At 68.1% G+C, this 82981-nt stretch carries 79 protein-coding genes, 1 tRNA gene and 7 pseudogenes; 68 read left to right on the forward strand and 19 right to left on the reverse strand.

Features of this window, described 5'->3' with window-relative positions; translation table 11 throughout:
- Positions 1 to 205 precede the first annotated feature (205 nt).
- From Q7W02_18795 to Q7W02_18815, 5 genes are all read left to right on the forward strand, one after another.
- Positions 206 to 655, forward strand: coding sequence for a CYTH domain-containing protein (locus Q7W02_18795; protein ID MDO8478207.1), 450 nt, complete (start codon positions 206 to 208; stop codon positions 653 to 655).
- Positions 598 to 981, forward strand: a complete 384-nt coding sequence (locus tag Q7W02_18800; GenBank protein MDO8478208.1) for a hypothetical protein — start codon at positions 598 to 600, stop codon at positions 979 to 981. Before Q7W02_18795 ends, Q7W02_18800 begins: the two co-directional genes overlap by 58 nt.
- A gap of 59 nt (positions 982 to 1040) precedes the next feature.
- Positions 1041 to 2084, forward strand: a complete 1044-nt coding sequence (locus Q7W02_18805; GenBank protein ID MDO8478209.1) for a Gfo/Idh/MocA family oxidoreductase — start codon at positions 1041 to 1043, stop codon at positions 2082 to 2084.
- A gap of 63 nt (positions 2085 to 2147) precedes the next feature.
- Positions 2148 to 3233 carry an Ldh family oxidoreductase gene (locus Q7W02_18810; protein MDO8478210.1) on the forward strand — a complete coding sequence of 362 codons (1086 nt, stop codon included), beginning with the start codon at positions 2148 to 2150 and terminating at the stop codon, positions 3231 to 3233.
- 14 nt (positions 3234 to 3247) lie between these two features.
- A complete protein-coding gene (locus tag Q7W02_18815) occupies positions 3248 to 4033 on the forward strand; it encodes an aldolase/citrate lyase family protein (GenBank protein ID MDO8478211.1) in 786 nt (261 codons plus the stop codon).
- A 74-nt stretch (positions 4034 to 4107) separates the two neighbouring features.
- On the opposite strand, the gene Q7W02_18820 is transcribed toward Q7W02_18815, so the two are convergent.
- Positions 4108 to 4845 carry an HD domain-containing protein gene (locus Q7W02_18820; GenBank protein ID MDO8478212.1) on the reverse strand — a complete coding sequence of 246 codons (738 nt, stop codon included), beginning with the start codon at positions 4843 to 4845 and terminating at the stop codon, positions 4108 to 4110.
- Positions 4846 to 5087: 242 nt separating this feature from the next.
- Positions 5088 to 5906: an ice-binding family protein gene (locus Q7W02_18825; protein MDO8478213.1), complete on the reverse strand. Its 819-nt coding sequence runs from the start codon at positions 5904 to 5906 to the stop codon at positions 5088 to 5090.
- Between the two features lie 457 nt (positions 5907 to 6363).
- On the opposite strand from Q7W02_18825, the gene Q7W02_18830 reads away from it, so the two are divergent.
- The 5 genes and pseudogenes from Q7W02_18830 (at position 6364) to Q7W02_18850 (ending at position 15296) form a co-directional block, all read left to right on the forward strand.
- Positions 6364 to 7341: a hypothetical protein gene (locus Q7W02_18830; protein ID MDO8478214.1), complete on the forward strand. Its 978-nt coding sequence runs from the start codon at positions 6364 to 6366 to the stop codon at positions 7339 to 7341.
- A gap of 167 nt (positions 7342 to 7508) precedes the next feature.
- On the forward strand, positions 7509 to 9062 hold the full coding sequence (locus Q7W02_18835; GenBank protein MDO8478215.1) for a DUF2235 domain-containing protein: 1554 nt from the start codon (positions 7509 to 7511) through the stop codon (positions 9060 to 9062).
- A gap of 68 nt (positions 9063 to 9130) precedes the next feature.
- Positions 9131 to 12763, forward strand: a complete 3633-nt coding sequence (locus Q7W02_18840; protein ID MDO8478216.1) for an ABC transporter ATP-binding protein — start codon at positions 9131 to 9133, stop codon at positions 12761 to 12763.
- Between the two features lie 88 nt (positions 12764 to 12851).
- Positions 12852 to 14159: a S1C family serine protease gene (locus tag Q7W02_18845; GenBank protein MDO8478217.1), complete on the forward strand. Its 1308-nt coding sequence runs from the start codon at positions 12852 to 12854 to the stop codon at positions 14157 to 14159.
- 45 nt (positions 14160 to 14204) lie between these two features.
- Positions 14205 to 15296, forward strand: a pseudogene (locus Q7W02_18850) (FAD-dependent oxidoreductase).
- Here the strand turns inward: Q7W02_18850 and Q7W02_18855 are convergent.
- Positions 15287 to 15787 carry a CinA family protein gene (locus Q7W02_18855; protein MDO8478218.1) on the reverse strand — a complete coding sequence of 167 codons (501 nt, stop codon included), beginning with the start codon at positions 15785 to 15787 and terminating at the stop codon, positions 15287 to 15289. The pseudogene Q7W02_18850 and the gene Q7W02_18855 sit on opposite strands and share 10 nt — an antisense overlap.
- Positions 15788 to 15848: 61 nt before the next feature.
- On the opposite strand from Q7W02_18855, the gene Q7W02_18860 reads away from it, so the two are divergent.
- From Q7W02_18860 to Q7W02_18900, 9 genes are all read left to right on the forward strand, one after another.
- The gene (locus Q7W02_18860; protein ID MDO8478219.1) at positions 15849 to 17273 is read left to right on the forward strand and encodes a M20/M25/M40 family metallo-hydrolase; all 1425 of its coding nucleotides are present in this window, start codon (positions 15849 to 15851) and stop codon (positions 17271 to 17273) included.
- 76 nt (positions 17274 to 17349) lie between these two features.
- Complete coding sequence (locus Q7W02_18865; GenBank protein ID MDO8478220.1) at positions 17350 to 18033, forward strand: dienelactone hydrolase family protein; 684 nt, start codon at positions 17350 to 17352, stop codon at positions 18031 to 18033.
- A 54-nt stretch (positions 18034 to 18087) separates the two neighbouring features.
- Complete coding sequence (locus tag Q7W02_18870; protein MDO8478221.1) at positions 18088 to 19242, forward strand: MFS transporter; 1155 nt, start codon at positions 18088 to 18090, stop codon at positions 19240 to 19242.
- A gap of 33 nt (positions 19243 to 19275) precedes the next feature.
- Positions 19276 to 19776 (forward strand): thioesterase family protein, encoded by a 501-nt coding sequence (locus Q7W02_18875; GenBank protein ID MDO8478222.1) that lies wholly within the window; start codon positions 19276 to 19278, stop codon positions 19774 to 19776.
- Between the two features lie 60 nt (positions 19777 to 19836).
- On the forward strand, positions 19837 to 20640 hold the full coding sequence (locus Q7W02_18880; GenBank protein ID MDO8478223.1) for a sugar phosphate isomerase/epimerase: 804 nt from the start codon (positions 19837 to 19839) through the stop codon (positions 20638 to 20640).
- Positions 20637 to 21908: an HlyD family secretion protein gene (locus Q7W02_18885; protein ID MDO8478224.1), complete on the forward strand. Its 1272-nt coding sequence runs from the start codon at positions 20637 to 20639 to the stop codon at positions 21906 to 21908. Before Q7W02_18880 ends, Q7W02_18885 begins: the two co-directional genes overlap by 4 nt.
- A 4-nt stretch (positions 21909 to 21912) precedes the next feature.
- Complete coding sequence (locus Q7W02_18890; protein MDO8478225.1) at positions 21913 to 23511, forward strand: DHA2 family efflux MFS transporter permease subunit; 1599 nt, start codon at positions 21913 to 21915, stop codon at positions 23509 to 23511.
- A gap of 92 nt (positions 23512 to 23603) precedes the next feature.
- Positions 23604 to 24914, forward strand: a complete 1311-nt coding sequence (locus Q7W02_18895) for a PQQ-dependent sugar dehydrogenase (GenBank protein ID MDO8478226.1) — start codon at positions 23604 to 23606, stop codon at positions 24912 to 24914.
- 69 nt (positions 24915 to 24983) lie between these two features.
- Positions 24984 to 25334, forward strand: coding sequence for a cytochrome c (locus Q7W02_18900; GenBank protein ID MDO8478227.1), 351 nt, complete (start codon positions 24984 to 24986; stop codon positions 25332 to 25334).
- 15 nt (positions 25335 to 25349) lie between these two features.
- Here Q7W02_18900 and Q7W02_18905 read toward each other — a convergent pair whose 3' ends face one another.
- The gene (locus tag Q7W02_18905; protein ID MDO8478228.1) at positions 25350 to 25484 is read right to left on the reverse strand and encodes a hypothetical protein; all 135 of its coding nucleotides are present in this window, start codon (positions 25482 to 25484) and stop codon (positions 25350 to 25352) included.
- Positions 25485 to 25633: 149 nt separating this feature from the next.
- On the opposite strand from Q7W02_18905, the gene Q7W02_18910 reads away from it, so the two are divergent.
- Both Q7W02_18910 and Q7W02_18915 read left to right on the forward strand, forming a co-directional pair.
- Positions 25634 to 25792: a hypothetical protein gene (locus tag Q7W02_18910; GenBank protein ID MDO8478229.1), complete on the forward strand. Its 159-nt coding sequence runs from the start codon at positions 25634 to 25636 to the stop codon at positions 25790 to 25792.
- Positions 25793 to 25794: 2 nt separating this feature from the next.
- On the forward strand, positions 25795 to 26985 hold the full coding sequence (locus Q7W02_18915) for an MFS transporter (protein MDO8478230.1): 1191 nt from the start codon (positions 25795 to 25797) through the stop codon (positions 26983 to 26985).
- Positions 26986 to 27085: 100 nt separating this feature from the next.
- On the opposite strand, the pseudogene Q7W02_18920 reads toward Q7W02_18915, so the two are convergent.
- Positions 27086 to 27303: pseudogene (locus Q7W02_18920) on the reverse strand (ABC transporter permease).
- A gap of 115 nt (positions 27304 to 27418) precedes the next feature.
- Positions 27419 to 28291, reverse strand: a complete 873-nt coding sequence (locus tag Q7W02_18925; protein ID MDO8478231.1) for a UbiA family prenyltransferase — start codon at positions 28289 to 28291, stop codon at positions 27419 to 27421.
- A gap of 182 nt (positions 28292 to 28473) precedes the next feature.
- Between Q7W02_18925 and Q7W02_18930 the strand changes: the two genes are divergently transcribed.
- The 3 genes from Q7W02_18930 to Q7W02_18940 are packed head-to-tail and all read left to right on the forward strand — an operon-like array spanning position 28474 to position 31478.
- Positions 28474 to 29190, forward strand: coding sequence for an EboA domain-containing protein (locus Q7W02_18930; GenBank protein ID MDO8478232.1), 717 nt, complete (start codon positions 28474 to 28476; stop codon positions 29188 to 29190).
- Positions 29187 to 30071: a TatD family hydrolase gene (locus Q7W02_18935; GenBank protein MDO8478233.1), complete on the forward strand. Its 885-nt coding sequence runs from the start codon at positions 29187 to 29189 to the stop codon at positions 30069 to 30071. The genes Q7W02_18930 and Q7W02_18935 overlap by 4 nt, the downstream gene beginning before the upstream one ends.
- 12 nt (positions 30072 to 30083) lie before the next feature.
- Entirely contained in the window at positions 30084 to 31478 is a 1395-nt protein-coding gene (locus tag Q7W02_18940; protein ID MDO8478234.1) for an alkaline phosphatase family protein, read from the forward strand.
- Here Q7W02_18940 and Q7W02_18945 read toward each other — a convergent pair.
- From Q7W02_18945 to Q7W02_18955, 3 genes are all read right to left on the reverse strand, one after another.
- On the reverse strand, positions 31468 to 32358 hold the full coding sequence (locus Q7W02_18945; GenBank protein MDO8478235.1) for a transposase: 891 nt from the start codon (positions 32356 to 32358) through the stop codon (positions 31468 to 31470). The two genes, Q7W02_18940 and Q7W02_18945, sit on opposite strands and share 11 nt — an antisense overlap.
- 95 nt (positions 32359 to 32453) lie before the next feature.
- Positions 32454 to 33650: a CoA transferase gene (locus Q7W02_18950; GenBank protein ID MDO8478236.1), complete on the reverse strand. Its 1197-nt coding sequence runs from the start codon at positions 33648 to 33650 to the stop codon at positions 32454 to 32456.
- Complete coding sequence (locus Q7W02_18955; GenBank protein ID MDO8478237.1) at positions 33647 to 34078, reverse strand: MaoC family dehydratase; 432 nt, start codon at positions 34076 to 34078, stop codon at positions 33647 to 33649. Before Q7W02_18955 ends, Q7W02_18950 begins: the two co-directional genes overlap by 4 nt.
- A gap of 91 nt (positions 34079 to 34169) precedes the next feature.
- On the opposite strand from Q7W02_18955, the gene Q7W02_18960 reads away from it, so the two are divergent.
- The 14 genes from Q7W02_18960 (at position 34170) to Q7W02_19025 (ending at position 45861) form a co-directional block, all read left to right on the forward strand.
- On the forward strand, positions 34170 to 34718 hold the full coding sequence (locus Q7W02_18960; protein ID MDO8478238.1) for a methyltransferase domain-containing protein: 549 nt from the start codon (positions 34170 to 34172) through the stop codon (positions 34716 to 34718).
- Positions 34719 to 34834: 116 nt separating this feature from the next.
- Entirely contained in the window at positions 34835 to 35188 is a 354-nt protein-coding gene (locus Q7W02_18965; protein ID MDO8478239.1) for an NADH-quinone oxidoreductase subunit A, read from the forward strand.
- The gene (locus Q7W02_18970) at positions 35179 to 35817 is read left to right on the forward strand and encodes an NADH-quinone oxidoreductase subunit B family protein (protein MDO8478240.1); all 639 of its coding nucleotides are present in this window, start codon (positions 35179 to 35181) and stop codon (positions 35815 to 35817) included. Before Q7W02_18965 ends, Q7W02_18970 begins: the two co-directional genes overlap by 10 nt.
- A gap of 1 nt (position 35818) precedes the next feature.
- Complete coding sequence (locus tag Q7W02_18975; protein MDO8478241.1) at positions 35819 to 36274, forward strand: NADH-quinone oxidoreductase subunit C; 456 nt, start codon at positions 35819 to 35821, stop codon at positions 36272 to 36274.
- A gap of 19 nt (positions 36275 to 36293) precedes the next feature.
- Complete coding sequence (locus Q7W02_18980) at positions 36294 to 36929, forward strand: NIPSNAP family protein (GenBank protein MDO8478242.1); 636 nt, start codon at positions 36294 to 36296, stop codon at positions 36927 to 36929.
- 76 nt (positions 36930 to 37005) lie between these two features.
- On the forward strand, positions 37006 to 38166 hold the full coding sequence (locus Q7W02_18985) for an NADH-quinone oxidoreductase subunit D (GenBank protein ID MDO8478243.1): 1161 nt from the start codon (positions 37006 to 37008) through the stop codon (positions 38164 to 38166).
- An 80-nt stretch (positions 38167 to 38246) separates the two neighbouring features.
- Positions 38247 to 39242, forward strand: a complete 996-nt coding sequence (nuoH, locus tag Q7W02_18990; protein ID MDO8478244.1) for an NADH-quinone oxidoreductase subunit NuoH — start codon at positions 38247 to 38249, stop codon at positions 39240 to 39242.
- Positions 39235 to 39867 (forward strand): NADH-quinone oxidoreductase subunit I, encoded by a 633-nt coding sequence (locus tag Q7W02_18995; GenBank protein MDO8478245.1) that lies wholly within the window; start codon positions 39235 to 39237, stop codon positions 39865 to 39867. Before nuoH ends, Q7W02_18995 begins: the two co-directional genes overlap by 8 nt.
- Entirely contained in the window at positions 39864 to 40358 is a 495-nt protein-coding gene (locus Q7W02_19000; GenBank protein ID MDO8478246.1) for an NADH-quinone oxidoreductase subunit J, read from the forward strand. The genes Q7W02_18995 and Q7W02_19000 overlap by 4 nt, the downstream gene beginning before the upstream one ends.
- 2 nt (positions 40359 to 40360) lie before the next feature.
- Positions 40361 to 40660, forward strand: a complete 300-nt coding sequence (gene nuoK, locus Q7W02_19005; GenBank protein MDO8478247.1) for an NADH-quinone oxidoreductase subunit NuoK — start codon at positions 40361 to 40363, stop codon at positions 40658 to 40660.
- A 10-nt stretch (positions 40661 to 40670) separates the two neighbouring features.
- On the forward strand, positions 40671 to 42530 hold the full coding sequence (gene nuoL, locus Q7W02_19010; GenBank protein MDO8478248.1) for an NADH-quinone oxidoreductase subunit L: 1860 nt from the start codon (positions 40671 to 40673) through the stop codon (positions 42528 to 42530).
- On the forward strand, positions 42527 to 44065 hold the full coding sequence (locus Q7W02_19015; GenBank protein MDO8478249.1) for an NADH-quinone oxidoreductase subunit M: 1539 nt from the start codon (positions 42527 to 42529) through the stop codon (positions 44063 to 44065). The genes nuoL and Q7W02_19015 overlap by 4 nt, the downstream gene beginning before the upstream one ends.
- Complete coding sequence (locus Q7W02_19020; protein MDO8478250.1) at positions 44062 to 45489, forward strand: NADH-quinone oxidoreductase subunit N; 1428 nt, start codon at positions 44062 to 44064, stop codon at positions 45487 to 45489. Before Q7W02_19015 ends, Q7W02_19020 begins: the two co-directional genes overlap by 4 nt.
- A 3-nt stretch (positions 45490 to 45492) precedes the next feature.
- Positions 45493 to 45861: a hypothetical protein gene (locus Q7W02_19025; protein MDO8478251.1), complete on the forward strand. Its 369-nt coding sequence runs from the start codon at positions 45493 to 45495 to the stop codon at positions 45859 to 45861.
- Positions 45862 to 45868: 7 nt separating this feature from the next.
- On the opposite strand, the gene Q7W02_19030 is transcribed toward Q7W02_19025, so the two are convergent.
- Both Q7W02_19030 and ftcD read right to left on the reverse strand, forming a co-directional pair.
- The gene (locus Q7W02_19030) at positions 45869 to 46210 is read right to left on the reverse strand and encodes a hypothetical protein (GenBank protein ID MDO8478252.1); all 342 of its coding nucleotides are present in this window, start codon (positions 46208 to 46210) and stop codon (positions 45869 to 45871) included.
- Between the two features lie 46 nt (positions 46211 to 46256).
- Positions 46257 to 47153 (reverse strand): glutamate formimidoyltransferase, encoded by an 897-nt coding sequence (gene ftcD, locus Q7W02_19035; GenBank protein MDO8478253.1) that lies wholly within the window; start codon positions 47151 to 47153, stop codon positions 46257 to 46259.
- 194 nt (positions 47154 to 47347) lie between these two features.
- Here ftcD and Q7W02_19040 point away from each other — a divergent pair, with 194 nt between their 5' ends.
- The 7 genes from Q7W02_19040 to Q7W02_19070 all read left to right on the forward strand — a co-directional run bounded on the left by Q7W02_19040 (position 47348) and on the right by Q7W02_19070 (position 53473).
- Positions 47348 to 48421 (forward strand): AIR synthase family protein, encoded by a 1074-nt coding sequence (locus Q7W02_19040; protein ID MDO8478254.1) that lies wholly within the window; start codon positions 47348 to 47350, stop codon positions 48419 to 48421.
- Positions 48421 to 50019, forward strand: a complete 1599-nt coding sequence (gene ggt, locus Q7W02_19045; protein MDO8478255.1) for a gamma-glutamyltransferase — start codon at positions 48421 to 48423, stop codon at positions 50017 to 50019. Before Q7W02_19040 ends, ggt begins: the two co-directional genes overlap by 1 nt.
- Positions 50020 to 50023: 4 nt before the next feature.
- Positions 50024 to 50602 (forward strand): hypothetical protein, encoded by a 579-nt coding sequence (locus Q7W02_19050; protein ID MDO8478256.1) that lies wholly within the window; start codon positions 50024 to 50026, stop codon positions 50600 to 50602.
- Positions 50603 to 50605: 3 nt separating this feature from the next.
- Complete coding sequence (locus Q7W02_19055) at positions 50606 to 51469, forward strand: DUF4392 domain-containing protein (protein MDO8478257.1); 864 nt, start codon at positions 50606 to 50608, stop codon at positions 51467 to 51469.
- Positions 51466 to 52809 (forward strand): aspartate aminotransferase family protein, encoded by a 1344-nt coding sequence (locus Q7W02_19060; protein MDO8478258.1) that lies wholly within the window; start codon positions 51466 to 51468, stop codon positions 52807 to 52809. Before Q7W02_19055 ends, Q7W02_19060 begins: the two co-directional genes overlap by 4 nt.
- Positions 52810 to 52878: 69 nt before the next feature.
- Positions 52879 to 53205 carry a hypothetical protein gene (locus Q7W02_19065; protein ID MDO8478259.1) on the forward strand — a complete coding sequence of 109 codons (327 nt, stop codon included), beginning with the start codon at positions 52879 to 52881 and terminating at the stop codon, positions 53203 to 53205.
- A 192-nt stretch (positions 53206 to 53397) separates the two neighbouring features.
- Positions 53398 to 53473 (forward strand) — tRNA-Phe (locus Q7W02_19070).
- A 238-nt stretch (positions 53474 to 53711) separates the two neighbouring features.
- On the opposite strand, the gene Q7W02_19075 is transcribed toward Q7W02_19070, so the two are convergent.
- From Q7W02_19075 to Q7W02_19085, 3 genes and pseudogenes are all read right to left on the reverse strand, one after another.
- On the reverse strand, positions 53712 to 55838 hold the full coding sequence (locus tag Q7W02_19075; GenBank protein ID MDO8478260.1) for a response regulator: 2127 nt from the start codon (positions 55836 to 55838) through the stop codon (positions 53712 to 53714).
- A gap of 20 nt (positions 55839 to 55858) precedes the next feature.
- Complete coding sequence (locus Q7W02_19080) at positions 55859 to 56809, reverse strand: FecR domain-containing protein (protein MDO8478261.1); 951 nt, start codon at positions 56807 to 56809, stop codon at positions 55859 to 55861.
- A gap of 417 nt (positions 56810 to 57226) precedes the next feature.
- A pseudogene (locus Q7W02_19085) lies at positions 57227 to 57367 on the reverse strand (DUF3225 domain-containing protein).
- Between the two features lie 30 nt (positions 57368 to 57397).
- Between Q7W02_19085 and Q7W02_19090 the strand changes: the two are divergent.
- Complete coding sequence (locus Q7W02_19090; GenBank protein ID MDO8478262.1) at positions 57398 to 57832, forward strand: ABC transporter substrate binding protein; 435 nt, start codon at positions 57398 to 57400, stop codon at positions 57830 to 57832.
- Between the two features lie 490 nt (positions 57833 to 58322).
- Here the strand turns inward: Q7W02_19090 and Q7W02_19095 are convergent, their stop codons facing one another.
- Positions 58323 to 58475 carry a MerR family DNA-binding transcriptional regulator gene (locus Q7W02_19095; protein ID MDO8478263.1) on the reverse strand — a complete coding sequence of 51 codons (153 nt, stop codon included), beginning with the start codon at positions 58473 to 58475 and terminating at the stop codon, positions 58323 to 58325.
- A 213-nt stretch (positions 58476 to 58688) separates the two neighbouring features.
- On the opposite strand from Q7W02_19095, the gene Q7W02_19100 reads away from it, so the two are divergent.
- From Q7W02_19100 to Q7W02_19130, 7 genes are read left to right on the forward strand one after another with little or no spacing between them, the layout of a single operon-like run.
- The gene (locus Q7W02_19100) at positions 58689 to 59918 is read left to right on the forward strand and encodes an ABC transporter substrate-binding protein (GenBank protein ID MDO8478264.1); all 1230 of its coding nucleotides are present in this window, start codon (positions 58689 to 58691) and stop codon (positions 59916 to 59918) included.
- Positions 59903 to 60655, forward strand: coding sequence for an ABC transporter ATP-binding protein (locus Q7W02_19105; GenBank protein ID MDO8478265.1), 753 nt, complete (start codon positions 59903 to 59905; stop codon positions 60653 to 60655). The genes Q7W02_19100 and Q7W02_19105 overlap by 16 nt, the downstream gene beginning before the upstream one ends.
- Positions 60642 to 61352, forward strand: a complete 711-nt coding sequence (locus tag Q7W02_19110; GenBank protein ID MDO8478266.1) for an ABC transporter ATP-binding protein — start codon at positions 60642 to 60644, stop codon at positions 61350 to 61352. Before Q7W02_19105 ends, Q7W02_19110 begins: the two co-directional genes overlap by 14 nt.
- 7 nt (positions 61353 to 61359) lie before the next feature.
- Positions 61360 to 62244 (forward strand): branched-chain amino acid ABC transporter permease, encoded by an 885-nt coding sequence (locus Q7W02_19115; protein MDO8478267.1) that lies wholly within the window; start codon positions 61360 to 61362, stop codon positions 62242 to 62244.
- Positions 62245 to 62252: 8 nt separating this feature from the next.
- The gene (locus Q7W02_19120; protein MDO8478268.1) at positions 62253 to 63170 is read left to right on the forward strand and encodes a branched-chain amino acid ABC transporter permease; all 918 of its coding nucleotides are present in this window, start codon (positions 62253 to 62255) and stop codon (positions 63168 to 63170) included.
- Entirely contained in the window at positions 63167 to 65245 is a 2079-nt protein-coding gene (locus tag Q7W02_19125; protein MDO8478269.1) for a hydantoinase/oxoprolinase family protein, read from the forward strand. The genes Q7W02_19120 and Q7W02_19125 overlap by 4 nt, the downstream gene beginning before the upstream one ends.
- A complete protein-coding gene (locus tag Q7W02_19130; GenBank protein MDO8478270.1) occupies positions 65242 to 66978 on the forward strand; it encodes a hydantoinase B/oxoprolinase family protein in 1737 nt (578 codons plus the stop codon). Before Q7W02_19125 ends, Q7W02_19130 begins: the two co-directional genes overlap by 4 nt.
- Before the next feature lie 173 nt (positions 66979 to 67151).
- On the opposite strand, the gene Q7W02_19135 is transcribed toward Q7W02_19130, so the two are convergent.
- Complete coding sequence (locus Q7W02_19135) at positions 67152 to 67334, reverse strand: hypothetical protein (protein MDO8478271.1); 183 nt, start codon at positions 67332 to 67334, stop codon at positions 67152 to 67154.
- 363 nt (positions 67335 to 67697) lie between these two features.
- Between Q7W02_19135 and Q7W02_19140 the strand changes: the two genes are divergently transcribed.
- Positions 67698 to 68420, forward strand: coding sequence for an SDR family oxidoreductase (locus Q7W02_19140; GenBank protein MDO8478272.1), 723 nt, complete (start codon positions 67698 to 67700; stop codon positions 68418 to 68420).
- A 106-nt stretch (positions 68421 to 68526) separates the two neighbouring features.
- Positions 68527 to 68766: pseudogene (prpE, locus tag Q7W02_19145) on the forward strand (propionyl-CoA synthetase).
- A 350-nt stretch (positions 68767 to 69116) separates the two neighbouring features.
- Here prpE and Q7W02_19150 read toward each other — a convergent pair.
- Positions 69117 to 69487: pseudogene (locus Q7W02_19150) on the reverse strand (hypothetical protein).
- Positions 69488 to 69909: 422 nt separating this feature from the next.
- Between Q7W02_19150 and Q7W02_19155 the strand changes: the two are divergent.
- From Q7W02_19155 to Q7W02_19185, 7 genes and pseudogenes are all read left to right on the forward strand, one after another.
- Positions 69910 to 70347 carry a hypothetical protein gene (locus tag Q7W02_19155; protein MDO8478273.1) on the forward strand — a complete coding sequence of 146 codons (438 nt, stop codon included), beginning with the start codon at positions 69910 to 69912 and terminating at the stop codon, positions 70345 to 70347.
- A gap of 163 nt (positions 70348 to 70510) precedes the next feature.
- Positions 70511 to 71083, forward strand: coding sequence for a cysteine hydrolase family protein (locus tag Q7W02_19160; protein ID MDO8478274.1), 573 nt, complete (start codon positions 70511 to 70513; stop codon positions 71081 to 71083).
- 49 nt (positions 71084 to 71132) lie between these two features.
- Entirely contained in the window at positions 71133 to 71573 is a 441-nt protein-coding gene (locus tag Q7W02_19165; GenBank protein ID MDO8478275.1) for a maleylpyruvate isomerase N-terminal domain-containing protein, read from the forward strand.
- Between the two features lie 42 nt (positions 71574 to 71615).
- Positions 71616 to 72095 carry a GNAT family N-acetyltransferase gene (locus Q7W02_19170; GenBank protein MDO8478276.1) on the forward strand — a complete coding sequence of 160 codons (480 nt, stop codon included), beginning with the start codon at positions 71616 to 71618 and terminating at the stop codon, positions 72093 to 72095.
- 572 nt (positions 72096 to 72667) lie between these two features.
- Positions 72668 to 73477, forward strand: a complete 810-nt coding sequence (locus Q7W02_19175) for an inositol monophosphatase (GenBank protein ID MDO8478277.1) — start codon at positions 72668 to 72670, stop codon at positions 73475 to 73477.
- 1089 nt (positions 73478 to 74566) lie between these two features.
- Positions 74567 to 75584 (forward strand): annotated as a pseudogene (locus tag Q7W02_19180) (SMP-30/gluconolactonase/LRE family protein).
- An 86-nt stretch (positions 75585 to 75670) separates the two neighbouring features.
- Positions 75671 to 76066 carry a hypothetical protein gene (locus Q7W02_19185; protein ID MDO8478278.1) on the forward strand — a complete coding sequence of 132 codons (396 nt, stop codon included), beginning with the start codon at positions 75671 to 75673 and terminating at the stop codon, positions 76064 to 76066.
- A 124-nt stretch (positions 76067 to 76190) separates the two neighbouring features.
- Here Q7W02_19185 and Q7W02_19190 read toward each other — a convergent pair whose 3' ends face one another.
- Entirely contained in the window at positions 76191 to 77219 is a 1029-nt protein-coding gene (locus Q7W02_19190; GenBank protein MDO8478279.1) for a M12 family metallopeptidase, read from the reverse strand.
- A gap of 373 nt (positions 77220 to 77592) precedes the next feature.
- Between Q7W02_19190 and Q7W02_19195 the strand changes: the two genes are divergently transcribed.
- A complete protein-coding gene (locus Q7W02_19195; protein MDO8478280.1) occupies positions 77593 to 78117 on the forward strand; it encodes a hypothetical protein in 525 nt (174 codons plus the stop codon).
- 195 nt (positions 78118 to 78312) lie between these two features.
- On the opposite strand, the gene Q7W02_19200 is transcribed toward Q7W02_19195, so the two are convergent.
- A complete protein-coding gene (locus Q7W02_19200; protein MDO8478281.1) occupies positions 78313 to 78510 on the reverse strand; it encodes a hypothetical protein in 198 nt (65 codons plus the stop codon).
- Between the two features lie 713 nt (positions 78511 to 79223).
- Between Q7W02_19200 and Q7W02_19205 the strand changes: the two genes are divergently transcribed.
- The 5 genes and pseudogenes from Q7W02_19205 (at position 79224) to Q7W02_19225 (ending at position 82665) form a co-directional block, all read left to right on the forward strand.
- The gene (locus tag Q7W02_19205) at positions 79224 to 79448 is read left to right on the forward strand and encodes a hypothetical protein (protein ID MDO8478282.1); all 225 of its coding nucleotides are present in this window, start codon (positions 79224 to 79226) and stop codon (positions 79446 to 79448) included.
- Entirely contained in the window at positions 79445 to 80428 is a 984-nt protein-coding gene (locus Q7W02_19210) for a tripartite tricarboxylate transporter substrate-binding protein (GenBank protein MDO8478283.1), read from the forward strand. Before Q7W02_19205 ends, Q7W02_19210 begins: the two co-directional genes overlap by 4 nt.
- 5 nt (positions 80429 to 80433) lie before the next feature.
- Positions 80434 to 80889, forward strand: coding sequence for a tripartite tricarboxylate transporter TctB family protein (locus tag Q7W02_19215; GenBank protein MDO8478284.1), 456 nt, complete (start codon positions 80434 to 80436; stop codon positions 80887 to 80889).
- Entirely contained in the window at positions 80889 to 82403 is a 1515-nt protein-coding gene (locus Q7W02_19220; protein ID MDO8478285.1) for a tripartite tricarboxylate transporter permease, read from the forward strand. The genes Q7W02_19215 and Q7W02_19220 overlap by 1 nt, the downstream gene beginning before the upstream one ends.
- A gap of 70 nt (positions 82404 to 82473) precedes the next feature.
- A pseudogene (locus tag Q7W02_19225) lies at positions 82474 to 82665 on the forward strand (ABC transporter substrate binding protein).
- The last annotated feature ends 316 nt before the right edge of the window (positions 82666 to 82981 follow it).

Consider the following 82981-nt stretch of genomic DNA (forward strand, 5'->3'; position numbering starts at 1 on the left):
GGCGGCGGCGAGGGCCACGCGCAGGGGCGGGGCCACCACGACGCCATGCTGCTGCGCCAGGGCCGCCAGGAGGCGGGGCAGGATGGCGACGAGCAGCGTGCCGGACAGATCATCGCTGGCGCGCCACACGCGCTCGAGGAGATCCGCGACAACCAGCGGACGCAGCTCGCGCACCAGGTGGTGTTTTCGCTGAGGGTGGGTCTCCGTGGAAATTGAAGCGAAGTACGCCGTACCCGATCCGACGGTGTTCGCCGCCTTGCTTGAGCTCCAGGCGCTGGGCGGCTATGCGCTCCGCCCCACGAGCGAGCGACATGTGATCGACCACTACCTGGACACGCCGCACCGTGACCTCCTGCGCGGCGGCTACGCGTGCCGGCTGCGTGAAGGGGAAGCGGACGATCGCTGGCTGCTGACCGTCAAAGGATTGGGCGAAGCCGCGGGCGCGGTGCATCGGCGGGAAGAGCATGAAAGCGAGATCCCGCCGAACGCGCCGCCGGACGAGTGGCCGGCCGGTCTCGCGCGTGAGATTGTGACTCGCCTGAGCAAAGGACAAACCCTCGCCGCGCCCGCCGCGCCGTGGAGCAGGACGAGCGGGCCGTGGGTGTGTTGTCGCTCGATACCGTCGAGACCGACATTGGCTGCCGCAAGAGGGTAAGCCGCGAGATCGAGCTCACGGCGACCGGCACGATGGATGATCTCCGCGCCATCGGCGCCGCTGAGGCCGTCGAGGATGTAGTTGCCTTGCTGGATCACACGGGCGAGCTGCATGATGTGGACGTGACGATCGGCCTGCTTCGTCATTTCCTCATGCACAGCCCGCACGCCTCAGTCAATCCGGCGGTGGCCGCCTCGGTCAAGGGATACCTCAAGCTTCAGCAGGCCCGGCTGCGTACCTTGCAGCGCACGCTCAAGCGGCCGTGGCGGCGGGTAGCCGGCAAGCGTTTTCGGAGCGTGTTGGCCCGGGCGGTGGCGACCCTCTAGACGGCGGCCCTTGAGACGCCGCGCGACGAAGACGGCGCGAAGTGCTACCATGTCGCGCCATGGCCACCCAAACGATCCGTGTCGGATTCATCGGCGCCGGGGCCAACACCCGGCTCCACCACCTGCCCAAGCTTCGCGCGCAGCCCGGTGTCGAGCTGGCGGCCGTCGCCAACCGCTCGAGGGAGTCGGGCGAGCGCGTCGCGAAGGAGTTCGGCATTGCCCGGGTCCACGACGATTGGCGGGAGGTCGTGCGGGCCCCCGATCTCGACGCCATCTGCATCGGGACCTGGCCCTACATGCACTGCGAGATGACGCTGGCGGCGCTCGACGCGGGCAAGCATGTGCTCTGCGAGGCCCGCATGGCCATGAACGCCGCCGAGGGGCGGCGCATGCTCGAGGCATCCCGCAAGGCGCCCCAGCTCGTGGCCCAGCTCGTGCCCGCGCCGCACACGCTCGAGACCGACCCGACGCTCACGTCGCTGCTCGCCGACGGCTACGTGGGCGAGGTCCTGGCGGTGGAGCTGCACGCGAGCCAGGGGCGCTTCGTCGATTCCGACGGCCCGCTGCATTGGCGCCACCAGGTGTCGCTCAGTGGCCACAACATCCTGAACATGGGCATCTGGTACGAAGCCATGATGCGCTGGCTCGGCCCGGCTCGCCGCGTGATGGCGATGACCAAGATCGCCGTCGCGCGCAGGGCCGACGGCGGCGGCACCTGGCACGACGTCAAGGTGCCCGATCACGTCGACATCCTTGCCACCTTCAAGCGGGATGCGGTCGCCCACATGCGATTCAGCGCCGTCACCGGGTTGGCGCCGGCCGCCGGGGTGTGGATCTTCGGGAGCGAGGGCACGCTGCGTCTCGAGGCGGACGCCAAGCGCCTCTCGGGCGCGAAGCGCGGCGACAAGGAGCTGCGCGAGATCCCGATCCCCACGGCGCGGCGGGTCGGCTGGCGCGTCGAGGAGGAATTCGTCAACGCGATCCGCGGCCGCGAGAAGATCACGCGCACCAATTTCGAAGACGGCGTCCGCTACATGGAGTTCACGGACGCGGTGACCCGGAGCGCCGCCGAGGGCCGGGCTGTCGACGTCGCCCAGCTGTAACCCGCGGGAGGGGCCGGTAGGATAGGGGGCCATGCCGGTAGGATAGGGGCCATGGAGACACCGATGCGAGTTCTTCCGCAACAGATCCGCCGGCAGCTCGGCTCGGTCCTGCGCGCCTGGGGTATGTCGGACGCCCACGCTGAGACCACGGCCGAGATGATGCTCGAGACCGACCTGCGGGGCGTCGATTCGCACGGCATCTCGATGCTGCCGACGTACGACCGCGAGTTCCGCAGCGGCCGGCTCAACATGCGCCCCGTGTTCAAAACCGTTCGCGAGGGCCCGGCCGTGGCGCTGATCGACGCCGACGCGTCGCTCGGCCATCCGGTCTCGGTGCACGCGATGAACCTCGCCGTCGACAAGTGCCGCGATACCGGCGTGGCCGTGGTGTCCGTGTTCAACTCGCATCACTTCGGCGCGGCCGGCTGCTACTCGTGGATCGCGGCCGATCGCGGCGTGATCGGCATGGTCACCGCCTCCACCCGGGGCGTGACGCTGGTGCCGACGTTCGCCGCCGAGCCCGTCATGGGAACCAATCCCCTCGCGTTCGCGGCCCCGGCCCGGCGCAATCCGCCGTTCGAGCTCGACATGGCGACCACCACCGTCGCCGCCGGCAAGGTCAAGGTGTACAAGCTGAACCATCGGCCGCTGCCGCCGGGCTGGGTGGTCGACGGCAGCGGCCGGCCCGTCACCGATGCGGAGGAGGCGTTCCGCCACGTCTTCGAGCGGCCGGAGGGCGGCATCACGCCGCTCGGCGGCGCGCGCGCGGTCGGCGGCCACAAGGGCTACGGCTTAGCAGTGATGGTGCACATCCTCGGCGGCGCGCTCTCCGGCGCCTCGTTCTCGCCGATCCGCAACCGCACGCAGGGGCCGTCGGATCCGCACAACATCGGCCACTTCTTCATGGCGATCGATCCCCGCGCCTTCCGCCCCGACGGCCTATTCGAGGAGGACCTCGACCAGGTCATCGACGTGCTCCATAACGCGAAGCCGGCCGATCCGGCCCAGCCCGTGCTCGTGGCCGGGGACCCGGAGATGGCGACACGGCGCGAGCGGCTCCAGCACGGCGTGCCGGTTCCCGACGACCTGATGGAACAGCTCCGGGCGGTGGCGAAGAGCGCAGGCGTGCCCTTCCTCCTCGCGCCCTAGCGGAGACAGCGACGATGAACGAGAACGGTTACCGGGCTCGCGCCGAGCGTGGAGAAGTCCAGATCGGGACGTGGGTGACGATGATCCGGACTCCCGCGGTGCTGACGCTGCTCCGGGCCGCGGGACTGGACTTCGCCCGGGTCGACATGGAGCACTCGCCGTTCTCCATGGAGACGGTCGCCGACATGGCAACGCTGGCGCGCGCTCTCGACTTCCCGCTGGTGGTCCGGCCGCCCGAGGGCAACCGCGAGTGGATCACGCGGCTGCTCGACGCCGGCGTGTGGAACCTGCATGTCCCGCAGGTCGACACGCCCGAACAGGCGGCCGCGGTCGCCGCGTGCTGCCGGTACGCTCCGCTGGGCGAGCGGGGCATGTACGGCTTCGGCCCCCACACCGAGTACCGGACACTGCCGCCGGCCGAGCACATGGCCGCCGCGAATGCCCGCGTGCACGTCACGATCATGCTCGAGACCAAGGCCGCCTTCGAGCGCCTCGACGAGATCGCGTCGGTCCCGGGTATCGACGCGCTGACGATCGGGCCGAGCGACCTGGCCCAGGACCTGGGAGTGCTCGGCACGCACGCTCAGCGGGAGGTGCTGGACGAGCACCGCCGGCGGCTCGTGGCGGCCGCGCGCAAGCACGGCAAGGCGGTGGCGATGCTGACCGACAGTGTGGAGGGCGTGCGCCAGATGATCGCGGTCGGCGCCACGATCATCAACTACGGGTCGGACGCGGGAATGCTCCGGTCGGCGTACGCGTCGGTCGTCGAGGAGATCCGCCGCACGCTTCCCGCCCGCTGAAAACCTGCAGGGCGTCGAGAAGGGTCCAGATGCGAGGGCGCCAACGAAGCAGATGGGCCCTTCTCGGCGGCCTGCTACAGGTACTTCGTTGGGGCGATGATGGTGCGCCACATGTGCGCCGTCGGGCTGCCGTCGAAGCCCAACCCTTCCTTCGGCTGCCTGAAGTTCCGGCCCACGATGTCCGTGAATTCCTCGAGACGCACCTGCACGGTGGGATCGAACGAGTAGAGGTCGTTGACGCAGATCAGGCGCGCCGTCATGTACCACTTGTGCTCGCGCGCCTCCCGGTACGCCCGCTCGATGTAGGGCTCGGGCTTGTAGTCCGGGCCGAACAGCTTGACGTACATGTCCGGGTAGCGGTACCCGACGGACTCGTCGGCGAAGAACCGCAGCGCCTGGTGATACCGAATGGCCCAGCTGACCTCTTCGTCCACGTAGGGCTCGAGAAGCTGGGCGCCCCAGTAGCCGTGGTCGCTGCGGATGAACCCGGCGATGGCGATGTCGTGCAGGAGGCAGGCGAGGATGATCTTCTCGCTCGCCCCGCTCTTCTGCGCGAGCCGCGCGCTCTGCAGGAGGTGGTTGGCGGGTGCGAACCGGTACTTGAAGAAGTCGAGCAGGGTCGGCTTGTCGGGCATGCGGGGCAGGCGGGGGTCGGGCCCCATCATGTAGAGCTTGCCCCGGTCCGGAGGCCGCGGAGCCGGCTTCGTGGGGTCCTGCTCGCCCGAGGTGAAGAGCACGGACTTGACGACGACGCGGTCGAGCTCCTCGCTCATCGCCCGCTCGGCCGCCTCGGCCCGTTCAAGCGTCGTCATCGCGCCGATCATCGGTCAGGGGGCCGCTCGCTGTCAAGTTCCGGGGCGGCCGGTGCGGTTGTTCTATGAAAATGTCACCCCATGAAGACATGGGAGACATTGACGATGAGCCGAAAGGAAGTGCCGCGGGCCGGGCTGCTCAAGGCCGCGCCGGCCGGGAAGATCACGAATTTCAGGACAGGCCGCGCCCGCATGCCGGAAACGTAGCGCACGGCAACCGCACTGGGTGGCCGCGCAAGCCGTCAAGCGACGGGAAATAACCTTTTTCTAAAGGTAAACAACCCCGCCAGCCCGAAGCCGAAAAGCAGAAGTGTGGCGGGTTCCGGGACGATTCGGCCCCCGCCCACTTGGTCAAAGCCGCCGCTTCCGAACCCGACACCCTCGCAGCCGATGGAGATCTTGTCGTGAATCAGCGTCACTTGTGTCTCGGCCGACAAGAGTCTGCCGCAAGCAAGTGTTAGATCGCCGTTACTGCTGATGAGGTCATGCGCGAGGACATTTCCTGCGAACGTATCGCCGTCGAGGGTCGCGGCGCTGCCGACACTCCAATACAGCCCGACACCTGCACCGTCACCTACATTTAGCACGGTAACTGTCGAGTCCTCCGAGGTGATGAGCGTGCTAGCAAACAGGAAAATCCACACCGCGTTGGAATCGCCCTGACCGTCGAGAATGAGCGCTCCCGACAAATTAGTAACCCCGGCGAGAACCGTATAAATGCCCGGGAAGATCGTGCCAGTGAGGTCCGCACCAAGTGTGAGACCGGGCCCAAAGGCATTCACAGCGAGGATCGCAGCGTCGAGTTGGATTTGAGCGTTCTGCGCGAGTGCGGTATTTGGTTGTAACGATCCAAATGTGAAATCGTACCCCCCGCCGACCGAGGGATCTGGGGCGGAACCCAGATTTCCGCCAATGGTGCTCGTGGCGACATTGGTCACCCCCGCGGCGGCCAGGACCGCAAAGCTCGCCAAATCCTCAGGAAATATTGGCGCGGCGAATCCCTGGGCGGGGCCGTAAGCAAGTGCGACCAAGAACGGGATTGCCAATTTCGTAGCGTTCACTTTCATTCTCCCTTTTGGAGCAGCTTCCGCCGAGACAAACTCTGAGCAAATGGTAAGCAGAAACGATGCCGATTAGATTATTCATAACTAACAATGGCTTATACATAGAGCCCGGTCGCGGCCACAACTTTTGTTAAATTTTCTGACAACAACCTTGGCAAATATCGGTCCCAAAAGACGATCTAAACGCGCTCGTTTTGTCTATCTCTTTGATTCATATACATTTCAACTCATAAAGCGGCCATCGGAGCGCCTGTAAAATTTCCCGACAAACTCCCGGTCCGGCTCAAAAGCCCCTCCATACAACGGCCCATCGGAAACATTAACGCCGGTTCGCATCACGCGGCTCCATACAGCGGGTATCCAGGACCCCCTGAAAGACCCCAGTCTGGGGCGGCCCGCCAAGCATCGGCGCCGGCCCCGGCAGTATCGGGCCCGCCGCGAGCCCCGCGCCCGCATGGGCGCGTTGGTCCAGCTCGACGCCAGCCCCTTCGCGTGGCTCGAGGCCCGCGGCCCCGCCATGAGTCTGCACGGCGCCATCGATGACGCCACCGGCACCGTGCTCGCCCTGCACGTCCGCCCGACCGAAGATCTGCACGGCTACACCACCCTGCTGGCCACGCTCGCCACCCAGTACGGCCTGCCGCTGGCCTTCTCCGGCGACCGGCTCAACGGCTTCCTGCGCAACGACGCCCACTGGACGCTCGCGGAACAGTTGCGCGGGGCCCAGGACCCCACCCACTTCGGATGCATGCTGCAGGCCCTCGGCCTTGGCTTCATCCCCGCCGGCTCGCCCCAGGCCACGGGCCGCATCGAGCGGCTGTGGCAGACCCTGCAGGATCGGCTCGTCAGCGAACTGCGCCTGCAGGGCATCGCCACGCCGGAGGCCGCCAACGCCTTCCTGCCCGCGTTCCGCGCCGACTACAACCGGCGCTTCGCCCGGCCGCCGGCGCGGCCCCAACCCGCCTGGCGGCTCCCGCGGCGGGAGCTACCGCTGCTCCTCGCCTGTCGCTATCACCGCCGCGTGGCCGCCGACCACACCGTGCGCCTCGGGCTGCGCGGGCTGCAACTGCCCCCGGGCCCGCGGTACCGGAGCTGGGCCGGCCTGCGCGTCGAGCTCCGGGAACTCCTCGACGGCCGGCTCGTCGTGCTCCACGACGGCCACGTACTGGCCACCCTGCCCAGTCCAGGCCCCGCCTTCGTCCTGCGGCCCCGGCGCGGCCAGCGCGCCGTGACCCGGCGCCCGCGGGTCACGCAGTCCCTCGCCGTGCCGACGCACCGCTCGGGGGCGCGGGCGCGCCCCACGCCGCCGTCCCGTTCAGCGCCGCCGAGGCCCGCGCCGCCCCGCCCTCCCGCGCGGCCGACCCGCACGCATCCCTGGCGCACGGGCTTCTCGCGTCGCAGTCACGAGCTCTACCGGACCTGGCACGGGTGACATTTTCACTGAACAGTTAACCCGGACATTTTCACTGGACAGCGACAGTTCCGGGGCGGCCGGCCACGGGGACCCGTACGCGCAGTAAGGATAAGAATCGTGTTGACAGGAGAGCGAGGCGCGCTCCAGACTCGTCGCCCATTGGGACACAGGGGGAGGGCACGCCCATGAAGAACATCGTCATCTGCGCCGACGGCACCGGCAACTCCACCATCAAGGGCCGCGGGACGAACGTCTTCAAGCTCTACGAGGCGGTGGACCAGACCGGCCACAGGGTCACGCCGGATCTGAGGCCGCAGGCGGCCCTGTATCACGACGGCGTCGGGACGGAATCGCTGAAGTGGTTGCGCATCCTGACCGGCGCCACCGGCTGGGGCCTGAGCCGCAACGTGAAGCAGCTCTACGGCGAGCTCGCGCGCGTCTACGCGCCCGGCGACAAGATCTTCCTCTTCGGGTTCAGCCGGGGCGCCTTCACCGTCAGAACGCTCGCGGGGCTCATTCACGCGTGCGGGATCCTGGATCTCGGGAAGTACCATACGAACGCCGAGTTCGATGCCGGTATCGAGGATGCCTACCGCGAGTACCGCCGGGGGTACAACAGCTGGCTGACCGGGATTTTTCACAAGACCAAGAAGCTCGACGCCGCCCGCCTCGCGGAGCTGCGGTCGACCTTTTCCGTCGAGATTCCGGAGTTCCAGCCCGGCGCGCAGGGCAAGCTCATCGAGTTCATGGGCGTGTGGGACACCGTCGACGCGGTCGGCCTGCCCCTTCTCGCGGCGGATTTCGTGAACCGCGTAATCTACGCGTTCAAGTTTCCTGACCGCACCCTGAACGCCTCGGTGGCGCACGCGTGCCACGCCCTGGCGCTCGACGAGGAGCGCGAGAGCTTCGGCCCTGTGCTGTGGGACGAATCGAAGACCGTGGACCCGAATCGCATCGAGCAGGTGTGGTTCGCCGGGGTGCACTCGAACGTCGGCGGCGGCTATCCGCGTCAGGGGGTGTCGCTGGTCCCGTTCGACTGGATCATGTCGAAGGCGGAGGCGCCGCCGCACAACCTTCGCTTCGTCCCGGCTGAACGGCTCATGTACCGCTATCACACGGATGTGGACGACAAGATGTACGATTCGCGCGCCGGGCTCGGCGTCTTCTACCGGTGGCTGCCGCGCGACGTCCAGCGGCTCTGCGTCGACAACGGCGTCACGCCGCGGGTGCACCGGAGCGTGTTCGAGCGGATCGCGCGCAACACGGAGGGGTACGCGCCGGGGTCCGTCCCCGCGGATCCCGAAGTGATCTCGCTGTCTCAGCCGCCCGCGGTGACCGACGCTATTCGCAAGCTCGTGCGGGACCACCACGGGCCGCAGGGGCCGCTCATCGGGCGCGCCGCGACGACGCTGCGCGTGGGACGCTGGTCGTACTGGCTCTTCGTCTGGGGCATCCTGCTCACGGTGTTCTTCATGCTCCAGGGATTCGTGATGGGCGCGCTGGAGGGGACCAGCACGTGGCGGCAGGTGGCGTTGAACGTCGCGGATACCATCTTCAGCTCGAAGTGGATAGGCCTGGCGCTCAAGACGCTGTGGCATCACCCCTGGTTGATAGGCTGGCTTGTGGTCACGCTATGGCTGGCGCTCGCGGTCGACAGGTGGCTCGATAGCATGTACTCGCAGTTCTGGCACCGCGATTACATGCGCCTCAAACTCCGGAAGGCGCTCGGGCTGGGCTGAACCCCGGGCCGTCCCGCCTCGGCTCGCCGCCGCGGCTTCGTCCCGGTGTATCTTGGTGGGACCCACCTATGTACCTGGACCGGCGGCTCTGGGCATTCACGCGCGGCGGGCGGCTGCGCATCGCGGGCACGGTGCTGCTCGGCCTCCTGGCCGTCGGCGCCGGTATCGCGCGCCTGGCACTCTTCGGATGGCTGCTCGGCCGCGTCATCGCGGGCGATTCGCCGCGCTCGCTGCTGCCGCTCATGGCGCTGGCGGCGGCCGCGGTCGTGCTCCGGGGCGCCCTCGACTACTGGCGCGCCATGGCGGCGCACCGCACCGCCGCGCGCGTGCAGCAGGCACTCCGCCGGGCCATCTACGAGCGCGTCACCGCGCTGGGCCCCGCCCACTTCACCCGCTCCCGCACCGGCGACGTCATCCTCTCGATGGTGGAAGGCGTCCAGCAGCTCGAGGTCTACTTCGGCCAGTATCTCCCGCAGCTCGCCGTCGCCGCGCTGACGCCGCCGCTCATCTTCGCCTTCGTCGCCTTCGTAGACCTGCCCATCGCGCTGGTCCTGCTCGCGGCCGCGGTGGTGACGCTGATCGCGCCGTCACTCTGGCACCGCAAGGACAGCCGGCAGAGCCTCGCGCGCCAGAAGGCCTATGCCGCCTTCGGCGCGGAGTTCCTCGACTCCGTCCAGGGGCTGGCCACGCTCAAGGCCTTCGGCCAGAGCAGCGCGCGCGGGCGCCTGCTCGAAGAGAAGGGCAATGCCCTCTTCCACACGACTATGGGATTGCTCGGGGCGAACACGTTTGCCCGCGGCATCACCGACACCGGGATGGCCGTGGGCGCGGCGGCGGCGCTGGGTCTCGGCGCCTGGCGAGTCCAGGCGGGAGAGATGAGTCTCACCGCGCTCCTGGTCATCCTGATGCTGGGTATCGAGGTGTTCCGCCCGCTCCGCGAGCTCCGCGTCGTCCTCCATCAGGGCATGCTCGGCCTCTCCGCCGCGGGCGGCATCATCGAGATCCTCGAGGCCGAGCCTCTGGTCCGCGACCGCGAGACGCCCCTCTGCGACGCGGCATCGCTCGCGCCCGCCGTGACCTTCGAGGGCGTGACATTTTCCTATCCCGGCGGCCGCCGCGCGGCGCACGACGGCCTTTCCTTCGAGGTCACGGCCGGCGAGCGCGTGGGAATCGTGGGACCGAGCGGCGCGGGCAAGTCCACCATCGCCCGGCTGCTCCTCCGCTTCTATGACCCGGAGCGCGGCCGCGTCACGATCGGCGGCCGCGACCTCCGTGACCTCACGCTGGATCAGCTCCGCGGTCTCATCGCGGTGGTGAGCCAGGACACCTATCTCTTCCACGGCACCGTCGAGCAGAACCTCCGCATGGGCAAGCCCGACGCCACGCCGGCGGAGCTCCGGGCCGCCGCCCGAGCGGCCAACGCTGAGGAGTTCATCACGCGGCTGCCGCTGGGCTACGAGACAGTCGTGGGCGAGCGCGGCATCCGGCTGTCCGGAGGCCAGCGCCAGCGCATCGCGATCGCGCGAGCCCTCCTGCGCGACGCGCCGATCCTCATCCTGGACGAAGCGCTCTCCGCGGTGGATGCCGAGAGCGAAGCGGTGATCCAGGAGGCGCTCGACCGGCTCATGCAGGGCCGGACCACGCTGATCTTCGCGCACAGGCTCTCGAGCGTGATCGGCGCCGACCGGATCCTCGTCCTGGACGACGGCCGCGTGGTGGAGAGCGGCGGGCACGCGGAGCTCATGGGCCGGGGCGGCGCGTATCACCGATTGATGGCCGCGCAGGCCCAGGATGGCGCCGGCCGCGCCGCGACCCCCGCCGCGCCGGGCCTCGAGCCCGAGCCGGACGCGTTCGAGATCGAGCCGCCGGCGTCCGCCGCGCCCGAGCCCCCCGCGTCCGAGCCCCCCGCGTCGGAGCCCGTGGACGCCATCCTGCGGGCCGAGGGGATGGGCTGGCCCCGGCTCATCCGCGTCCTGCTCGGCATGGTCGCCGGGTACCGCGCCCGCCTCGCGCTCACGTTCCTGCTCGGCGTCGCCCGGGTCGTCGCGCTGATCGGCGTCGGTGTGCTGAGCGCGCTGATCGTCCGCGCGGTGAAGAACGGCATGCCCTTCGGCCGGCTGCTGGTCGCCCTCGCGCTGGCGGCGCCGCTGGCGGGGATCCTGCACTGGCTCGAGTCGTGGCTGGCCCACGACATGGCGTATCGCCTGCTGACCGACATGCGTCTCGACATCTTCCGGAAGCTCGACGCGCTCGCGCCCGCCTACTTCACCCGCCGGCGCACAGGCGACCTCGTCGGGGTCGCCACGCACGACGTCGAGCTGATCGAGTACTTCTTCGCCCACACCATCACGCCCGCCTTCGTCGCCGTGCTGGTGCCCGTCGGCGTCCTCGTCACGCTGGCGGTCTTCGGCTGGCCGATGGCGGTGGCGCTCCTTCCGTTCCTGGCTTGGGCCGCGCTGACGCCGGTGCTCGCCCGCTCCCGCATCGACAGGCTCGGCTCGCGGGCGCGCGAGGTGTCGGGAGACCTCACGGCCCACGCCGTGGATTCGGTCCAGGGACTGGGCGAGATCGTCGCCTTCCGGCACGTGCGCGCGCGCGGCGACGAGTTCGGGGCCAAGGCGCTCGAGTACCTCCGGGTGCGCATGCCGCTTCTCCACGATTTGGCCCTGCAAACCTCTTTCCAGGAGGTGGCCACCGGTTTCGGCGGGCTCGCGGTCGTGGGCGCGGGCGCGGCGCTGGTGGTCGTCGGCCGGCTCGAGAGCGCCCTCGTTCCGCTCCTCACGCTGCTCGCCCTGTCCGCGTTCGTCCCCGTCTGGGAGATCGCCCAGGTGAGCCGTCAGCTCGCCGATACCTTGGGCGCGGCGCGGCGCGTCCACGCGGTGCACGCTGAGCCCGTGCCCGTGCAGGACGGCGCCGGCGTGCGCTTGGGGAGTCCCGTGTCGCGCGGCCCGGCCCTCGAGATGTCGCTCGTGAGCTTTACCTATCCGGGCCGCCGCCGGCGCGCCCTCAGCGAAGTATCGTTCGCGGTGCCGCGCGGGAGCACGGTGGCGCTCGTCGGGCCCTCGGGTGCGGGCAAGACCACGGTCGCCAGCCTCTTCCTCAGGTTCTGGGATCCCGACGAGGGCGCAGTCCGGTTGGACGGTCACGACCTGCGAGAGTACCGGCTGGACGACCTCCGCCACCGGATTGCCCTCGTGGCGCAGGACACCTACCTCTTCAACGACACGCTGCGGAATAATGTCTTGCTCGCGCGCCCCGAGGCGACGGAAGCCCTACTGGCGGCGGCGGTGGAGCAGGCCGCGCTGACCGAGTTCGTGACCGGCCTGCCCGACGGGCTCGACACCGTCGTGGGCGAGCGCGGCGCGCAGCTCTCGGGCGGCGAGCGCCAGCGCGTGGCCATCGCTCGCGCCTTCCTCAAGGACGCGCCCGTCCTGATCCTCGACGAGGCGACCTCGCACCTGGACGCGGTCAGCGAGCAGGCGGTCCGCGGCGCCCTGGATCTCCTCGCGCGTAGCCGCACGACGCTGGTGATCGCGCACCGGCTCTCCACGGTGCGCAACGCCGACCGGATCATCGTGCTCGAGGACGGGCGCGTGGCCGAGACCGGCAGCCATCGCGAGCTGCTGGACAAGGGCGGGCTCTACGCGCATCTCGTCTCGCGCCAGCTAGGGGGGTCAGGTCTTGAATTCACACATTCTTGACGACCTGTCCTCCGATTTCTGCGAACCTGGAGCTCCGGACGGAGCATCCAAGCCGGGGAGACCGGGGGAGGAGAATATGTCACGGTCGATGAGCGCTCTACTGATCGGCATGGCGGCGTGGCTCCTGGCGGCGGGATACCCGGCGTCCCCGGAGGCCGCGACGGAGGCCGAGCTCCAGTCGGCCGTCTTCCGCGCGAAGCCGGCGGTCGTCATGATCTCGGTGAAGATCGGCGCTACGGCGACGGTGCGCTGCGGCTCGGGGGCGAGCGCGACCGTCCGACCGGGAGCGATCGGCGAGCTCGGGAGCGGGTCCATCATCCACCCCGACGGCTGGATCGTCACGAACGGCCACGTCATCCAGCCCTACCAGGAAGGCGCCGACAGCTCGTTCGCGGCAGAGCTTGCCGAGAAGGCGGTGGCGACGGCCTGCGCCGCCGAGGTGGACGGCCTGCCGGGCCCCGCGCGGGCGCAGCGCATCCGGGCGCTTGCCGCCACACCCGAGAACCGTCGCGGCCTCGCCGTCGAGCGGACGCTCGAGGTGCATCTCTCCAACGGGAAGGCCTACCCGGCGGAGGTCAAGTTCTACAGCCCGCCCGCCTACGTCGTCGTCGGCGGCACCCCGGATTCATCCGGGAACCAGAAGAAGGAGCACGGCCGCGACGTGGCCATCCTCAAGATCGAGGACAAGGAGCTACCCGTCGTCCGCATGGCCCGGCACAGCACGGACCTGCACCTGGGCCAGGCGCTGTTCGTCATCGGCTTTCCGGGCGTCGTGGTCTCTCACGAGCTGCTCAGCCGGACCACCCAATACGAGCCCTCGATCACGGTCGGCCGTGTCTCGGGCTTCAAGCGGGACATCGGCGGCCAGCGCGTCATCCAGACGGACGCCGCCATCATCCAGGGCAACAGCGGCGGCCCGGTCTTCGACGACCGCGGCCAGGTCATCGGCGCGGCGACGTTCACGTCGCTCCAGGGAGAGCAGGTCGTCCAGGGCTTCAATTTCCTGATCCCGGTCGAGACCATCCAGGAGGCCGCGGCCAAGGCGGGCGTCGCGCCCAAGGGTGACAGCATGTTCACGCGGCTCTGGAACCATGGTGTAGATCTCTACATCCGCGATCTCCACTACCGCGCCTACCGGAACATGAGCGCCGCGAACAAGATCCACCCGGGCTTCCCCGACGTCGAGCGCGTGCGCGAGGACTGCGACATCAAGCACAAGGAGCAGGGCTACCTCCACCGCGAGGAGGTCCAGTGGGGCGCGATGGGTTTCGCGCTCCTCGGAATGGTCGCGGGCGTCTGGTTCGGCGGGCGCCGGGTGATGTCCACGGCGCGGCGAACCCTCCGCCGCATCATCCAGGAAGAGTTGGAAGGCCGGGGCGGGCGCCCCGGGAGCTGAGCTACGGTCGATTCTTCCTCCCGGACCCGCCACGAGCTCGTCCTTGTCGGCGGCGGCCACAGCCATGTCGAAGTCCTGCGCGATTGGGCGGGCGCGCCCGTGCCCGGCGTAGAGCTCACCGTCGTGGTAGACCGCCCGATGGCCGTGTACTCCGGCATGGTGCCGGGCTTCGTCGCCGGCCAGTACACCCTCGAGGACATCCAGATAGACGTGCAGGGGCTCGGGCGGAAGGCGGGCGCCCTGTGGGTCGGCGCGAGGGCGACGGGGCTCGACGTGTCGGCGCGGCGGCTTCACATCGAGGGCGCGCCGCCGATCTCTTACGACACGGTGTCCTTCGACGTGGGCTCGACCGTGTCAGGCTGGGACCGCCCCGGCGTGAAAGATCACGCGCTCCCGACCAGGCCCATCGGGGAATTCGTGCGGGCGGTGGACGCCCTCATCGAGCGCGCGCGAAGCCAGGCGGATTTTCGCCTCGTCGTCGTGGGAGCGGGGGCGGGCGGTGTCGAGCTGGCGTTCGCCTTCCGCGCGCGCTTCGAGCGCCTGGGACTGCGCCGCGCCTCGGTCCTGCTTCTCGAAGCCGGGCCGAGAGTCTTGCCGGGCTACCCGGGCTCTGCAGCGCGCCGTATCGAGGAAAATGCCCGCGCTCGCGGCATCGCGATTCGCTGCGGGACGGCGGTGGCCGAGGCTCATGCGGATGCGCTCACGCTCGAGGCCGGCACGCGGCTTCCATGCGACGGATTCATCTGGGTCGCGGGGGCGGCGAGCCTGCCGCTCTTCGACGGCTCAGGCCTCGAGCGGGACCCGCGCGGCTTCATCAAGGTGAGCGATTCGCTCCAGGCGATGGGCCACGACGAGATCTTCGCGACCGGAGACTGCGCGAGCCTCGTCACGGATCCTCGACTCGCGAAGGCGGGGGTCTATGCGGTACGCCAGGGTCCCGTGCTGGCGTATAACTTACGGGCGCGGGTGACGAGGCGGGCGTTCAGACCGTACCGCCCCCAGCGCGATTTCCTCTCGTTGCTCAACCTGGGCGACGGCCGGGCGGTGGCGTCCAAGTGGGGTCTCTCCGCCGAGGGCGCGTGGGCGTGGCGGCTCAAGGACCGGATAGACCGGCGCTTCGTGCAGCGCTACCGCTGAGTGCCGGCCGCCTCGCGCAGGCAGGAGGAGAGGAGATCGAGGGCGGCGCGGGTGAAGGCCCACATGTTGGCCACGCGGTCGGCGCTCCGCGTCTCGAGCGTGATCACGCGCTCGACGGGCCCTGCGATCGCGATACAGGCGTGGCCGGCGGCGTCGCCGTAGCGATTGCCCGTCGGGCCGCTGGCGCCGGTCTCACTGAGGCCCCAGGTAGTCCCGAGGCGCTCGCGGATCGTGCGGGCGGCCAGGAGCGCGAAGGCTTCGGTGCTCGACCGCATGCCCTTGACGCCTTCGTCGGGGATGGCGAGGAGCGTGCGCCGCGCGCCCTGGGTGTAGATCACGCCCCCGCCCTGGTAGTAGGCTGAGGCGCCCGGGATGGCGAGAAGCGCGGCAGAGATGAGCCCGCCGGCCGAGGATTCGGAAACGGCCAGAGTCTGGCGGGCCTGGACGAGCAGGGCTGCGGGAGCGGCGGCGAGCATGGCGAGGTCGTTCATAGCATAAGATTGCCACGGACCGGTGTCATCCAGCGGAAGAAAGGAAGGAAGAAAGGAAAAAATGAGCAAGCCCAACGGCATGGCCGCCGATGCGCTCCGCTATCTCGACGCCCACATGGGCGACTTCACGCGGGAGCTGTCCGATCTGTCGAGGATCCCGAGCGTGTCGGCGAACGGTTTCCCGAAGGAGGAAGTCAGGCGCTCCGCCGAGGCGACGGCCGATGTCCTGCGCCGCGCGCGGGTGGACAATGTTCGCGTCCTCGAGATCCCGGGCGTGCACCCCTACGTGTACGGCGAATGGCTCAAGCGCCCGGGGGCGCCGACGATTCTCCTGTACGGCCACCACGACGTCCAGCCGCCGGGCAGGCCGGAGAAGTGGCTCTCGCCACCCTTCGAGCCGATCGAGCGAGGCGGGCGGCTCTACGGCCGCGGCACCGCGGATGACAAGGGTGGCGTCATGGTCCATGTGGCCGCCGTCGCCGCGTACCTCCAGGCCGCGGGCTCGCTGCCGTGCAACGTCAAGTTCATCATTGAAGGCGAAGAAGAGATCGGTTCGGAGAACCTCGGCCGCTTCCTGACGGAGTACCGCGACCTCGTGGCCGCGGACTACATCGTGCTGTCGGACACGGCGAACTTCGACACGGGCATCCCGGCGCTGACCTACCAGCTCCGCGGCATCTGCCAGGTGGACGTCGAGGTCGCCTGCCTCAAGCAGCCGGTGCACAGCGGCGCCTGGGGCGGTCCTGTCCCCGACGCCGTCCAGATTCTCTGCCGTCTGATCGCCGATCTCACCAAGGCCGACGGCTCGCTCGATGTGCCGGGCCTCTACAAGAAGGTCGCCAAGCCCAGCGCCAAGCAGCTCGGCCGCATCCGCGCCCTGCCATTCAACGAGGCCAAGTACAAGAAGGAGGCCGGGATGCTTCCCGGCGTACGGCTCGGCGGCGAGAAGCGCTTCTCGGTCTACGAGCGCCTATGGACTCGCCCGGCGCTGACCGTCATCGCGCTCGAGGCGCGGCCGTTCCTGGGCTCCTCCAACCAGATCATCGAAGCGGCGCGGGCGCGGCTGTCGCTTCGGACCGTCCCAGGGATGGACGCGCGCGAGGCAGGCCGGCTTCTCGGCCGCAAGTTGACCAGCCGGCCGCCCCAGGGCGCGCGCGTGACCGCGCGACTGACGAGCACTGCGCCCTGGTGGACGACGGACCCTGAGGGCGAAGCGTTCGAGGCCGCTCGCCGCGCGCTCAAGGCCGGCTTCGGCCGCGAGGCGGCGATGATCGGCTGCGGCGGCTCCATCGGCTTCGTCGGCCCGTTCGCCCGCGTGCTGGGCGGCGTGCCCTGTCTCCTCATGGGCGTGGAAGACCCCGCGACCAACGCGCACTCCGAGAACGAGAGCCTGCATCTCGGCGACTGGCTCAAGTGCATGCGCGCGGCCGTTCACCTGTACGACGAGCTCGCGCGCGTGCCGCTCGGGCGCCGCCGCGGCGGCTGAGGTAAGATGGCGCCCGCACCCTGCTCCCACCCCTGAACGCGGGCCCGCCGCAGGGCGGCCCCCGGAGGATCGCGACATGGATCACAGCAAAGGTCAGATGGTCACGCTCAAGGCCGAGGACGGCCACTTGCTTTCCGCCTACCGCGCCGCGCCAGCGGGCAAGCCCAAGGCCGGCCTCGTCGTCATCCAGGAGATCTTCGGCGTCAACTCCCACATCAAGAAGGTGTCAGACGGGTTCGCGGCGGATGGCTACGTCGCCCTGGCGCCGGCCATCTTCGACCGCGCCGAGCGCGGCTTCGAGACCGGCTACCAGCCCGCCGACATCGAGCGCGGGCGCGGCGTCCGCGGCAAGATCGACATCAACGACATGATCAAGGACATCCGCGCGGCCGTCGGCTCGCTCGCCGCGGAGGGCCTCAAGGTCGGCGTGGTCGGTTACTGCCTCGGCGGCACGCTCGCCTGGCTTGCCGCCACGCGCATCGATGGCGTGAGCTGCGCCGTCAGCTACTATGGCGGCGGCATCGCCGAGACCGCGGCCGAGAAACCGCGCTGCCCCGTCCTCTTCCACTTCGGCGAGACCGACCAGTCCATCCCGCCGGATCACCACGCGAAGATCCGCGCCGCGCACCCCACACTGCCCCTGCACGTCTATTTGACGGCGGGGCACGGCTTCAACTGCGACGAGCGCGGCGCCTACCACGCGCCCAGCGCGGCGCTCGCGCGCACGCGGACGATGGAGTTCCTGGCCAAGCACCTGTAGAACGGGTCTGGAGCTCTGACCGGTCCATCGTCGCAGCGGCGGCTCGTCGTCGAGTTGGCAGCGGCCGCGCTCGCGCGCCTTGTCCTCAACACGGCGCGGCGCTTCGCCTATCCCTTCGCGCCGGCCTTGGCGCGAGGGCTCGACGTGCCGCTCACCAGCGTGACCTCGCTCATCGCCCTCAACCAGGGGGCGGGGCTCCTGGGCCCGTTCCTGGGCCCGCTCGCCGACCGGTGGGGGCCGCGGGCGATGATGCTGGTGGGCCTAGCAAGTCTCTGTTGCGGCATGATCGCGGCGGCGGCGCTGCCGATCTACGCCACGGTGCTCGTGGCGCTCCTGCTCGCCGGGGTCGGGAAGAGTTGCTTCGACCCGGCGATCCAGGCGTATGTCGGCGCGCGCGTCCCCTGGGAGACGCGCGGGCTCGCCATCGGCCTCGTCGAGTTCGCCTGGGCGGGCAGCACACTCGTGGGCATTCCGCTGATCGGCTGGCTCATCGGCCGCTTCGGCTGGCGCTCGCCCTTTCTCCTTCTGGCCGCGCTCGCCGCCGCGAGCTTCACGCTCCTGGTGCTTCTCTTGCCGCGCGTCCCGTCGGCGCGAGGGGCCGGGCCCGCCGGCATCGGCCTGACCCAGGCGTGGCGGCTTCTCGTAGGGCGGCGCCCCGCGCTGGGAGCTCTCGGCTACAGCGTCTGCTTCACCATGGCGAATGATTCGCTCTTCGTCGTCTACGGCGCCTGGCTCGAGAGGGATTTCCGGCTGCCGCTGGCGGCCTTGGGCTCGGCGACGATCGTGATCGGCGCGGCCGAGCTCCTGGCCGAGTCGCTGATCGTGTTCCTCGCCGATCGCGTAGGCCTCGTGCGCGCGGCCGTGGGCGGCGTCGCCCTGACGGCGGTGGCGTATCTCCTGCTTCCGGCCGTGTCGCGGACGCTCCCGCTGGCCCTCGCCGCGCTCTTCCTGGCCTTTCTCGCCTTCGAGTTCACCGTGGTGACGGCCATGGGACTTTTCACTGAAGTGCTGCCGGGCGCGCGCGGGACCATGATGGGTATGCTCGCCGCCACCTCCGGCACGGGGCGCATGCTGGGCGCTCTCATGGGCGGCTACGTCTGGCTGTGGGGCGGGCTTGCCGCCACGGGCGCGGTCGCCGCGGCGCTGTCGCTGCTCGCGCTGGGCTCCCTCGTCTGGGGACTTCGCGGCTGGCACCCGCGCCCCGTATGATAGGCGCCCGCAGCCCGTATGATAGATGACGCTGTGACTGGAGACATCCGGGCGCCGTTCGACGTGTACCGCAACCGTGTGCGACCCGAGTGGATAGACCACAACGGCCACATGAACATGGGCTACTACGTGGTGGTGTTCGATCTCGCCACCGACGAGTTCTTCCGCTCGATCGGCCTCGACGAGGCGTACCGACGCGCCTCCCGCGTGACCACCTTCGCGCTCGAGGCCCACGTGACCTACCATCGCGAGGTCCGCGAGGGTGACCCGCTGCGCTTCACCACGCTGCTCCTCGGCCACGACGCCAAGCGCCTGCACTACTTCCACCAGATGCACCACGCGGAGGAGGGCTACCTCGCCGCGACCAACGAGCTGATGTCGCTCCACGTCAGCGGGGAGACGCGACGGGGCGCGCCGATGGCGCCCGAGATCCTCGAGCGGCTGCGCCTGGTCCAAACGGCTCACGACCGGCTCCCGCGCCCGCCCCAGGTGGGCCGCCGGCTTGGCCTTTCCACGCCCCCTACGACGCGCTGAGCGCCGCAGCCTCATTTGCCCCGGCGCCGGGCGCCGCGGCGGTATAATCCTCGCGCTTCCATGCGCAACCCGCTCGCGCTCCACACGTGGACCCTCGACACGACGCCGCTCGGGCGCGTGCTCGAGATCGCGCGCGAGACCGGGTGGCAGGCCGTCGAGCTCCGCCGCCTGGACTTCGCGCGAGCGGCCGAGCGGGGGCAGGCGGCCGAGGCCGTGCTCGACCGCGTGCGATCGTCCGGCCTCGCCACGGCCTGCGTTGGCGTCGCGCTCGGCTGGATGTGGGCCGAGGGCGACGAGCGCGCCAAACTGCTCCGCGCCTTCGACGAGTCGTGCCGCTGGGCCAAGGCCCTCGACTGCCGCACCGTCATGAGCCCGGTGGACCGGGGGCGCGGCGACGTCGTGCGCGCGGTGGCGAGCATCGGCGAGGTGGGCGACATCGCCGCGCGTCACGGCGTCAGGCTCGCGCTCGAATTCAACTCGCAGTGCGAGCAGTTCAACACGCTCGCGAGCGCGCGCGAGGCGCTCGCCAAGGCCGCGCATCCCCATGTCGGGCTCCTGCTCGACGCCTATCACCTCGGCAGGAGCGGGGCGCGGCCTGAGGACCTCGACAGCGTCCCCGGCGGGGACATCGCCTACGTCCAGTTCAGCGACGTGCCGCGAAGCGGGCTCGTCCCCGGCCAGGCGCTTGACCGTTTGCCGCCGGGGCAGGGCAGCGTGCCGTTCAGGGATTTCTTCGCCGCCATCGAGCGCCGGGGCTACGCGGGCTACTGCTCGTACGAGGCGCCCAACCCCGCGGCGTGGGCCCGCGACCCCGCGGCCGTCGCGCGCGAGGCGCTCGAGGCGACGAAGGCCGCCGCGGCATGAACGGCATCCCCGACGACCGTCGGCGGATCGTCATCGGCGCGGCGGCCGTGGTCGGCTTGGCCGGCCTCCTGTTCGGCGGCTGGGTGTGGTGGCAGGCCCGCTCCCAGATCAGCACCGACGACGCCTACGTCGAGGGCGCCGTCACGGTCATCAGCTCGAAAGTCTCGGGCAATATCTCCGAGATGCTCGTCAAGGACAACCAGGCCGTCAAGGCGGGCGAGCTCCTGCTGCGGGTGGACCCGCGCGACTACCGGGCCAAGCGCGACCAGGCCGCCGCCGCGGTGAAGGTCGCGGAAGCGGCCCTGCTGGCCCTGCGATCCGAGCTGCCGATGACGCGCGGGGTGACGGTGGCGCAGGGCGACGAGGCGCGCGGGGCTCTCGAAGGGGCGCGGGCGGCCGAAGCGGCGAGCCAGTCGGCCGTCGAGGAGGCGCAGGCCCAGCTCGAGGCCAAGCGCGCGGCGGCGTCGGCCGCCGAGGCGGACGTGGCGGGCGCGCGGGCCACCGCGGTCCAGGCGGTCCGCGAGAAGGACCGCCAGCGCAAGCTCGTCGAGCAGGGCTTGGTCGCCCAGCGCGACTATGACCAGGCCGAGGCCGCCGAGGGCACAGCGCGCGCCTCGCTCGAAGCTTTCGAGCGCCGGAAGATCCAGGTCGAGCGCGAGGCGCAGCAGGTCGAGGCCGCGCTCGCCTCCCGGCGGCTCGGCGTCCAGCAGGCGCGGCAGCGCGTGGCCGAGCTGCGCGGCTCGCTCGCCCGCGCCGAGAGCCAGCGGCACCAAGTCCCGATGAAGGAGGCCGAGGTGGCCCGCGCCGAGGCGGCGCTGGCCCAGACGCAGGCGGACCTCGCGTACGCGGAGCTCCAGCTCCAGTACACCGAAGTGCGCGCTCCGGTGGACGGCGTGGTTTCCAAGCGAACGGTCGAGCTGGGGCAGGTCGCCCAGATGGGCCAGCCGCTGCTGGCCATCGTGCCGCTCCACGATGTTTGGGTCATCGCCAACTTCAAGGAAACCCAGCTCGAGCGCATCCGGCCGGGCATGAAGGCCGAGGTGCACGTGGACACGTTCTCCGACCGCACCTTCCAGGGGACGGTGGATTCGCTCGCCGCCGGGACGGGCGCGCGGTTCTCGCTCCTGCCGCCGGAGAATGCCACCGGCAACTGGGTCAAGGTGGTCCAGCGGCTGCCCGTCAAGATCAGGCTCGACCCCGGGGAGTTCGGCAACCCCCACACGCTGCGCGCAGGCATGTCCGCCGTCGTCACCGTGAAGCTCCGCTAGCGCGATGAACTCGTGGGCCAATCTCCCGGGAGCGCAGAAGTGGCTCATCACGCTGTCCGTGATGATGGTCACCATCATGCAGATCCTCGACACCAGCGTCACCAACGTGGTGCTGCCGCACATACAGGGCTCGCTCTCGGCCGGCCTCGAGGAGGTGACCTGGGTCCTGACCTCCTACCTCGCGGCCAACGCGATCATCATTCCCGCCACGGGATGGCTCGCGGCTTTCATCGGCCGCCGCCGCTTCTTCCTGCTCTGCACCACGCTCTTCACCGTCAGCTCATTCCTGTCGGGCCTCGCGCCGAACCTGACCTTCCTCATCATCGCGCGCATCCTCCAGGGCATCGGCGGCGGCCCGCTGATTCCGCTGTCGCAGGCCATCCTCTGGGAGATCTTCCCGCTCGGCCAGCGCGGGCTCGCCATGGCGGTCTGGGGCGTCGGCATCATGATGGGGCCGATCTTCGGCCCGACGCTCGGCGGCTGGATCGCCGACAACTGGTCGTGGCGCTGGATCTTCTACATCAACCTGCCGATCGGGCTCCTGGGCTTTTTCATGATCAGCACCTTCCTCTTCGACCCCGAGTACCTGAAGAAGCCGGGGCGCATCGACGCGCTCGGGCTCGTGCTGATGGTGGTGGGCTTCGGCTGCCTCCAGCTCGTCCTCGATCGCGGTGAACACGAGGACTGGTTCGACTCGGGCCTGATCGTGGGGCTGTCGGTCATCGCGTTCGCGGCGCTCGTCGGTTTCGTCATCCGCGAGCTGACGGCGCGGGAGCCGATCCTGGACCTGGGCGTATTCTCGGACCGCAACTTCGCCACGGGCTCGGTCTTCGTCATGATGGTCGGGCTCGGGCTCTACTCGAGCATGCTGCTGGTGGCGCTGTACACGCAGAAGCTCCTCGCCTACGACGCCTGGAACTCGGGCTCGGTGCTGGGTCCCGGAGGCGTGGGCAACCTGATCTCGCTCGTCATCGCCGGGCGTCTCGTGACCCGGATGGACCAGCGGCTCCTCGTGGCCCTCGGCTGCGTCATCAATGCCGTGAGCCTCTTCATGATGTCGCATCTCACCTTGACCGTGGACTACTGGTCGCTCGCGTCGCCGCGCTTCCTCCAGGGCCTGGGGCTCGGCTTCATCTTCGTGCCGCTCGTGACACTCACGCTCGCCACGATCGACCGCCAGAAGCTCGGCAACGCCACGGCGGCCTTCAACGTGCTCCGCAACCTGGGCGGCAGCGTCGGGGTGGCACTGGCGACGACATTCCTCACCAGGCGGAGCCAGGGGCACCAGTCGGTGCTGGCGGCCCACGTCAACGTCTGGGACCCCGCGACGGCGGCCCGGCTCAAAGCGTGGACGGCCCACTTCGCCGCGCAGGGCGCCGACTCGTTCACCGCCGAGAAGCAGGCGGTCGCCATGCTCTACCACGATGTCGTGGCGCAGTCGCAGGTACTGGCCTACGCCGACGACTTCTGGATGCTGGCCGTCCTCTTCACCGTGCTGCCGCTCGCCATCCCGCTCATGCGCCGCGTCCGCGCCGAGCCGGTTGCCGTCGCCGCCGACGAGCCGTCGGGACGGGTCGAGCCCTTGCCCTCGGCGGTGGAGTGAACCTGGGCGCGTGACACCAGCCAAAAGCGTGTGATAGGATACCGCCCCATTCACTTCAGGGAGTCACACAAGGGCGCCAAAAGGGGGAGCTTATGACGCGAAGACTGACAACGATGGTGGTCTCAGTGCTGGTGCTTGGCCTGTGGGTCGGTTCGGCCTCGGCGGCTGTCAAGGTGAAGCTGCAGCTCTTTGCCGACGGGCTGGTGCATCCCCTGGTGATGCTCAACCCGCCGGACGGGAGCAAGCGCCTCTTCATCGTGGAGCAATCCGGCACGATTCAGATCATGATGCCGGACGGCAAGCTGCGCCCCACGCCCTTCATCGATCTGAGCAAGAAGATGGTGAAGCTGGACTGGGAGTTCGACGAGCGGGGCCTGCTGGGGCTGGCCTTCCACCCCAAGTTCAAGGACAACGGCAAGTTCTACGTGGTGTACACCGCCCCCGTCCGCACCGACGCGGCGCGCCGCCCGCGCCTGCTGTACTGCTGCACGAATTACCTGTCGGAGTTTCGCGTGTCCAAGACGGACCCGAACAAGGCGGACCTGTCCACCGAGCGCATCGTCTACTTCTGGGACAAGCCCCAGTTCAACCACAATGGCGGCGAGCTGTTGTTCGGCCCCGACGACGGCTACCTGTACTTCTCCACCGGTGACGGGGGATGGGCCAACGACGTGGCCATCGGCCACACGCCCAAGATCGGCAATGCCCAGGACCTGAAGGTGAACCTGGGCAAGATTCTCCGCATCGACGTCGACTCGGGCGCTCCCTACAGCGTCCCCAAGGACAATCCATTCGTGGGCAAGAACGACGCGCTGCCGGAGATCTGGGCCTACGGCCTGCGCAACGTATGGCGGATGTCCTTCGACGCGGGCGGCAAGCGCGAGCTGTTCGGAGCCGATGTGGGACAGAACACGTGGGAGAGCGTCAAGCTGATCCAGAAGGGCGGCAACCACGGTTGGAACCGGATCGAGGGCTCGCACTGCTTCAATCCTGACGATCCCAGCAACCCCAGCGCCCCGCAGACCTGCGACAAGACCGGCCTGCTGATGCCCATTATCGAGTACGGCAACATGAACGTGATCAAGGAAGGCAAGGGCATCTCCGTCACCGGCGGGTTCGTCTATCGCGGCAAGGCGATGCCGAACCTGGCGGGATCGTATGTCTTCGGCGACTGGAGCAAGTCCTTCACCCAGCCCCAGGGGCTGCTGCTGGTGGCCCGTCCGCCCGGGCAGGCGGGCGCCATGTGGGCCATCGAGGACGTGGAGGTGACGAACATGAACTTCCACTCCTACGTGCTGGGCTTCGCCCAGGACGAGGACCGCGAGCTCTACGTGCTGGTTTCGGACAATACCGCGCCCGGCCGCGCCAATGACCGGATCTACAAGATCGTGCCCGCGAACTGAGTGACTCGACGCCGAGGCGCCGGGGGCCCCGCCCCCGGCGCCATTTTAAAAACGATGCGGCGGTGGCTCGTGGCGGCGTTCGTCGGACTGGTGTCGCTCCCATTCATCGCACAGGCCCAGGAGTTCAAGCCGCCGTCGAACTTAAAATCGCCCGCGATGATTGCCGAGGGCCGGGCGTTCTTCAACCTGCGCTGCGCCGGCCGCTGCCACGGCGTGGATGGGCAGGAAGGCTTCGATGGCCCGATCCTGGTCGGCAAAGCCTACCTCGATCCGACATTCGTCTACGTTACCCTCATAACCGGGCGTCCCGGCAGCGCCATGCCCAGCTGGAAGGGCCGTCTGTCCGACCCCGAGCTGTGGAAGGTTATCGCCTTCATGTCGTCGCTGGGCGACCAGGCCCGGGCGGCAAAGGAGAAGTAGTCCCGAGTAATCCCCCTATGTCCCCCGCACGTAGCGCTGGAGCAGGAGGGTGAGGCCGAAGCCGCGCGCGCCCCACGCGGCGGCGGCGGGCGTTCCCGCGCCGGCCATGAGCAGGCCGTCGAGCAGCGAGATCCCGGCGATGAAGCTCACGACCGAGCGGGGGGCTCCCACCCTATGATTCAAAATCCCGATTCAACCTCTGTTCCCCGCTCAGGCAGGATCGGCCCGAGATGGGAGGGGAGTTTATCCGCACTGTGACAAGGCAGGTCCCGAGGAGGGACCCTCGGGCGAGGTGGGTCATGACTGAGAACGGGTCTTATGTTATCTGCGCTCCGCGCGGCGTGCGCAGCGCCGAGGCACTCGCCGCGGCGGTGACGCAGGCGTTCGTCGCCAAGGGGCCGACCGTGATCGAGACCGTCGTCGATTCCGATCACTATGTAGATACCGTGAAGGATTGACCGTGGCCACACGAACCGTCATCACCAGCGCCACGATGGTGCTAGCCGCCGGCTTCTGCGTGCTGTTCATCGGCGGCGGCGCCCGCTTCGCCATCGGGCTGACGCTGAAATCGGTGGTCGAGGAATTCGGCTGGGGGCGCAGCGAGCTCGGCATCGCAGTGGCGCTGTTCCAGATCGTCTCGGCCGCCTGCATGTATGTCGCCGGGCGCCTGTCCGACCGCATGAGCCCGCGCCTGGTGCTGGGCGGCGGGCTCGCTATCGCCGGGGTCGGCATCGGCCTGATGAGCCTGATGGCTGCGCCCTGGCACGCGCTCATCCTCTACGGCGTGGTGTTCGCCATCGGCAACGGCGCCGCCTCGATCATCCCGGTGGGCGTGATGGTGACGCGGGCGTTTCCCCGCCGCACCGGACTCGCCAATGCCGTCGTCAGCTCGGGCATGAGCGTCGGTCAGCTCGTCGTGATCTCCGCGTTGGCGGCGGTGCTGGTCGCGATCGGTTGGCGTTCGGTGTTCTTCTGGCTCGGCATCGCCCATCTGGTGCTGGTGCCGCTGCTGGTGCTGGCGATCCCCGCAACAGGCGGCAGCCGCGGCGCACAGGCCGCTGCCTCGCCCGCCGGCCTCGGCACCCGGCAGGCGGCGAGCACGCGCCAATTCTGGCTTCTGCTCGGCGTCTACGCCCTGTGCGGACTCGATGATTTCTTCGTCACCACCCATGTGGTCGCCTTCGCCCAGGACCGCGGGTTCGATGCCTTCCTCGCCGGCAATCTGCTGGCGTTGATGGGACTGACCGCGCTGGTCGGCGTGGTGGCGTCCGGGGCGTGGAGCGACCGATCCGGACCGGTGTGGCCGACGGTGGCCTCGTTCGTCGCCCGACTCGCCGCATTCGTACTGATCCTGGTCGACCAGTCGACCGTCTCGGTGGCGATCTTCGCCCTGGTGTTCGGCGCCACCTTCCTGGTCACCGCGCCGCTCACCGTCATCTTCGTGGTGCAGAGCTTCGGCACGAAAAGCCTCGGCGCCCTCACCGGCCTGATCATCATGGTGCACCACATGTTCGGCGGCATCGGCGCCTATCTCGGCGCCGCCGCCTTCGATCGCCTGGGCGGCTACGACCTGGCGTTCGCGGTGATGATGTTCTCCAACGTGCTGGCGCTGGTGCTCACGTTCGGGCTGCGGCGAACGGCGAGTCAGTAGCTGGGGGTCGTTCGGCGCAGCATCGATGAGATCGTCGGGACGGGGTAGGCTGCCGGCATGCGTGGTCAGGACGCGCGCGAGGCTCCCTTTCATGGCGTGACTACTTCTTCACGAGCGGGCAGCCCCCTCGGCAAGAGGGCGGAACGCCTGGTCGCCCGGAATCGTCGCGACGATCTTCGCCAGGTCCCATTCGCTCTTCGACTCGTCGGGCGTCTTGGCCTGCATCAGGTACATGTCCCGGATCGCCCGCCCGTCCTCGCGGATGCGCCCCTGCCTGGTCATGAAGTCGTTGATCGGCATCTCCTTCATCTTCGCCATGCCCAGCTGGAAGGGTCGTCTGTCCGACCCCGAGCTGTGGAAGGTCATCGCCTTCATGTCGTCGCTGGGCGACCAGGCCCGGGCGGCGGGAGGGAAGTAGCCCTGAGCGGTCCCCCTATGTCCCCCGCACGTAGCGCTGGAGCAGGAGGGTGAGGCCGAAGCCGCCCGCGCCCCACGCGGCGGCGCCGGGCGCTCCCGCGCCGGCCATGAGAAGGCCGTCGAGCAGCGAGATCCCGGCGATGAAGCTCACGACGGCGCGGGGGATGTTGGCACGCCCGGGCCGCACGAGGAGCCAGACGCCGTAGCCGACCCAGGCGAGGAAGCCCAGGTAGAGCGCGGCCCCGACGCCGCCGCGGGTCAGCGCCGGGATCCCGTACGCGAACGGCGCGCCGAGGAACAAGAGCGGCCAGAGATTTCGAAACGCGGCCAGGTTCTCCTGCTTCGCCACGTAGGTCAGCCCGATGAGGTACGAGAGGAGCACGGTTGCGCCGATCACCACCGGCGCCCCGAGACCTCCGGCGACGGCGAGCGCAGCGGTCGCGTAGACGAGCACGCGGCATAGCCCCATCAGAAGTGGGCTCCACGGATTCGCCTTGTGGCGCGCATCGTAGAAGACGATGAGCGCCGCCAGGATGAACCCGGACAGGATCGTGGAGGCATATCCTCGTTGGCCCGTCCAGGCAGCCTCCGCCGCCAGCGCCGCGAGGCCGGCCGCCAGCAGGCCGTAGCCGGCGGCGAACACGGTCGTCGCCTTCACGAGTCCGGCCGGGATGGGGCGCTCGGGGCGCTCCCGCGCGTCGATCTCCCGGTCGAAGGCATCGTTGAGATACATGCCCCCGATGTAGAAGAGCGAGAGGGCGAGGGCGAGAAGCGCCGGCGGACCAGGGCCGACGGAGACGCCCGCGAGCGCGACGCCCGCCAGCACGTTGGTCCAGACCGTCGGCAGGTTGGAAATCCGACCGAGCCGGAGGTAGACGCTCCAACTCACGCGGGCTGTCTCTCCACGACACAGACGCTAGCAAGCGCGGGAGCCGGGTGTCAAACGGACTCGGCAAGGCGCTTGCGGTCGCGTTCCCCCCTCGGCTATGCTCAGCGCGCGCGGGACCGGGACAGGCGCCTTCGATGCGAGAGGGACGCGGAGTCGTTGGGACGGGAACGGAGGGCCGCTTGGTGACGCTGATTTCATCGCAGGTGGAAAAGGCGCTTCGGGAGCTCGTGGAGCGCAGGACCGAGACGGCGTCCCGTGAGTGGCTCGCGCGGACGTCCGCGGCGTTCGGGGCCGCGCCGGACCGCGGTGCGCTCCTGGAGGCCTTCACGGCCGCGACCCGACGGCTCGGCCGGGCCCGCCTCGCGCCCACCGAGGAGGAGATCGCGCGGCTGGCCGGGGCCGGCGTAAGCTGGCCGATCGGGACCTGGGGAGCGGACGAGCTCGGCCGGGTCGCGCTGCTCGTCGCGGCGGCCGCCCACTGGCCCGAGGCCGAGCTGGAGGCGCTTGTGGAGGAATGCTACCGCCAGGGTGACGGCGCCGAGCGGCAGGCCGTGCTGCGGGCCTTGCCCCTGCTGCCCGCGCCGGAGCGATTTCTCGAGATCGCCGTGGACGCGTGCCGGAGCCATATCCAGCCGCTCTTCGAAGCGATCGCGTGTGAGAACCCGTATCCGGCGCGTCATTTCCCAGAGCTCAACTTCAACCAGATGGTTCTCAAGGCGCTGTTTACGGGGGTCGCGCTGGCGCGGATCATTGGGTGCGACGGCCGCGTGACTTCCGAGCTCAGCCGGATGGCCGCCGACTACGCGAGCGAGCGGCGGGCGGCCGGGCGGAGCGTTCCGCCGGACATTGGGCGACTCACAGGGGGCCGACTCACCGGAGACAGGGGAGACCAACCATGAAGCTCTTCGATCCGCACATCCACATGACGTCCCGGACCACGCTCGACTACGAAGCCATGGCCGGGGCGGGCATCGCAGCCGTCGTGGAGCCATCGTTCTGGATGGGACAGCCCCGCACGCACGTGGGCTCCTTCGAGGACTACTTCGCCTCGCTGCTGGGTTGGGAGCGGTTCCGCGCCAGCCAGTTCGGCATCCGCCACTTCTGCACGCTCTCGCTCAACCCGAAAGAGGCCAATTCCGCGCGGATCGCCCAGGGCGTGATCGACCTGCTGCCCCGCTACCTCTCCAAGGATGGAGTCGTGGCGGTGGGCGAGATCGGCTACGACGACATGACGTCGGAGGAAGACAAGTACTTCGCCGCGCAGCTCGAGCTGGCGATCCGGTTCGACCTGCCGGTGCTGATCCACACGCCCCACCGCGACAAGAAGCGCGGAACCGAGCGGAGCCTCGCGCTCATCCGGGAGGTGGGGTTCCCCGAGGAGCGGGCGCTCATCGACCACAACACCGAGGAGACGCTGCCGCTGGTGCTCGAGAGCGCGTGCTGGGCGGGCCACTCCATCTACCCCTTCACGAAGATGGACGAGCCGCGCATGGTCGCCCTCGTCAAGCGATATGGTCCAGACCGGATCCTGATCAACAGCGCGGCCGACTGGGGCGTGAGCGACCCGCTGAAGGTCCCCAAGACCGCCGCCCTCATGCGCGAGAGCGGGATCTCCGAGGCGGACATCGAGCGGATCGTGTGGGAGAACCCCGTCGCCTTCTTCAGCCAGAGCGGCCGACTGGACCTCGGCCCCGCGGCGGACAGCCCGGCAATAGACCAGACGCAGCTGTGGGAGGGGAACTCGGTCCTGCGGGGCCAGCAGCCCATCGTGAAGCGCTGACGCCGGGGCATCATGCACCGGACCGTCGCCCTGCTTGTCGTCGGCCTGACCGGTGACCTTCTCGGCGACGCCACACCGAATCTCCAGGCGCTCAGCCGGGAGGGATGCGCGCGGCCGCTCGAGCCCGTCCTGCCCGCCGTCACCTGCTCCGTCCAGTCCACCTTCACCACGGGGCTCCCGCCGAGAGACCACGGCGCGGTCGCCAACGGCTGGTACTTCCGCGACCTGGGGGAAGTCTGGCTCTGGCGACAGTCCAACCGGCTCGTGGCTGGAGAGAAAATCTGGGAGACGGCCGCCCGGCGCGATCCGGCCTTCACCTGCGCGAATCTCTTCTGGTGGTACAACATGTACTCGACCGCCACCTACGCCGTCACGCCGCGGCCCATGTACCCGGCGGACGGGCGGAAGCTCCCCGACATCTACACGGAGCCGCCCGAGCTCCGCGCGGAGCTCCAGGGGCGGCTCGGCACCTTCCCGCTGTTCAACTTCTGGGGACCGACGGCGGACATCACCTCGAGCCGGTGGATCGCCGACTGCGCGCTGCACGTCTACGACACGCGCCGGCCGACGCTCACTCTCGTCTACCTGCCGCATCTCGACTACAACCTGCAGCGCTTAGGTCCCCGCCACCCCGATCTCCGGAAAGACCTCGGCGCCATCGACGCCCTCTGCGGCGAGCTGATCCGGCACGTGCGGCGCGACGGGGCCCGGGTCGTCGTGCTCTCGGAGTACGGCATCACGGAGGTCCGGGGTCCCGTCCATCCGAACCGCGCCCTACGCGAGGCCGGGCTCATCCGGGTGAGGACCGAGCTCGGGCGAGAGCTCCTGGACGCCGGGGCGTCCGAGGCCTTCTGCGTCGCGGACCACCAAGTGGCGCACGTCTACGTGCGGCGCCGCGAGCGGGTCGCCGAGGTGAAGCGGCTCCTCGAGGCGCTCCCGGGCGTCGCGGCCGTGCTCGACGACGAGGGGAAGCGCGCACATGGGCTCGATCACCCGCGCTCGGGGGAGCTGGTGGCGCTCGCCGCCCGCGACCGCTGGTTCACCTACTACTACTGGCTCGACGACCAGGTGGCGCCGGACTTCGCGCGCACCGTCGATATCCACCGCAAGCCCGGCTACGATCCGGTCGAGCTATTCCTGGATCCGGCGCTGCGCGCCCCCAAGCTCAAGGTGGGCTGGACGCTGCTCAGGAAGGCGGCCGGGTTCCGGTACCTCATGGACGTGATCCCGCTCGACGCGAGCCTCGTGCGAGGCTCCCACGGCCGGCTCCCCGAGACCCCCGAGGCCGGTCCCGTGCTGATCTCGAGCGAGGCCGGGCTCGTTCCCGCGGATGTCGTGCGGGCTACCGACGTCAAGTCGCTCCTCCTGGCCCACGTGTTCGGGCTCGCACCCGGGGTCAGGTCTTGAAATCCAACACGCTGGACGCGACGGGGTACTCAGCGCTCCGCGACAGGGCACGGCTCACCGTCGCGTAGTGCACGCCGAGGAACTCTCCGATCTCCTTCATGGTGTAGCCGTGCTCATGGACTGCGAGGGCACATCGCGCATCGCGGTCGCATTTGGACGTGACGTTTGTGAAGAGCGCGGCCAGCGGTGGACGCAGGGCGAAACGCTGCGCCCGCGGTACCTCGACGAGGGTGGCGGCGTCCGGAGCTCGCTCACGCAGGCGAGCCAAGAAATCGGCGTCACCCATCACAAGCCGCGAGCTGAGGGGCTCCAGCGGATCGGCTGTCTCCGCGAGCCCCGCTTCGACGAACTGCCGGTACCGATGCTCCGCCCGCGCGCGGACGGGCGTGTCGCCAAGGGACAACACCCAATCCACCGTCAGGAACGTGGGCACGGGCGCCTCGCCCGCCGTGGCGCGGTAGCTACTCCAGGGCCACCGTCCGGGATGGGTGACGAGGCCCGCGCGCACCGGGTTGAGTACGACATAGCGGCAGACCTCGCGCAGATAAGCATCCCGGTCCACCACTTGGGCATGGAACCGCCCCTGCAGTACGTGCCCGGGGCGCTCGTGCCGGCGGGCGAAGCGCTGGCTGTACACTCCGTTGAGCTGGCGCATGGCGCGGGAGAGATTGGCCTCGGGAGTTTCCAGCAGGAGGTGGTAGTGATTGCCCATCAGGCAGTACGCGTGGCACAGGATGTGGTACCGCGCGACAGTGGAGGCGAGCACCGCCAGGAAGCTCTCGCAGTCTGCGTCATCCTCGAAGATGGGCTGGCGCCCGTTGCCGCGGGCCGTGACATGATAGAGCGCGTCCTTGAAGGCCAAGCGAAGCGGCCGTGCCATAGCTCGACCGTACCGCCACGCTGGTGCGTTGCTCAAGATGTACTCGGCGAGATACGCTGATGAAAGTAGAAATGTCGTAATGCAAGACCTGACCCCTACGAGATGCCGGTGGCGCGCAGGCGCGTGATCTCCTCCTCGCTGTAGCCTGACTCGCGCAGAATCTCGTCCGTGTGCTGGCCCGGCATGGGCGGCGGGCGCCGCATGGCCGCGCGGCCGGTCGAGAGCTCGAGCGGGAAGCGGAGGAGCTTGACGGGCCCCGCCACGGGATGCTGGATCTCCTCGACGGCGTCGGCCGCCTGCACGGCGGGGTCGGCGAAGGTCTCAGTATAGGTATTGATGGGCGCCGCCCAGATGCCCTGCGGCACCAGGCGCTCGAGCCACTCCGCCGTCGTGCGCTCGCGTGTGACGGGGTCGATGAGCCGGGCGACGGCCTCGCGCGCCTCGAAGTTCCACGTGACGGCGACGTAGGGCTCGAGCGCGGGCAGCGGGAGCGCGCGCGCCAGCGCGCCGAGCGGCGACATGGAGAGCACGATGTGCCCGTCGCGCGTCGCGTACACGCCGTAGGGCGGCGGGTGGAACATGCTCGCGAGCCCGGTCGGGCTCTTCTCGAGGCGCGCGCCGTTCAGGTGATACGACGCGACCTCGATCTGGAGATCGAGCGCGGCCTTGAGCATGCTGGCCTCGACCTGGAGGCCCTTGCCGGTGCGCGCACGCTCGAGGAGCGCCGCCAGCACGCCCATCGCGAGCAGCGCCGCGCCGTGCTGGTCGATGACGGCCGTGCCGACGGGCGTCGGCGGCTGGTCCGCGCGGCCGGAAATGGAGGCGAGGCCGGAGAACGCTTGCATGAGAAGGTCCTGCCCCGGCCTGTCGCGGTACGGGCTCGACTCGCCGTAGCCCGAGGCCGAGGCGTAGATGAGCCGCGGGTTGATCTTGGAGACGTCGTTCCAGCCCAGCCCCAAGCGCTCCATGACTCCCGGCCTGAAGTTCTGGACGAGCACGTCCGCGCTCTCGACGAGCCTGCGTGCGACGGCGAGGCCCTCGGGCTTCTTCAGGTCGAGCGTCAGGCTGCGTTGGTTCCTGTGCGCCAGGAGGAAGAAGACGCTGACGCCGTTGAGAAACAGATTGGCGCCCGACCAGTGCCGCTCCCAGAGCGTCCCGCCCGGCGGCTCGATCTTGACCACGTCGGCGCCCATGTCGGCGAGGAACTGGACGCCCGACGGCCCGAGCAGGAACTGGGTGAACGAGAGGACGCGGACGCCCGCGAGGACGCTGAGCGCCGGGCGCTCGCTCACTCGACGCCCTTGAGGATGTGGGTCGCCGCGCACACCACGTCGCCGCGCTGGGTGGTGCAGGTGACGCGCGCGAAGGTCTTCCGCTGGACCGGGTCGCGCTCGACGATCTCGTAGTCGACCGTGACCGTGTCGCCGATGAAGAGCGGGGCGGGGAAGCGGACCTTGTCGTAGCCGTAGGAGACCCAGGTGCCCGCCAGCCCCTCGAGGATCTTCGTCGAGGTGTTGGACATGAGCCCGAGGGCGAGCGCGCCGTGGGCGATGCGCCGGCCGTACTTGGTCTTGCGCATGTACTCTTCGTCCACGTGGTTGGGCGAGAGATCTCCGGTGATGCCGGCGAAGAGGTAGACGTCAGATTCCGAGATGGTTTTGCTGAAGGTGACGCGGCGTCCGATCGTGAGCGCCTCGAACCCGTCCTTGGCCATTGCCATGTCGTGCTCCTTTCTCTCTCCCGCGAAGCGGGCTGACTGTAGGGCCGGGCGCGGGCGGCGTCAAGCCTGCCGATAGGGTAGGATCCCTCTCATGAGCCGCAACCGAAAGCTTCTCGCGGCGTGCTCCGGCCTCTGGCTGGGCTTTGCCGCAGGCTGCGCGCGCGTGCCCGGCGTCGAGGTGCCGGACGTCCGGACGCCGCCCGAGGTCGTGGTCGAGATACTGAGGCTCGCCCGCGTGGGCCCGGGCGATACGGTCTATGACCTGGGCTCGGGCGACGGGCGCATCGTGATCGCGGCCGCGCGCGATTTCGGGGCGCGCGGGGTGGGGATCGAGCTGGATCCGGATCTCGTGGCCGAATCAGCGAAGAACGCCCGGCGCGCTGGCGTTGCGGAGAACACGCGCTTCCTCCTGCAGGACATCTTCGAGGCCGACATCAGCGCGGCGACCGTCGTCACGATGTATTTGTCGCCCGACGTCAACCTGCGATTGAAGCCCAAGCTCCTGTCCCAGCTCAAGCCCGGCTCGCGCATCGTCTCCCACGATTTCCCGATCGGCGTCTGGCAGCCCGCGCGCGTCGCCAACTTCAAGGGCCCCGAGCGCACCCACGTGCTCTCGCTCTGGATCGTCCCGCCTCGCTAGGGTCCCTGGTTCAGAACGGGGCGCCCGGCCGGGTGCTGATGCATCCGCGTGATACACTGCGCACAGGGCCTGTGCTATGCTCCGCGCGGTTTTCCACATTCTCAGGAGGCGCGCACGTGACCGGGTATCTGCCCGTGATGATCTTTCTGGCGCTCATCGTGGCGTTCGCCGTGGTGTCGCTCGTCGCGGCCTCCGTCCTGCGGCCCGCGCGCCCCTACTTCTCGAAGCTCGAGAACTACGAATGCGGCGCCGAGCCAATCGGCGAGGCATGGGTGCAGTTCCCCGTGGGCTTCTACCTGGTCGCCTTGATCTTCATCGTCTTCGACGCGCTCGCCATCTTCCTCTTCCCGTGGGCGCTCGTGCTCCGCGGACTCGGGATGGGCGGCGTCGGCGTGATGGCGCTCTTCGTGGCCATCCTCGGGCTCGGCTGGGTCTACGCGCTCCGGGAGGGCATCCTCGAATGGAAATAAAGGCTCCGACGCCGCAGATACCGCCAGCCGTCTGGACCGAGTTCAAGGATCTCCAGGAGTGGGAAAAGCTCCACCAGACGCGGCCCGAGGGCGACAAGCACTCCGCGCTCTTCGAGACCCTGGAAGACGGCGTCTTCAACTTTCCTGGCGGTTTCATCGTGACCACGGTCGCCGACGCCTTCTTCAACTGGGCGCGCAAGTCCTCGGTCTGGCCCGTGACCTTCGGCCTCGCCTGCTGCGCCATCGAGATGATGGCGACGTTCGCCTCGCGCTTCGACGTCGAGCGCCTCGGCATGGTGCCCTTCGCCTCGCCGCGCCATTCGGACCTCATGATCGTCTCCGGCACCGTCACCATCAAGATGGCGCCGATGCTCAAGCGCATCTACGAGCAGATGCCCGATCCCAAGTGGGCCGTGTCCATGGGCTCCTGCGCGAATTCGGGCGGGCCGTTCCGCCACGGCTACCACGTCGTCAAGGGCGTGGACCGCGTCATCCCGGTGGACGTCTACGTGCCGGGCTGCCCGCCGCCTCCGGAGTCGCTCCTCTATGGCCTGCTCAAGCTCCAGGACCAGATCTCCCACTTCCGCACGACGGGCCAGCGCGCCACGCCCACCGAGAAGACCGACTAGCGTGCTGACTCCGGAGCAGGCGCGCGGGCTGGTTCAGGAGCGGTTCGGCGTCACCGTATCGGGCGAGGGCCCCCTCCTCGTCGTAGAGGTGCCGGCGGACCGGTGGCTCCCGCTCGGCGAATTCGCCCGCGAGACCCTCGGCTGCGTCTATTTCTCCTTCATGACGGCCGTGGACTGGAAGGAGCAGGGGCTCGAGGTCGTGGCGCGCGTCGAGAACCTGGACGCCAACTTCGCCGTCTTCATGAAGACGAAGCTCGGCCCCGGCGAGACGCGCTGCGCCTCGCTCCAGCCCGTCTGGCGCGGCGCCGACTGGATGGAGCGCGAGTGCTACGACATGTTCGGCATCCGCTTCGAGGGGCATCCGGATTTGCGGCGTATCCTCCTGCCCCAGGACTGGGAAGGCCACCCGCTGCTCAAGTCCTACGCCGTGGACACGCCGCATCCCCCGTATCGCTAACAGACAAGGGAGTCTTCTCATGATCCACGAGCTTCGGACCTACACGCTCCAGCCGGGCACGCAAGGCCAGTACCTCAAGAACTCCTCCGAGATCGGCCGCAAGATTCGCGGCGACAAGTACGGCAAGCTCGAGGGCTTCTGGTCCACGGAATTCGGGACGCTGAACCAGGTCGTCCACCTCTGGACGTTCGAGAGCCTCAACGAGCGGGAGCGGCTGCGCGGCGAGCTCGCGAAGAACGAGGAGTGGACCAAGAGCTACCTGCCGCAGACGCGCGGCATGCTGCTGGCGCAGGAGAACAAGATCCTGTCGAGCGTTTTACCGCTCAAGCCGCCGGCCGAGCCCGGCCACGTCTACGAGCTGCGCTGGTACCGGGCGCACGTCGGCCGGTTGGCGGAGTGGATCGGCCTCTTCAAGGGCGTCATGCCGGCGCGCGAGAAGTACTCGAAGAACGTCGGGGTCTTTCAGGCCGAGGCGGGGCAGCTCAACGAGGCCGTGCATCTCTGGGCCTACAAGGACCTCAACGACCGCGCCACGGTCAGGAGCAAGGTGCTCCAGGACCCCGAGTGGCAGGTCTTCCTTGGGAAATCCGCGCCCTGCCTCGCCGAGATGAAATCGATCATCCTCAACCCGGCTCCGCATTCCCCGATGAAATAACACCCGCGATGATTTTCGAGATGAGACGGGGCCGACGAGCCGCAGGCGAGGAGCCCGGCGAGACGAGTACCGAATAATGGACATCGAAGCGCGGCAGGTTCTCGAGATGGGCTACGGCGGCGCCGAGCGCATCACCATGAACATGGGGCCTCAGCACCCGTCCTCCCACGGGGTCTTCCGCGCGATCCTCACGCTCGAGGGCGAGACCGTGATCGCGATGGACGCCGTTATCGGCTACCTCCACCGCTGTCACGAGAAGCTCTCCGAGACGCTCACGTACACCCAGTACCCGTCCATCGCGTCCAAGACCGACTACGTCGCCGCGATGACGAGCGAGCTGGCCTACGTGCGCGCGGCGGAGATGATCGGCAAGATCGACGTGCCCAAGCGCGCGCAGTATGTGCGCGTCATCGCCGCGGAGCTCCAGCGCGTCGCCTCCCACTGCGTCTGGCTGGGCACCTGGTGCCTCGACATGGGCGGGGCGCTGGGCGGCGGCGCGACCGTGTTCCTCTACTGCATCCGCGAGCGCGAGGACGTCCTCGACCTCTTCGAGTCGCTGACGGGCGCGCGGCTCCTGTACGGGCTCCACCAGGTCGGCGGCGTCCGCTACGACATCCCGGCGGGCTGGGCCCAGCAGGTGCGCGCGACCGTGGACAAGATCGACGGGCGCATCTACGAGTTCGAAGAGATGCTCGAGTCGAACGCGTTCTTCATGGCTCGGACCCAGGGCGTGGGCGTGGCCTCCCGCGAGCTGGCGCAGGAGGTCGGCATCTCCGGGCCGCTTCTCCGCGGCTCCGGCGTGAACTACGACATACGGCGGGCCGAGCCCTACTCCTCCTACGGGGACTTCGACTTCAAGGTGCCCGTTGAGACGGCGGGGGACTGCTTCGCGCGCTACCGGGTGCGGATGGTCGAGTTCCGCGAGTCCATCAAGATCGTCCGCCAGGCTCTCGACGGGCTTCCTGAAGGTCCCATCTCGTCTCGCCCGGGCGTCAAGTCGGTGGGGCAGGTGCGCATCCCCAAGGGCGAGGGCTATGCCCGCGTCGAGGGCGCGCGCGGCGAGGTCGGCTGCTATCTCATCGCGGACGGATCAGCCAAGCCCTACCGGATGAAGTGGCGCGGCGCCTCGTTCTCGAACCTGGCGCTCCTGCCGCACATCATCCCGGGCCACAAGGTCGCCGACGTCGTCGCCATCATGGGCTCCGTGGATCCCGTCTTCGGCGAAGTGGACCGATGAGGCCAGGTCAACCCACCCCCTCACCCTACCCTCTCCCCCGTGAGGGGGAGAGGGCAGGGTGAGGGGGGGCGGGCAGTCTGATGCTCTCCGCGATCTACTTCTTCACGGTGGGCTTCATCGTGCTGAACGCCATCATCGGCATGGTGACGTACGTGACGCTCCTCGAGCGGAAGTTCGCCGCGCGCATGCAGTCGCGCATCGGCCCCTACCGCGTCGGGCCGCACGGGCTCCTCCAGCCCATCGCGGACGCGCTCAAGCTCATGATGAAAGAGGACATCGTCCCGCGGCTCGCCGACCGCCCCGTCTACAACTTGGCACCCATCGTGTTCCTGATCCCGTGCATGCTGATCTTCGCCACGCTGCCGTTCGCACCGGGGTTGGGCGTCGCCGACCTCAACATCGGCATCCTCTTCTTTCTCGCGGTCTCCGCCATGGAGATCGTGGGGCTGTTCATGGGCGGCTGGGGCTCCAACAACAAGTACGCGCTGCTCTCCGTAATGCGGGCGGTCAACCAGATCATCTCCTACGACCTGCCGTTCGTCTTCGCCGCGATGGTCCCGGTCCTGCTGACGGGCTCGCTCAAGCTCTCCGACATCGCCGCCGCCCAGCCGGATGTGCTGCACTGGTTCGTCTTCTTCCCGGTGATCGGCCAGCTCGCCTTCGTCGCGTACATCGTGGCGATGCTCGCGGCCGAGAACCGCGTGCCCTTCGACATCCTCGAGGCGGAGTCGGAGCTGGTCGCGGGCTTCCGCGTCGAGTACTCGGGGATGAAGTTCGCGCTGATCCAACTGGGCGAGTACGCCCACGTCATCGCCACCTCCTTCCTGGGCGCGCTGCTCTTCATGGGCGCCTGGGGCGGGCCCGGCGCCGGCGCGTTTCCGGCCCTGGGCGTGCTCTACTTCCTCCTCAAGGCGATGTTCATCTTCCTGCTGGTGACCTGGATACGCTGGAGCTTCGTCAGGATCCGGGTGGACCAGATCCTCGCCATCTCCTGGAAGCTGCTGCTGCCGGCCACGCTCGTCCTGCTCATGGCCACGGCGGTCGTCGTCGCGTGGAAGGGGCCCGGCCTTGGATAGGCCCCTTGGGGATAAGCCCCTTGGGAACAGGCAGCTCGGCCAGAGCTTCTGGCCCGACCTGGGCAACCTGCTGAGCGCCGTCAGGCGCGCGATGGGGATCACGCTCCTGAACCTCTTCCGCAAGCCCGTCACCGTGCACTACCCCGAGGTCAAGCGCGTCTACCCCGACCGCTTCCGCGGCGTGCTGGCGCTGACGTACGACAAGGAGACCGGCGAGGAGGACTGCATCGGCTGCCGGCTCTGCGAATACATCTGCCCGCCGCAGGTGATCAAGGTCGAGATGCTCAAGGGGGAGAAGCGCAACTTCGCCAAGACCTTCACCCTCGAGCTGTACGCCTGCGAGTTCTGCGAGCTGTGCGTCCAGGTCTGCCCCACGGACGCCATCATCATGATGAAGTCCTTCGACCTGGCGACCAGCGACCGCCGCGAGTTGCTGCTCGACAAGGACCGCCTCCACACGATCGGCCTCCAGTTCGAGCCCTCGTGGGCGACGGGCACCGGGCTTCGCGCCATGCAGACGCCTCCCAAGGCCCCTGCCGCGGAGGCTCCTGCCGACGCGAAGCCAGCTCCCGAGCAGGTCAATGAGGAGGTCAAGGGCGCCACGCTGGAGGGTGGTGCCCGATGACCCTCGAGGTCGTGACCTTCTGGGGGCTGGCCGTCCTGCTCATCGGCTCCGCCCTGGCCGTGGTGCTGACCAAGAATCTCTTCCACTCGGTCCTCTATCTCGCGCTGTCGCTGACCGCGACGGCCGGCGTGTTCCTGGCGCTCGACGCGGAGTTCCTCGCAGCGGTGCAGCTCCTTCTCTACGCGGGCGGCGTCGTCACCATCGTGGTCTTCGCCATCGTGGTGACGGAGCGGCTCGTCGGCGACCGCATCACGCAGACGAGCCGGCACATCCTCGCCGGCCTGGTGCTGGCGGGCGCCTTGCTCCTGGGGGTCCTGCGCTTTCTGCGCGGCGCCGACCTGCCCGTCGAGCGCCCGGTCATCGCCGTGGACGTGACGCGGGCCATCGGCCAGGTGCTGCTGACCGAGTTCGTGCTGCCCTTCGAGCTCCTGGCCGTGCTGCTACTGGTCGGGCTCCTGGGCGCGCTGTACTTCGCGAGGCCGGAAGAATAGCCATGGGTCTTGGCGCCTACCTCACGCTCGCCGCGGTGCTCTTCGCCATCGGCTTCTTCGGCGTCGTCACGCGGCGGAACACCATCGGCATCCTGCTCGGCATCGAGTTGATGCTCAACGCCGTCAACATCAACCTGGTCGCCTTCGCGCGCTTCAACGCCGACGTGGTCGGGATGGTCTTCACCGCGTTCACCATCCCGATCACCGTGGCCGAGGTGGCGCTGGGGCTGGCGATCGTCATCCTCATCTTCAGGATGAAGCGCACGGTCATCGCCGATCACCTGGATCTCCTTAGAGGCTGACCGGGCACCCATGACCGACCCGGCCTTCCCCGCGCTCGTCGCCCTTCTGCTGCCGGCCTTCGCCTTCGTCGTCTTGGGTGTCGTGGCGCCGCTGCGACGGCTCGGGCGCCCGGCGGCGTATCTCTCCGTCGTGTTCTCGGCGGCCGCGCTCGTGGCGGCAATCGGCGCCCTCCGGCTTGCGGGCGGCGGCGGCTATTCCGAGTGGCTGTGGACCTGGATCCCGGCCGAGGCGGGCCCGCTCGCCACGGTCGGCGTGCTGGCCGACGGCGACTCGGCGCTGATGCTGGTGCTGGTGGCGCTCGTGTCCTTCCTGGTCCAGGTTTACTCGCTCGGTTATCTCTCCGACGAGGCCATGCCTTCGCTCGGCCGCTACTACGCCTACCAGTCGCTCTTCGCGTTCTCGATGATGGGGCTCGTGCTCGCGCCCAACTTCGTCCAGCTCTTTATCTGCTGGGAGCTGGTGGGCCTCTGCTCCTACCTCCTGATCGGCTACTGGTACACCAAGCCCGAGGCGGCGCGCGCCGCCGTCAAGGCGTTCTGGATCACCAAGGCGGGTGACGTCGGCCTGCTGATCGGCATCGTGCTTCTGTGGCGGCAGACGGGCACCTTCGACTTCCTCGAGCTGCTCATGCTGGCCGACGCGGGCGTTATCCCGCTGGCGGGTCTTGGCGTCATCACGTTCTGCATCTACCTCGGCGCCGCGGGCAAGTCGGCCCAGTTCCCGTTCCACGTCTGGCTGCCCGACGCCATGGAAGGCCCCACGCCCGTCTCCGCGCTGATCCACGCCGCGACCATGGTGACGGCCGGCGTCTACCTTCTCACGCGCACCATCTGGCTCTTCAAGCTCACGCCCGACGTCATGGAGATCATCGCGTGGAACGGCGCCTTCACCGCCCTCCTCGCTGCCGTGCTCGCCTGCGTCCAGACCGACATCAAGCGCGTGCTGGCGTACTCCACCGTCTCCCAGCTCGGCTACATGATGGCGGCGATGGGCGCGGGCTTCGCCTCGGCCGGGTTCCTCCATCTGCTGACCCACGGCATCTTCAAGGCGCTGCTCTTCCTCGGCGCCGGCGCGGTCATCCACGCCGTCGGCACCAACGACATCTTCAGGATGGGCGGGCTGTGGCGGACGATGCCGCAGACGACGATCGTCTTCATCGTCGGGACGCTGTCGCTGGCGGGCATCCCCTTCTTCGGGGGCTTTTTCTCCAAGGAGGAGATCCTGGGCGCGGTGCTCGTGGGCGGCTTCCCCGTCCCGTTCGCCATGCTGCTCCTGGGCGCCTTCCTCACGGCCTTCTATATGTTGCGCGTGGTCTTCGTCACCTTCTTCGGGGCTCCCGCCGTGGCGCACACGGGCGGCCACGGCGACGAGGACGACCACGTCCAGGACGCGCCGCCCTTCATGGCGCTGCCGCTGTGGATCCTGTCGGTGATGTCCGTGGGCGGGGGCATCCTCCTCGCCGTCTGGCACCCCAAGGCCGAGTTCGAGGCGCCGGGCTGGCTCACGTACGCCGCCGTCGGCGTCGCGGCGGCCGGCATCGCGCTCGCGTACCTCGTCTACCAGCGCCGCGCGATCAGCGCCGACGGGCTCGCCTCGGCGTTCGCGCCTATCCGAGCGGCGGCGCTCAGGCGCTTCTGGATCGACGACGTCTTCGCCGGGATCTACGGCTGGCTGATGCTGCCGTTCTCGAGGCTCGTGGGTTGGATCGACCGCTACTTCGTCGACGGCATCTTGAACGTCCTCTCGGCCTGGACGCTTATGGCCGGCGCCGGACTCAGGCGCATCCAGTCGGGCCGGGCGCAGGACTACGTCTACGGGATCGCGCTGGGCGTCCTCGCTCTGATGGTCGGGATGTGGTGGCTGCAATGACCCGGTTCCCGACGCTGTCCGTCATCACGTGGGCCCCGTTCGTGGGCGCCGTTCTCATCATGTTCCTGGCGCGGCGCCGTCCGCTCCTGGTCCGCTGGATCGCCCTTCTGTCCACGGGCGTCTCCCTGGCGCTCTCGATCCGGATCTTCGCGGCCTATGAGCGCGAGGCCGCCGGGTTCCAGTTCTACGAGGAGCTGCCGCTGGTGCCGCCGCTCGGCATCAACTACCAGCTGGGCGTGGACGGCATGAGCCTGCTCATGGTGCTGCTGACGAGCATCATCATCTTCGCGGGTGTCTTCGCCTCGTGGACGGTCAAGGAGCGCAGCCAGGAGTTCTACGCCCTCCTGCTGCTGCTCGTCACGGGCGTCTACGGCGTCTTCGTTTCGCTCGACCTCTTCGTCCTCTTTCTCTTCTACGAGATCGCCGTGCTGCCGATGTACCTCCTGATCGGGATCTGGGGCTCCTCGGGCGAGGTCCGCCCGCAGGGCATCTTCGGATGGGCTTTCCGCCGGACGGGCGTCGGCACCAAGGAATACGCGGCGATGAAGCTGACCCTGTATCTCCTCTTCGGGTCGGCCTTCATCCTGGTCGGCATCCTGGCGCTGTACGTCGCCTCGGGCTCGGTTTCCTTTTCGTTCCTCGAGATGGAGCAGATCCAGTTCGACCCGGCCGTGCAGTCCTGGGTCTTCCTCGCCTTCTACGTGGGCTTCGGGATCCTCGCGGGCATCTGGCCGCTGCACACGTGGTCGCCCGACGGCCACGCGTCCGCGCCCACCGCGGTGTCCATGCTCCACGCGGGCGTGCTGATGAAGCTGGGCGCGTACGGTGTCCTCCGCCTCGGTCTCGGGCTTCTCCCCGATGGCGCGACGCAGTGGGTGTGGCTGGTCGGCACCATCGCGTGCGTCAACATCGTCTACGGCGCGCTCTCCGCCATGGCGCAGACGGACCTCAAGTACGTCATCGCCTACTCCTCGGTCTCCCACATGGGCGTGGTCATGCTCGGCATGGCGACGCTGACGGAGACCGGGCTCAATGGGTCCATCTTCCAGATGTTCGCCCACGGGATCATGACCGGGCTCTTCTTCGCCCTGGTCGGCCTGGTCTACGAAAAGGCGCACTCGCGCGCCATCTTCTCCATGGGCGGCTTCGGCCAGATGATGCCGGGCATCGCGACGGCCTTCACCATCGCGGGCCTGTCGTCCCTGGGCCTGCCCGCGACGGCGGGCTTCGTCGCCGAGTTCCTGACCTTTCTCGGCGCCTGGCAGTCGGCCTACTCCTGGTGGCTCTTCCCCGGCGTGCTCGGCGCCTTCCTGACCTCCGTCTACATCCTCCGCGTCACCAAGCAGATCTTCTGGGGCCCGAAGAGCGCCGACCCGCACTTCCAGCACCTGCCCGACGCCCGGGGGCCCGAGTGGGTCGCGCTTATCATCCTGGTCGGCACGCTCGTGCTCTTCGGCGTCGCGCCGGGCATCGCCATCGGGCCCGTGGACACGGCGACCGTGCCGCTCCTGCTCCGGCTCGGAGTCCTGCCATGAGCGGCGGCATGGCGCTCGAAGTCGGGCTCGCGGTCCTGATCCTGCTGGTCTTCGTCGTGGGTCTCTCCTGGCGGGGCGAGGACAAGCGGCGGCTCGGCGGCTTAGTGGCCATCGGGCTCGCCATCCTGCTCTGGATGGCGTTCCGCGTTGAGCCGGGCGCCGTTCTCTTCGGAGGCAGCTTCGTCCAGGACGAGCTGGCGATTTTCTCGAAGCGGCTTTTCCTGCTGGCGACCTTCCTGGGTGTGCTGGCCTCGCTGTCCCTTCGCGCGCCCACCTTCGCGCGGCGGGCGACCGAGTACTACGTCGCCATGCTCGCCTCGCTGCTCGGGATGCTGGTGCTGGCCTCCGCACGCGAGCTCATCCTGCTCTTCGTCGCCTTCGAGCTGATGTCCATCCCGCTGTACGTCATCTCCGGGTTCCGCAAGCGGGAAGAGGAGGCCGTCGAGGCCGCGCTCAAGTTCTTCCTCATCGGCACGGTGTCCTCGGCCTTCATCGTCTACGGGCTGTCCTTCGTCTACGGCATCTCGAATACGACCGACATGGCGGGCGTGGCGGCGGCGCTCCAGGACGGCCACCCGCTGCTGATCCTGGGCATGGTGCTGACGCTCGGAGGCCTCGGTTTCAAGATCGCGGCCTTTCCCTTCCACATGTGGGTGCCGGACACGTACGAGGCGGCCAGCACGCCTTTCGTCGCGTGGCTGTCGGTGGCGCCCAAGGCCGCGGGCTTCGTCGTGATGTTCCGGCTCTACCTGGAAGGCGTCGGCGGGCCCGTGGTCCTCTGGGTGCCGCTCGCGGCGGGGCTGGCCGCGATCACGATCATCGCGGGCAACCTGATGGCCATCCCCCAGCAGAACATCAAGCGCCTGCTGGCCTACTCGGGCATCGCGCACATCGGCTACATGCTGGTCGGCTTCGCCGCCGTCTCGGCCTCGGGCGTGGCGATGATGCTCTTCTACCTGGTCGCCTACCTCTTCGGGAACATGGGCGCCTTCTTCGTGGTGGAGGCGGTGGCCCAGTCCGACGGCTCCGAGGCCATCTCGGCGTACCGGGGACTCGCCCAGCGGTCGCCATTGCTCGCGCTCTCGATGCTGCTCTTCCTGCTGTCCCTGGGCGGGATCCCGTTCGTCGCGGGCTTCTGGGCCAAGCTCTTCGTCTTTTGGGCCGCGGTCGAGGGCTGCACCGGCTGGTGCCAAATGTATTGGCTGGTGCTGCTTGGTGCTATCCTGACGGTCGTGGCGCTCTTCTACTATCTGCTCGTGGCCAAGCGCATGTACATCGACGCCCCCGAGCGCAGGCAGCCGGTGGCCGTCTCGCCCTTCCTGGCGTTCTCCATCTTCGTCTGCGCCGCGGGCGTCGTCGGCATCGGCGCGTACCCGAAGCCCCTCGTGATGGCGGCCCTGCGCGCCGCCTCGGGCCTGTTCTAGCGCATGCTCTCGCGACGCGTTTCAGCCGCCGCCGTCATGGCCGTGCTGCTGGGGGCCGCGGTCGCCTTCGCTCAGGCGCCCACGGTGACCGAGAGCCGGGGCCTGCGCATCCAGTGGGCGGTCGAGCCCCAGACGCGCGACTTCAACGCCGTCTGCGGTCAGATCTTCAACGATCAGCGCACGAGCGCCAAGAACATCGGCCTCATGGTCCAGGGCGTGGATGGTGACCACGTGACGTCCAGGAACATTCCCAACGTCGCCCGGGAGATCCTCGGCCAGTCAGGATGGCAGTTCTGCGGGACGGTGCTGAAGGCGGCGGCCTACCGCGTGATCGTCACGTCCGTGGACTGGGACACGAACGTCGGTCAGTAGCGACGCCCTACGCCGCGCGGCCGAGCGCCGCCGGCACCCGCGCAGGGCTTGGTCTCCAGACGAGCGCGTAGCCCGCAGGCACGCGCGACAGCACCACCGGCCACACCTCTTCGAGGATGGACTCCCAGCCCGCCGGCACGAAGATCTCGACCCTGCCCGTGCCGCGCTGAGCGCCGGCCGTGACGCGCACGGCGACCAGCGATTCGCCGCCGAGCTGATGGTTGACGGCCGCCTGGATGTCGGCCTGGAGTCCGAGCGCGCGATCCTCGAGCTTGTCGCGCCGGGCCCGCCAGAAAAGCGGCCCCAGGAACAGCAGGGATATCAGCATCACTACGAGCCACGTTGTCATGGTCATCGCCTCCACCCATTACGACGCGGCCGGCGGGGAGGGGGATTCAGGAGAGATAGGTGTCCAGGTACTTCGTGTCGGCGAGATCCGGCAGGCCGACGGTCTCGGGCGCGCGGCCTTCGAAGGCGGCGCGCGGCGCGAGCCCGACGAGCTCGGCGCGACTGATCGTGAGACCACGCAGCGCGGCCTCTGCGGTAACCGCATCGTAGGCACGGGCGATGCCGGTGCGCCGGTAGTCGAGAAGGTTCATCGAGACCTGGACGAGCCCGCGGCGCTCGAGCGGCAGCCCAAGCGCCTGGACGCACGCCATGCCTCCCGAGGACTCCCGCACGGCACGCGCGATGGCTGTCGCGGCGCCGAGATCGGTAGAGTCGAGCCACACGTTGTAGGCGACGAGCACGTCGCGGGCGCCGACGGCGACGGCCCCGACGCGCGGGTTGAATGTCGCGGGCCCGCAGTCGGGGCTCCACGCTGGGTCGGCGAGCTTCTGCGGCAGGCCCTCGTATTCCCCCCTGCGGATATCGCGGACCGCGCGACGTTCGGGGCGCGTCGCTGCGGCGCCGTAGAAGTAGACGGGCAGGCCGTACTCCCGGCCGAGGCGCTCGCCGACGCGCCGCGCGACGGCGACGGCGTCGGCCATGGCGAGATCGCGCAATGGGACGAAGGGCAGCACGTCGAGCGCCCCCATGCGCGGGTGGATGCCGCGGTGCGCTCGCATGTCCACGCGCGCGAACACCGCCGCGGCCAGCGCCAGCGCCGCCTCCTCGACGGCCTGCGGCGCGCCGAGGAAGGTGAAGACCGAGCGGTGGTGGTCGGGGTCGGCGTGGACATCGGCGAGCCTCGCGCCGGGAACGCCGCGCACCGCGTCGGCAACGGCCTCGACAGTGCGCAGGTCGCGGCCTTCGCTCACGTTCGGGACGCACTCGAGGAGCGGGCTAGCCACGGGGCCGTATCATACCGCGGGGTACTGGGCCAATTTGCTTCGCCATACTTCGTTCTCGGTCGCCAGCGGCGCTCAACGTACACCCACGTACGCCTCGCGCCGCTGGCTCCCTCGGGCCTCGTCGGGCTCGCAACTTGACCCAGTACCGGCCGCGCCTTGCTCCTGTAACGCGCGGCTTCTATACTACGGAGGCCATGCCGTTTCTCCCCGTGGGCAAGCTCCCCGCCGAGCTGCTCCAGCGACTTTTCGGCAAATACGTGCCGGCCGACCCGCGCGTCATCGTGGGACCGCAGGTGGGCGAGGACGCCGCCGTCCTCGACATGGGCGACCGCTATCTCGTCGCCACGACGGATCCCATCACCTTCGCCACCGACGAGATGGGCTGGTACGCGCTGCACGTCAACGCCAACGACCTTGCCGTGCGTGGCGCAGAGCCGCGCTGGTTCATGGCGACCGTGCTCCTGCCGGAGGGCAAGAGCCACGAGGCGCAGGTGGAACAGCTCTTCGCCGAGGTCGCGGAAGCGTGCGCCGCTGTCGGCGTCTCGCTCGTGGGCGGGCACACGGAAGTGACCGCCGGGCTCCCGCGCCCCATCGTCGTCGGCGCCATGCTGGGCGAGGTCGACAAGGACCGGCTCGTGACGACGGGTGGTGCCCAGATCGGCGACGCCGTGCTGCTGACCAAGGGCGTGCCGCTCGAGGGCGCGTCGATCATTGCGCGAGAGCGCCGCGAGGAAGCGCTCCGCCGCGGCGTGCCCGCCGAGATCGTGGAGCGCGCTCGCGGCTTTCTCCGCAGCCCGGGCATCAGCGTCGTGCCCGAGGCGCGCGCGGCCTGCGACGCGGCGCGCGTGCATGCGATGCACGACCCGACGGAGGGCGGGCTCGCCACCGCCTGCTGGGAGATGGCCCAGGCGGCCGGCGTGGGGCTTCGCATAGACCGCGAGCGCGTGCCGGTCCTGCCCGAGGGGCGCCGGCTCTGCGAGGCCTTCGGCCTCGACCCGATCGGCACCATCGCATCGGGCTCGCTCCTGATGACCGTCGCGCCGGAAGACGCCGACGCCGTCACGAATGCCTGCCGCGCCGCCGGCATCGACTGTGCCGCCATCGGCCGCGTCACGCCGGCCTCGGACGGCGTCGCGCTCGTCTCGGGCGGTCACCCGCGCCCCATGCCGAGCTTCCCGCAGGACGAGGTCACGCGCATCTTCGCCACCGACGCTCCCCCTCACCCTGACCCTCTCCCCCTCCGGGGGCGAGGGGATCGAAAGCCCTGATGCCCCAAATAGGTTACGCGCACCGCCAGGCGCCGATGGCGAGGGACGGCATGGTCGCCTCGTGCCACCCGCTCGCCTCGCTGGCGGGAGTGGAGATCCTCAAGTCAGGCGGCAACGTGGCGGACGCCGCCATCGCCACCAATGCCGTGCTGAGCGTGACGCAACCCAACTTCTGCGGCGTGGGCGGCGACTTCTTCTGCCTCTACTACGAAACCGAGAGTCGGCGAGTCCATTTCCTGAACGGCGCGGGGCGCTCGGGCTCGCGCGCGGGCCTCGAGGAGCTCGGGCGCCGCGGGCTCGCCGCCGTCCCGTTGATCGGCCCCGGCGCGGTGTCGGTGCCGGGCGCGACGCGGGCGTGGTCCATGCTCCTCGAGCGTTTCGGCACGCGCCCGCTCAAGAGCCTCTTGGTACCCGCCATCCACTACGCCGCCGACGGCTTTCCGCTGACGGACATCGTCAGCCAGGCCATCCGCGAGCGCGCCCCACTGATCGACGACGCCGAGTGGCGCCGCATCTTCATCCCGGGCGGCGGCTTCGCCGAGCCGGGCGATATTTTTCGCCAGCCCGACCTCGCGCGCACGCTGACCGAGCTGGGGGAGAACCCCGACCTCTTCTACCGCGGCCGGGTCGGGCAGGCGATCGCGAAGCGCCTGGAACGCGACGGCTTCCTCACTGCGGATGATCTAGCCGGGCACACGGGCGCGTGGGGCGAGCCCATCAGCACCACCTATCGCGGCTACACGGTGTGGGAGACGCCGCCGCCGACGCAGGGCATCGCCACGCTCATGACCCTCAACCTCCTCGAGGGTTTCGACGTGACGGCGCACCCGATCCACTCCGTCGAGCACCTCCATCTGCTCCTCGAGATGACCAAGCTCGCCTACGCCGACCGCGATCGCTGGGTGGCCGATCCGGCCACGTCGCGCCTGCCCGTTCTATCCCTGCTCGACAAGGCCTATGCCGCGCGCAGGCGCGCCGCCTTCGACCCGGACAAGGCCCAGCGCTACGAGCCGGGCGAGGTCGACGGGGATACGACCGGCTTCGTGGTTGCCGACGGGCGCGGCAACGTCCTCTCGGTGATCCAGAGCCTCTACAAGGGTTTCGGCTCCGGCGTAGTGCCGCCCGGCACCGGTGTCGTGCTCCAGAACCGCGGCGCCTACTTCAATACGAATCCCGAGCACCCGAACTGCTTCGGGCCTCGCAAGCATCCCTTCCACACGCTCATCGCCTGCATCGTGACGCGCGGGGAGCGGCCGGTGCTGGGGCTCGCCAACATGGGGGGCGACGGGCAGGCGATGTTCCACACTCAGATCCTCACCAACGCGCTCGACTACGGCATGGAGATCCAGGAGGCGATCGAGCGGCCGCGCTTCTTCATGGGACGCATCAATCCGGGCGACGCCCCCGACTTGGTGCGGCTGGAGAGCCGCGTCCCCGTGCCCGTGCGCGAAGAGCTGATGCGCCGCGGGCACAACATCCTGCCCGTGTCCGACTGGTTTACCTCGGAGGGGCACGCCCACGCCGTGGCCGTCTTGAAGGACGGCGTCCTTCGGGGCGGCGCAGACCCGCGCGGAGACGGCGCGGCTGTGGGATATTGAAGGTATGCGAGCTATCCGATTGATCGCGGTGGTTCTGGCGTTGGCGCTGGCCCTGCCGGCAGCGGCAGGGGCGGCCAGCTGGGGAGGCATCGAGCCCGGCGACACCACGCTCGAGCAGGTGCGTGAGCGCTACGGCGCGCCGTCCAAGGAAACCAAGCAGAAGATCGAGAGCTACGACACCATGACCTGGATCTACGAGGGCCCCAAGGCGCCGGGAGGCATCAAACGGATGGTGGTGGAGTTCGGCATCCTCAAGCCCGACGGCTTCAAGCCGAATGTTGTTCGCGTCTTCGTCCTCGAGCCCAGGCCGAGCATCTTCGCCGTCCAGACCGTGATCGACGGCTGGGGGCTGCCGTCGGCGGCCGGTGATCAGAGCGGCTTTCCCACGATGCTCTACGAGGCGGGACTTCTCGTCGTCTTCGACAAGCGGACCCTCTGGGCGGAATCCATGACCTTCACGCTGCCTCAGCCCCTGCTGCAGGCCCCCGCGGCCGGCGCCGCGCCCGCTCCGGCTCCCGCTCCACCAAAGGCGCCCACGACGCCCAAGCCCGGCTCGACGTCGCCCGCCGGCCCGCGTCCGTAGCGGATGGTCGATCACCTCCTCGCCTTCGACCCGGGCGGCCGGGGGATTGCGCGTTTCTTCGTGCCGGGCGGCGCGGCTCGCGCGGCGCGCGCGCTCCGGCGCGCGAAGCGCGTGCTTCTCACCACCGGTTTCTCCCTTGGCCCAGGACTGCCCGAGACCGACGGCCCGCCGGGCACGGCCTCGCTGGGCAGGGCGCTCCGCGCGCTCGGCGCCGAGGTGACCTACATCACCGACGCCGCGTCCCTTCCACCCCTCCAGGCCGCTCTCAGCGTGCTCGGCGAGCCGCCCCGGATCCTGACCTTCCACGCGGGCGGCGACGCCGCGCTCACGGCGCGGCGGCTCTTGGCCGAGCACGCGCCGACCCACCTCGTCGCCATCGAGCGCCCGGGGCGCACGCGCGGCGGCCTATACCTGAGCATGCGCGGCGAGTCCGTCGGCGAGTGGAACGGGCCGCTCGACGCGCTCTTTCTCGAAGCCCCGCGGCGGGTGGTCACGGTCGGCGTCGGCGACGGAGGCAACGAGATCGGCATGGGCGCCCTGCACGCGCGTCTGCGGCGCGCGGGAGCGCGGATCAGGAAGGTCGCCTCGGTCGTCCCCGCGCGGTACGTGGTCGCCGCCGGCGTGTCGAACTGGGGCGCGTACGGTATCGTCGTCGAGCTGGCGCGTCTCTCGAAGCGCCCCTTGCTCCATACCGCGGACGAAGAGCGGCGCATGGTCCGCGCCTGTGTCGCGGCGGGCGCCGTGGACGGGATCACGCGCAAGCGTGAGGCGACCGTGGACGCGCTCCCTTTGGAGGCGCATGCGGGCATGGTAGAGTTGTTGCGTCTGATCCAGGATTCGTCACCCCACGGAGGCAAGACCCGATGACCCAGCCCGCGAAGCCGTCCAAGATCTTCGACACTTACCGTGCCATGCATCCGAAGTCGGCGGCGCTCTACGAGCGGGCGCGCGGCGTGATCGCCGGCGGCATCACCCACGACGGCCGGCACCTCAAGCCCTTCCCGGTCTACGTCGACCGCGCCCTGGGCTCCCGCAAGTGGGACGTGGACGGCCACGAATACGTGGACTACTGGATGGGCCACGGCGCGCTCTTCCTGGGGCACTGCCACCCGGCGGTCGTCAAGGCCATCCAGGAGCAGGCCCCGCGCGGCACGCACTTCGGCGCCTGCCACGAGCTGGAAGTGCGCTGGGCCGAGCTGGTCTGCAGGCTCGTCCCCTCGGCCGAGATGGTGCGCTTCACCATGTCGGGCACGGAGGCGACGCATCTGGCGCTCCGCATCGCGCGCGCCTACACGGGGCATCCGAAGGTGGTGAAGTTCCACGGCCACTTCCACGGCTGGCACGACGGCGTCGTCGCCGCGGTCAACCCGCCCTTCGACGTGCCGATGTCCGCGGGCGTGCCCTCGCAGATCCTCGACCAGCTCCTGCTCTGCCCGCCCAACGACATCAAGGTGGTGGACGGGCTGCTCCAGCGCGGCGACGTCGCGGCGGTGATCCTCGAGCCCGCGGGCGGGCAGTCCGGCACCACGCCGACCATCCCGGGCTACCTCCAGGAACTGCGCGCGCTGACCGAGCGCCATAACGTCGTGCTGATCTTCGACGAGGTCATCACGGGCTTCCGCTATGCGCCCGGCGGCGCCCAGCAGTACTTCGGCGTCACGCCTGACCTGACGACGCTGGCGAAGATCGTCGCCGGCGGCCTGCCCGGCGCCGTCGTCTGCGGCAAGAAGCCGCTCATGGCGACCATGGCCCACCGCGGCGACCCCGTCTGGGACCGGGCCGAGCGCGTGGCGCAGAACGGCACCTTCAACTCCAACCCCGTCTGCGCCGCCGCCGCCATCGCCACGCTCGAGCTGGTGCAGGACGGCGAGCTGCACGCGCGCGCGAACAAGGTGGCCGACGAGCTGCGCTCGGGCATCGCGGAGGTGATGAAGCGCGTGGGCGCGCCGGGCACCTGCTTCGGCGAATCGTCCATCTTCCACGTGTCCTTCGAGGGGCGGCCCGGGCTCGCCGGCTTCGACAGGCCGCGGCGCGGCGACCTCTACCAGATGCTCCGCTGCGCCCTGCTCAACAACGGCGTGGACTGCTCGAGCTACCACGGCTGGCTCTCCGCCGTGCACTCGGACGTGGACGTGGCGCGCACGCTCGCGGCCTACGAGAAGGCGTTGTCGGCGATGGCCGCCGACGGAGCCTTCAAAGGCGCCTGATCCCTCTCCTTGATCCCTCTCCCCCGTCTCGGGGGAGAGGGCAGGGTGAGGGGGTAGGGTGAGGGGGCGATGCCTCTCAGCGAAGCCGACCGCCGCGCCAAGCTCCAGGAGATCCAGGACCTGGCGCAGGGCTCCGAGGAGTTCGAGGGCGGCGCCACCTTCGAGGACGACATGGACGCCCTGGTCGTCGGCGACTGGGCCTTCTTCGCCATCGACGAGATCGGCGACCTCGCGCTGTCCTTCCACCTCGACGCCCACCCGCTCGCCGTCGCGCGCCTGACCCGCTTTCTCGTCCAGCACGAGGTGCCCTTCGTGCTGACCGAATCGTTCACCATCGACGAGGACGACCAGATCGTCTTCGAGTCCGACACCGGCGCCGACCTCCCCGACAAATAGAATGTCCCTCTCTGGCCACTAGTCCCCCTCTCCCCCACGAGGGCGATGTCCCCGATTTCCCTCTCCCCCACAAGGATGAGGTCTCAATTTTCCCTCTCCCCCATCGGGGGAGAGGGCAGGGTGAGGGGGCAGATTGAGGGGCCGTCTCGTGGACAGAGCCCGCCCCTTCTGGTATCCTCGCTACTTCGTGGTGGGCAGGTAGCTCAGTTGGTAGAGCACAGGACTGAAAATCCTGGTGTCGGCGGTTCAATCCCGTCCCTGCCCACCATTCTTTTCAACAGGTTGCCCGCTTCGAAATTCTCCCTGGATTGAGTTTGTGCCCAGATTTGTGCCCAAGTCAGGCACACTCCAGCACATTCCAGCTATGCATCCCGAACCCTAGAGGATGCGTTCAATGCCGATCGCAGCCCGGGCCGACGGCGGCTTCACCTTGTGAACTTCGTCAAGGAAGAATACTCTGCCTACGAGGTCGCAGGTGACCTTCGTCGCGAGCCTGGGCACGCCGATCAACCCCTATGCGATGACGTGAGCGCGCTCTCGACGAAGGAATCGGGCGTCAAGACGCCGGCCACCAGGTTTTGCAGGTCGACCGGAGCGAACGGCTTCGACAGGACGAAGCGCACGCCGGAGCGCAGCGTCTCTTCCGGGTCCAGCCTGTCCCCCCAGCCCGTGACGAACCCGAGAGGAATCCGAGGGAAGCGGCGACGGCATACGGCAGCCACATCCCAGCCCGACATTCCCGGCATGGAGACGTCGGTCAGGATGACGTCCACTCCCGCGCCGTCGCAGCAGGCCAATCCCTCTTCCCCGCTGGCCGCCTCGAGGACGGTGTGGCCAAAGGATGTCAGCATGTCCCGGAGCACGCATCGAATCTCAAGCTCGTCGTCGATGACCAGCACGCGGGCCGTGCGGACGGGCCGCAGCACCGACGCCGGAGCCTCTGCCGCCGGTTCCTCTGCCGCCGGTTCCTCCTTGCTGACCGGCAGGCGGACCACGAAGGTGCTGCCCACGCCCAGGCTGCTTTCGATGTCGATCGTGCCCCCGTGCCGCTTGACGATGCCCCAGGAGACCGACAGGCCGAGCCCGGTTCCACGGGAGCCCTTGGTCGTGAAGAATGGCTCCAGCACCCGCCACCGAATCTCGTCCGACATGCCGCAGCCCGTGTCCTGCGCGGCTATCGTCACTGTGTCCATGTCGCTCGAGACCCGGAAGATGAACCGGCCTCCCCCGGGCATGGCGTCGAGCCCGTTGATCAGCAGGTTCATGAACACCTCGCGCAGCTCCGCGGAGATCCCCGCTACGGGAGGAACCGGTCGGCCTTCGATCAGCACCTCGTAGACGATATTGCGGCTCTGCGCTTCGTCCTTCCAGCGTCCCCGCGTCAGCTCGATGACGTCCCGCAACAGTTCCGGAACCTCCACTCGCCCGGCAGGGCGCGTTTGGCGCGTCCGCGTGAACTCCTGAATCCGCCGAATGGTCTGGGCCCCGTCCCAGGCTGCCTGTCGAATGACCTTGACATTCCGGCAGATCTCCGGCTCCTGGACTTTGGCGAGCAAGACCTCCGCGCGTCCGACCACCACGGCCAGGAGATTGTTGAAGTCATGCGCGACGCCCGCCGCCATCTCGCCGAGCGCGCTCAGGCGCTCCGTCTGCACCAGTTGCTGCTGCTGTGTCTCGATCTCCTGCAGGGCGACTCGAAGCTCCTCGAGCAGCTGCGCGTTCTGGATCGCCACCCCCGCCTGAGAGGCCAGGGAAGCGGCGAGGTTGCGATAGCGCTCCGGGAAGGGCATGACCTCGTCATGCAGGGCTTCCGGCCGCGCCAGAGGCCGTCCGGGAACGCGCTTGCAATTGATCAGCTGCAGCACCCCGATGATCTCGCCGGCCGGAGTCTTCATCGGCACCACGAGCATCGACGTCGTCCGGTAGCCTATCCCCGCATCGACCTCGTTATTGATGCGGTAGGGGGATTTCGGAGGCAGGGCGTACGCGTCGTCGATCCGCAGGATCTCGCCCGACAGCGCAACATAGCCGGCGGCGCTCGTCGAGCTGATCGGCAGTATCCATTCACTGAGCGCCACACGCACGCTGTCGTTCTGAGCCAGCTTGAATCGCAGATGCTGCCCGCCGTCCGGAGTCTTCTCGACCACGTACAGCGAGCCGGCGTCGCTGCGGGTGATCTCCCGCCCCTTGGTCAGAATGAGCTCGAGGAGCGCGTCGAGATTGCGCTCGGCCGAAAGGCTTATCCCGATCGTGCTGAGCTCCTCGAGCTGCGTGCTCGTCTCGCGCGTCTCGGCCCTGACACACGCCTCCTCGCACGCGGCACGGAGCACCGCCGCGAGGGTGGACGGCTGGACCGATGGACTGAGATACGCGTAGCACGGGTGGCCCGGAACCCCATCGGAGACGCCGTCATTGACCAGCGCCACCACCGGCAATCCCGCGCGCTGCGCGACCGTCATCGCGGCAATGCCCGAATCGCCGCCGGGCAGATGGACGACCAGGACGCCGTGCGACCCCGAGCAGGCGACCGGCGACAAGTCGGTGGCGGGCCGAAGCTCGAGATCTTCGGGGAGATGCTCGAGCAGCGCGACGATCTCCGAACCAGGGACGTACCAGACGGGATGCCGGGACATTGGACTGCGGGCGCTCGGCCCTACTTCCCCTTCTTCTTCAGGACAGACGGTACGATAGTCGCGAGACCGCTGCCCGCCGTGCCAGGGCCAGCGCCGAAAGAGCGGCCATTGCCGACTCCCGAACCTGATGCGAAACCCCTTCCGCCGGCGTTCTTGTTCCCGCCGCCATTGCTCGAGCCACCACCATCGCCACCGCCGTTGCTTCCACTATTGCCGCCGCCACGACCCGCTCCGGAACCGCCCACGCCTACCGCACCAACCCCGTCTCCCGCATCCGAGACAACATCGATGACCTCGCCCTCTCCCTCCGCCCGGGCCTGCGCGCGCTGTCCTTTACGACTCGACCCGCTACCCAGGACCCCCTCTACTATCGCAACGGCGAGAGCCCGCTGCCGGTCAACGAGCGCGGACTGGAACTTCTCGGGAAGCGCTGTCCGTGTCGGCTGATTGGCCTTCAGGTTTGCTGTGACGGCTGCCGCCGCCGCCGGAGAGAGCGGACGCACTGCCCCGAGCGTATTGCCGGACACCGTGACGGACTGAAGAGTCTCCAGCTGGACGGGCGCCGCTCCTGGGTTGCTTCGCAGGGACACGTCGAGCTTGCCGTGGAGCAGGTGCACATTGGTGGAAGTCCCGAGTCGATCTCCACCGGCGGAATCGGGGACGATCTCGACCACCAGCACGGTCCCCCGGACCGCGGCCATCGCGTGCGGCGTGTGGACCTCGATGACTTCTCCCGGCCGCATCCGCTCCCGCACGACCGCGAGGCCGACCTTGCCCGACTGGAGATTCACCGTCGCGCGCCCGCCTTCTTCGGTCACGGTCAGCACCGAGAGCTCGCGCACCGTGAGCAGCGCCTTGCCGCCCATCAGGACGTGAACCAGCGAGTGTTCCTTGGTGGTGATCCGGTCCTGCGGAAAGACGTCATCGCGCTTCTTGAGAACCTGGTCTTGAGCCATGGCTGCCCGTGTCACGGTCGCCTCACCCACGAGGACACTCACGACACCGACACCCGACTGACCCTGCGCCCGGGCGTATCCCGGCGCGCCGACAACAAGCCCCGCTATTGCCAACGTCTTGATCGCACGCCATGCGGCCACTGTTTTCTCCAATCTGGCCAAGGGCACTTGGCTCCGTCTCCGTGTCCATCTGGTGACTGTGCAGCTGTCACAGTGTTGAGTAGCAACGGAGGTGCCAAGGCGCTAGATGCCGTGCGACTCATTGAAAGAATTGGGCTGTTCTCAGGTTGACGGAGGTCTAGGGCAACAACATGACAATCATGGGCATGGCATCCGCCGAGGATTGATGGGACCGCCCCCCCTGAAATCCGGGGCAGCCGCGAGGTTTGGATCAGGCAACCAGAGAGCCGGTGGAAGTGAGAACGGCGCTCCTCAGCAGCGAGTGACGTGTGCGGAGACGGCGAGCCAGCCGCGCTCGCGGCGGGCCCACACGTCCGTGTAGCGGCCGGCGCCTGCCTGTCCATCCGGCCGCGTATACGTGGTCCGCGCGTGGATGATCGCGACGTCCCTCACGCGCGGGGCGATCTCGATCGACTCGCCGAGATGGAGCGAGTGACGGGAGTCCTAGGCGTCACGATTCAACAACTCGCTATCCGCCGCCCTGAGGAGTTTCAGGCGGTCATAGACGTGCTTCGGCGAGGGTTGGTCGAGGGTCTGATCGTCGACGCCGACGCCACGCTCTACACCTATCAACCTCAGATCATCGCCGCGGCGAGCGCACATCGCATCCCCACCGTCTTCGCCTGGCCGCGGCCCGTCGAGGACGGCGGATTGCTCGGCTATGGGGCGAGTGTCCCGGAGATGTATCGCCTCGCAGCGGTCTATGTGGACAAGATCGCCCGTGGCACGAATCCCGCCGATCTACCCGTTGAGAAGGTGTCGAGGTACCACCTCGCCATCAACCTCAAGACCGCGGAGCCGCTCGGCTTGACGATCCCGCAGTCGCTGCTGCTGCGGGCGGATCAGGTCATTCAGTAGGAGCCCGACCGGTTTGTGCCCAAACTGTGCCCAACTCAGGCGCATTCCTGATCATTCCAGCACACTCCAGCGCACGACGCCGTCGGGACCCTGCTGTTCAAGATCAAACACTTCTGCACACTTACACGGACCGGGAGATAGGACTGAAAATCCTGGTGTCGGCGGTTCAATCCCGTCCCTGCCCACCATTTCTTTCACTCACTTGCCCGTCACCGAATTCTTCCCGGTTTGAGTTTGTGCCCAGATTTGTGCCCAACTCAGGCACACTCGGGATCACTCCAGCGCACGTCAGTGGTCCAGGCCGTCGCGACCCCTTCCTTCCAGATCCAACTGGAACGCGCCTTACTGACCCGCTCCTGTCTTCTTCTTCGGGCCCCGGTTTGACTTGCCCCGCGCGCTCTGACAGGATCGGCGCGAGATGCCACGGTTCATCCGCGCTGTGACAGGGGGACCCAGGGCCGCCGGGTCCGAGAACAGGGGGTTACGTTGCTTACGCGCGGCTTCTCCGTTTGGAAGGTCGACGCGATTTTGGCGCCCGGCGCGCCGGGGGAAGAATGCCGCGCGGCTCGTACAGCCTCACGGCCTTACGGCTGACTCCACTCCGCTTGGCAACCTTACCGATGAGCAGCCCGCTCGGGTCCATGCCCATGCCCATACCCTAAACCCTGCCCCATAGGGCAAGGTCTAAGGGTCAAACTGAGACACTACCCAACTCTCAAAGTGAGACACTACCGTCCTATGCGCCCAGTGCGATATGTTAGTGCTGTATGTTACAGTTGGTACCCTACGCTGGCCAACGCGATGATGGCAATCGCGCGGCGCGCCGGCAATCGCTCCACAACGCGGAGGCGTGAAAATGCGCAAACCCACGGCGATCGGGATCGTGTCCCTCCTGCTAGGCCTCGCGGCGTTCCTCGCCGCCCCACCCGGCGCGGGCGCTCAGGACGAGGTCAAGCTCGGCGCGTTCCTGCCCATCTCCGGGATCAGCGCCGACGTGGGCGCGCAGATGAAGGCCGGCGCCGAGGTCGCGCTCGAGCGCTTGGGGACGGTCCAGGTGGGCGGCAAGCCGATGAAGGTTCGCGTCATCTGGTACGACGACGAGGGCAAGGGCGACGTGGGTCTCAACGTCGTCACGCGCGCACTCACCGTCGACAAGATCCACGTGGGCATGGGCTTTCTCTCCAGCGACGTCTTCATCCGCGTGATGGACGAGTTCCAGAAAAGCTCGACGCCGGTGGTCACCTGCTGCTCGGCGTCACTCAAGATCCCCGACAAGATCGCCCAGAACAAGATGCAGTACGTCTTCCAGCTCAGCCCCACGGCCAACGACATCGTGCGCTCGGTGGCGGCCGCCGTCGGGCAATACGTGAAGCCGAAGAAAATCGCGCTGCTGAACGAAAACACCGACGCGGGACGTGACTTCTCCCGCATCGCGCGCGAGTGGTTCGCCGCCAACGCCAAGGACGCCGAAGTCGTCGCCGACGAGTTCGTCGACCGCGGCGTGACGGACTTGACGCCGCAGTTCGCGAAGATCAAGCGCTCCGGCGCGCAGGCGATCATCGGCGAGATCTATGGTTCCAGCGGTTCCGTGCTCTTCAGCCAGTGGTACGAGCTCAAGGTCCCGGCCGTCCTGGCCCACATGGGCGCGACCGTGAGCGCGCAGACGTTCATCGAACAGTACGTCAAGCAGACTGACCTCGCCATCGTCAACAACCGCTGGTGGCCGGCGAAGTACTCCGAGGTGTCGGAGCCGATGATGGTGGCCTACAAGAAGAAGACCGGCACCGATGCGACCAACTTCGCGGTGCAGGCGCACGACGCCACCCTCGTGTTGCTCGAGGCGATCCGGACATCGGGAAGCCTCGACCCGCAGAAGATCCAGGCGGCCCTCGAGAGCACCACCTTCGTGACGGCGTGGGGCACCCGCAAGTTCACGTCGCTGGCCGAGGGGCACCGCATGCCCATCCAGACCGTGGTCGTGCAGATCCAGGGCGGCAAGAAGGTGCCCATCTATCCCGAATCGGTCGCGGCGGCCGCTGGCGGCAAGTACGTGCCGGTACCCCCGTACGCGTGGGAAAAGAAGTAGCGCCGCCGAAGCTCGCCCTCGCCGGCCTCAGCAAGTGGTTCGGTGGCCTCCGCGCCGTCGGCGCCTGCTCGTTCGAGATCGCGCCCGGCACCGTGGTGGGCCTCATCGGCCCCAACGGCTCCGGCAAGAGCACGCTCTTCAACCTGGTCACCGGGCTCTTGCGGCCCGACGAGGGCGCCATCTTCTACGACGGCGAGCGCATCGACGGGCTCGCCACCCACGAGATCGCGCGCCGCGGTGTGGGCCGCACCTTTCAGTCCGTGAAGATCTTCCGCGACCTGCCCGTCCGCGAGAACCTCGCCATCGCCGCCATGGGGCGTGGCCTCCGCGGCTGGGAGCCGCGCGCTGACGAGTGGCTCGCGCGCATGGGTCTCACGCGACTCGTCGATGCGCCCGCGGGCACCCTCTCCATCGGCCAGCAGCGCCTGCTCGAGCTGACGATGAACCTGGTAATCGACCCGGAGTTCTTGCTGCTCGACGAGCCCCTCGCGGGCGTGCACCCCGTGATCCGGCGCCAGATCGCCGACACGCTGAACGATCTGCGCGCGCGGGGCCGTACCCTGCTGATCATCGAGCACCACATGCCGTTCGTGATGGGACTCTGCGACAAGATCGTGGTGATGGATCACGGCGAGAAGATCGCGGAAGGACCTCCGGAGGCGATCCGCGCCGACCCGCGCGTGATCGCGGCCCTGCTCGGACGGGCGGAGCGCGGGAGCGACGATGCTCGAGCTTGAGGGCGTTCGCTCCGGGTACGGCAAGCTCGAGATCCTCCAGTCGGCTTCGCTCCGGGTTCCCGACGGCGCGATCGTCGGCATCATCGGGCCCAACGGCGCCGGCAAGTCCACGCTGCTCAAGACCGCGTTCGGCTATCTCCCGCCCTCCGCGGGCCGCATCGTGCTCGACGGTCGCGAGATCGCGGGGCGCCGGCCCGACGAGATCATGCGCTTGGGGGTCGGCTACCTCGCCCAGGCGGGCGGGTTGTTCGCGGAGATGACCGTGCACGATAACCTCGTGCTTGGCGGCTACACCGCCTCGCGCGCCGACAAGCGTCACGCAATCGACCACGTCTACACCCGCTTTCCCCTGTTCCGCGACCGCCGCCGCCAGCTCGCCGGCGCCCTCTCCGGGGGTGAGCAGCGCCTGCTCGCCATTGCGCGCGCCCTCATCGTTCGCCCGCACCTCCTGCTGCTCGACGAGCCGTCGGCGGCGCTGGCCCCGCGGTTCATCGACGAGGTCTACGCGACGCTCGTGGCGCTCAACCGCGACGGCATCGCCCTGCTGATCGTCGAGCAGAACGTCGAGGCGATCCTTGCCGTTGCCCACCGCGTGTTCGTGCTCGACCTCGGCCAGAACGCCTTTGACGGGACACCGTCCGAGCTCCGCGCCTCCGATAGCATTCGGCGGCTCTACCTCGGCGAAGACGCGGCATAGCACGACGATGCTCGAATCGCTCCTCGAGTTTCTCATCCAGGGCGTGGTCCTCGGGGGGCTCTACGCGCTGTTTGCCGTCGGGCTCAGCCTGATCTTTGGCGTGCTCGACGTCATCAATGTCGCCCACGGCGAGTTCTTCGCCATCGGCGGCTATCTGGCCTTCACGGCCGTCGTGCTCCTGCATCTGCCCGGCGCCATGGGCATCCTCGGGGCGGCCGTCGGGACATTCCTGCTCGGGCTCTGCGTCTATCCGCTCCTGATCGCCCCGCTCAAGCGGCGGCTCGGGGGGCGGCCACAGGGGCCGCTCTATCTCGTGCTCACGCTCGGCCTGTCCACGTTTCTTCAGTCGAGCCTGCTGGCGATCGCGGGGGGCGATTATCTGCGGGTGCCGCCGCAAGTGAGCGGGATCCTCGACCTGGGCGTCACCGCGGTCAGCTTTCAGCGGCTCCTCGTGCTCGGGGTCGCGGCGTTGCTGCTCACGGGGCTCTTCGCGTTTCTCCGCTTCCATCCCGAGGGCCTTGCCGTGCGCGCCGTCTCACAGAATCCCGACGCGGCGCAGGCGATGGGCATCAACCTGCCGCGCATCTTTGCCTTCACGCTGGCCCTGGGGGTGGCGCTCGCGGGGGTGGGTGGCGCGCTGATGGCCCCGCTCTTCAATGTCTACCCGGCCGTCGGCTTCCCGCTGACCATCAAGGCCTTCGCTATCACCATCCTCGGCGGGATGGGCAACCCCGCGGGCGCGCTGGTGGCGAGCTTTGTCATCAGCATCGCCGAGTCGCTCTCCGTGATGGTGATCCCCTCGCAGTGGCAGAATCTCATCGCGTTCGCCGTGATGATCGTGATGCTCCTGCTCCGGCCCCGCGGCCTCTTCGGCCGCGCCGTCTCGCGATGACCCGCCGCGTGAGAGGGCTTCCGCTCGCGGTCGCCGCCGTCGCCGCCCTCCTGCCCGTGCTGCTGCCGCATCCGTTCGTGCTCACCATCGCGACACAGGCCGCGATCTGGGCGCTGCTGGCCGCGAGCTGGGATCTGCTGAGCGGCTATACCGGGCAGATCTCGTTCGGTCACGCCGGCTTCTTCGCGCTCGGGGCCTACGCCGCCGCCGCCGCGACCAAGCACGCCGACGTCTCACCGTGGCTCGGCCTGCTCATCGGCGCGACGATCGCCGCCGCCGTCGGGCTCCTCACCGGCTTCCCCGCCCTCCGGCTGCGCGGCCACTACCTGGCGCTCGTGACGCTCGGGCTCGCCGAGATCATCAGGCTCGTCGCCCAGAACTGGATGGCGCTCACGGGTGGCCCCTTCGGCATCCACGACTTCAGGAGCTTTTCGGGGCTTCCGGCCGCCGCGCTCGCCTACCGTCAGGCGATGTACGTGGTGGTCGTCGCCATCGTGGCCGTCTCCATCGCGGTCATGTACCTGCTCTGCGAGCGCACGAACGCGGGCAAGGCGTTCCGCGCCATCCGCGAGGACGAGGTCTTGGCGCAGACCCTCGGCATCGACACGACGAGGTACAAGCTCCTCGCCTTCGCAGTGAGCTCGGGCTTCGCGGGGCTGGCGGGCGGCCTTTACGCGTACTACGTGCAGCTCGTGAGCCCGTCGGTCGCCTCGGCGGCCACGACCTCGCTGGTCATCGGCATGGCGGTCTTCGGCGGCCTCGGGACGCTGTGGGGCCCGGTGCTCGGCGCCCTCCTGCTCTACGGCCTCTACGAGGGCTTGCGCTTCGTCGGCGTCGTGTACAACCTGGTCGCGGTGGGCCTCGTGATCATGGTCTTCGTCATCTTCTTCCCGCGGGGGCTGGCGGGCATCGGGAGATCCGCATGAGCTATCGGCTGGGAGTAGATGTGGGTGGCACCTTCACCGACCTCGTCCTCGTATCGCCCAGCGGCGTCGCGCGTACCTGCAAGGTGCTGTCGACGACCCCCAACTACGCCGAGGCGATCATCACGGGCGTCCGGCAGCTGACGGCCCTGGCCGGCATCCCCGCTCGCGACATCGGCGAGATCATCCACGGCACCACCGTCGCCACCAACGCCATCCTCGAGCGCCGTGGCGCTCGCGCGGGCCTCCTGACAACGGAGGGCTTCCGCGACCTGCTCGAGATCGGGCGCCTGCGCCTCTCCCGGCTCTACGACCTCGACTTCGAGCGCCCAGCGCCCCTTGTGCCCCGCCGGTGGCGCCGCGAGATCCGCGAGCGCATGAATCACCGCGGCGAGGTGGTCACGCCGCTCGACCGCGAGGGCGCGGCCGCCGCCATCGATCGCCTGCTCGCCGAGGGCGTGGAATCGATCGCGGTCTGCTTCCTGCACGCCTACGCCAACCCCACCCACGAGACCCAGGTGGGAGCGATGATCCGCGAGCGCGCGCCCCACGTGGCGCTCACGCTCTCGTCGGAGATCCTGCCCGAGATGCGCGAGTTCGAGCGCACGAGCACCGCCGTCACCAACGCCTACGTGATGCCCGTGATGGGCCGCTATCTCGCCTCGCTCGAGGGCGAGCTGCGCAAGCTGGAGGCCAACGCGCCACTGCTCATCATGCAGTCAAACGGCGGCGTCATGACGGCCGAGGGCGGCCGCCAGCGCCCCGTGCACGTCATCGAGTCGGGGCCCGCCGCCGGCGTCATCGCCACCGCCGCGCTCGCCCGCGCGATCGGCGAGCCCAACGCGCTCAGCATCGACATGGGCGGCACGACCGCGAAGGCCTCCATCATCGAGGGGTACGAGATCAAGCGCACCGGCGAATTCGAGATCGGCGGCTCGATGTCGCAGGGCAGCCGGCTCAACAAGGGCGGGGGCTTCCTGCTGCGCGTGCCCGCCATCGACATCGCCGAGGTCGGCGCGGGCGGCGGCAGCATCGTGAGCGTCGACGGCGCGGGGGCGCTCCACGTCGGCCCGCGGAGCGCCGGCGCCGTGCCCGGGCCCGTCTGCTATGACCAGGGCGGTACGGAGGTCACGCTCACCGACGCCAACGTCACGCTCGGCTACCTGCACCCCGAGCGCCTGCCGAGCGGCCTCCGCCTCGCCGCCGAGAAAGCGCGCCGCGCTCTCGCCGCGCAAATCGCGACGCCCCTCGGGATCGATCTGGCCGACGCCGCCCACGGCGTCTACCTGCTCGGGTGCGCGGGTATGGCGCGCGCGGTGCGCGCCGTCACCATCGAGCGCGGGCGGGACCCGCGCGAGTTCACGCTGGTGGCGTTCGGCGGCAACGGCCCGCTCTTCGCCGCCGAGATGGCCCGCTCGCTCGAGATCGGCACGATCTTGATCCCACCCGCGCCCGGCGTCTTCAGCGCCCTCGGCCTCCTCGAGGCCGAGCTGGAACATCACCTGGTCAAGACGTTCCTCCGGCCGCTCTTCGGCACGAAGCCGTCCGAGATCGGCGCCGCGGTGGCGGAGCTGGAGCGCGAGGCCGAGGCGCTCCTGCGCGGCGAAGGGAGCCGCGCGCAGGTGGAGATCGAGCGGGCCGTCGACCTCAAGTACCAGGGACAATCCTTCGAGCTGACGGTGCCGCTGCCGCCGTCCTGGACCGACGAGGCCCTGCGCCAACTGGCCGCCAGCTTCGGGCTCGAGCACGAGCGGACCTATGGCCACAAGGCGGAAGGCGATCCCATCCAGATGGTGAACCTGAGGCTCACCGCGCGCGTGCTGCGCCCGGCCGACCGCGCCGCGATCCGGCTTGAAGAGGATCGCACGGTCCGCGGCGGCGACCGTCGCGCCTACTTCGGACCCGCCCATGGCGAGATCGCGACGCCAGTCATCACACGGGCTGCGCTCGACGCGACGCCCCAACCTGGGCCGCTCCTCATCGATGAGTACGACGCCACCACGCTGGTCCCGCCGGGCTGCGCCGCCCGCCTGGACGCTCACGGCAACATCGTCATCACCACCGGAGGCACGCGATGAGCGCCCGCGATCTCAGCGATCCGATTCTCCTCGAGCTGGTGAAGAACGGCCTGGATGCAATCGTGGACGAGATGGCCATCGCGCTCGTGCGCACCGCCTACTCGAACAATCTCAAGAACGCGATGGACATGTCGTGCGCCCTCTGCGACGCTGACGGCCGCCTGATCGCCCAAGGCCTCACGCTGCCGCTGCACTTGGGCTCCATCCCCGACGCGATGGCCCAGGTGCGCCGCAAGTTCGGCGGGAGCCTCGAGCCCGGCGACGTGTTCATCCTGAACGATCCGTACGAGGGCGGGACTCACCTCCCCGACTTTTATATCTTCAAGCCCATCTTCGTGGATGTGCGCCTCGTCGGCTGGTCCACGAGCATCGGGCATCAGCTCGACGTGGGCGGCAAGACGCCCGGGGGCAACGGCTGCGACGCCACGGAGATCTTCCAGGAGGGCCTGCGTATCCCGCCGCTCCGACTCTACGCGGCGGGCAAGCCGGTGGATGCGGTGTTCGAGCTGATCGACCGCAACGTGCGCGTGCCACGCCAGGTGCTCGGCGACGTGCGCTCGCAGGTGGCCGCCTGTCTCACGGGTGAGCGCGGCTACCTGAAGCTGGCCGAGCAGTACGGCGCCGAACGCTTCGCGGCGTGTACGACGGCGCTGCTCGAGCAGGCCGAGCGGCTGGCGCGCAACGCCATCACCGCCATGCCCGACGGCCGCTACACGTTCACCGACTGGATGGACGACGACGGCATCGATCCCGACCCGATTCCGATCACCGTGGCCATCACCATCGCCGGCGACCGCCTCATCGCCGACTTCACGGGCTCGGCGTCGCAGGTGAAGGGCGCCATCAACTCGCCGCTGCCGTTCACCAAGTCCGCCGTCTATGCGTGCGTGCGCCATCTGGTCGGCGGCTCCCCGCCGAACAACGAGGGCTACTTCCGCCCGATCGAGGTGATCGCGCCGCCGGGCACCGTCGTCAACCCCGTCATGCCCGCCGCCGTCGCCGCCCGCGGCCTCACCGGCTTCCGCATGGCCAACGCGGTGTTCGGTGCCCTCGCCCAGATCGCGCCCGATCGGGTCTTCGCGTGCGAAGTGGGCGGCGACACGGGCGTGAGCTTCGGCGGCTACGACGCCGAACGCCGGCCCTTCGTCTTCCTCGAGTTCCTTTTTGGCTCCTGGGGGGGCCGCCCGACCAAGGACGGCGTCGACGCATGCAGCAGCTCCGTCGTGAACTTCTCCAACAATCCAGTCGAGATCATCGAGTCCGAGTACCCCCTCATGATCGAGCGTTACGGGTACCTGCCCGACACGGGCGGCCCCGGCAAGTTCCGCGGCGGCCTCGCCCTGGAGCGCCAGTACCGCTTCCTGGAAGCGGAAGGCACGCTCCAGCTCCGCACCGACCGCCGCCATCACCTGCCCTACGGTTTGGCCGGCGGGCGCTCGGGCACGCCGTCGCGCAACGTCCTGAACCCCGGCACGGACAGCCGCGAGCTGCCGGCCAAGTGCACGCTAACCGTGCGGCATGGCGATGTCTACCGCCACGAGCTAGCCGGCGCCGGTGGCTGGGGCGATCCGTTCGACCGCGATCCCGAGCATGTGCTACGGGACGTGATGGAGGAGAAGATCAGCGTCGCGTACGCGCGGCGGGAGTACGGCGTGGTAATCGACGAGCGCACGTGGAAGGTCGTGCCGGAGGAGACGGTGCGGCTTCGCGCGGCGGCGCGCACCCCGCGCTGAAGCTCCGAGGTGGTGGCGACTATCGCTTCGCGGGATCGGCACAGACGAGCGCGCAGAGCGCCTCGTGCTGTTCCGCTTCGAGCGCCGCGTCCCGGGGGATAGCGTTTCGGGACTTTAACGAACGCCGCCAGGCAGTTCAAGAACCACTTGATTCTTGAACGGGCCAACGCTGTTCATGTCCGGTCGTTGCGCGGGCCCTGGAGCTGCCGGAGGAGCTTGTCGATGTCGCACTGCCGCGTACCGATCAGACCCAGCGACACGACCTCGGCTCCACGGTCCTCCGGCGCGTAGGCGACGGCGATAGACTCCTTGTGGACGTCGAGACCCACGTACAGGGTTCTGCTAGACTCTTCCATGGCTGACCTCCAAGCTCGCAATTGTGCCAAGAGCACGTGGCGGCTCTGGCCTCACAAGGCTAACCCGTGTTGAGCTGAAGGTCAGCCTCTCTCCGCGGAAGCCATAATGTCTATGTTATCTACGCTCAGCGCGCCAGCCATTTGCTGGTGGACAACCGCAGGCCAGCCCAGGCGCGGCGCGCCGTGATCGAGGTGAGAGCGATGCGGTTGGCCGCCGCGCTGAGCAGGGAAAAGCTGGAGTTGGACGAGGGTCGGGCCGTAGTCGACCTGGAGGCCGGCGGGTGGCGGTTGCTCGAATTTGATATTCCACTTGTGAAATAACCCAAAAGAGAGGAGCGCGAGATGGGGAAACTCACAGGAAAGGTGGCGCTGGTGACCGGGGCGAGCCGGGGGATCGGCAAGGGTATCGCCAGGGGGATGGCCAGCGAAGGGGCCGCGGTGGTGATATCGGCCAGGGGGAGCGGGCCGCTGAGGCAGGTGGCCGCGGAACTAGAGAAAGAGGGTGCCCAGGTGCTGGCCGTGCCCACGGACGTGGGCGACGAGGCGCAGGTAGTGGCGCTGTTCCAGCAGGCCAAGGCGCGGTTTGGCCGGTTGGACGTCCTGGTCAATAATGCCGGGGCCTTTGACGGAGGACCTGTAGAGAGCCTCACCCTCGAAGCCTGGAACCGGGTCATCCTCGCCTGCTTGACCGGTGCCTTTCTGTGCACCCGCGAGGCGTTCAAGATCATGAAGCCCCGGGGCGCGGGGCGGATCATCAACATCGGCAGCATCTCGGCGCAGAAACCGCGGATGCATTCGGCCCCTTACACCGCGGCCAAGCACGGGATCTGGGGGCTGACGCAGGCCACGGCGCTGGAGGGCCGCGAGTACGGGATTGTAGTGAGCTGCCTGCACCCTGGCAATGTGATGGTGGAGCGGCGCCAGCAGGAGAATCTCGGCGGGATGCGGGAGGACAAGGCCGAGCCGATGATGAGCGTGGAAGAGCTGGCGGATGTGGCGGTGTACATGGCCTGTCTGCCTGGGCATGTCAATTTTCTGGAAGCGATTGTCCTGCCCAACACCCAGCTCTATGTAGGGAGGGGCTGAGGCGCGCTCCGCTGTGCTCAGTGACAATTACACTTGAGCATCCCAACGGGCGCGGCGCCGCGTCGTATCTGGCTGATAGTCCTAGGGTTAGGAGGGACCAGGGTACAAAGAGCTGGTCGAGCTGGTGCGGGAGCACATCGGGCCCGTCGCCGCCTTCAAGCTGGCGATGGTGGTCAAGCGCCTGCCGAAGACCCGCTCGGGCAAGATCCTGCGCGGGACCATGAAGAGGATCGCGGACGGGACGGAGTACGAGATGCCCGCCACCATCGACGACCCCGTCATCTTGGACGAGATCGCCGCGTGCCTGAAGAACGCCGGCTACCCGGGCAAGAGTGCCAGTGGGTAGGGACGGGGACGAGATGCCCTCGGGCCCGAGCGCCGCGCCTTGGCGCGACGCGTCTCGGGGGCTTGACAGGAGGGCGGCCGCGGCGTTCTCATAGACACGACGGAGGCTGAGGCGCCCGTCTCCGTCTTGCCGTCAACCCAACCTGGAGGTGCTATGGAGACGACTCCACCCGGCTCGTTAGGCGTGCCATCGGGTATGGTTCTCTCCTGATGGCGCGCGTCGGATTCAGAGTAGCGGCACACTGAGAGCCCGGCTTATCCGCCGGGCCATGCCCGGGTCCGAGGACCCGGCGCCTTGATTGACGAGGCCCGGACGGCGGCCACCGGAACCGCCTCCGGGCTTTCTTCTGTCTAGCCCTGTGAGGCCTCGGCCTTCGTGCCATGTGGACGTTGAGCGCGCGGCCGAGGGCGCCGTACCTGCGCAGATAGATCTTTTTCAGCAGCCTGGAGCGGCACGCCGTCGCGGTACGAGACCCAGTGGCCGAGCGTGGCCGTCACCCGCGTGCCCGGTGTGATGATGCGCGTGAGGTTGAGCGGATCGAAGGCGGACACCCGCAGGCCTGCCCGCTCGGAGCCTCGCGCCGGATCGACCGGACAGCCTCGAGCGCTTCGGGCGCGGCGAACTGCTCGCCGACAAAGCTGCCCACGAGGCGCCCGCCCCGCAGCTCGCCACGCATCTCGAGCCGCCGGTAGACGCGCAGGAAATCCCGCCAAGGCAAGAGCCCAAGGCAAGAGCTTGAGCCTCAGCCGGCCATGACTGAGAACGGGTGTTATGTTATCTGCGCGCAGGCCAGCCAGAATCTGTTGTGCCTGGCTGTGTCCAGGCGGTTGATGCCTTGCCTTGGCCGTGCCTGCCAGGGCCACGATTGCCGATACGGGATAGTCCACTCAGTTCGAAAGCCCAAGGCTCGCCAGCCAGCCCGCACCAGGGCGTGGCAGTCCCCTGGGTACGGAGTCAGGGCAGTGGTGCGCTTTGACACGGCCGTCCAACCCGCCTAGACTCCCGCCGAGTACTCCCCGGTGACCAGCAGGTTCTTCGGGAGGACCGCAATGAAGCTCCGGTCGGCCGGGCTCGTTCGTCGTGCTATACAGAACTACGCAGCCGGATGTCGCAGTTCAAGAGAGATAGAGTTCGCCGCATTAAATGAAGAAGAGATTTCGGGATCTGGCTGACACGTTGCATGGCAAATGCGAGGCGCTCCTTGCGATGCGTCCTGTCGCCGCCCGTGATATTCCAAGAGACACGCCGGTTGGCGGTGTGTATCTCTTCACGGAAGGCTCAACGCATCTCTACGCGGGTCGCACCAAGAGGCCGATCGCTGTCCGGATTCGGAACCACTTCAGCACGGCACCCGACTGTCCGTTTGCCTGGCTGCTTGCCCGCGAAGCCACGGGCAAGAAGGCCACGTATAAACCAGACGGATCGCGCAAGGCGCTGTTGGCCGACCCTGCTTTCAAGGCCGAGTATGAACGCGCGAAGAATCGGGTTCGGGAGATGAGCGTAAGATACCTCCACGAACCTGACCCAACCAGCCAAGCGCTCTTGGAGATCTACGTGGCCGTGACAACTGGGGTGCGATAGAACGATTTCGACACCCATTGAGACTGCGCATGCTATCCGGCGTGATAGACGTACTTGGACCGCCCGGCGCCGAACTTCACGCTGCACCGGACCTGCGGGCTCGCGCTGCTCGCCCTCCGGCCAGTGAGGGTGGGCGTTAGATGGCTTGCGGCGAGAGAGACAGATGACCACACTCGATCCACGAGCTACGGCTGTTCTCGTCATTGACGTGCAGGTCGGCGTGTTTGAGACTGATCCCCCACCGCTAGATAGCGCGGGTGTGCTGGCGCGTATCAACCAAGTTACCGCGTCAGCGCGCGCAGCGGGCGCTCCAGTTGTCTTCCTGCAGCATGACGGCGACCCCAAGGAGCAGTGGCTAACGCCGTTTACCGAGGCGTGGAGGCTGCACCCGGCCCTTCAGATCGAGAGTGAGGACTGCGTCATCCGGAAGACCGCGTGCGATGGATTCTACCGGACGGACTTGGATGACTATCTACGCGGCAAAGGGATCAAGGCGGTCGTCATGGTCGGCTATGCGACCGACTTCTGTGTTGACACGACGGTCCGCAGTGCGGCGAGTAGAGAGTTCAAGGTCATCGTTGTGTCGGACGCGCACACCACGAAGGACCGGCCCGTGCTGACGGCGGAGCAGATCAGAGCGCACCACCAATGGATGTGGTCGAGCCTTATTTGTCCGGAGGGCGTGGCGCTCATGTCCGCCGCCGAAGTCGGACGCAGTCTCATGGCAGAATGGTGATCACGGCCATCTAATGAGCGTTAGAAGGACAGGAGCGGAGGAGGTATTCATGGGCCGATCGTACGCCACGGAAAACGACGCTGAGCGGGCCCGACTAAAGGTCTTCGTAGCCGGACTGAGCGATGCCACGATCGCTTGCTCCATCGGCCATGGGTGGACGGTTGGCGTTGGTCTGGCACACTTGGCTTTCTGGGACAGGCTCTGGCTCACCAAGTTCGAGGAGTGGGAGCGGACGGGGGTGGTGAGGATACCGCCCGTGGAGAACTTCGTTAACGGAATCAACGATGGCATGCTGCCGTGGTGGCAGGCTATTGCGCCAGCCCAGATCAGGTACGAGGTGATCGCGGCTGCCGAGACGGCGGACAGCAAGGCTGAGAGCCTGCCTGAGGCATTGGTCGAGGCAATCCTCGCCGCGCGTCCGCGGACTCTTGTTCGTGCAACCCATCGCCGTCAGCACCTGGATGAAATCGAGCGCGCCCTTGCCGACTGATGGCGGGCCCGCAGCCGTTCGATTGAAGAAAGAGGACGACAGATGCCAGGAGCCAACATCATCGTCGCAACCCTATCAGACGAACATCTTGATTCGCTGCATCCTTTAGTGGACGAGTTCGCTTCAACCCACCGGTCTCTGCGATTCAAGGATGCCTACTGGACGTCATTCCGAGACGGGCTCGTGAAGAAGAGGAGCGATCAGGAGACCCGGGCCCTAACGGCCGAAGTTGACGGCGAGCTGTCCGGATTTGCGCTCGCCACCATACAGGAAAACGGTCCGCTGGTGATGCCAGAGAGAATCGGCTATGTGAGTCTCATCGTCGTTGCCCCGAAGTCGCGGCGTACGGGTGTCGGCGACGCCCTCTGGAACGGCATGCGGGATTGGTTCTTGTCGAGGGGTATACGAGACGTGGAGCTTTACACGGAGGTGGGGAACGACCTCTCGAACGCTTTTTGGGAACGCCGTGGGTTCACTGCCTTTTTGGTGAGGCGCCGGCGGAGCCTCATGACGGGGCCCTGACACGCTGAAACGGCTCACCGCTTGGCTCCACGTACAACCGCTTCTCGCCGTGACTCTCTGGCGAGGTATCTACCCAGGAGCCAAACTGGCGCTGCGCGAGATGCCGGTGTTCAGCTCTAAAACCCTTCTAGGACCCTCCTAACGACCCCCTCTGAGACCCTCGGGCTCAATCGAGTTTCCTGGGCGCGGTCGCGTCGCTATCAAACATGGGCATTGAAAGTCGCGTTCTATTCCCCATCTAACGTTCGGTCTGGAACGTTGGATTGACAACCCACCGCGCCGAGAGGCTGACCGAGCCTGCGAAATCCAGCACGAGGAGAGCGCGCGTGAGGAAGCGAGGCACCCCGCGAGGGGCCTCGGCGCTGTTCGCAACCGGTCCCTTGGGGTCGGGGGTCTGCGGCGGTAACGAGGGTGAAGACCCTCGGCCCGCTGCCGCCGTTCGCCCCTAGGCCTCGACTTGACCCACCCCTGGCCATCTGGCAGGGTCGGCGGCATGAGAGCGCCCGTTATCCGCGCTGTGCGGGCTTTATGCTAGCCGCGCTCCAACGATTCGCATTCGCGCGGTGTGTGCGATGACGCAGTCCACGGACTTGTTCGGTCCCGAGACCCTCGTGGCTGTTGACGCGGTTGGGCGAGCGCTCGAGCTCGCTCGGCATCGCGTCGGCGCGCAAGACATCACCTCGAAAGGCGCGCGCGATGTGGTGACGGCCACGGATGTCGAGGTTGAGGACGCGGTTCGCGGCATCGTGAGCAATGCACTGGGCTTTTCGGTGATAGGCGAGGAGCGTGGTGGCGAGGCTCCAGCCGATGGCTCGCCCTATTGGCTTCTCGATCCCATCTGCGGGACCCGCAACTTTGCTTCCGGAATGCCCCTCTACTGCGTGAATCTGGCGCTCGTGGAGGGCGATCAGGTCACCGTCGCTGTCGTCGGCGATCCATCAACGGACGAGATCCATGTCGCGGAGCGGGGCCGAGGCGCCTGGGCATTGAAGGACAGCGCCCGACGCGCGCTCACTACTAGCGACGAGAGTCGGACCATCGTCATTGAGGACGGCAAGTCGAGCGCCGCTCGTCGCGAGCACGCCGCGCAGTTCACTGCCTCGGCGATCCTGGCGGATCGATGGGACTTCCGGTCATTGGGAACCACGTTGGCGCTGTCGTACCTGGCCGCCGGCCGAATCTCGGCCTACGTCGTCTTCTGGGCCTCGGCAATCCACACCGGTGCAGGCAGCCTCCTCGTCACCGAGGCGGGCGGAACCCTGTCCGATATCGACGGCCGACCTTGGACGATCCATTCGGATTCGGTCGTCGGCAGCGCCACTCCCGATCTCCACCGAGAGCTGCTCGACCTTGCCCGCGCCGCCTTGGACCTCCCGCTCTGAAGTGCTTCCGAACACCGGAGAGTGGACGCGCACCGAAGGATGTGTCAGGGCGCGCCCCCCCCCCACGGCAAGGACACGCGCGGAACCGGCTATCGAAGTCGTCCGGGCAGGTCGACTCCGGGCCGGCCGCCAGGGAGAGGATCTCGAACCAGCCTCAGAGTTCAAATCCCCGGGTACACGTTGTTGAGTCAACATCCTCGAAGTGCGTGATTCGGAACAGCTAGCGCGTGACGGACTGTAAACACGGGTTCGAATCCCGTTGGGGACCCGAACCCGTGTCCAAGCCGGCTGGAGCTCGGGAAGCCGAAATGGCTAAAGAATAAGATCAATCCAGATTTGACACCCCCGGCAGAGCGACCGGCCGGGGCCCTGACCTTCGGGTGGAACACCCAAGGGTCGGCGGCGCTCCGACTTGGACCAGCGACCCAGGAAGACGGGGCGCTCGGGGCTGGGGCATATAAGTCACCTTACATACCCTGAGGTCGTACGAGCCGTCGCACGGTTGACTCGGACTGTACTCGGACCGAGTGATCTGGAATCATCGACCTCAAGCGGTGTTCGCCAAGGACTACGACGATGTCTAAGGCTGCAAATGACAACGGATCGCGACGAATCATGTATCTGAGGGAGGGGATGGGGTCGGATCTGAAAATCCTGGTGTCGGCGGTTCAATCCCGTCCCTGCCCACCACTATTTTCAACAAGTTGCCCACCGGTCAATTTCCTTCGATGTGAGTTTGTGCCCAGATTTGTGCCCATCTCGGGCACGCTCCAGCGCAGTCCAGCGCACGTCAGTGGTCCAGGCCGTCGCGACCCCTTCCGTCCAGATCCAACTCGAACGCGCCTTACTGACCGGCTCCTGTCTTCTTCTTCGGGCCCCGGTTTGACCTGCCCCCGGCGATCTGGCAGGATCGGCGCGATGGTAGCGGCCGTGATCCGCCGTGATCCGCAGAGTGGGGATGGCCCCCAAGGGCTGCGCCACGACCGAGAATGGCCTTTCCGTCTCTACGCCCTCGATGTCCTGGAAGGGGAGGCTCCAATTCCAGAGCCGAAGATTCACTGACACCAACCAGCACCAGAGGAGGGAGCCATGGAAGTAAGCCGAAGAGCGTTTCTCGCCGCAGGAACCACGGCCGCGACGCTGGCGGTGACGCCGCGCGCATTCGCGCAATGGCAGCCGAGTCAGCGCTACCCAGACCCGTCGGTCCAGATCGTCGACCAGAGCTTCGCGCGCTACCGGCTCGGCCTCGCCAAGGTCGAACGGCTCGCGACGGGGCTCCGCTGGTGCGAAGGACCGGTCTGGTTCGGTGACGGGCGCTATCTGCTCTGGAGCGACATCCCGAACAACCGCATCATGCGGTGGGACGAAGAGACCGGCGCGGCGAGCGTGTTCCGCAAGCCGTCGAACTTCGCCAACGGCAACACGCGTGACCGGCAGGGGCGCCTGCTCACCTGCGAGCACGGCACCCGGCGCGTGACGCGCACCGAGTACGACGGCACGATCACCGTCATCGCGGACCGCTTCGAAGGGAAGCCCCTCAACGCGCCGAACGACATCGTGTGCAAGTCCGACGGTTCGATCTGGTTCACCGACCCGCCGTTCGGCATCCTCGGCTTCTATGAGGGCTACGTCGCCAAGCCCGAGCTGCCGACCAACGTGTACCGGGTGGACGGCAAGACCGGTCGGATGACGGTGGCGACGGGTGACATCAATCGGCCGAACGGGCTGGCCTTCTCCCCCGACGAATCGAAGCTCTACTATCGTCGAGGCGGGCGTCTTGCCGCGCGTCATCCACGTGTACGACGTGGTGGACGGCGGCACCCGGCTCAGCAACAAGCGCAAGTTCCTCGACGCGGGCCCCGGCACGCCGGACGGGTATCGCTGCGACGTGGACGGCAACCTCTGGTGCGGCTGGGGCATGGGCAAGGAAGGGCTCGATGGCGTGTCGATCTTCAACCCGGATGGCAAGCTCATCGGCCGCATCGATCTGCCCGAGCGCTGCGCAAACCTCTGCTTCGGCGGCACCCATCGCAATCGGCTCTTTATGGTCGCGAGCACGTCGGTCTATTCGCTCTACGTGAACACCCAAGGCGCGCCCGGAGGTTGAAACCTTGGACGCTTGCAAGAGAGGACAAGGAGGTTGCCCAGTCGCTCCTCTACCTTGTCAGCCGCGCGCTCGAGACGTGCCACAAGATGCCGCTGCTCGGCATGGAACTGGCCTGGACGCCCCGCGACGCGGCGAAGCACTGGAACCGCGAGAAAGCTGAGCCGATGAAGAAGACCATCGCCCGGCTCGCCAAGGCCGGAGCGCGGACGGTCTTCCACGACAAGTCGCGAGAGACCGTGAGCGACGGCCGGAAGAAGATCAAGCTTGCGCACGGCTCGTTCGACAACGACGTGGAGGCCGTCTCCCGAATGCACGCCACGATCCTCGGCCGAAAGACGCTCCCAACGGCCCGATGGTCACGCCGACCGCACGCTCGAGGCGAGCTGGCGTCGCCAGCGAGTCGTAAACGAGCGGTTCGACTATCCAATCGGACTTCCTCAGGCCACCGAACATGGCGAACGGCTTCTTGCCTTCTTCGATAATCGGCACGAGGGGTATTCCGTAGTTCGGTGCTATCGCTTGTAACTCCAACGCGGCCGATCTCGGGTTCGTGATGTCGGCGATGATGAACACACTCATGCCAGCACGCCGGCGTCGTGCGCCCCGTCAAGCTCTGCGCACCTTGACCGAGTAGTTTCCCATTCCACTCCCACGGTTGTAGTGCCGCACCTGCACGAAGTAGTCGCCGGCGATCAGGTCCGCCGCGATTCGGGCGTTGGTGTCGACGCCGGAATCATCGTCCTCCGCGATAAGCGCCGTATGGCTGCTCGGGCCGAATAGCTTCATGACCACGTCGGTGGGGCCGCGCGTGTCGATGACGTGGCGGCCGTCCGTCGCAGCTGTGAACCGGTAGAGATCCTCCTCGCCGACCTGGCCGATCGAGGCCTGCGTCCGGAGTTGGGCGTTGACCTTGAGTTCCTTCGCGCCCGCCGGCGTAACGCCGGTCTTGGGATACATCTTGGCTCCCGCGATGAACTCCTTGTCGATGCGCGAGAGGATCTCGTTGGCCTTGGTGTCGATGCCGTTCAGAGTCCACGAGGCCGGGAAGAAGTACAGCATGATGGAATCCCGGTCGAATCCGGTGCCGTTGATCTGGTCGGCGGAGTACTTGCGCAGCACGTTGTGGCGCGCCGTCGCCTCGTCCCAGAAGTTCGGCGACTTGGCCAATTCGGTGATGACGACCTGCTCGTTCCACTGAATGCCTCCGGCGGGGTTCTGGTGCTCGTGGGCGAGCCCGATGGCGTGCCCGAATTCGTGCGCCGCCGTGCCGCCGTCGAGAAAGCCGAGGTTCATCGTGGGCTCGTTCGTCGGGATTCCGCGGCAGTCGGTACCAACGTAGGACCAAGCGCCGTCGCCGGGATCGAACGTGATGCGGATCTCCGCGGCGGGCGCGTCGTTGAAATTGAGCTTGAGGTTGGCGACTTGCGCCCACCAGCCTGCCTGCTCGCGCGCTACGGCCTTCTCGGCGGGGGTTCCAGCCATGAACCGCACGCGAAGAGTAGAGCCGTTCATCCAGGTCTTACCGATCGGCGATATGGCACGTACGGGGCCGCCGCGCCGATGCGTGGTGGGTTGGAAGCGCATCAACTCACGAGGAAGGACGCGGTCAAAGCAAACCTTGGGTCGCGCGGCCATGTGACTCTCCTTGTGTGCCGGGTTAAACCGGCGAAGTGTTGCGAATGAAAGAGCCGAACGGTGAAGGGCCAGCGACCCACACCGGCCCGGAGGCATGCGTCGGCGTCCGCGAGGGCGAGGGCGAAACGTTGACACGGGGACGTGCAGGCCGGGTATTCAGCCGCGAAAGACCCTTGCTCTGGAGCGCCGACGCTGTAAGGAGAAGCGGAAGGTGATATCCGACGCGTCGCCAGCGCGAGACGGCGCGGAGCTCCGCGCGGTCAGAGACCCCGGGCATGCCCGGACACACCTCGCGCGAAAACCGGGCGAGCCCTTGGTCGCCCCCGGTGGATGGCACCGGGGGCCGCGTCGGGAAGTCTACGGACGCACGCCGATGATGGACGGCCAGGGGCAGTCGGACAGGCCCGGAGTACCGACGAAGTCTCCGAACAACGCCGGGCAACCGGTCGCGGAGGGGATGGAGGGAAGGGGTCTGGCCAAAGGGAACCCGAGCCAGCAAAACGTGCCCCGAGCGGAGCACCGGGACGGCGCGCGCAGTGCGCTGGAGCGGGTACGTGGAGTTGCGGAACGGGACAAGCAGGTGCGGTTCACGACGCTCTTGCACCACGTGTACCACGTCGAGCACCTGAAAGCGGCGTACTACGCGCTGAAGCGGGACGCTGCCGCTGGGGTCGACGGCGAGATGTGGGGGCACTACGGGCAGACCCTCGGGGCAAACCTCGCTGCCGTCGCCGCCGGTCAGGAACTCGGGGATAGGCTCGTCGTCGGACAGTGCAGGGTCCGGTCTCCACGGATCGCCGAGTTGGACAAGCAACTTGCGCAGATCGCCGATCGTCTTGGGCGGCTCGCTTCGGACGCCGCCTTTGCGCTCGCGTGGAGGCTTCTTCTTCATGTCTGAGTCCTACCACGACAACATCACTGCTAGTCGTGACCCGTCATGTGCACAGTAGATCGGCGAATTTCGGGTAAGGTCACTCGCCCGATGTTGAAAGACTGAACTAGATCGTCACCATAGTCAACATGCTCTAAGCGGCATCCACCTTCGTACGTCGAGTAGCGTAGAGACTTCTGACTGGCTGACCGTCTAGTAAGCTCAATGGCGGCCGCCTAGAATGCTCAATTCGAACTCGTCCGCGCATCGGAGCCGCGTGAAACCGTGGCTCAAAACGCCACACGTGAGGAACTCGCGGAACTCCTGCTCGACGAAGCGAGGGAGGCCGTGTTTGAGGCCGCGGTCCGAGACTTCGCGCAGGAGGGACTCGAGGTGCTCGCCAATGATGGCGTGGAGCACGGAGTGCTCGGTGTCGCGCGGTCGATTACGGAGGGTGGACCAGGGCCACGTCCGTGGGTACCGCGTGCCGGGGACGACGCCAATGCCCAGAGATAGATACATGGCTCCAGCACCGGGGCAGGTTTGTCAGGATCGCCGGCGCCCACTGCTTCCGCGACGACGTCGATCATCGGGGTGCGGCGCTGCGGTCTTGATCGCCCCCCTCTCGGGGAGGGCGTGCGTGCGACCCCATGCGGTCTAGGGCTGGAATCCGGATCGGATGGCTGTCACCGAGATTGTCACTCACACGGCGCGACGGCCCGCAATTGGCCGCAACATAGCGCGACGACAGCGTCGTGCCGCCGACACCGCAAGTCATTGAGAACATGAGCGACGCGGACGATTGAACGTGAGAACTGAAAATCCTGGTGTCGGCGGTTCAATCCCGTCCCTGCCCACCATTTCTTTCACTCACTTGCCCGTCACCGAATTCTTCCCGGTTTGAGTTTGTGCCCAACTCGGGAACACTCCAGAGCATTCCAGCGCACGTCACGTGGTCTAGGCCGTCGCGACCCCCCCCTTCCAGATCCGACTGGAACGCGCCTTACTGACCGGCTCCTGTCTTTTTCTTCGGGCCCCGGTTTGACTTGTCCCGCGCGCTCTGACAGGATCGGCGCGAGATGCCACGGTTCATTCGCGCTGTGACACGGCCGCCGTGTCCGAGAACGGGTGTTATGTTATCTACGTTCCGCGCCTTCCGACTGGAGCGCCTGGACAAGGAGGGTGTGCCCGTAAAGCTCTCCGAGACGCCCGGCGCGGTGGACCGCGCGGCGCCGCTCCTCGGCCAGCATACCGAGGAGATCCTGATCGAGCTCGGATACACCGAGACGGAACGCCGCGGCCTCGAGGCCGAGGGCGTCGTTCAACGCTGGCCGATACCAGGAGGGAAGGCTCAATGAAGACCCGGACGCTCGCCCTGCTCTGTGCCCTCGCCGTGCTCGTCCCCGGGCTCGCCGCGCTCGCGGTCGCCCAGGCCAAATATCCGTCGAAGACCATGGAGGTGGTCGTGCCCTACTCCCCCGGCGGCGGCACCGACAACCTCATGCGGATGATCACGGGCATCATCGAGGAGAACAAGTGGTCGCCGGTGCCGATCAACGTCAACAACCGCACGGGCGGCAGCGGCGCCGTCGGCTACACCTACCTGATCGGCAAGAAGGGTGACTCCCACGTGGTGGCCGGCGCCACGCCCATGGTCGTGTCCGGGAAGCTGGAAGGGCGCCTCCCGGGCGACCACCGCGACGTGATGACCATCCTCATGATCGTGGCCATCGACGACCTCATGCTCTCGGTGCGGACGGAGTCGCCCTTCAAGACCATCGACGACTTCGTCAAGGCCGCGCGCGAGAAGCCGAGCGTGCTCACCGTCGGCGGTACCGGGACCAATACCGAGGACCACATCTTCCACTATCTCTTCGAGCACGCGGCCAAGATCAAGGTGAAGTACGTGCCGTTCAACTCAGGCGGCGAGGTGACCACCGCCCTCATGGGCGGGCACATCGACGCCGCGGTGGAGAACCCCAACGAGATCGTGGCCCAGGTCGAGGCCAAGAAGGCGCGCAATCTCGCGGTGGCCTCCCGCAAGCGGCTCACCGACGCGGCCGACGTGCCCACCTTCGCGGAGCGGGGCTACGAGTTCTTCTGGGAGCAGCTGCGCGGCGTGGTGGGGCCGGCGGGCATGAGCCCGGAGGCCGTGAAGTGGTGGCAGGACACGCTCAAGAAGGTGACCGAGAACAAGAAGTGGCAGGAGTTGTACATCAAGCGCAACCTCCTGACGCCCACCGCGTGGACGGGGGAGGAGGCCAACAAGTACCTCGATGGCCTCAACGCCAAGTACGAGAAGGCGCTCGGGGACCTCGGCGCGCTGAAGAAGAAGTAGCGCGCGTGCGGCGCGCGGACCAGATCGCCGGCGCCGGGCTGCTCCTGCTCGGCGTGGCGTTCGCGGGAGCAGGGCTCCGGAACTACACCTACTGGGGCGCCGCCGGTCCCGGCTCGGGCTTCCTCCCGTTCTGGCTCGGCGTCACCATGGCCGTCCTCGCCGCCTGGCTCCTGATCGGGGCGACGCGGGCGCGCACCTCGGGCGGCCGCTGGCTGCCGGAGGGGGCCGGGCTGCGGCGCCTCCTCATCGTGCTCGGCGTGACGGCGGGCCTGATCGCCGTCCTCAAGATCGTGGGGATGGCGGTGGGCACCGTGCTCTTCCTCGTCGCCATCCTCCGCTTCGTCGAGCGCATGCGCTGGCGGTCCACCCTCGCCATCGCCGTCGGCACCGCCGCCGTCAACTACCTCATCTTCACCTACTGGCTGCGCGTGCCCTTCCCCGTGGGCGTGCTGGGCTTCTGATGGACTTCCTCGCCAACCTCTCGCTCGGCTTCTCCATCGCCTTCACGCCGTTCAACCTGCTCATGGCGGCGGCGGGGGTGACGCTCGGCACCTTCATCGGCGCCCTGCCGGGGATCGGCCCCGTCTCGGGCGTCGCGCTCCTCCTGCCGCTCACCTTCGGCATGGACCCCGTCTCGGGCATCATCATGCTCGCCGCGCTCTATGCCGGCTCCATGTACGGCGGCACCATCACCTCGGTGCTCATCAATACCCCGGGCGAATCCGCCTCGGTGGTGACCTGCATCGACGGCTACCAGATGGCGCTGCAGGGGCGGGCGGGGCCGGCGCTCGGGGTCGCCGCCATCGGCTCCTTCGTCGCCGGCACCATCGGCGTCGTGCTCCTCATGCTGATGTCGCCGCTCCTCGCGCGCTGGGCGCTCTCGTTCGGCCCGCCCGAGACCTTCGCCCTCATGCTGCTGGGGCTCACCACGGTGACCGGGCTCACCGGCGACCACGCGCTCAAGGGCTACATGAGCATGGTCTTCGGGCTCATGCTCGCCATGGTGGGGTTCGACATCATCTCGGGCGACGCGCGCTACGCCTTCGGCATCAACGAGATGCTCGACGGCGTGGAGTTCCTGCCGGTGGCCATCGGGCTCTTCGGGCTGGGGGAGGTGCTGGTCGGCGCCGAGCAGGTCACCGACATGCGGATCCTGAGAGCCCGGTACGGCATCCGCGACGTGATGCTCACCGCCGCCGACTGGGCGCGCAGCCGCGGGGCCATCGCCCGCGGGACCGCGCTCGGCTTCCTCATCGGCGTGCTGCCCGGTGCGGGGCCCACCATCGCCTCCTTCCTCGCTTACACGCTGGAGAAGAAGGTGTCGAAGCATCCCGAGGAGTTCGGGCGCGGCGCCATCGAGGGGGTGGCGGCGCCCGAGTCGGCGAACAATGCCGCCTCCTCGGCGGCCTTCGTGCCGATGCTCACCCTCGGCATCCCGGGCTCCGCCACCACCGCGGTGATGCTGGGCGGGCTCATGATGTGGGGCCTGCGGCCGGGACCGCTCCTCTTCGAGAAGAACCCGGATTTCGTGTGGGGCCTCATCGCCTCGCTCTACATCGCCAACGTGATGCTCCTCGTGCTGAACATCGCCTTCATCCCCATGTTCGTCCGGGCCCTCCGCATTCCCTACGGCGTCCTCATGCCGCTGATCATCATCTTCTGCGTCACCGGCGCCTACTCGCTCAACAACAAGGTCTGGGACGTGGGCGTGATGCTGGTCTTCGGCGGGCTCGGCTACGTGATGAGGAAGCTCGACTATTCCCCCGCCGCGCTCACGCTCGCCCTCGTCCTGGGTCCCCTCGCGGAGCGCGCGCTCCGGCAGTCGCTCATCATCTCGGACGCGGGGGTCGCGATTTTCTTCACGCGGCCCATCTCGGCGGTGCTCACCCTGCTCGCGCTGTCCGCCGTCGCCGTCCCCGCGGCGCGCGCGCTCCGACAGGCGGTGCGCGGCCGCGCCCGGGCCGCGGCGGCCTGAGAGGCCGTGGCCGAGGACCGCTACGGGCTCCCCCTCACCTCCGACTCCGCCCGCGCGGAGCCGGCTCCCTGCGATGTACGGCGTCAGGGAGTACGCGGAGGCCGGGGGTCTGATGGCCTATGGAGCCAATCTGTCCGATATGCACCGGCTCGGAGCGTCCTTCGTAGACAAGATCCTGAAGGGCGCCAAGCCTGCCGACCTCCCCGTGGAGCAGCCGACGAAGTTCGAGCTGGTCATCAACCGTGCGTCCAGAGAAAGCTGACGTGTTCAGCGGGAGACAGCCCCGCCGGGGTAAGAGCCAGAGCCCCGTAACTTGGGTGGCAGGGTGGAGGGAAACCAAGACTCTGAAGCCCACCGACGAAGCCATCGAAAGGATGGTGTGTGAGTCCCCGGGCCGTAACGGAAGTGAACGCACAGGTGGCCCCGACATACCAAAGCCCCGGAGGCCGAGCCTCACGGTTGAGAGGCGAAGGCAGCATGGTCCGTCGCATCTGGCTGACGCGGCGGGACACTCCGGCGGGGTGAGAGCGACGGCACGGTGACCAGGACACGTCGAGCGACTGGAGAAGCCCTCCTCG

The organism is Candidatus Rokuibacteriota bacterium, from assembly GCA_030647435.1.
GTDB lineage: Bacteria > Methylomirabilota > Methylomirabilia > Rokubacteriales > CSP1-6 > AR37.

What these genes read in the sequence shown, in the direction of transcription:
- Q7W02_18805 (MDO8478209.1), top strand. Translation starts at nt 1,041, where the DNA reads ATGGCCACCCAAACGATCCGTGTCGGATTCATCGGCGCCGGGGCCAAC.
- Q7W02_18810 (MDO8478210.1), top strand. Translation starts at nt 2,148, where the DNA reads ATGCGAGTTCTTCCGCAACAGATCCGCCGGCAGCTCGGCTCGGTCCTG.
- Q7W02_18815 (MDO8478211.1), top strand. Translation starts at nt 3,248, where the DNA reads ATGAACGAGAACGGTTACCGGGCTCGCGCCGAGCGTGGAGAAGTCCAG.
- Q7W02_18820 (MDO8478212.1), bottom strand. Translation starts at nt 4,845, where the DNA reads ATGACGACGCTTGAACGGGCCGAGGCGGCCGAGCGGGCGATGAGCGAG.
- Q7W02_18830 (MDO8478214.1), top strand. Translation starts at nt 6,364, where the DNA reads ATGGGCGCGTTGGTCCAGCTCGACGCCAGCCCCTTCGCGTGGCTCGAG.
- Q7W02_18835 (MDO8478215.1), top strand. Translation starts at nt 7,509, where the DNA reads ATGAAGAACATCGTCATCTGCGCCGACGGCACCGGCAACTCCACCATC.
- Q7W02_18840 (MDO8478216.1), top strand. Translation starts at nt 9,131, where the DNA reads ATGTACCTGGACCGGCGGCTCTGGGCATTCACGCGCGGCGGGCGGCTG.
- Q7W02_18845 (MDO8478217.1), top strand. Translation starts at nt 12,852, where the DNA reads ATGAGCGCTCTACTGATCGGCATGGCGGCGTGGCTCCTGGCGGCGGGA.
- Q7W02_18855 (MDO8478218.1), bottom strand. Translation starts at nt 15,787, where the DNA reads ATGAACGACCTCGCCATGCTCGCCGCCGCTCCCGCAGCCCTGCTCGTC.
- Q7W02_18860 (MDO8478219.1), top strand. Translation starts at nt 15,849, where the DNA reads ATGAGCAAGCCCAACGGCATGGCCGCCGATGCGCTCCGCTATCTCGAC.
- Q7W02_18865 (MDO8478220.1), top strand. Translation starts at nt 17,350, where the DNA reads ATGGATCACAGCAAAGGTCAGATGGTCACGCTCAAGGCCGAGGACGGC.
- Q7W02_18880 (MDO8478223.1), top strand. Translation starts at nt 19,837, where the DNA reads ATGCGCAACCCGCTCGCGCTCCACACGTGGACCCTCGACACGACGCCG.
- Q7W02_18885 (MDO8478224.1), top strand. Translation starts at nt 20,637, where the DNA reads ATGAACGGCATCCCCGACGACCGTCGGCGGATCGTCATCGGCGCGGCG.
- Q7W02_18890 (MDO8478225.1), top strand. Translation starts at nt 21,913, where the DNA reads ATGAACTCGTGGGCCAATCTCCCGGGAGCGCAGAAGTGGCTCATCACG.
- Q7W02_18895 (MDO8478226.1), top strand. Translation starts at nt 23,604, where the DNA reads ATGACGCGAAGACTGACAACGATGGTGGTCTCAGTGCTGGTGCTTGGC.
- Q7W02_18910 (MDO8478229.1), top strand. Translation starts at nt 25,634, where the DNA reads ATGACTGAGAACGGGTCTTATGTTATCTGCGCTCCGCGCGGCGTGCGC.
- Q7W02_18935 (MDO8478233.1), top strand. Translation starts at nt 29,187, where the DNA reads ATGAAGCTCTTCGATCCGCACATCCACATGACGTCCCGGACCACGCTC.
- Q7W02_18940 (MDO8478234.1), top strand. Translation starts at nt 30,084, where the DNA reads ATGCACCGGACCGTCGCCCTGCTTGTCGTCGGCCTGACCGGTGACCTT.
- Q7W02_18945 (MDO8478235.1), bottom strand. Translation starts at nt 32,358, where the DNA reads ATGGCACGGCCGCTTCGCTTGGCCTTCAAGGACGCGCTCTATCATGTC.
- Q7W02_18955 (MDO8478237.1), bottom strand. Translation starts at nt 34,078, where the DNA reads ATGGCAATGGCCAAGGACGGGTTCGAGGCGCTCACGATCGGACGCCGC.
- Q7W02_18960 (MDO8478238.1), top strand. Translation starts at nt 34,170, where the DNA reads ATGAGCCGCAACCGAAAGCTTCTCGCGGCGTGCTCCGGCCTCTGGCTG.
- Q7W02_18970 (MDO8478240.1), top strand. Translation starts at nt 35,179, where the DNA reads ATGGAAATAAAGGCTCCGACGCCGCAGATACCGCCAGCCGTCTGGACC.
- Q7W02_18980 (MDO8478242.1), top strand. Translation starts at nt 36,294, where the DNA reads ATGATCCACGAGCTTCGGACCTACACGCTCCAGCCGGGCACGCAAGGC.
- Q7W02_18985 (MDO8478243.1), top strand. Translation starts at nt 37,006, where the DNA reads ATGGACATCGAAGCGCGGCAGGTTCTCGAGATGGGCTACGGCGGCGCC.
- nuoH (MDO8478244.1), top strand. Translation starts at nt 38,247, where the DNA reads ATGCTCTCCGCGATCTACTTCTTCACGGTGGGCTTCATCGTGCTGAAC.
- Q7W02_19000 (MDO8478246.1), top strand. Translation starts at nt 39,864, where the DNA reads ATGACCCTCGAGGTCGTGACCTTCTGGGGGCTGGCCGTCCTGCTCATC.
- nuoK (MDO8478247.1), top strand. Translation starts at nt 40,361, where the DNA reads ATGGGTCTTGGCGCCTACCTCACGCTCGCCGCGGTGCTCTTCGCCATC.
- nuoL (MDO8478248.1), top strand. Translation starts at nt 40,671, where the DNA reads ATGACCGACCCGGCCTTCCCCGCGCTCGTCGCCCTTCTGCTGCCGGCC.
- Q7W02_19015 (MDO8478249.1), top strand. Translation starts at nt 42,527, where the DNA reads ATGACCCGGTTCCCGACGCTGTCCGTCATCACGTGGGCCCCGTTCGTG.
- Q7W02_19020 (MDO8478250.1), top strand. Translation starts at nt 44,062, where the DNA reads ATGAGCGGCGGCATGGCGCTCGAAGTCGGGCTCGCGGTCCTGATCCTG.
- Q7W02_19025 (MDO8478251.1), top strand. Translation starts at nt 45,493, where the DNA reads ATGCTCTCGCGACGCGTTTCAGCCGCCGCCGTCATGGCCGTGCTGCTG.
- Q7W02_19030 (MDO8478252.1), bottom strand. Translation starts at nt 46,210, where the DNA reads ATGACAACGTGGCTCGTAGTGATGCTGATATCCCTGCTGTTCCTGGGG.
- Q7W02_19040 (MDO8478254.1), top strand. Translation starts at nt 47,348, where the DNA reads ATGCCGTTTCTCCCCGTGGGCAAGCTCCCCGCCGAGCTGCTCCAGCGA.
- ggt (MDO8478255.1), top strand. Translation starts at nt 48,421, where the DNA reads ATGCCCCAAATAGGTTACGCGCACCGCCAGGCGCCGATGGCGAGGGAC.
- Q7W02_19050 (MDO8478256.1), top strand. Translation starts at nt 50,024, where the DNA reads ATGCGAGCTATCCGATTGATCGCGGTGGTTCTGGCGTTGGCGCTGGCC.
- Q7W02_19055 (MDO8478257.1), top strand. Translation starts at nt 50,606, where the DNA reads ATGGTCGATCACCTCCTCGCCTTCGACCCGGGCGGCCGGGGGATTGCG.
- Q7W02_19060 (MDO8478258.1), top strand. Translation starts at nt 51,466, where the DNA reads ATGACCCAGCCCGCGAAGCCGTCCAAGATCTTCGACACTTACCGTGCC.
- Q7W02_19065 (MDO8478259.1), top strand. Translation starts at nt 52,879, where the DNA reads ATGCCTCTCAGCGAAGCCGACCGCCGCGCCAAGCTCCAGGAGATCCAG.
- Q7W02_19075 (MDO8478260.1), bottom strand. Translation starts at nt 55,838, where the DNA reads ATGTCCCGGCATCCCGTCTGGTACGTCCCTGGTTCGGAGATCGTCGCG.
- Q7W02_19090 (MDO8478262.1), top strand. Translation starts at nt 57,398, where the DNA reads ATGGAGCGAGTGACGGGAGTCCTAGGCGTCACGATTCAACAACTCGCT.
- Q7W02_19095 (MDO8478263.1), bottom strand. Translation starts at nt 58,475, where the DNA reads ATGGACCCGAGCGGGCTGCTCATCGGTAAGGTTGCCAAGCGGAGTGGA.
- Q7W02_19100 (MDO8478264.1), top strand. Translation starts at nt 58,689, where the DNA reads ATGCGCAAACCCACGGCGATCGGGATCGTGTCCCTCCTGCTAGGCCTC.
- Q7W02_19110 (MDO8478266.1), top strand. Translation starts at nt 60,642, where the DNA reads ATGCTCGAGCTTGAGGGCGTTCGCTCCGGGTACGGCAAGCTCGAGATC.
- Q7W02_19115 (MDO8478267.1), top strand. Translation starts at nt 61,360, where the DNA reads ATGCTCGAATCGCTCCTCGAGTTTCTCATCCAGGGCGTGGTCCTCGGG.
- Q7W02_19125 (MDO8478269.1), top strand. Translation starts at nt 63,167, where the DNA reads ATGAGCTATCGGCTGGGAGTAGATGTGGGTGGCACCTTCACCGACCTC.
- Q7W02_19130 (MDO8478270.1), top strand. Translation starts at nt 65,242, where the DNA reads ATGAGCGCCCGCGATCTCAGCGATCCGATTCTCCTCGAGCTGGTGAAG.
- Q7W02_19135 (MDO8478271.1), bottom strand. Translation starts at nt 67,334, where the DNA reads ATGGAAGAGTCTAGCAGAACCCTGTACGTGGGTCTCGACGTCCACAAG.
- Q7W02_19155 (MDO8478273.1), top strand. Translation starts at nt 69,910, where the DNA reads ATGAAGAAGAGATTTCGGGATCTGGCTGACACGTTGCATGGCAAATGC.
- Q7W02_19160 (MDO8478274.1), top strand. Translation starts at nt 70,511, where the DNA reads ATGACCACACTCGATCCACGAGCTACGGCTGTTCTCGTCATTGACGTG.
- Q7W02_19165 (MDO8478275.1), top strand. Translation starts at nt 71,133, where the DNA reads ATGGGCCGATCGTACGCCACGGAAAACGACGCTGAGCGGGCCCGACTA.
- Q7W02_19170 (MDO8478276.1), top strand. Translation starts at nt 71,616, where the DNA reads ATGCCAGGAGCCAACATCATCGTCGCAACCCTATCAGACGAACATCTT.
- Q7W02_19175 (MDO8478277.1), top strand. Translation starts at nt 72,668, where the DNA reads ATGACGCAGTCCACGGACTTGTTCGGTCCCGAGACCCTCGTGGCTGTT.
- Q7W02_19185 (MDO8478278.1), top strand. Translation starts at nt 75,671, where the DNA reads ATGCCGCTGCTCGGCATGGAACTGGCCTGGACGCCCCGCGACGCGGCG.
- Q7W02_19190 (MDO8478279.1), bottom strand. Translation starts at nt 77,219, where the DNA reads ATGGCCGCGCGACCCAAGGTTTGCTTTGACCGCGTCCTTCCTCGTGAG.
- Q7W02_19195 (MDO8478280.1), top strand. Translation starts at nt 77,593, where the DNA reads ATGATGGACGGCCAGGGGCAGTCGGACAGGCCCGGAGTACCGACGAAG.
- Q7W02_19205 (MDO8478282.1), top strand. Translation starts at nt 79,224, where the DNA reads ATGTTATCTACGTTCCGCGCCTTCCGACTGGAGCGCCTGGACAAGGAG.
- Q7W02_19210 (MDO8478283.1), top strand. Translation starts at nt 79,445, where the DNA reads ATGAAGACCCGGACGCTCGCCCTGCTCTGTGCCCTCGCCGTGCTCGTC.
- Q7W02_19220 (MDO8478285.1), top strand. Translation starts at nt 80,889, where the DNA reads ATGGACTTCCTCGCCAACCTCTCGCTCGGCTTCTCCATCGCCTTCACG.